Here is an 82565-nt window from a genome sequence, read left to right as displayed (position 1 = left end):
CCGGCCGAGCCGACGGTGCCGGCCCAGGAACGCCGCCGCTCGAGGTGGCTGCGCGCCACCCGCCGCTGAGATCACCCACGTCCGTGAAGGCCACCTTGAGGGACTCTGAGTCCCTCAAGGTGGCCTTCACGGACGTTCGGGAGCCTCAGCCCCGCTGGTACTCCTCCCAGGTGACCTTGGTGACCGAGGGGCCGTCGTCGGCGCCGCGGCCGGCCAGGCCGTTCTGGCCCAGGTAGTAGTCGCCCGTCTGGTGCTGCGCGCCCGACGACAGGTCCGGGTCGGAGATCGCCATCGCGTGGACGTGGTAGGCGAACCCCTGCGCCGGCGTGCGGTACCAGGCCGCGAACCCGACCTGGCGCAGCGCCTTGATCAGGTTCGTCCGGGTCGTGGCCGACATGCCGGACACCGAGATGTCCATCGCGCCGCCGCCGTCGTGCGTCCCGGCCGAAGCGTCGACGCCGCCGGGGTTGTACGAGCCCTGCGTCAGGCTCACCGTGATGCCGGCGATCTTCTCGGCGGCCAGCAGCATCGCCTTGGTGCGGGTGTTGATCGTGACGCCGCGGTAGGCCACCCGGCTGCCCGCGGAAACCGGGCTAGTCACGGTGAACCGGGCGTCGCCCAGCTTCTCCAGCGACGTCTTGCCCGGCAGGCCCGAGGCGTCGATTCCGGTGTAGCCCAAGGACTTCTGGTACTGCGAGTACGCCGTGATGGTCGTGGTGCCGAAGTAGCCGTCGACGTACTTGCTGTCCAGCAGCCCCTTCGCCTGCAGCGCCTGCTCGACCAGCAGGACGCTGTCGTGCGCGCCCGGCGTCTGGGTGCTGTCGGCACGGCGCGGGTCGATCTGGGCCGCCTTCAGCACGGCCTCCATGTTCGCCGTCGGCAGCGCCGTCGTGGCGGCGGGCGCGGCCTGCGCCGGCGCGGCCACGGCGAACGCCGCGGCGGTGAGCGCCGTCAACACGGCGGCCTTCGTGAACATCCCTGTCCTCCATCGGTCGGAATCGGTTACGCCACCACGATCACCCGGCCGGATACAAGGGACGTACAAACGGGCTCCAATCACCCATCCGGAAGCTGCGCAGACGCAGGCTGTTGGTCACGACGAAGACCGAGCTGACCGCCATCGCCGCCCCGGCGAGCATCGGGTTCAGCAGGCCCGCCGCGGCCAGCGGCAGCGCGGCCACGTTGTAGGCGAACGCCCAGAACAGGTTCCCCTTGATCGTGGCCAGCGTCCGCCGCGACAGCCGGATCGCGTCGACGGCGGCGCGCAGGTCGCCACGCACGAGCGTCAGGTCCGCCGCCTCGATCGCGACGTCGGTGCCGGTGCCCATCGCCAGGCCCAGGTCGGCCTGGGCGAGCGCGGCCGCGTCGTTGACGCCGTCGCCGGCCATGGCCACCACGTGCCCCTCGGCCTGCAGCCGCTTCACGACGGCGGCCTTCTCCTTCGGCAGCACCTCGGCGATCACCTGGTCGATGCCGACCTGCCCGGCGACCGCCCGGGCCGTGGCGGCGTTGTCGCCGGTCAGCAGGATCGGGGTCAGGCCGAGTGCGCGCAGCCGCCGGACCGCTTCGGCCGACGTCGGCTTGACGGTGTCCGCGACGACCAGCCGCCCGCGGACCTCGCCGTCCCAGGCGACGTGGATCGCGGCGGTCTTGGAGGACTCGGACGGCGCGCCGCCGACGAACTCCGCCCGTCCGACGACGACCCGGTGTCCCTCGACCACACCCTCGACGCCCAGCCCCGGTGTGTTGCGGAAGCCGGAAACCGCAGGCAGTGAACCGAAACGCTCGCGAGCGGCGTCCGCGATCGCCCGGGCCACCGGGTGTTCGGAGGCGGCCTCGACGGCCCCCGCGAGCCGCAGCACCTCGCCGTCCCCCTCGACCAGCGCCATCCGGCCGGTGGTCACCGTGCCGGTCTTGTCCAGCACGACGGTGTCGACGCGCCGGGTCGACTCCAGCACCTCCGGGCCCTTGATCAGGATGCCGAGCTGCGCACCCCGGCCGGTGCCGACCAGCAGCGCCGTCGGCGTCGCGAGGCCGAGCGCGCACGGGCAGGCGATGATCAGCACCGCGACGGCGGCGGTGAACGCGGCCGACGGCGTCCCGCCCGCGCCGAGCCAGAAGGCGAGCGTCGCCACGGCCAGCGCGATGACGATCGGCACGAACACCGCCGAGACGCGGTCCGCGAGCCGCTGGACCTGGGCTTTCCCGGTCTGCGCCTCCTCGACGAGCCGCGCGGTCTGCGCCAGCTGAGTGTCGGCGCCGACCCGCGTGGCCCGCACGACGAGCCGGCCGCCGACGTTGACCGTCGCCCCGGCCACGGCGTCCCCCGGCCCGACTTCGACCGGCACGCTCTCGCCGGTCAGCAGGCTCGCGTCGATCGCGGAACCGCCGTCCTCGACGACACCGTCGGTAGCCACCTTCTCCCCCGGCCGCACGACGAACTCGTCGCCGACGGCCAGCTCGCCGACCGGGATCCGCACCTCGCGGCCGTCACGCAGGACGGCGACGTCCTTCGCGCCGAGGTCCAGCAGTGCCCGCAACGCGGCACCGGCGCGGCGCTTGGCGCGGGCCTCGAAGTAGCGCCCGGCCAGGATGAACGTCGTGACGCCCGCGGCGACCTCGAGGTAGATCGCGCCGTCGCCGGACATCCGCTCGATGGTGAACTCGAACGGGTGCCGCATTCCGGGTGTGCCCGCGGTGCCGAACAGCAGCGCGTACAGCGACCAGCCGAACGCGGCGAGGGTGCCGAGCGAGATGAGCGTGTCCATCGTGGCGGCGCCGTGGCGCAGGTTGGCGAACGCGGCGCGGTGGAACGGCCACGCGCCCCACACCACCACCGGCGCGGCGAGGGTCAGCGAAATCCACTGCCAGTAGGTGAACTGCCACGCCGGCACCATCGCCAGCAGGATCACCGGCAGCGCGAGCACGGCCGAGGTGACGAGCCGCTGCCGCAGCGCGCTCGTGCCGTCGTCCTCTTCGGCTTCCGGTGGCTCGTCGGCCGGTAGTTTCGCGCCGTAACCCGCGGCTTCGACCTGGGCCACCAGGTCCTGCGGTTCGACGTCACCGGCGAAGTCGACCTTCGCCTTCTCGGTGGCGTAGTTGACGGTCGCCGTGACGCCGTCCAGCTTGTTGAGCTTGCGCTCGATGCGCATCGCGCAGGACGCGCAGGTCATGCCGGTGATCGCGAGTTCGACGGTCATCGCGGTTCCCCCGTACCGGTGGTGAATTCGGCGGTGCGGACGACGTCGCCGTGGCGGAAGTCCAGGAACAGCCGGTAGGTCCCGGCGGACGGCACTTCGGCCAGGAAGGTGAGCCCGGGCCCGGCCGGGTGGACGTGCAGGTAGGCGAGGTCGCCGCCGCGCAGCGCGACGAGGTGCCCGGTCGCGCCGAGGTAGGGCTGCGGAGTCACCTCGCGGCCGTCTTTGGCGACGGTTGCGGTCAGCCGGGACGACTGACCCGGGACGAGGTCGCCGTCGAGCCGGACGCGGTAGCCGTCGACGTCGGCGACGCGCGACTCCGGGTGCTCGACCGGCTGGAACGTCCCCGGCGCTTGGAGGTCCACGCCGAGCGTCAGCGGGTTCGCGCCGGCAGGCTTGAAGTCGGCGAAGGCGCGGTAGCTGCCCGCGTCGGCGACGGTGAGCGGCACGCTCCAGGTGCCGTCGGCGCCGAGGTCCGGGTGCAGGTGCCGGTACCCGGCGGTGTCCCGCCGGACGACGATGAAGTGCAGCCGCTTCTCGTGCTCGACGTCGAACGCGGTCACCGGCGCGCCACCCGGCCCGGTGATCCGGAAGGTGAAGCGGGTCGTCGCTCCCGGCGTCAGGGTCGTGCTCGCCGGGACGAGGGTGTAGCCGTCCTCGGACGACGCCAGGCCGCCCGGCGGGTGCTCCGCGGTTTCGCCGTGCATGGTGTCCTCGCCGCCGTGCGCCTCGGCCTGGCCGGGGAACGGGCCGGCGGCGGTCCCGAGCGCCCAGGCGCCGCCGGCGACCAGGACGAGGGCCGCGGCGTAGGCGGAGAGCTTCGCTGCGGTGTTCATGTCAGCCGGTACCCCGCTTCCTCGACGGCGCCGCGCACGTCCTCGACGGCGAGCGCGGCGGCGCTGCGGACGGTCACGGCCCCGGTGGCCAGGTCGACGGCGACGCCGGTGACGCCGCCGATCCCGCGGATCTCCTCTTCGACCGACCGGGCGCAGTGGCCGCAGGTCATGCCCGTGACGGTGTAGGTGCTGTCGCTCATGCCTCAGATATACCCTAGGGGGGTAGGGTAAGCAATGCCGTGACGAGGTGTAACCCCGGACACAGTCAGCTACGGCACCGCTGGTCCAGCCGTGTTTCAGGGCGTCACGGAGAGTGTTGTCGGGGTACCACTGGACTCTCCCGTGTTCTTTTCGTAACCTGTTCGAGATCTCGCGGCCCCGAGCTGCCGACAGGTGGCGACGCGAGATCGCCGTCGATACCCCCCTGCCGGGTACCGGACCCCCACTCCGCGTGGCTCACCTGTTGCGGTCGAGCACGCACTCGTGGCGGGGCAGCGCGGACGAGGCCCCCGACTCGCCGCCCCGGTCCCCCGACCGGCGGCTGATCAGCAAAGGAGACCCGCGCGACCGTGCATTCGCATCCCGTCAAGCGCGTGGTGTCCGGTGCCCTCGCGGCCGCCGCGGTGATCGCTGTGATCACCGTCGCGGACCCCGTGGCCACCGCCGCCCCCATCCCCGTCCTCCAGGCTCCGCCCACCGGGTCGGAAGCCCTGGCCAAGTACCGCGACCTCGCGGCGCAGGCCGAGAAGCTCAACGAGGACCTGCTCAAGGCCCAGGACGACCTGAAGGCCAAGCAGGGTGAGCTCGACAAGGCCACCAACGACGTCAACGCGGCGAAGGCCGCCGGTGCCGAAGCCGCCGACGCGAAGCAGAAGTACCAGTCCCAGGTGGACAAGTTCGCCGGCGCGTCGTTCACCAGCGGCGTCCAGCTGAACAAGCTGTCCGCGCTGCTGGCCGGGACGTCCACTCAGGACTTCCTGGACCGGTCGTCGGCGCTCGAGGTCATCGCGACCGAGAAGAACGGCGCGATGGACAACCTCAGCGGTGCGGCCGAAAAGGCCAAGACCGCCGAGAAGACGGCGACGGACGCCGCGAAGAAGGCGACCGACGCCCGTGACGCGGCGGCCAAGCTGACCTCGGACATCGAGGGCAAGAAGAAGAACCTGCAGACCCAGATCGACCAGATCGAGGCGCAGAGCAAGTCCCTCAGCTCGGCCGACAAGGCGGCGCAGAAGGACACCGGCGGCAAGGCCCCCGTTGTCAAGGCGGCGACCGGGGCCGCCCAGACCGCGGTCAACGCGGCGCTGAGCAAGCTCGGCAGCGCCTACGTCTGGGGCGCGACCGGGCCGGGCACGTTCGACTGCTCGGGCCTGATGCAGTGGGCCTACAAGCAGGCCGGCATCACGCTGCCGCGGAACTCGGCGGCGCAGGCGGGCTTCGGCACGCCGGTCTCGCGCGACCAGCTGCAGCCGGGCGACCTGGTCGCCTACTACTCCCCCGTGTCCCACATCGGGATGTACATCGGCGACGGCAAGATGGTCCACGCCCCCACCAGTGGCGACGTGGTCAAGATTTCCCCGCTGATGAGCGAGTACGCGGGAGCGACCCGCCCGACGGCCTGAGTGTCGGTCGCGATCCGTCCACAGTGGTGATTCCACCGCTGTGGGCGGATTTTCGCGTTTCCGGGCGGGATTTCCGGGGAACCACCTCGCAATGGCCGAGAACCCCGTACCCGACGAAGCCACCCTCGACGCCGTGGGCAAGCTGACCGAAGCACTCGAGACGATCGAGCGAGCGCGGGGCCACCTCTACGCGTTCCACCAGCAGACGGGCTGGGCGGACCTCCTCTTCGGCGACGCGGCGGACCGGCTCGAGAAGGCCGGCCACCCAGCGTGGGCGGCACGCATCCGCGAGGAGCTGGTCGGCCTCAACGTCCTGGCCGACCGCTGGACGTTCCAGGTGGTCGAGGAGTACGACGACGGCTACTACAAGACGTCCCGCGACCTGGAGCGTTCCCTGCTGGCGGAGTTCACCGGGGGACGCCGTCACCTGCAGGAACAGCAGATGAAGGACGCCCGCCGCACCCGCGGCCGCGCCGGCCACGAGGCCGGGCCGCCGAGTACCCCTCCGCCAGAGGTGTCTTCTGAAACTGTCAGTCCCGTGAGTTAAAGTCGATCGCAAGCGAACAGACGTTCGAATGGAGTGGTGATGACCGAACAGCCGGAACCCAACCCGGAGAAGGACCCGAGCGAGTGGACCACCGGCGACGAGCCGATGACCGGGCCGCAGAAGTCCTACCTGCAGACCCTCGCCCAGGAGGCGGGGGAAGAGGTGCCTGACAACTTGACGAAGGCGGAGGCATCGAAGCGGATCGACGAGCTGCAGCAGACGACTGGTCGCGGCGCCTGAGCCGGGCTTGAGGCCGGCTGAGCGGCGCGAGGCCGGCTGAGCGGGCGCAGCTGCTGCAGCGGTGCGGCGCCTGAGCAGGCTCAAGGCGAGCTAAGCGGGCGCGCTGCGGCCAGAAGCAGGCACCCGCGGTTCGAGGGAGCTCGCAGCGGACCGAGAGGCACTGCTGCCGCAGCGACACCGCGCTGAACGGGAGCAAGGCTGGCTGAGCCCGCGGTTCGAGTGGACTCGCGGCCAACTACGCGGCGCCACCGCTGCGGCGGTACGGGCGCCTGAGCGGGCCCTGCGGCCAGAGCGGGCAACCGCGGTTCGAGTGGGAACTCGGCGGACCGAGAGGGCACAACCGCTGCAGCGATGCGGCGCTTAAGCCGGGCCTGAGGCTGGCTTGGCGGGTGCCTGCGGTTCGAGCGGGCTCGAGGCGAGCTGAGCGGACACTGCGGCCAGAGCCGGGCCTACAGCAGCCGACTGAGCAGTTTGGTGGCCTGCAGCGGCTGAAGATGCTCGGCACCTGAGCGGCACAGCGGGTTGGCTGGCGGCTTGGCTCAGCTGGCGGGACTTTCTCGGCCGTGGGTGATCCTGGCCCGGGTCGGCGGGCGCTCAGCCTTTGAGTGGCCACAGCGTGTGTACCGACTCGTGTGCTCCAGCCGAGGCGAGCACGGCGGCCGCGCAAGCAACAAGGGCAACTCGGCGGGTGCGCGGCGGCCGAGCGGGTTCAGGCGGCCTCGGGCAGCGGCGCGGTGGCCGAGCGGGCTCAGGCGGCCTCGGGCAGCGATGCGGCGCCCGTCACGCGGAGCAGGAACTCGGCGTTCGAGCCTGTCTTGCGGAGCTGGTCCAGCAGCTGCTCGACCGCGTGCGGGCCCTGCAGGGCCCGGCGGACGTCGCGCATGGCGGCGAGTTCGCCCGGGGTGACCAGCAGTTCCTCGCGCCGGGTGCCGGAGGCGGCCAGGTCGACCGCCGGGAAGACGCGGCGTTCCGCGGTGCGGCGGTCCAGCTTGAGCTCGGCGTTGCCGGTGCTCTTCAGCTCCTCGAAGAACACCGTGTCGGCCAGGGAGCCGGTTTCCACCAGGGCTGTCGCGATGATCGTGAGGGAGCCGCCGCCCTCCACATTCCTTGCCGCGCCGAGGATGCGCTTCATCGGCTGCAGGGCGGCCGCGTCGACGCCGCCGGACAGGGTGCGGCCGGAGGGGCGCGCCGAAAGGTTGTACGCGCGGCCGAGCCGGGTCAGGGAGTCGAGCAGCAGCACGACGTCTTCTCCGCGCTCCACCAGGCGTTTGGCCCGCTCGACCGCGAGTTCCGCGACCGCGACGTGCTCGGCGGGCGGCCGGTCGAAAGTGGACGCGATCACCTCCCCACGCACGGTCCGGCTCAGTTCGGTGACCTCCTCCGGGCGCTCGTCGGCAAGCAGCACCATCAGCCGGCACTCGGGGTGGTTGGTGGCGATGCCGTGCGCGATTTCGCGCAGCACCGTGGTTTTCCCCGCCTTCGGCGGTGAGACGACCAGCGCGCGCTGGCCCTTGCCGATCGGGGTGACGAGGTCGATGACCCGGGTCAGCACCCGCGCCGGCGTGGTTTCGAGCAGCAGGCGCTCGTCGGGGTGCACCGGGACCAGGTCCTCGAAGTGCGGGCGCGGGGCGGCCGGGTTGGCGCCGTCGACGCTGATGATTTCTTCGGCGGTGCCGGTGATTTCGTCGCCGGTGCGCAGCTTGTGCTTGCGGACGACGGAAAGCGGCAGGGTGATGTCGCCGTCGGCGCGCCGGTAGCCGGCGCGGACGAAGGCGGATTTTCCTTGTACGTCAAGGATTCCGTGAAAAGGCATGATTTTCTCCTGAAAGGGGAACGGCCGGGACGGGCCGTGAAGTGAAAGGAAAGAGGCCGATCGGCCTGGATCCGAGGGAGCTTCCTCCGGGCGGCCAGAGGCCGACATCCGTGAGGAGCACCTTCACTGTAGCCGGAGTTTCCGCGGAACACAACGCGTGAGAACCCGTGGCGGTGGGTAGGTCTCAGGGGAACACGCTGAACGTCGCCGACGGATGGGAGCACATCGTGCAACGACATACCCCCGAACCCGAGGTCGACACCGCCGACGCCGGGACCCTCTCCCCCGGCCGCCTGCCCCTGGGGACCGTGGTCACCTCGACCTTCGAAGAGCTCGCTCCGGCACTGCCCAACGAGGTCGCCGACCTGCGCCGCAAGCTGATCCGCTGGCTGTCCGAGCTGCCACTCGACCCGGAGAGCACGCACGACATCACGCTGGCGACCTACGAGGCGCTGGCGAACGTGGCGGCCCACGCCTACCCGGACGGCCGCGGCTGGGCCCGCCTGCAGGCGACCCGGGTGGGTGACGCGGTGATGGTGACGGTCACCGACACCGGCTGCGGTATCCCGGCGACCCGCCCCCGCTCGGCGGCCGTACGCACCTCCGGCGGCCGCGGCCTGCTGCTGATCGACAAGGTGACGGACCAGTCCGAGATCGACACCGGCGAGCAGGGCACACGAATCCGCATGACCTGGCGCCCGGCGGCCCTGCGGGACGCGGGAGCGGCCTGAGCCGGCCCGGCGGCCTGCTCAGCCGGGAGTGGCCGAAGCGGGCACACCGGAGACTCAAGCCGGCGGCAGGACCGGACGGCACGTCCGCGCGAGATCGGTTCGAGACCTTGCCGATGACCTGCCGACCCGCTCGAACGAAACGGCAAGTTCGCCGACGAGCGGCTGCCGCGAACTGGGGAATAGAGCAAGACAAGAGAACGCCGCAGCGCAGAAAATACCGGGCCGATACCGTCAGTCACCTCAACATCGCTCAATGAGAGCGTCGCGGTGCGTGACCAAGCCCGGAAAGCGGTGAAGCGCGGTGAGCCGGACCTCGGCCCACCGCGCTCCAGGGAATCTCAGGCCGCGCCGGCCAGCCGGACCAGGCGGTTGCGCGGGTACGAAACCAGTTCGCGCTCCTCGTCCGTGGTGAAGATTTCGACGGAATCCTCCAGGATGTCCGCGGAATTCACCTGCAGCTGCCACGCGGGCAGCCCCGGCGCGGGCTCGTGCCAGAACCACTGGCCCTTGGTCAGCTGGTCCGCCGGGACCGTCGCGTCGTCCGTTTTCATGTCATGAGGCTAACCGTCACCACCGACAGTTTTCGCACGGGCTCAGCCATGAGTGGCACCCACCGTGATCGTCAGGACGTCCGGGTCGCCCGCGAACACCGCGCCGCTGAAGTCCGGGCCGGGGCTGACGTCGTCGTACGGGAAGGCGTAGCCCCGGTTGTCGGGGAGTTTCGAGTGCACGATGCGGGCGTAGTGGTTGGTGACGTCACCCTGGTAGAACTTCGCCGGGTCCTCCGCCGTGGGCTGGTTGGCGTTGTCCAGCAGCGTCGTGCGGTTCAGCGCCGCCGCCAGGCGCGGGACGATGCTCTTGCGCGCGTCGCTCGCGCCCTGCGGGATGGCGAACGGGCCGCTGTCGCAGCTCCAGACGTCGGCCGTGGCCGGTTTCGCGAACGACTCGGCCCCGAACACCAGCTGGCCGCCGCTGACGCGCCCGGTGAACGTGCCCAGCCCCGGGTTCTGCGAGTCCACGACGAGGTCCGTGCCCTCGTACTTCTGCCAGACCTGGTCGATGTAACCGTCCAGGTACCCGCCGAACTGGTCGGCGTGGTGGTGCGGGGACAGCGCGCGCAGGTTCCCGCCGCCGCCGGTCTGCACCAGGCCCGGCCAGTTCCCGCCCAGCGCCGTCAATTCCGAAGAAATCGCGTCGAGTGAGCCCGAAGGCAGGCCGTTGACGGTCTTCGTGCCCGAGCCGGACGTCGTGAGCGACAGTCCCATCGGGATGCCGACGAAGTCGACGTAGCTGATGTTGGCGAACAGCTGCTCGTCGTTGAACGTGAATTCGCTGAACGACCAGTTCTTCTGGAAGTTCGGGTCGTCGGGGTTCAGGAAGCTCGGGTGCACCAGGGCCGGCCCCGGGTCGAGGAAGAAGTCCAGCTTCGCGTCCGTGACGACGTACACGCGCGCGCCGCCCATCTTGGGCACGGAGACCTGGGCCCCGGAACCGACCGGGATGGCGCAGTCCTCCGGCAGCGGCGTGTGCGCGGCGCCGGGCGAGTCCGGGTAGTACGGCGAGCCGTCGGCGCGCAGCAGGACCAGCCGGCCGTCCGGGGTCGTGCCGGTCACGTAGGCGTACACGGTTCCGGAGCCGGAGTTGTTCACCAGCTTGAGACCGAAGGTCGCGGGCGTGGCCGCGGAGGCGGTGCGTGCCGCCAGGGGCAGCACGGTGGCGGTGGCGAGCGTGGCCGCCGAGAGGCTCAGGAACGAGCGGCGCGAAATCATGATTCCTCCACTTTGAGGATGACCGGAACACGCGGCGTGCTCCATAATGGACGCACCGGCCGCGCTCGCAGTTCGTTGTGGACGCCAACAAACTATGAACGCCGCCTGCGGGGCCTGACAACCCCTCCAAGGTAGGTCTAGACCACCGTCGCATCCGGCGCGCGGTGCCCCGCACGGAGTTTTTTCAAACAATCCCGGTGCGGCAGTGCCCCCGGGTACCGGGTCGCGGGTAATTCCGGGCAGGGGCCTTGACTTCCCCGGAAACCGGGGGTGAGAGTGGACGGCCTCGCAGGTGGACGCCTCCCCTTTTCCGGCCTACGCACAGAGAAAGCGGACCCCATGCAGCCCAGCAAGCGTTTCCTGCGTCTGACCGCCGTGATGGCAACGTTGTCACTGCCCTTCCTCGCGCCCGCGACGACGTCCGCCGCGGAGACCTGGACCACCGTGTTCCAGGACGACTTCGACGGCGCCGCCGGCACCGGCCTGAACGCCCAGGACTGGCTCTACGACAAGGGAACCGGCTACCCGGGCGGCGCGGGCGCCTGGGGCACCGGCGAGATCGAGACGGCGACGGACTCGACCGAGAACGTCTACCACGACGGCGCCGGCCACCTCGCCATCAAGCCGGTGCGCGACGCCGCGGGCAACTGGACGTCCGGGCGGATCGAGACGCAGCGGACCGACTTCGGCGCCCCGGCCGGCGGGCAGGCGGAGATCAGCGCGACGCTCAAGCAGCCGTCCCCCGCGAGCGGGCTCGGCTACTGGCCGGCGTTCTGGGCGATGGGCGCCGACGCGCGGCCGGTCGGCGCTACGAACTGGCCGAGCATCGGCGAGCTCGACATCATGGAGGACGTCAACGCGCTCAGCAAGCACTCCACCACGTTCCACTGTGGACAGTGGCAGGGCGAGTGCCACGACCCGGACGGCATCACGAGCGACCTGCAGGACTGCCCGGGCTGCCAGGACGGTTACCACTCCTACTCGGTCGTGGTGGACCGCCGGGACGCCGCCGCGGAGGAGCTGCGCTTCTACCTCGACGGCAACCAGACCTACTCCGTGAAGCAGAACCAGGTGTCCGACGCGACCTGGCAGGCCGCGGTCGACCACGGGTTCTTCGTCATCTTCGACGTCGCCATCGGCGGCTCGTACCCGAACAAGGTCTGCGGCTGCACGAGCCCGTCCGCCGACATCACCCCGGGCGCCGAAATGAGCATCGACTCGCTCTCGGTCAAGGTCAGCACCAGCTGACGCTAGGCTGGCGCCATGAGCGTCCGGCACACCGTCATCGACTCACCCGTGGGACCGCTGACCCTGGTCGGCGAGGGTGCCGCGCTGCTCGGCCTGTACTTCGACGGCCACCTGCGCACCCCGCGCCTCGTCGACCACGGGCCCCGGGTCGACGACGGTTTCGAAGCCGCGGAAGCGCAGCTCCGTGAGTACTTCGCGGGCACGCGGCGCGAGTTCGACCTCGAGCTCGCGCCGCGCGGCTCGGCGTTCGAGAAGCAGGTCTGGGCGCTGCTCACGAAGATCCCGTACGGCGAAACCCGCACCTACGGGCAGCTGGCCGCCGAGCTGGGCGACCCCGGCGCCGCGCAGGCGGTCGGGAACGCCAACGGCTGGAACCCGATCAGCGTGATCGTGCCGTGCCACCGGGTGGTCGGCACGAGCGGCGGCCTGACCGGGTACGCCGGCGGCCTCACCCGCAAGCGGTTCCTCCTGAGCCTGGAGGAACCGCCCGCGGACGAGGTCGGCCGGTTGTTCTAGCTCGCCGAGCAGGTCACGGTGGGCGCCGTCAGGTTCCCGCCGTGCTCGACGGTGAACCCGATGACGTTGCCGCTCCCGTTGGGCCGGGCGGTCAGCACGTACCCGGTGCTGTCCCAGGTGCCGGTGTAGTTCCAGCTGCCGATGACCTTCTGTGGCGCGTGGAAGGTGATCGTGAGCACCCAGTTATTCGAGCCGGACACCGCAACCTGGCCGTTGAAGCCGACGTTCCACTCCGCGGTCTTGGTGTAGGTCCCGGTGCACCCGCCCGACGGCGGCGGGGTCGTGGTCGTCGGCGGCGGTGTGGTCGTCGTGGGCGGCGGCGTGGTGGTGCCGCCGTTCAGGGCGTCGAGGACCGCGGTGTAGGCGGCCTTCTTGTTCCCGCTGCCGTCGAACAGCAGCGGGGTGGCGGACGCGCGCCAGGAGTCGGTGTCCCGGATGCCCCACACCGTCAGGCCGTTGCAGCGGGCCACGGCGAGACAGGCCTGGGTGACCGTGCGGTAGCTGTTCGCCTGCGCGGTACCCGACCCCTCGATGTCCAGCTCGGTGATCTGGACGTCCACGCCGAGGCTCGCGAAGTTCTGCAGCGTGGTCTGGTAGTTCGACGGCACCGGGCTGGCGCTGTTGAAGTGCGACTGGAAGCCGACGCAGTCGATCGGCACGCCGCGGCTCTTGAAGTCCTGGACCATGCGGTACACGGCCTGGGTCTTCGCCTGGGCCCAGTCGTCGGTGTTGTAGTCGTTGTAGCAGAGCTTCGCGCCCGGGTCGGCCGCCCGCGCGGCGCGGAACGCCGCCTCGATCCAGTCGTTGCCGGTGCGCTGCAGGTTGGAGTCGCGGCGGGCGCCGGAACTGCCGTCGGCGAACGCCTCGTTCACCACGTCCCACGAGTAGAGCTGGCCGCGGTAGTGGGTCGCGACCTGCGTGACGTGGTTGAGCATCGCCGTGCGCAGCGACGAGCCCTCCATGCTCTGCATCCAGCCGGGCTGCTGCGAGTACCAGGCCAGCGTGTGCCCGCGGACCTGGGCACCCTGGGACTTCGCCTGCGCCACGATCCGGTCGGCGCTGGTGTAGGAGAACTGGCCCTGGTTCGGCTCGGTCGCGTCGATCTTCATCTCGTTCTCGGGCGTGACCATGCTGAACTCACGGCTCAGGATCCCGGTGTAGACGCTGTCCGAGAGCTTGCTCGCCGAGACGGCCGTGCCGAAGTACCGGCCGGTCCGCGCCGCCGCGCTGCCGAGCGTGGTGCCCGCCGCGGGCGGCGGAGACGTCGTCGTGGTCGGCGGCGGCGTGGTGGTCGTGCTGCCGCTGTTCAGGCCGAGGAACGAGATCGCGTAGCCGACCATGCCGCTCTGCGGCAGCGTGTGGCCGGCACCCTGGACGCTGATCGCCTCGACCGGCGCCTGGACGCCGGAGCCGCCGTACCGCGCGCGGGTCCAGCCGGACTGCGGCTGGTCGGTCGTCGACGCCGTCTGGCTGACCCCGGCGAGGTTGGTCCACTGCTTGACCTCTTCGCCGAAGTTCGGGTAGCGCAGGGTGTCGTCGGCGGTGCCGTGCCACAGCTGCATCCGCGGGAACGGGCCGCTGCGGCCGCCGCTCATCTGGCGGGCCTGGTCGCCCCACTGCTGAGCGGTCTTCGTCACCTGGCCGTTGGCGCACTGGGAGTTCCAACCCGACCCGTCGGTGGTGGCGAAGCAGCCGGCGGGCACGCCCATGAAGGCCGAACCCGCGGCGAACACGTCCGGGTACTCCGCCGCGAGCACGTTCGTCATCATCGCGCCCGAGGAGAACCCGGTGACGTAGACCCGGGACGGATCGACGTTGTAGTGCTGCTTCGCGTAGTCGACCATCGAGAGGATGCCGACCGGGTCGCTGCCGCCGCCGCGGGTCAGCGCCTGCTGCGTGGAGACGTCGAAGCAGGTGCCGCTGCGGGTGGCCTCCGGGAACACGATGACGTAGCCGTACTGGTCGGCCGCGGTGACGTAGTCGCGGGCGTAGCCGTTGAAGACGGCCGAAGCCGAACCGCTGCAGTAGTGCAGCGCGACCAGCAGCGCCGGCCGGGTCGCCACCCGGTCCGGGACGTAGGTGTACATGTTGAGGTTGCTGGGGTTGTTTCCGAAACCGGTCACGCGGGTCAGCGACGCCGCGGACGCGGGCTGCGCGGCGAGCAGCACGACCGCGGCGACCACCGGCACGACGGCGGCCAGCAGCACAGTGAGCAGTCTTCTCACTCGGGGTTCCTTCCGGGGAGCAGGGCGCGCAGCAAGACGATCGTTGGCCGCCGGCGGCGAGCCGGTCAACGACTTTCGCCACGTTTCGGAACCTTTCGACCGCGCTCCGGAGCCGATCAGCCGGGGCGGCGCGGTTCTGGGAGGATCAGCCGATGACCGCGCTGCTGCTGGGCCCGCTCCTCCGGCACGTCGACGACACCTCGGCGACGATCTGGGTCGAGACGGACGGCCCGTGCGAGGTCGGCGCCGGCGACGCCTCGGCCCGCACGTTCGAGGTCTCCGGCCACCACTACGGGCTGGTCGTGCTCACCGGCCTCGAACCGGCGCGGAGCACGCCGTACGAGGTCCGGCTCGACGGTGACGTCGTCTGGCCCGAACCCGGCGGTGAGCTGCCGCCGAGCCGGATCCGCACCCTCTCCCCCGGGGACTCCCGCTTCCGGCTGGTGTTCGGCTCCTGCCGCAAGCCGCGCGAGCAGGACGCCCTCGGGCAGGACGCGCTCGCCGCCTACGCCCGCCGGATGGCCCGGCTCGACGAGGAGGAGTGGCCGGAGTCGCTGGTGCTGCTCGGTGACCAGGTGTACGCCGACGAGACCACCGGCGCGACGCAGGAGTGGCTCAAGAGCCGGCGGGACACGGCGCAGCCGCCCGGCACCGAGGTCGCCGACTTCGAGGAGTACTGCCACCTCTACTCCGAGGCCTGGTCCGACCCGGCCGTGCGCTGGCTGCTGTCCACGCTGCCGACGTCGATGATCTTCGACGACCACGACGTCCGCGACGACTGGAACACCTCGCAGGCCTGGCGGGCGGAGATGGCCCGCACGTCATGGTGGCCCGAACGCATCCGCGGCGCGCTGGTCTCGTACTGGATCTACCAGCACCTGGGCAACCTCGGGCCGGACGAGCTCGCGTCGGACAAGACGTTCCAGCAGGTCAGCACGTCCGGGACGGACAACGCGGAGCTGCTGCGCGCGTTCGCCGACCACGCCGACCGGGAGGCCGACGGCGCCAAGGGCACCCGCTGGTCCTACCGGCGCGACTTCGGCCCGGTCCGGCTGCTCGTGATCGACTCGCGGGCCGGGCGGATCCTCGAAGGCGGCGTGCGCGCGATGATCGGCGAGGACGAGTTCGCCTGGATCGAGGAGCAGGCCGCCGGCGAGTTCGACCACCTGATGGTCGGCACGTCGCTGCCGTGGCTGCTGCCGACCGCGCTGTCGTACGCCCAGTCGGTCAACGAGCGCCTCTGCGAGCGGCCGGGCCTGCTCGGCCGGGCGGCCGAGTGGTTCCGGCAGTTCGCCGACCTCGAGCACTGGCCGGCGTTCCGCACGTCGTTCGACCGGCTGGGGAAGCTCCTGGCCCGGGTCGCCGACGACGGCGCGGCTTCGGTCAACGTGCTCTCCGGCGACGTCCACCACGCCTACGTCGCGCGGGCCGAGTTCCCATCCGAGCACAAGGCGCCGGTGCACCAGCTCACCTGCTCGCCGATGCACAACACCGTGCCCTGGTACATGAACCGCGTGTTCCGGCTCGGCTGGGCCCGGTGGCTGACCCGGCTGACCGGGTGGTTCGCGCGCCGCGCCGGTGTCCCGCCCACGGACCTGACGTGGAGCTGCGTTTCGGGCCCGCACTTCGGCAACGCCGTGATGACGCTGGACGTCGACGGGCGCACGGCGTGGGCCACGCTGCAGCAGCCCGACGGCGACGGGCTCGCCGACGGGGCGACGATCCGGCTCACCTGAGGGTGGGTGCGGCGCGGCCACCCTCCCCCGCGGGATCCGGGTTAGCCTCGGATCATGGCCAAGGAGACCGCACTCGGGGAGTTCCTCCGGGCCCGCCGCGCGCAGGTGCGCCCGGCCGATCTCGGCCTGCCCGCCGGGAGCGGGCGCCGGGTCGCGGGGCTGCGCCGGGAGGAGGTCGCGCTGCTGGCGGGCGTCAGCACCGACTACTACGTGCGGCTGGAGCAGGGCCGCGAACGGCACCCGTCGGCGCAGGTGCTCGACGCGCTGGCGCGGGCGCTGGACCTGGACGGCGAGGCTGCCGACCACCTGCACCGGCTGGGCCGCCCGGCCGCGGCGCCCCGGCGCCGTCCGCGACGGCGTGAGCAGGTCGGCCCGAACCTGCTGCGGCTGATGGACGGCTGGCCGGGCACCCCCGCCGTCGTCCTCGGCCGGTGCCTGACCGTGCTGGCGCACAACGCGCTGGGCAAGGCGCTGTTCGACGGGCACACCCACAGCGGCGACCTGGTCCGGCTGGTGTTCCTCGACCCGGACGCGCGCGAGTTCTACCCGGACTGGGAGCGCGTCGCGGTCAACACCGTCGGCGGCCTGCGGGCGGCGGCCGGGATCGACCCCGACGACCCGCTGCTGATCGAGACGGTCGGCGAGCTGTCGGTCAAGAGCGAGGCGTTCCACACACTGTGGGCGCGTCACGACATCCGGCAGAAAACCCAGGAGACCAAACGGTTCCACCACCGGCTGGTCGGTGACCTGACCCTGAGCTACGAGGCGCTGACGGTGAACAGCGCGCCCGGGCAGCAGCTGGTCGTCTACCAGGCGGAGCCGGGCAGCCCGTCGGAAGCGGCGTTGACGCTGCTGGGCAGCCTGACGACCGAAAGCGCTCGGCAGAACGTCAACCGCTGAGCCAATTCCACAATGGACAGTCTAGTTCGTGCTGCCCGAAAACCCTTGGAAAGGAAAGATCCGTGAAGGTCGTCCTCATCACCGGTGCCAGCAGCGGCATCGGCCACGCCACCGCGGTGCGGCTGGCCGCCGAAGGCCACCACGTCGTGCTCGGCGCCCGGCGGAAAGACCGTCTCGAGGCGCTCGCCGGGGAGATCCGGGCGGCGGGCGGCCGGGCCGACGTGCACAGCCTGGACGTCACCGACCGCGCCGACGTCGCCGCCTTCGCCGACGCGGCGGTGCGTGAGCACGGCCGGATCGACGTGTTCGTCGCCAACGCCGGCGTGATGCCGTTGTCCCGCCTGGATTCCCTGCACGTCGAGGAGTGGGACCGGATGCTCGACGTGAACGTCCGCGGCCTGCTCCACGGGATCGCCGCGACCCTGCCGCACTTCCAGCGCCAGGGATCCGGCCACTTCGTGACGATCGCCTCCACCGGCGCGTACGAGGTGGTGCCGACGGCGGCGGTCTACTGCGCCACCAAGTACGCGGCCCGGGCGATCACCGAGGGCCTGCGCCTGGAGTCCGACCCGAGCCTGCGCGTCACGACGATCTCGCCGGGTGTCGTGGAGTCCGAGCTGGCGGACACGATCACCGAGGCGGGCGCGAAGGAGGCGATGGCCGCCTACCGCGCGCACGCGATGCCGCCGGACGCCATCGCCGGGGCGATCTCGTACGCGATCGGGCAGCCGGACGGCGTCGACGTCAACGAGCTGGTGGTCCGGCCGACCGCCCAGCGGTGACCATCGTGAAGCCGCCGTCGCGGTCACGCTCCCAGGTCGTCAGCGAGGCGTTGGGGACCGGCGTGACGGCGGCCGCGCGCATGAGGTCGGGTTCCGGCACGCCCTCCAGGAGGTACCGGAGGGCGAACACCGTCATCTCGTGCGCGCAGAACAGGACACGCGCGCCCGGCCGCTCGGCGCTCAGCTCGGCGAGCAGGGGCCGCACCCGCAGCACGACGTCGGCCCAGGACTCGCCGCCCGGCGGCCGGTAGTAGAACCGGCCGAGGCGCTGCTTGCGCCGGGCCTCCTCGGGCCAGCGCTCGCGGACACCACGGGTGGTCAGCAGGTCCAGGACGCCGAGCTCGCGGTCGCGCAGCCGCTCGTCGGGCACGATCGCCACCCCGGCGGGCGCGGCCAGCCGGGCGGTGTCCCAGGCCCGGCGGTAGGTCGAGGTGACCACGACGTCCGGCGGGTGCCCGGCGAGCAGCTCCCCCGCCGCCTCGGCCTGGTCCCGGCCCAGGGCGGTCAGCGGCACGTCGGCGTCGCGTTCGGCGAGGTCGATCACGTCGGCGCCCGCCACCTCCGCCTCCTCGCGGGCCACGTTGCCCGTGCTCTCGCCGTGCCGCAGCAACCCCACCCACTCCAGGTCGACCTTCACGCGCGGCTGGTACCCCCCGACACCCGCGGCCGAAACCCGGGATGGTTGGGCCCGCCGAAGACGTCCGGCTAGGGTCGGTCCATGTCGCGGAGCCTCGACGGCCAGGACCGGCTGCAGCTGCTGGAGTCGATCCTCGGCGCCCCTTCCGGCCACCTCGGGCTGACCACGGTGCTGACCGAGACGCTGGACCGCGTCCGCGAGGTGCTGAAGGTCGACACCTCGACCGTGCTCCGGTACCAGCCGGGCGGGCAGCAGCTCGTGGCGATCGCGGCCGTGGGCATCGAAGAAGAGGTCCACCAGGGGGTCCGCGTGCCGGTCGGCACCGGGTTCGCCGGCCGGGTGGCCCTCGACCGGGAACCCGTCGTGCTCGACCACGTCGACGAGACCACCGTCGTGAACTCCCTGCTGTGGGAACGCGGCCTGCGCTCCATGCTCGGCGTGCCGATGGTCGTCGGCGCCGACCTGGTCGGCGTGCTGCACGTCGGGTCGGTCCGGGAGCGGCGGTTCTCCGAGGCCGAGATCGGCACCCTGCAGCTGCTCGCCGACCGGCTCGCCATGGCGATCCAGGTCGAGGCGCTCGAGGAGAACCGCGCCGCGACCATGGCGCTGCAGCGCAGCCTGCTGCCGGACGTCCTGCCCGACCTGCCCGGCCTCGCCTTCGCCGCCCGGTACGTCCCCGGCGCGGAGACCGGGCTCGGCGGCGACTGGTACGACCTCTTCTCGCTGCCGGGCGACCGCGTCGGCGTCGTGATGGGCGACGTCTCCGGGCACGGCCTGGAGGCGGCCGTGATCATGGGACGGCTGCGCAGCGCCCTGCGCGCCTACGCCCTCGACTGCGACGACCCGGCCGAGACGCTCGGCAAGCTCGACCGCAAGGCCAACCACTTCGAGCACGGCGCGATGGCCACCGTCGCCTACGGGATCATCGACCCGCTGCGGGAGTCACTGCGGCTGTCGCTGGCCGGGCACCTGCCGCCGGTGCTGGCGCGCCCGGGTGAGCTGGGCGAGCTCGTGACGACGCCGGTGGACCCGCCGATCGGCCTGTCCATCGGACGGCCCGAGCGGCGCACCACCGTCGTCGAGCTGCCGGTCGACGGGGTGCTCGCCTTCTACACCGACGGGCTCGTCGAGCGCCGCGACCGGCCGGTGGACGACGGCATGACCGAACTCGCGGCCACGGTCCGGGCCGGGGAACCCGAGCGCGTGTGCGCCCGGGTGATGGCCACGATGATCGGCTCCCGGCCGGCGCAGGACGACGTCGCCCTGCTCGTCGTCCACCGCCACGCCCTCTGAAGCACGCCCTCCGAAGCGCCGGTCAGGACTCCGTCAGGGCCGCCTCCCGCGTCGGGAACAGCGAAAGGCTGTCCTCGAGCCCGGTCAGCTGGATCGGCCGCAGGGTGGCCCGGCCGGTCGCGACGATCCGCACCGCGGTGCCCGGCCCGGCGTTGCGGTGGATCATCAGCAGCGCGGTCAGCCCCGGCGACGCCAGGAACTCGACGTTGCTCAGGTCGACCACGAGCAGTCTCGGCGCCGCGGCCAGTGCTTCGTCCGCGGCTTGGACCACGGCGGGCGCGGTGGTGGTGTCGACGTCCCCGGAGACGTCGAGGACGACCGCGCCGTCCTGCTCCGTTCGGGCGATCCTGAACGCCCCGAATGGCACAGCAGCCGGAGAGCCCGCAGTGTGGGTGTTCTCGGTCATGGTGTTCTCTCCCGCCCTCGGCGGCGACGCCGGAAGCTCCGGCGGGCGCGCTTGATCACGAAGGCTGTCTGCTCAACCAGGACCAATCATGCCCGTAGCACCGCGCTCCCGCCGCGTCAGCACCCTCCGGGTTTGCGTCGCGCCCGCGAACAGGCAGGATGGTGACCATGGCCGAAACGGACGCGAGTGCCGCGGGCACCGTCGTCCTGGAGCACCGCGAAGGCGCGGCGGTGCTCCGGGTGAGCGGCGCCCTCGACCTCGCTCTCGCGCCGAAGCTGCGGCAGTTCGCCGACCGCGCTTCCCGTCAGCAACCCGCGATGCTGGTCATCGACCTGACCGACGTCACCTTCCTGGCCTCGGCCGGGATGGCCGAGCTGGTGCGGGCGCACCGCGGCGACTCCGGGGCCGCCCCGCTGCGGGTGGTGGCGAACGGCCGGATCACGTTGCGCCCGCTGGAGCTGACGCGGCTGACCGACGAGCTCGCCATCTTCCCGTCGTTGACCGACGCACTGAGTCCCTGATGCCGCCCCCGCCCCACTTCGACGCCGTACTCGACGCCGTGCGCCGGGCCTTCGTCGACGGGGCGGGCCGGCCGGTCGGCACCGAGCTGAGGCCGCTGGGCGCGGCCGAGGCCCGTGCCCTGCTCGGCGACGGCGTCACGGCGGCCGTGACCGAACCCGCGGTCCTGGCGGGCCTGCTGCCGGGCCGGGCGGTCACCGCCGCGGTCGCGGTCACCGGCGGTCACGACGGCGGCACGCTGGTCTACACCGGCGCCGAGGTCGGCGGCCTGCCCGAGGCCGTCGCCGCCGCCGTCCAGGCCGCCACCGCCGACCTCGCGGACACCGTGCTGCGGCTGCAGGGTGACGCCGCGGTGATCGACGCGCTGCACTCGGTGGGCCGGCAGCTGACCGCCCAGCTGGACCTCGGCGGGATCGTGCAGGACGCGACCGACGCCGCGACGAAGGCGACCGGCGCAGGCTTCGGCGCGTTCTTCTACAACCTCGTCAACGATGTCGGCGAGTCGTACACCCTCTACACGCTCTCGGGCGTGCCGCGGGAGGCGTTCGAGCGGTTCCCGATGCCGCGCAACACCGCGGTGTTCGGCCCGACCTTCGACGGCACCGGCACCGTCCGCAGCCCCGACATCACCGCGGACCCCCGGTTCGGGAAGAACGCGCCCTACCGCGGGATGCCCGAGGGGCACCTGCCCGTCCGCAGCTACCTGGCGGTCTCGGCGATCAGCCCGACCACCGGCGAGGTGCTGGGCGGCTTCTTCTTCGGCCACCCCGAGACCGGCCGGTTCACCGAGCGGCACGAGTACCTCGCCGAGGGCATCGCCGGCTACACCGCCATCGCGCTGGACAACGCCCGCCTCTACGAGCGGGAACGCACCCTCGTCACCGAGCTGTCCCGCAGCATGCTGCCGGTCGCGCCGGAGATCCCCGGCCTCGGCGTGCTCACCCGGTACCTGCCCGCGGCCACCGGGACGAAGATCGGCGGCGACTGGTTCGACGTGTTCCGGCTCCCGTCCGGCGCGACCGCGTTCGTGATCGGCGACGTCGTCGGGCACGGCGTCACCGCCGCGACCGTGATGGCCCAGGTCCGCACGGCGATCCGGTGTTACGCCCTGCTGGAGCTGGCGCCGTCGGAGGTGCTGCGGAACGTCTCGGAGCTGACCGGCGGGCTGTTCGGCGCGAGCTTCGTCACCTGCTTCTACGCCGTCCACCACCCGGACGGCACGCTGACCTACGCGAACGCCGGGCACCTGCCGGCGATCCTGGTCCGGCCCGGTGCCGAGGCGGAACAGCTCGGCGAGGCGCTGGCGCAACCGCTGGGCGTCGGCTCGGAGTTCCCCCAGCGCAGCACCACCTTCCCGCCGGGCGCCGACCTGGTGCTCTACACCGACGGCCTGGTCGAGAGCCGCACCCGCGACCTCACCCTGGGCATCGAATGGCTGCTGGCGGGTATCCCGGGCGTGCTGGCCGCCACCGACCTCGACGCGGCGTGGGACGCCCTCGTCGAGGAGCTCACGCACGGGCGACACGACGACGACATCGCGCTGATCCACGTGCGTCACCGCGGAGAGGACGGCACATGACAGACCCCCTCCCCCCGGGCGCCCCCACCTCCCCGACGTCGTTCCACCGGCGCACGGTCGCGCTCGCCGACCGGCTGCCGGAGCTGCGCGAGGCGCTGGCCGACTGGGTGCGCACGCTCGGCCTGGACGACGAACGCGTGGAGGACGTCGTCCTCGCCGGCTACGAAGCGATGGCCAACTCCGCCGAACACGCCTACCGCGACCGGGAAGCCGGGTACGTCGACGTGCGGGCCGAGTCACTGGCGGGACGGCTGACCGTCACGGTCACCGACTACGGGAACTGGCGGGCCCCGGTGCCGACGAACGGCCTGCGGGGCCGCGGGCTCCTGCTCATCGACAGCCTCGCCGACCAGTGCGCCCAGGTCCACCGCGAGGACGGCACGACGATCACCATGAGCTGGTCCGACGGCCTCGCACCGGCCTGACACCGCGGCCGGTGGCAACCGGCGCGCCCGGCGGGCCCCGGGTAGGCTTTCCGGGGTCCCCGATCCGGGAGAGTGATGACCGTCGCCGAGGAATCCCCCCGCCCCGCGTTTCCGGGCCTGTTCCCCGGAACCAGCCGGATGGCGGCGCGGATGCGGGAGTTCGACTGGGCTTCGTCACCGCTGGGCCGTCCGGAGGACTGGCCGCCGAACCTGACGACGGCGGTGCGGATCTGCCTGACGTCCCGCTTCCCGATGATCGTCTGGTGGGGACCCGATCTGCGGTTCCTCTACAACGACGCCTACCTGCCGCTGCTCGGCACCAAGCACCCGGCGCTCGACAAGCCGGGTGCGCAGGTCTGGTCCGAGATCTGGCACATCATCGGGCCGATGCTGGCCGGGGTGATGGAGACCGGCGAGGCGACCTGGTCGGAGGACATGCTGCTGCCGATGAACCGGCACGGCTACTGGGAAGAGACGTACTGGACGTACTCCTACAGCCCGCTGCACGACGACAGCGGGGCGGTGCAAGCGGTGTTCACCGCCTGCACCGACAGCACCGAGCGCGTGATCGGCGAACGCCGGCTCGCCGCGCTGCGCGAGCTGGGCGCGCGGGCCGGGATCGCCCGCACCGTCGCCGAAGCGTGCGAACTGGTGGCCGACGTGCTGGGCCGCGCCGGGGCCGACGTCCCGTACGCCGCGATCCACGTCCGCCGGCCGGGCACCGGCGAGCTCGCGCTCGCCGCCGTCACCCCCGGCGGTTCCGGGGACGCGGAAGGCTGGCCGCTGGCCGAGGTGCTCGCCGACGGCGTCCCGCGCACCGTGTCCGGCCTGACCGCGAAGTTCGGCGAACTGCCGTCGGGCGAGTGGTCCGAACCACCCGCCGAAGCCGTGGTCCTGCCGCTGCCGGGGGACGCGGGCGGCCCGGCCACCGGGGTGATCGTGCTCGCGGCGAGCGCCGGGCACGCCGTCGACGAGTCCTACCGGACGTTCCTCGGGCTGGTCGCCCAGCAGACCACGGCCCTGGTCAACGGCGCCGTCGCCTACCAGGTCCAGCAGGAGCGCGCCGAGGAGCTGGCCGCGCTGGACGTGGCGAAGACGACGTTCTTCTCCAACGTCAGCCACGAGTTCCGGACGCCGCTCACGCTGATCCTGGGGCCCGCGGCGGAGTTGCGGGAAAAGCTCGGCGACGCCGATCCGGCGGTGCGCGAGGAGATCGACGTCATCCACCGCAGCGCCCTGCGGCTGGGGCGGCTGGTGACCAACCTGCTCGACTTCTCCCGGATCGAGGCGGGCCGGATGCAGGCCCGGTTCGAGCCGGTCGGCCTCCCGGAGTTCACCTCGGAGCTGGCGAGTGTGTTCCGCGCCGCGGTCGAGCGGGCCGGGCTGGCGTTCGAGGTCGAGAGCGAGCCCGTGGGCGAGCCGGTGCACGTCGATCGCGGGATGTGGGAGAAGGTCGTCCTCAACCTGCTGTCCAACGCGGTCAAGTACACCTTCGACGGCACCATCCGGGTGCACACCGGCCGCGACGGCGACCACGCCGTGGTGACCGTGTCCGACACCGGGATCGGCGTCGCCGCCGACGAGATGCCCCGGCTGTTCGAGCGGTTCCACCGGATCTCCTCGGCGCGGGCGCGCTCGGACGAGGGCAGCGGGATCGGCCTGGCGCTGGTGCGCGAGCTGGTCGGCATGCACGGCGGCGACATCACCGCGGACAGCACCCCCGGCGCCGGCACGGCGTTCCGGATCCGGCTGCCGCTGGGTACCCGGCACCTGCCCGCCGACCAGGTCGCCCCCGGGCCCGTGCGCGCCGGGATCGCCGTGGAGACCGTGGAGCCGTTCGTCGCGGAAGCCCTGCGCTGGCTCCCCGGGCCGGACGACGAGCCGGTCACCGTCCCGGCCGGGACGGCGGGCGCGCGGGTGCTGGTCGCCGACGACAACGCCGACATGCGCGACTACCTCGCCCGGCTGCTGCGCGACGAGTACGCCGTGACGTCCGTGCGTGACGGCGTCGAGGCGCTGGCCGCCGCGGCCGCCGACCCGCCGGACCTGATCGTCAGCGACGTGATGATGCCCCGGATGGACGGCCTGGAGCTGCTGGCGCAACTGCGCGGCGACCCGCGCACGGCCGCCGTCCCCGTGCTCCTGCTCTCGGCGCGGGCCGGGCAGGAAGCCGCGGTCGACGGGCTGGCCGCCGGCGCCGACGACTACCTCGTGAAGCCGTTCTCCGCGCGGGAACTGCTGGCCAGGGTCCGCACCACGCTCCAGCTCGCCCGGTTGCGCACGCAGCACGCACGCTGGCGCGCGGCGATGATCGACTCGCTGCAGGAGGGGTTCTTCGTCGGTGACGCCGACGGGCGGATCGTCGAGATCAACACCGCGTTCACCGAGCTGCTGGGGTACGGCGCGGACGGCCTGCCCTACACCCAGCCGTTCCCCTGGCTGCCGGTCGCGGACGCGGATCCCGTGGGACACCAGCAGGTTCTCGACGCCCTCGCGCGGACCAAGGCCGAGCCCGGCGGCAGTTTCGTGCTGCCGATGCGGCACCGCGACGGCCACCGCGTGTGGACCGCGTCCACCTACAACGTGCTGCACGACGACGAAGGCCGCCGCCGGCTCGTCGGCACGATCCGCGACGTCACCGCGGAGCGCTACGCCGTGCAGCGGGAAAGCGCGCTCGCGGCGATGAACCAGCGCCTCGCCGGGCTGAGCGGCGTCCCGGACGTCCTCGACGCCGCGGTGGCGCTGCTGCGCGACCTGTGGCGGGCCGAGCGGGTGCTCGCCGTGACCTGGCCTCGCATCGGCGAGCCCGAGCTGGTCTCCACCGATCCCGCCGACCGGCGGTGGACCGGGCTCGCCGCGCCGGTGCGCGCGACGCTCGACCGGATCCGCTCGCTGCCCGCGTTGCACGCGGCACCGGCGGGATCGGCCGTCGGCACCACCCTCGACCACCCCGACGGGCAGCTGACGCTCTGGGTGGAGCCCGCGGCCGGGCGGCCGCTCGGCACCGAGGACCAGACGTTGCTGGCCCTGCTGGCCGGCACGCTCGCGCACGCCCTGCGCCGCGCCCACCGCGACGACCGGCAGCGCGAGGTCGCCCTCGCCCTGCAGCGCTCGATCCTCGGCCCCGCCCGGCTCCCGGACGGGTTCGCGGTGCGCTACGAACCGGCGACACCGCCCCTGGAGGTCGGCGGTGACTGGTACGACGTGATCACCCTCGACGACGACCGCATCGGCATCGTGGTCGGCGACTGCGTCGGCCGGGGCCTGTCCGCGGCGGCCGTGATGGGCCAGCTGCGCAGCGCCTGCCGGGCGTTGCTGCTCGAGGCCAGCAGCCCGTCGCACACCCTGACCGCGCTGGACCGCTTCGCCCTGCAGGTGCCGGACGCGCTGTGCACCACCGTCTTCTGCGGTGTGCTCGACCCGGCCACCGGCACCCTCACCTACAGCAGCGCCGGGCACCCGCCCGCGACCCTGATCCACCCGGACGGCACGGCCGAGTCCCTCGACGCCGGCGGCAGCGTCCCGCTCGCGGTGCGGGTCCCCGAGGCCCGGCCGGAGGCCACCGCGGTCGTCCCCGTCGGCTCGCTGCTGATGCTCTACACCGACGGGCTCGTCGAACGCCGCCGTGAGCCGCTCGACGACGGCATCGACCGCGCGACCGGGGTCGCCCACGACGCGCACGACGCCGAGCTCTCCGACCTGGCGAGCACGCTGATGAGCTCGCTGCGGCCGGCCGACGGCTACGAGGACGACGTCGCGCTGCTGCTCTACCGCCGGACGGTGCCGCCGCTGACCATGGAGTTCGCGGCGCACCCGGAGAGCCTCGCCTCGACCCGGCACTGGCTGCGGGCGTGGCTGGCCGACGCCGGCCTCGGCGAGGACCTCGAGCAGGACGTACTCGTCGCCGCCGGCGAGGCCTGCGCCAACGCCGTGGAGCACGCCTACACCGGCGGGACCGGGCCGAACGCGCAGCTGTCCGTGCGGCTCACCGGCGCGCACCTGGTCGTCACGATCGCCGACCACGGCCGCTGGAAGCAGCCGCCACCGGACAACCACGTGCTGCGCGGGCGCGGCATGCCGATGATGGAGGCGCTGGCCGACGCGGTCACCATCCGGCACGACACCGAGGGCACCACCGTCACCCTGGAATGGAGAATCGGTTCGTGACGACGGCACTCACGCTGGACCCCGGTCCGGGCGACGAAGGAGACCGGATCCTGACCGTGACCGGCGAGATCGACATGAGCAACGCCGCGGAGTTCGGCTCCGCGCTCGACCGCGAGCTGGCGGCGGGCGCCGCCGTCACGGTGGACCTCACCGCGGTGACCTACCTCGACAGCGCGGGCGTCGCCGTGCTGTTCGACCGCGCGGACGCGCACGACCTCCGGCTGGTCGCGCCGCGGCTGCTCACCCGCGTTCTGCAGGTGTCGGGCCTCACCCGGGTCGCGAAGGTCACGATCCGCTGAGCCCGCAGGGGTTGGGATCGGCCGCGCCTGGGTACGCGAGGGGCAGCGACGGTCGGAGGGTGGGTTGCACTGCCGGTGGTCGTTAGGTGGCTTCTCGGCAGCCAACCCACGGTGTTCAGCAGCGAGCCCGGGCCGGTGCCACCGCCGTACCGGGCCCAGTGTTGCGGAAGTCGCGACCGGCGCGGGTAGGGTTTCGCCGGATCCGTTGAAGCAGCAGCGGTTCGAAACCTGACCGCAGCCGCCCGGACGGAGATGAGCATGAGCGGTGCGCCGATCCCGGCCGAAGACCTCGACGAGCTGACCGCCGCCATGGCGGACCTCACCGGTGCCCTGGAGAGCGAACCCGCCGAGGAGATCCTCGAAGTCGTCTGCGCGGAGGCGGTCCGCGCCATCCCCGGCGCCGACATGGCCAGCATCACCGCGATCCGCGACGGCGAGCCCGAGACCGCGGCCGCCACCGACGACCGCGCCGTCGAGATCGACCGCGTCCAGTACGCGGCGGGTGAAGGCCCGTGCCTGCAGGCGGCGTCGACCGGCGAGATCGTCCGGGTCCCGCTCGCCACCGCCGGGCGGGTGTGGCCGGAGTTCACCGACTACGCCACGAGCATCGGGGTCGGCAGCTACCTCGCCGCGCCGCTGCGCGTCGACGAGCACCTCGGCGGCGCGCTGAACCTCTTCGGCCACGGCGGCCACGGCTTCGCCGAAACCGACTCCCAGCTGCTGAAGCTCTACACCACGATCGTGACGTTCGGGCTGCGCACGACGCGCCGTTACCACCACGCCCGGCAGCGGGCCGTCGAGCTCGAGGCGGCGATGAGATCGCGGGCGGTGATCGAGCAGGCCAAGGGCATCCTGATGGCCGTGCACCGGATCTCCGCCGACGAAGCCATGCAGCGCCTGATCACCGAGTCCCAGCGCAGCAACGTGAAGCTGCGGGACGTCGCGACCCGGTTCGTCGCGGAGCTGTCCGCCGGTGGCTCGCCGGGCTGACCCGGTCCTATGCGCTACGCCGGACCGGGAACGGCCAAGTCAGGGTCATGACCGTGCCGTCGTCGGTCGAGCGCAGGTCGAGGCCGTCCACCAGCGCCTGGATCAGGCGCAGGCCACGACCGCGGCCGCCCTTCTCTTCCAGTGCCTGCCAGCTGCCTTCGTCGGCGATCGTGATGATCAGCACCTGGTCGTCGATGCGGGCCCGGACGTCGATCTGTCCCGGCCGGCCTCCGTAGGCGTGGTCCAGCACGTTCGCCATGGCCTCCCAGGAGGCCAGCACGACGTCTTCGGCCTGCCTGCTCACCTCGTCGCCCGCCCTCCGGCGCAGCCACGACATGAGATGGCGGCGCAGACCCGGCAGCGTGCGTGGGGAGATGGTGCCGCGGTAGCGCCACCCGTCCGTTCCGTGCTCTTCCACATTCACCTCCTCGGGGGACTGGTGGATTGCTACCCACGTGCCGAGGTTCTCAATCAGCGGTTCACCGCGAGCATGGTGCGTTCGGACCTGGTGCGCGGCGGGCGGGCGTGATCGGATGACCCGATGACTCGGTCGACGTCGTCCGTGGTGCTGTGCGCGGTGCTGGCCGCCGCCACCCTCCTGCCCGCCCCGGTGGCCTCGGCCGCCGCCGATCCCGGGCCGGGCGCCGTCTCGCACTTCGGCCTGGCCCGCAAGGACTGCCTGGGCACGGCGCGGAACACGACCAGCAAGGCGTGGTTCACCGTGGCGAACGGCGTCCTCTCGGACGTCTACGCGCCGGTGATCGACAACACGAACGTCGAGACGCTGCAGTTCGCCGTCACCGACGGCCGCAGCTTCACCGACCTGCAGGCGCGCGACATGACCTACACGGTCCGGACCAGCGCGGGCGGGATGGCCTGCGAGGTGACGTCGACCCCGCGCAGCGGCAGGTACCGGCTGGTCACCGAGTACCTGGCCGACCCGGCGCGCACCGGCGTGCTGATCCGCACCCGCCTCGAGCCGCTGCGGGACTCCGGCCGGGACCTCAAGGTCTACGTGCGGTTCGACGCGAGCATCAACGGCAACGGCGGTGGCGGCGAGGCCAACGGCGGCGGCGACACGGCCACCGTGGACGCTGCGACGTCCGCCCTGGTCAGCGCGGACACGAACACCGTCTCCAGCGCGCCCGCCCGCGACTACGGCACTCCCCTGGCCGCCGCGCTGCGCGCCGACCACCGGTTCCTGAATACCTCGAGCGGGTTCGCCGGCACGGCCGGTGACGGGCTGGCCCAGCTGGACCGCGACCACCGCCTCACCGACACGACGCCGTCGGCGGTGAACGGCAACGTGGTGCAGACCGCGCAGCTGGACCTGGCCCCGCGCCGCCCGGCCGTGCTCGCGCTGGGTTTCGGCGCCGACGCACGCGCGGCCGTCGCGACGGCCGGGGCGAGCCTGCGCACGCCGTTCGACCAGAGCTACCGCGACTACGCGCGCGGCTGGCAGGACTACGACAAGGGCCTGAACCCGTTGCGCGGCAAGGATTCCGACGCGTACTACCAGTCGGCCAACGTCCTGAAGGCCAGTGAGGACAAGACGTTCCCGGGCGCGGTGGTCGCGTCGCTCGGCAGTCCGTGGGGCCAGGCGGTGTCCGCGGGTGACGCGCCGGGCGGCAAGCCGGTCTACTTCGGCTCCTACCGCGAGATCTTCGCCCGCGACCTCTACGAAAGCTTCTCCGGCCTGCTGGCCGCCGGCGACCGCGACACGGCGCGGGCGAGCGTGCGGTGGCTGTTCTCGCGCCAGCAGCAGCCGGACGGCCGGTTCCCGCGCAACTCGCTGCTCAACGGCAAGAAGGCGCCCGACTCCGGCGGTGACCAGCTCGACGAAAGCGCGTACCCGATCCTCATGGCGTTGCAGGCCGGCCTGGACCGCGACCGGACGCTGTACACGAACCACATCCGGGCGGCCGCGGACTTCGTGGTGGCGCACGGCCCGTCGTTCGGCTCCGAGCGTTGGGAGGAACAGGGCGGCTACTCCCCCTCGACGATCGCCGCGGAGATCGCCGGCCTCGTCGCCGCAGGCGTCATCGCCGACCGCAACGGCGACCCGGCGCGCGCCCGCGTCTACCGGGCCACCGCCGACCAGTTCCAGCGCAGCATCAAGGGCTGGACGGTGACATCCACCGGTCCCTACGGCGGCCGGTACTTCCTGCGGCTGACCAAGAACGGCGACCCGAACTCGGAGTACATCTACAACCTGGGCAACGGCTCGGTCGACGCCGACCAGCGCGCCGTCGTCGACGCCGGGTTCCTCGAGCTGACCCGCCTCGGCGTGCTGCCGGCGAACGACCCGGACGTCACGGCGTCGCTGGCCGTCGTCGACCGCGTGATCAAGCGGGACACCCCGGCCGGGCCGGGCTGGTACCGCTACGGCACGTCGGCGCCGGGCAGCGAAGACGGCTACGGCGACTGCTACGAGCCCGACCCGACGAACTGCGCCCCGACCGGCACCCCGTGGCCGACGACCAACACCGGGTCCGGGCACCTCTGGCCGGTGCTCGCCGGGGAGCGTGGTGAGCAGGCCGTGCAGACCGGCGACCGCGCGGGCGCCGCGGCGCTGCTGCGCGCCATGCGGGCGCAGACCGGCGGGACCGGGCTGATTCCCGAGCAGATCTGGGAGAACCCCGCGGTGCCGGCGTCGCCGTACGGCACGGATCCGCGTACCGCCTCCATCGGCTTCACACCAGGCCAGTCGGTCGGCTCGGTCGCGCCGCTGAGCTGGGCCCAGTCCCAGTCGGTCCGCCTGGCCCGGGCCGTCGCGGACGGCAAGCTGCCCGAGCAGCCCGCCGACGTCCGCAACCGCTACGTCACCCACGCCCCGCCCGCGGCGCTGGCGGTCACCCTGGACGCGCCCGCGTCGGTCTCGACCGCGACGGCCGCGGTCACGGGCACCGCACCCGCGCGCAGCCAGGTCGACCTGGCCGTCTCGGCCACCGACGCCGGGACGACCACGGTCCTTTCGGTGCGCGCTTCCGCAGCCGGCACTTTCGCCGCGACGGTCCCGACCCCGCTGGGCGCGAACGTCGTCACCGCGACGGCCACGGGTGCCGGCACGGGCTACGCGCAGCGGACGATCAGCTCGGATTTCGTCACCGGCACGGTCTTGCTGGACCAGACCGACCCGGACGGTGACGACACCGGCCCGGGCACGTACACCTACCCGACGGCGACGGACTTCCACGCGGGCGCGTTCGACCTGCAGCGGTTCCAGGTCATCGACTCGGGCACCACTCTGGTGTTCCGCGCCCAGGTCCGCGACCTGTCCCCGACGTTCGGCTCCCCCCTGGGCGCCCAGCTCCTGACGATCTACGCCCACGACCCGGCCGCGACGGTCACGTCGACCGCGCCGCCGTTCCCGACCCGGGCGTACACGATCGCCCCGTCCGACGCGTGGAGCCGCCGCCTTGAAGTCCAAGGCTTCGCCGACCCGTCGCTGGTGGACGCTTCGGGAGCCGCGCTGGCGACACCATCGGTCCAGGCTTCGCAGGCGACGCGGTACATCACGGTGAGCGTCGCGAAGTCGGCGTTCGGGACCCCGGCCGCGGGCTGGACGTTCGCGGTGGTCCTCACCGGCCAGGACGGCAACTCCCCCGACCAGGCGAGGCCCTTCACTCCGACGGCGGGCCAGTACACGTTCGGCCTGTGCGCGGCGGGCGGAACGTCCCCGGTGTGCACCGCGGACCCGGCCACGGCGCCGAAGGCGCTGGACGTCCTGACCCCGGCGGGCGTGGACCAAGCCGCCGAGCTGGACCCGACTCGCGGCCCGGTCGCGGTGCGCGGGGTGCCGGTGGGCTGAGTGCCGGTGGGCTGAGTGCTGGTGGGCTGAGTGCTGGTGGGCTGAGTGCTGGTGTTTGCCCCGCCCAATCAGGACACAGCTGCTCGGCGACGCTCGCCAGGCGGGTGAACGGGGATCGCCGCACCAGGTGGCCCCGACGGGCAGATCCGGATCTCGAGGCGGTTGAAGCCGCTCGCCGATCGGCCGTCGTCGCGGGCGGCTTCAGCCCACCCCGCACACGGGACCACGTCAGGTAAGACGTTCAAGATCACCCAGGGTTGCTTTTGTGCGGGCAACCCCACTTCCGAGCTAACCCGAACGAGTCGTGGGCATCTTTCCTAGTGAGCGCGAAGTTCGGTGAAGGACTCACCGAACCCGCCTGACACAGGAAGGGGTCCAGCTCATGACCATTCGTCCGAGCGTCCGCCGCACCGTGACCGTCCTCGCCGTGACCGGCGCCGCCGCGTCCGCCGTCGTCGCCGGGGCCGGGGCCGCCTCCGCGATGCCGACCGACTTCAACTGCGCCTCCGGCCAGGTCGACACCACCCTCGTAGCCGGCGACCCCGGTGCGGGCCAGCGCTACGCCTCGGTGGTGTTCACCGCGAAGCCAGGCGAGTCGTGCACCCTCCCGGGCGCGCTCCCGGTGACCCTGACCGGCGCCGACGGCGTCACCGTGACCGCCGACCCGGCCGCCGCGGACGCCCCGCCGGTCACCGTCGCCGACGGCGCGCCCGCCTCGATGCTCCTGCACTGGACCGGCATCGAGGCCCCGGAGAACCAGGTGTCGCCGACGAGCGTGACGGTGACGGCCCCGGCAACGACCACCCCCCGCGGCGACACCTTCGAGCCGGCGATCACCCTGCCCTGGAACCAGGGCGCAGTGGACGACTCCGCCGAGGCGCACACCCTGACCGTCGGCCCGGTGACCGCAGGCACACCCACAGCGTGACGCGCCCCCGGTCCACTATGGACACCTTCAGTCCACGGTGGACCGGCGCTCGACGCCACCAGCCGCCCCGGATGCCGGTCAGAGCGGGCGCACCCAGGCAGTAACGCGGGCGTCCTCGAGTCCTTCCCAGATCTCGCTGAACGCGACCAGCCCAGCGCGCAGGCCGGCCAGCCCAACTGAGGCAAACCTGGCCATCGACCTGGTGACCGCAGGCACACCCACGGCGTGACGCTCCCCCGGTCCACTGTGGACGACTTCAGTCCACGGTGGACCGGCCTACCACGCCCTCCAGGAGCCCCAGGACGTCGGTCAGCGTGAGCGCGCCCACGCAGTAACGCCCACCCGGCCGACGTTATCGAATCCTTCCCGGACCTCGCTGAACGCGACTAGCCCGGTACGCAGGCCGGCCAGCTCGACCGAGACGCACCCTGACCGCCGGCCCAGTGACCGCAAGCACGCCCGCCGCGTGACGCCCACCCGGTCCACTGTGGACGAATTCAGCCCACGGTGGACCACCGTTCCACGCCATCCAGGCGCTCCGGGCACCGGTGAACACGACCGGCCCGTCGCGCCGGGTCGGCCAGCTCGACCGAGGCGCACAGTCTCACCGTCACCGCACCCACGTCGCGATGCCCGCTGAGCCCACTGTGGTCGAACCTCAGTCCACGGCAGACCTGCGCTCGACGTCCTCCAGGCGTTCCCGGATCTCGGTGAGCGCGACCAGCCCGGCACGCAGGCCGGCCAGCTCGGCCGGGGTGACCAGCGTGGCCAGCTCGTCGTCCACCGACGTCACCGCCGCGCGGATCGCCGCCGCGGCCGCGCGGCCTCGTTCGGTCGCCGTGACATCCGAGTCCGGTTCCCGGGTCAGGTAACCGCGCGCGACCAGGGTGTCGACCAGCTGACCGGCGGCCTGCTTGCCGACGCCCAGCTCGCGGACCAGCTGCCGGGCCGCCCCGCCGTGGTTCACCAGGCCGCCGAGCACGTACGGGCCGTTACGCGGCATGTCGTCGAATCCACCCTCGGCCAGCCGGGCGCGGATCGCCGCGCCGTAGCTGCCGCGGGCCGCGCGCAGGAGGGCCGGGAGGACGACGTCACCGGGTTCAGGAGCCACGTCGGCATCGTCCGTCCTGGTCAGACGGCTGTCAACGCGCGCGGCCGACGAGGTCCCGAACGATCACCGGCGGCCGCCGTGGTCATCACCTGCCTCGTGGTGGTTTCCGTGGTCGTCCCCCCGTTCCGCGCCCCGGCCGCCGTGGTCGTCACCGGGCTCCACGCCCCGGCCGCCGTGCCGATCGGCCGACGGGTACGTGCCGGGCGCCGACGGGTATGTACTCGGCACGGACGTCACCGCCGACGGAACCGTGCTGTACCTGGACGTTCCCGAAGACGTCGAGATCGTCGAAGGCCGGACGGTGTCGTCCGTGCCCGGGTGCGACGACGACGCCAGTGCCGCCGTCGTCCCGCCGATCGTGAGGGCCGCTCCCGCCACCGCGAACACCAGTACCTTGCGCATCGCTGCTCCTTTTCGTTCTCCGACAACGAAACCGAGCATTCCGCAGGAAGGGATAGCGGCGCCCTTCCTGCGCCTTAAAGAACTCCTAAGGACGGCCGAGATCGATGACGATCCGCGCGCCGTGCGGCTTCGACGGCCACACGGAGAGCTTGCCGCCCGAGGCCCGGGCCGTCTGGCGGGCGATGTCCAGTCCCAGCCCGGTGGATCCGGAACCACTCGTGCCGCGGACCGGGACGTCGCTGAAGCCCGGGCCCTGGTCCTCGACCATCAGCCGCACCACGTCCCCCGCCGGATAGAGCTGGATCGCGTACATCGTTCCCTCGGGCGTGTGCGCGAAGACGTTGCCCAGCAACGCGTCCAGGCAGGCGGCCAGCTCCGTCGCGCCGACCGCGACCGGCAGTGGCCCCGGGTCGAGGAGCAGCTCCACCTCGCGGTCCTGGTCCTGGGCCAGCACCGACCAGAACTCCACCCGCTCGACGACGACCTGCGCCGCGTCGCACGAGCCGGGCGCCGCGTCGCGGTTGCGCGCCTGGTCGATCAACGCGGTGACCTGGCGTTCCAGGCTCTCGGCGTGGCCCGTGATCCGCTCCGCCTCGTCCGCGTCGCGCAACGACTCGGCGTCCAGCCTCAGCACGGTCAGCGGGGTCCGCAGCCGGTGCGAAATGTCGGCGACGGCCTCCCGCTCCTGCCGGACGAGCTCGCGGATCCGGGTGGCGAGCGAGTTCAGGGCCAGGGCGACCGACCGCACCTCGGCGGGGCCGCCGGGGCGCGCCCGCGCATCGAGGTCGCCGCCCGCGAGCCGGCGCGACACCGCGGAGAGCTCGAGGACCGGCGCCACGATCGAGCGGGCCAGCCGGTCGGCGACGAACACACCGAGCGCCAGCAGCAGGACGCCCAGCCCGGCCAGCACCAGCCACGCCGAGCCCAGGCCGCGGGTCAGCTCGGCCCGGTCGACGTAGGCCCGCACCACCGCCGTCCCCCGCGGCAGGCCCTGGACGGCGACGAGGATCTCCCGCCCGTCCGCGTCCTCGACCGTCAGGCTGCCCTGCACCGCGGCCAGCTGAACGCCGGGCGTGCGCGGGGCCGGCGCGCCCAGGACGGTGCCGTCCGGGAGGAACACGGTCACCGGGTGGCCCGCAGTGGTGTTGAGCTGGTCGACCGCAGGCCGCAGCGTCCGCGCGTCGGCCGTCGCCACCAGTGACGTGAGGGACTGCGCCTTCGCCGTGGCCGCGGTGACCGCCCGGTCGGCCGTGACCGAGCTCAGCAGGATCGCCAGCGGCACGAGGAAAGCGGCGAGCACCAGGCTCATCGCGGCGGCGACCAGCACCGCGAGCCGTTTCCTCACGACCCGGCTCCCGGCTCGGCCAGCCGGACGCCGACGCGGCGCACGGTGTGCAGGTACCGCGGCTCCTGCGCGGTCTCGCCGAGCTTGCGCCGCAGCCACGACAGGTGCACGTCCACGGTCTTGTCCGCGCCGGCGTAGGGCAGCTTCCAGACGTCGGCGAGCAGTTCGCGCTTGCTCACGACGGCCCCGGCACGCGCGGCGAGGTAGTGCAGGAGGTCGAACTCGCGCGGGGTGAGGTCGAGCGGGACGCCGTCGAGGGACGCCTGCCGCGTCCGCGCGTCGACCGAGAGCCCGCCGACGACGACCGGGGCCGTCGTCTCCTCCGGTTCGCTCCGCCGCAGCACCGCGCGGATCCGCGCGTCGAGCTGCGCACCGCCGAACGGCTTCACGACGTAGTCGTCGGCGCCGGCGTCGAGCAGCCGGACGATCTCGTCCTCGGCGCCGCGGGCGGTGACCACGATGATCGGCACCGCGCTGACCGCCCGCACCATGCGCAGCACCTCGCGGCCGTCGAGGTCGGGCAGCCCGAGGTCGAGCAGGACGACGTCGGGCCGGTCGGTGACCGCCGCCTGCAGCCCGGACATGGCGGTCGCGGCGGACGTCACGGTGTGCCCGCGCTCGCTCAGCGTGCGGATCACCGCCGTCCGGATGGTCGCGTCGTCTTCGACGATCAACACCGTGGCCATTTCCAGGACGGTATACCGGCGCGGCGCCGCCGACCGGATCTCGGCGAACGCTAGGGACTCCTTAGCCACGCCTTAACCCTCTGGGGTGGCACAGTGGACTGATGAGACGGCGGGTGGTGGCGATCGCGGTGGGGTGGGTGCTGGCCGCCTGCGCCACGGCCGCGGTCGGCACGGTCGCGCTCGATGCCGTGGGCGCCGGCATCCTCGGCCCGCAGAACCAGCCCCTGTCCCAGGACGACGTCGCCCGCGCGCTGGCGGAAGCGCCTTCTTCGGTGTCAGTCACCCCTTCGGCGGCGGCCACCACCGTGTCGTCGGGCGCGCCGGCGCCCCGCGGGCTGACCGCGCCGGGCGGCACGATCGTCGCCCAGTGCGAGGGCGGCTTGGTCACGCTGCTGTCGTGGAGCCCGGACCCGGGTTACCGCACCGACGACATCTCCCGCGGCCCGGCCGCCACCGCGTCGATCAAGTTCAAGAACGGAGGGACCGAGAACGAGGTGGTCGTGACCTGCCACGACGGCAAACCCCGCGCCGACACGGTCGCCGACGACGGCCACCACGGCGGCCGCGGCTAGCCCGGGTTGGGCCGGGCGTTGTGCCGGGTGTTGTGTCGGCTGTTCCTGCGGTGGCCCGCTACTTTCCGGCCGGTGCCGAGTATCCGGCGACCCGGCCGCCCTGAGGCCGCCGGCGCAGGTTCTCGCGCTGCAAGCGGGAAGGTCGATGGAGGATCCTGGCCGCCCGACGTCCCGAATCCTCCATCGCCGAGACACTCAGCGAGGCAAGCCGGCGTTGAGCTGCTTCAAGACGTCGTGCGGAAACGGCAAGGGCACCTCGCTCACCTCGGTCAGCCGGTCCAGTTGAGCGGCTGTCAGGTCCAAGGCGAGGGCGCCCAAGCTCTCCGTCAGCTGCTCCGGTGACCTCGCGCCGATCAACGGCGCGGGCATCGCGGGCCGGCGGGTCACCCAGTGCAGGGCCACCTGGGCCGGGGTGGCGCCCACCTCGGCGGCTGTCTCGCGGACGGCGTCCACGATCGCCCAGCGCTTCTCCGGTACGTCGACCCCGACCAGGCGGCCGGTGCCCGCGCCGTCGCGGGTGTACTTGCCCGAGAGGAAACCGCCGGCGATCGCGCCCCAGGGCTGGATCGCGGTGCCGAACTCCTGGGCCAGGGGCACGTACTCCGCCTCGATCGCGCGCTCGACCAGGGAGTACGCCAGCTGCAGGGCCGTCACCGGCGGGCCGCCCAGCATGGCCGCCTTCGTCGCGTACCAGGCCGGGACGTCGCTGAGCCCGACGGCGCGGACCTTGCCGGCGCGCACCAGCTCGTCGAACGCGGCCATCACCTCTTCGGCCGGCGTGCTGCCGTCCCAGATGTGCAGCCAGTAGAGATCCACGTGGTCGACGCCGAGCCGGCGCAGGGACGCCTCCAGGGAGGCGACCATGTTCTTGCGCCCGTTGCTGCGGTGCCGGGGATCCGACACCGGGCCGCCCTCGCGGAACTTGGGCCCGGAGTACTTGGTGGCGAGCACGATGTCGTCGCGTTCGGTGTCGCGCAGGAACTCGCCGACGAGCTCTTCGCTGCGGCCGTCGCTGTAGTTGTCCGCGGTGTCGACGAAGTTGCCGCCGCTCTCGACGTAGGTGCGGAAGATCTTGCGGGCGGTGTCGTCGTCGGCGCAGAAGGCGCCGGTGCCGAAGGTCATCGCGCCCAGGGCGAGCGGCGAGACCCGCAACCCGGAGCGGCCCAGCGGCCGGTAGTCGTCCAGTTCGGTCATGCATCCGAGCTTGCAACCCGGACCGCGCTCCGGGTCAACCCCATCGGGTGATGCACAACCGGGCAAGAACGAGGAGAAAAGCAGGCATACCCCCGACTATCAGCGGGTGAACGTCCGGTGTGCGCTAATCTGCCCGAATCCAGGTCGCCGCAGGTAGGCGGCCTGCCGGATGGCGAGGAGTCGAATTCGTGCAACCGAACCTGGGGCCAGGTGAAGACTTCCAGCTGCTGCTCGACCGGCAGGTCCGGGACATGCAGGCGAAGGCGGCCGCGCTGACCGAAGCGATTTCGACGGCCGGCGCCACGGTCCGGTCCCGCGACGGCGCGGTCACCGTGACGCTCGCCCCCAACGGCGCCCTGACGAACCTCGAGCTCGGCTTCCGGGCCTGCGAGATGGGCCCCGCCCGGCTGACCGCGGCGATCATGAGCACGGTGCGGGACGCGCAGCGCCAGACCGCCCGCAGCGTCGCCGACTCCTTCGCCACCATCAACGGCGACAGCGAATCCACCGACATGGTCCGGTCCTTCCTGCCGCCGGACCCGCCGCCGGACGGCGACTTCGCCGCGCCGGAGAACGCCGAGCCCGAACGGACCCCGCCGCCCGCCGCGACCCCGCCGCCGCCCTCATCGCCGCCACCGCGGCCGTCCGCGCCGCCGCCGTCGGCCGGGCCTGCCCCGCGTCGCCGTCCCGCGGCCGACGACACCTTCGACGACGAATCGAACCCCTGGTGAGCGGCGGCGGCTTCCGGGTCGACTCCGAGCCGCTGGCGAAGTTCGGCCAGCACCTCGACGACCTCGAGAGCAACCTCAAGAGCACCGCGGACCTCGTCGGCGGCATGACCTGCGACCCCGGCATGTTCGGCATCAACCCGGCGTGCCAGCTGATGGCCGCGGGTGCGAGCACGTGGACCGACAAGGCCCACCACCAGTTCGGGGACTACGCGAAGACCATCGGCGAGTTCGCCGACAAGGTCGCGGAGGCGGCGAAGCGCTACAAGGCGGGCGAAGACGACGCCGTCGACTCGATCGTGAGGTTCGAATAGTGGCCGACGACTACAAGAGCAAGGACGTCAGCCTCCACGGCGGCGAGCTCTTCAACAGCGACAACGCGTCGGCCGGGGCCGGGTTCTTCGAGGCCGCGGTGGGCCTGGACAAGGCCGTCAAGGACAACGACAAGGTCGCGATCGGCATCGGCTCGGCGGGCATGGCGCTGGAGACCATCGGTCTCGTGCTGGACCCGATCGGCAGCCTGCTGACGGCCGGGATCGGCTGGCTCATCGAGCACATCACGATCCTGCGGTGGCCGCTGGACATCCTGATGGGCGACCCGATCGGCATCGCGGCGGCCAGCGAGGCGCTCACCGCGGAGAAGAAGAAGCTGGAACAGTGGTCGCAGGACCACCAGACGGCGCTCGACACGCTGCTGAAGGACTGGTCCGGCAAGGCGGCCGACGCGTTCAAGAAGGACATGGACGCGGTCACCGAGCAGCTGAGCTCGCTCGGCTGGTACCTGGACCAGGCCGGCAAGAACATGAAGATCGCCGGCGGCATCGTCGGCGCGTTCCGCGGCATCTTCCGCGACCTGATCGCGATGCTCCTGGCGACGATCGTCAAGGGCGCCCTGATCGCGGCGGCGCTCGCGCCGGTGACGTTCGGCGCGTCGATCGCGATCTTCGTCGGCACGACGATCGGCACGGTGGCCACGGCCCTGGGCAAGATCGGCACGAAGCTCATCGAGCTGGCCAAGAAGCTGGGCGACCTGGTGGCGTCCCTGGCGAAGATGGGCAAGGCGGGCGACGAGCTGGCCGGGGCGAAGCCCCCGACGAGCAGCCTGACGCCGACGCCCACCCCGAAGCCGCCCGCGACCCCGTTGCCGAAGCCGGACGCGACACCGGCACCGCCGAAACCGGGCGACAGCAGCACGACACCCCCGCCGGCCACGCCCAAACCCGACCCCGCACCACCCAAGCCGGACACCACCCCGTCCTCGGCCACCCCGGACCCGACTCCGGCGACGCCGAAGCCCGACCCGGCACCGTCCACTCCGGACCCGAAGCCGGACACGACGCCGTCCTCCGCGACACCGGATCCGACGCCGACTCCGGCAACGCCGAAACCCGAGCCCGCACCGCCCAAGCCGGACACCACGCCCTCTTCGGCGACCCCGGGCCCGACGCCCACACCGCCCCCGGCGACGCCCAAACCCGAACCCGCACCGCCCAAGCCGGACACCACGCCGTCCTCGGCCACCCCGGACCCGACGCCGACGCCGACTCCGGCAACACCGAAGCCCGAGCCCGCGCCACCCAAGCCGGACACCACGCCCTCTTCGGCCACCCCGGACCCAACGCCGACGCCACCTCCGGCAACGCCGAAGCCGGACCCCGCACCGTCGTCCTCGTCGGCCACCCCTGACCCGGCACCGCCCAAGCCCGACCCGGCGCCGTCCTCCTCGTCGACGACCCCGGACCCGGCACCGCCCAAGCCGGACACCACGCCGTCCTCGTCGTCGACGACTCCCGATCCGGCGCCCCCCAAGCCGGATCCCGCGCCGCCGAAGCCCGACCCGGCACCGTCGTCGGCCACGCCCGACCCGGCGGCCACCCCGGCGCCGACCCCGCACAAGCCGTTCACCGACCAGATGACCAACGTCATCCGGGACAAACTGTCCAAGATGGACGGTGTGACGCCGGAGATCATGCAGAAGTTCGACAAGATCAGCAACTACTCCGTGCACGAGCTGGGCAAGGTCTTCGGCAAGGAAGGCGCCGAGAAGTTCGAGTCGGCGATCAAGGTCATGACCGACCCGTGGTTCGGCAAGTCCGGGCTGGCCGGTAAGACCGTCGTCGACCTGATCAAGGGCGTGCCGGCCAGCATCGGCAACGTCACCGGCGGCGGGGACGACGACTAGCCCCATCCGGCGGGGCGCCGCGAAGCGCCCCGCCGGTCACGGGCCGGAGAGGATCACCGCGCGCGACGCCAGGTGCAGCGCCAGCCGCTCGTCCGGGCGGGACAGGTCCACGCCCAGCAGCTGCTCGATCCGCGCGATCCGGGCCGCCACCGTGTTGCGGTGCACGCCGAGGACCGTCGCCGTCTCCGCGATCGACGACTCGGCGTCCAAATAGGACGCGAGCGTCCGCACCAGATCCCCCGGCGCGTCCCGCAAGGGCGCGACCAGCGCCCGGGCCGCGGGTTCGAAGGTGTCCGTGCGGGTCCACTCGAGCAGCAGCTGGGCCATGCCGAGCTGGTCGACGTGCAGGAAGTGCCCGGTCTCCGGGCGGGTCGCGGCCAGCCGGGACGCGTCACTCGCCTCGGCGACGGTCGCGGCCAGGCCGTCCGGCCGCGGGTGCGGCCGCCCCACCCCCATGTGCGACCCGAGCCGCAGCGCCCGGTGCGCGGCCTGCAACCGGCTCGCCAGCGACCGCACCCGCTCGGCGGTCGGCTCCTGGTCGAACGTGACCCAGCCGGTCCAGCCGTCGCCGTGCTCGACCACGACCGCCTCGACGTCCTCCGCCCGCAGCGCCCGCACCACCTCCTGGGTGCGGGCCACGGTGTCGACCGCCGCCGGCACGCCGATGTGCAGCCCGACGTGCCAGCCGCCGAGCCGCCAGCCCGCGTCGGCGACACGGCGGCGCAGGTCGGCACCCGGCTCGGAGTCGAGGCGCAGCAGGTCGCCGAGCAACGCCGTGCGCGAGCGCGCGTCGCGTTCCAGCTCGAGACGGTTGGCGAGCAGCCAGCGCTGCAGGACCCCGGCCGCCACGGCGAGCGCGGGCGGCACGACGTCGGCGCGGGCGGCCTCGGTTCCTCGCAGCTCGACGGTCAGCCACAGAGCGGGTCGCTGCAGCAGGACGGGGTGCGCGAGCAGCACTCCGTCGTCGAGGTCGATCCGCTGCGGCACCGGCTCGCCCAGCCGGACGCGCCCGGCTTCGGCGAGGTCACCGGCCAGGGGTGCGCCACCATCGTCGAGCACCGCGACCGGGGAGCGCAGCAGCCGCCGCAGCACCGCGACGACGTCCTCGGGCGGGCGCGGCCGGTCGCCGAGGGCGCGGTGCGTGGCCAGCAGCAGGTCCGCCCGGGCCAGTTCCGGCGCCGCGAGCAGCAACCGTGCCTCCACGACGAGGTCCAGCGGTGACGCGCCGGTGGTCAGCAGCGGCACGGCCAGCCGGTCGGCGAGCAGCCGCGACGCGGCGAGCGGCTCGGTGCCCGGCAGCAGGACACCGGTGGCTCCGGCGTCGGCGCACCGGCGCAGCAGGGCGTCGATCTGCCAGTCGATCCCGGCGACCGGCCGGACGACGACGACCAGCTCGTCCGGCACCGGGTCGTGGGAAGCGTCCAAAGTGGCCTGAACCGTCGCGAGTGGACGGTCGAGGCCGGCGGCCCCGGCGAGCAGGTGGACGTGCTCGGCCCAGGACGGCGACGCGAGCACCCGCCGCAGGCTCATCGGACACCCACCGGGTCGCAGTCGATCCCGTACGCGCGCGGCTGCAGCACCGGCAGCCGCCGCGGGTCGGACCAGAAGGGAGCCGCGGCCAGGCGCACGACGTCGACTTCCAGGCCGGCGCGGATCGCGTCGCACTGCACCGGCACCCCGGTGCGGTGGTCCAGCACCGACAGGACGTCCGGGGTGGACGCGACCGGCACGCCGTCGCGCAACGCCAGGAGGTACTCGTTCTCCATCTCCAGCCGCAGCAGCTCGCCGCTGCGGTGGTCGGCAAGGGTGACGCTGCCCCGGCCGAACCCCGGACTGCCGTGGGGACCCGGGCCGACGTGCCGCGCCACCTCGAGGACCCGGCCGCGGGCCAGCACCGAACCGTCCAACGCTTCTTCGAGGGCCGGCCGCGCCGGGCTCTCCCCCACGGCGAGCACGCGGCGGCCGAGCGCCAGCGCGGCGCTGGTGGTCCCCGGGATCGAGCACGCCGCCAGCTCACCGGCCGGGATCGGCGCGAGCGCGAGCGCCGCCCAGCCACCGGAACTGGCCACGAACGCCCGGGCGCTGCGCTCGACCATCACGTCCGAACCGGCCGCCAGCACCATGACGTGCCCGCCCTGTTCGGCCAGCGCGGCGGGAGCGACGCCGCGGCCGGCCGCGGCGACCGCCAGCTGGTCGAGCCGGGGCAGGCCACGGCCGGACAGGTCGGCGTCCACGTAGGACAGCCCGAGCTGCCCGGCCACCACCAGCGGCATGAGCCCGTTGAGGCCGCCGATCTCGATGGACATCACCGCGTCGGCGCGCTCGCCGGTCCAGCGTTCGACCGCCGCCACGGCGGAGGCGAACTCGTCACCGCTCGGCAGTTTCTCGGTGAACGCGGCCGTCGCGCCGACCACGCCGACCGGCACGACCCAGGCCGTCGGCGGCAGCTCGCCGAGGGACCGCACGACCGGCTCGGGACCGCGTTCCAGCTGCCGGCGCAGCAGGACGGCGCTGGTGGCGGTGTCGCCGCCACCGCCGGAGCCGAGCAGGGCGGCGCCGCGTTCGAGAGCGGGCACGTCACCGGCCGTGATGCGCATGGACGACCACATTAGCCGAGGTCAGCGCAGCGCGTAGCCTCCGTCGGGATAGAGCGTCGACCCGGTCGTGTAGCCGTTGCCGAACAGGTACAGCACCGCGTCGGCCACTTCGGACTCCCGGCCGACGCGGTGCAGCAGCGTGTCGCGTGAGTACTGCGCGAAGCTCGCCTCCCGCACCGCGGCCGGCCGCCCGGCCCAGAGGTTGCCGTCGATCGTGCCCGGCGCGACGACGTTCACCCGGACCGGGGCCAGCTCCACCGCGAGCCCGCGCCCGAGGCCTTCGATCGCCGCGTTGCAGGCCACGTACGCGGGCGCCGCGCCGGGTGGCCGGACGCTCGCTGCGCCGGACATCAGCACGATCGAGGCGTCGGCGGACAATCGCGGCACCGCGTGCTTGACGGCGTGGTACTGGCCCCAGAACTTCGTCTCGAACGGGCTGGCCGCGTCCTCGCCGCTCAGCTCGCGCAGCGGTCCGACCACATAGGACGCGCCGGGCGTGAACAGGTGGTCGACGCGGTCGAGCGCACCGAAGAACGCGGCCAGGGAGTCCTGGTCGGTGCTGTCGACGACCTGCCAGGTGGCGCCGAGCGGCTCGGCCGCGGCCGAGAGCTTCGCCGACGTGCGCCCGCCGAGGTGCACCTTGGCGCCGTCGAGAGCCGCTCGCCGGGCGACCTCGAGGCCGATGCCCGAGCCGCCGCCGATGACCACGACGGTCCGGTCTTCCAGGCTGCTCACGCGATCTCCTCGACGGGGGTGAAGGGGTGCGGCAGCCCGAAGGCGCCGGGGCCGAAGGTGTCCAGCGCCTCGGGCGTGCGCATCAGGGGCGGGGTCGAGATGCCGACCACGGTGACACGCTGGCCGTAACGCAGGGTCTCGGTGGTGATCGGCTCGGCCGTGTTCGCCTCGAGCACGCAGATCAGGTCCGGCACCAGGCACCGGACGGAACCGTCCACGGTGGCGAGCAGGTTCTCGTTCTGGAACAGGATCTCCAGCTTGTGCGCGCCGTCGAAGGACACCGCCGCCGCGCGCCCCCGGGCGAAGCCCTCCTCCGTGCGGCGCTCCACATCGGACACCTTGCCGCGGAACAGCACACGCAGGTGCTGGTACGGCGTTTCGACGAGCGCGGCGGCCAGCCGCGCGACCGGATCCTCGTTGCGCGAACGGGCCTCCCGGATGGTCCGGCCCACGGTCAGGGCCAGCGAAAGCGTTTGCGGTACGGCGGTCCGCTTGACGTCGGCGCCGCTCATCGCGTACTCGGCGATGTGCGCGACACCGCCGAGCCGGACGGTGACGCCGCGCGCGAGCCACTCCATCCGGCGGTTGTCGGTACCGGTGTCGATCACCGCCGTCTCACCCCGCTCGCCGCCGATCGCCATCGGCGAGCCCGGGACGCCGTATACGCCGAACGTCTCCATCTGCAGCTCGGGGAAAGCGCGGCCCATGCCGTCGGCGTCGACCACAGGCAGGCCGAGCCGCGCGCCGACGAGCAGCGGGATCATCGAGTTGATGCCGCCGCACTCGATGGGCATGGTCGCATCGGCGCGGCGGCCGAGGTGCTGCTCCAGCGTCCGCAACGCCAGCACGGGTTCCGCCCCGCTGGGCAGCTTCTCGTGCACGACGGTCGGCGCGCCCATCTGCGCGGTCGGGATGACCAGGGCGTCGTCGTCCACTTCGGACGGATCGAGGATCGTGACCGGCCCGTGCTCGCGGATCGCCTCGCGCACGAGCAGCCGTCCGACGTACGGGTCGCCGCCCCCGCCGGTGCCCAGCACCGCGGCACCGCGGGCGAGATCGGGCAGGTCGTCCTCGGTCAGGGTCCAGCTCACCCGGCCACCCCGATCGGGTCGATGTCGTACCCGAAGTACCGCGGCCCGGCCAGCGCGAGGCCCTCCGGGGTGTGCCAGCGCGGGTCGGCGGGCGCCGCGATGACCGTGACGCGCTGGCCGTACCGCAGGCCTTCGGTGGTCACGGCCTCGCCGGACTCGCGTTCCAGCGTGCAGATCAGGTCCGGCACCGACGCCTCGACGACACCGTCGCGCTCGGCGACCAGGTGCTCGTTCTGGAATCGCAGCACCAGTTCCGCGCCGGTGTCACCGTCCATCCCGGACAGCCGGGCCTCACCGCGGGCGAAGCCGGTGACGGTCCGGCGGGCGACGTCGACGACCTTGCCGCTGAACAGGCGACGGCCGCCGAGCCGCTCGACGACCTTCGCGACGGGGTCGGCGTGCGCCTCCCGCGCGGACCGCACCAGCGCACCCAGCTCGGCGCACAGGCTGAGCGTGCCCGGCACCATCGCCTCGCGCGCCTGGGCGCCGGACATGGCGTAGTTGCTGATCATCGCCGAGCAGCCCATGTCGATGGTCGCCGACCGGGCCAGCCGCTCGGCCCAATGGTTGTCCACTGTGTCCAGTACCCCGCGGTTGCCCTTCTCGTCCGCGATGGACATCGGGGTCGCGCGGATTCCGTACAATGTCGGCAAAACCATTTGCAGTTCCGGGAACGCGCGGCCCATGCCGTCGGCGTCGACCAGCGGCAGGCCCAGCTGCGCGGCCGCGACGACCGGGATCAGCGAGTTGACGCCGCCCGCCTCGGCGCACGCGATGTGCGTCAGCTCCTTGCCGAGGTACCCGGCGAGCGTGCGGGCCGCGAGGCCCACCTGCTCGGCCGAGGGCAGTTTCTCGACCATCACGGTCGGCGCGCCCATCATCGCCACGGGCAGCACGACGGCGTCGTCGTCCAGCTCCGCCAGGGGCACCAGCGGCACCGGGCCGTCCGCCCGGACGGCCGAGGCCGCCAGCAGCCGGCCGATGTACGGGTCTCCCCCGCCGCCGGTGCCGAGGATCGCCGCGCCGCGCGCGATGTCGTCCAGATCGGTGAGGGTGATCTCGCGCATCACGCCCCCAGCTGCAGGTCGCCGACGGCCTTGACGCGGATGCGCGTGGCGTTGCCGGGCAGGTACGGGATGGGCACCTCGTCGAAGTCGACGATGCCGACCGAGGCCGGCGACGCGCCCGCGGCGACCGCCCGGTCGACGGCTTCTTGCTTGGCCTCGTCCACAACGGACTCGCGACGGCCGGGTTCGATCACGTAGACGCGGTCGACCTCACCGCCGATCTGGGCGATGGCCGCGCCGATGGCGTTGGCCACGGCGTAGTTCTCCGGCCGGTGCACCTCGCCGCACCCGGCCAGCTCGTCCGGCAGCAGCACCGAACCGCCGCCGACCGCCACCACCGGCAGCGGCTCGGCGGACGTCCGCATCCGTTCGACCACATCGGACACGTCGGCGGCGATCTTGTCCAGCGCGGCCCGGACCAGCGCGCGGTCGAGGTGGGCGACCAGCGACGCGTCCCCGATCTCCGCGCGGCCGGCGGCGACCGCGATGTCGGTCGCGGTGAGCGTGTCGCCGCCGAAGACCAGGGCCTTCGACGTCAGCTCGTAACCGACCGAATCCGGGCCCACGGTGACGTTCCCGCGTACCCGGCTGCCGCCGCCGAGGCCGATCGACAGGACGTCCGGCATCCGGAAGTTGGTGCGGATCCCGGCGACGCTCACGTCGGTCGTCGCCTCGCGAGGGAAACCCTGGCGCAGCACGCCGACGTCCGAAGTCGTGCCGCCGACGTCGACCACCGCGCAGGTGTCCAAACCGGACAGCACGGCCGCGCCGCGCATCGAGTTGGTCGGCCCGGACGCGAAGGTCGCGACCGGGTAGCGGCGGGCGAAGTCGACGTCCATCAGCGTGCCGTCGTTCTGGCTCAGGTACAGCGGCGCGGTGATGCCCGCGCCGGTGACCGACGCGGCCAGGCCGTCGACGATGTGCGCGGCCAGCTCCCGCAGCGCCGCGTTGATCACCGTCGCGTTTTCCCGTTCCAGCAAGCCGATCCGGCCGATCTCGTGGGACAGCGAGATCGCGACGTCGGGCAGCTGCGCGCCGATGATCTCGGCCGCGCGGGTCTCGAACTCGGCGTTGACCGGGGAGAAGACCGAGGTGATCGCGACGCTGCGCACCCCGGCCGCCCCCATGTCGTCGGCGGCCTTGCGCAGCTCGCTCTCGTCGAGCTCCGCGATGTGGCGGCCGTCGAACTCGTGTCCACCGTGGACCAGGTAGCTGCGCCCCGACACGGCGTCGACGAGCCGCTGCGGCCAGTCGACCATCGGCGGCAGCGACGCCCCGGCGGGCAGGCTGAGCCGCACGGCCGCGGTCGGCGCCAGCCGGTGCGCCTCGACGAGGGCGTTGATGAAGTGCGTGGTGCCGATCATCACCGCCCGCACCGCCGCCGGGTCGAACGCGCGCTGCCGCTGCAGGCCGTCGATCGCGGCGACGATGCCCGAGGTGACGTCCGCGGTCGTGCTGGTCTTCACCGAGGCGAGGACCTGGTGTCCGTCGAGCAGGACGGCGTCCGTGTTGGTGCCGCCGACGTCGATGCCGATGCGCACGAAGATTCTCCTTAAGCGGTCTGGACGGCGGGAGCGGCGTCGGCGGTCCGGCTGCTGCCGAACCCCCGCACCAGGCCGAGCTTCCCGGCGACGACGTACAGGACGAAGGCCACGACGAGCGAGTTGATGCTCGGCAGGCCCCATTCGACGAACTCGCCGAAGAGCGCCGCGGCGATCCAGACGACGATCGTGGCGGGCACCCACAGCGGCGCGTCGTCGGGCAGCGTGCCGCGCGCCCGGGCGGATTCCAGGTCACCGCGCCACTTCTTGACCACGAAGTACTCGGCGACCATGATCCCGGCGATCGGCGGGAACGCGACGCCCAGCACGGTGAGGAAGTCGGTGAACTTCGCCAGGATCCCGGCCGCGGCGAGCACGCTGCCGGCCAGGCCGAGCGCGGCCGTGACGAGCCCGCGGTGGGCCTTGCGGCCGGACACGGTGCCGATGAAGTTCACGACGCCGAGCCCGGAGGAGTACAGGTTCCAGTCGTTGATCTTCATCGTGCCCGCGATGACGATCAGCAATCCGATCCAGCCGACCGACGACGTCACGATCGTGGTGATCCCGGCCGAGCCGACGGCGTGCGCGAGCAGCACACCGGACAGGCCGATGACGTACTCGCCGAGGGTGATCCCGACGAGCGTCTGCTTGACGACGTCCGAAGTGGACCGGTTGAAGCGGGTCATGTCCGGGGTGATCACGGCGCCGACGATGAAACCGCCGGCCACCAGGGTGGTGCCCTGCAGCAGGCTCAGCGCCGGCCCGGGCGGGGCCGAGGAGACGAGCGCGCCGACGTCGTGGCGGGTCAGCTCCGAAATGACCGACCAGCCGACCAGGATCAGGAACGCCGGGACGGTCAGGTACGCCGTCCAGGCCATGGAGTGGAAGCCCCGCACCACGATCGCGGTGACGAGCAGGCCGAACACGAGCGCCCAGCCCCACTCCGGCAGGCCGCCGATGAGCGCGACGAGGCCTTGGGCGGAGACCGCGGACTGGATGCCGAACCAGCCGATGAGGCTGATCCCGATGGCGAGCCCGATGAGCGCCGAGCCGCCGCGGCCGAAGCCGGTCCAGCGGGCGATCATGGACGTCGAGAGGCCCTCGCGGACGCCGATGACGCCGACGAGGATGGTGATGAGCTCGAGGATGACCGAGCCGAGGGTGAACGCCAGCACCGCCGGCCAGAAGCCCATCCCGAAGCCGACGGTGGCGCCGAGCAGGAACTGGGACAGAGCGGAAACCTGGCCGAACCGCTGGACCGCGACCGACCACCACGAGTACCGGGCGTGGTCCGGCACTCTGGTCAGGGCATAGTCGTCGACACCGACTGTTGAGGCCACGTCGACCTCCTTCTCCGGGCTGGGGAACGGTTGCCCAGACCGTAAGCAGCCCTCCCGGAGACGTCACCGTGCGATGTGCACATCCGCAGCGTCAGGACTGTGCAGGTCGCACGGTCAGCCCAGCGGGTCCAGCCCGGTCAGCGTGACACTCTCCGCCCACAACCGCGACGCGGCCGCTTCTTCGGCCAGGTTCGCCCAGCGCGGTTCGAGCCGGGGGCGGCCACGCAGGCCGAACGTCCGCGGCCCCCACAGCTGCCCGCCCGCGACGTCCGGGCCGAGCACCGCGCGGACGGCGGGACGCGCGCCGGCGTCCTTGCCCTGCAGCGCCACCCGGGCCGGGACGCCGCGCAGCCACTGGCCGGCGGTGCGGACGTGCACGGGCGGCCGGGACGGCGTCAGCGAGTCGAGCGCACCGCCCGGGTGCGCGAGCACGCTCAGCCGCTTCGACCCCGCGGCCCGCAGCCGCCGGTCGAGCTCCACCGCGAACAGCATCTGGGCCAGCTTGGACCGCTCGTACGCGCGTTTCGGCTGGTAGTCGCGCTCGCTCTGGAGGTCGGCGAAGTCGAGGCTCGACGACTTCGCCGCGAAGCTGCCGGTGGTGACGATCCGGCCCTCCGGGACGAGCTTCGGCAGCAGCCGAGCCACGAGGGCGAAGTGGCCGAGATGGTTGGTGCCGAACATCATTTCGTGGCCGTCGGCCGTCTCGCGCCGCGGCGGGTGGTCGAGCATGACCCCGGCGTTGCAGACGACGGCGTCGAGCTCGCCCGGGTCGAGATCTTCGAGCGAGGCCAGGTCGGCGAGGTCGAGCCGGACGTAGTCGACCTTCGCCCCGGAGACCTGCGAACGGATGGCTGCCCGCGCGGCTTCCGCCTTCGCCGGGTCGCGGCTGCCGATCACGACCTCCGCGCCGGCCGAGGCCAGCTGCTCGGCGGCGAAGTAGCCGATCCCGGCGTTGCCCCCGGTCACCAGCACCCGCATGAACGTCCCCTCCCCGTGCCAAGCTGTCTCGCGTGGACAACGCTACCGGGGAACGCGCCGGCTACCGGCGATCGGCGGGATCGCCGCGCGGGGAGGCCCGGCGCCGGGCACTGCTGGACAAGGTGACCGACGACGTCGCGGAGAACGGCCTCGTCGACTTCTCGCTCCGGCGGGCCGCGCGCGCGGCCGGGACGACGCACAAGGTGCTGCTCTACCACTTCGACGGCGCCGAGGACCTGCTCCGCCAGGCGGTCGTCACCCTGCGCGAACGCCGGATCGGCAACGCGCTGGCGGCGGGCACCGCCGAGGCGGCCACGCTCACCGCCCGCGTCCGGGCGGCGTGGCACAGCCTGCGCGACGAGGAGTCGCAGCTGCGGCGGGTGCTCGACCAGGCGATGGGCCTGGCGATGTACGACCCGGGCCGGTACGCCGCCCTCGGCCGGGGCGCGTCGCAGCAGTACCTGCCGACGCTCGTGTCATTCTGCCCGCCGCACTGGCCTGACCAGCGCAAACACGAGGTCGCGGAGATGATCCTGGCGACCCTGCGCGGGTTCCTGGTGGACCTGCTGACCAGCGAAGACGGCTCCGGCGCGGAAGCCGGGTTCGCGGCGCTGCTGCGCGCGGTCGAACGGGAGGAAGCGGCCGGCTGAGGATTCCTCGACAGTTTGCGAACCGCGTGGTTCACTTCTGTCCAGAGGGACGTCACTGGGAGGCCGGCATGCAGGTCGCACTGTCCGCGGGGACCGTCGAGTACACCGACACCGGCGGGCCGGGCCCGGTCGTCGTGCTGGTCCACGGCCTGCTGATGGCCGGTTCGCTGTGGGACGGCCCGGTCGCGCACCTGGCGCCCGACCACCGCTGCGTCGTCCCGACGCTGCCACTGGGCGCGCACCGGCACCCGATGCGCGAGGACGCCGACCTGTCGCTGCCCGGGATCGCCCGGCTGCTGGGCGAGTTCCTCTCACGGCTGGACCTGCGCGACGTGACGCTGGTCGGCGTCGACACCGGCGGTGCGCTGGTCCAGCTGCTGATGGCGGACGGCGCGTCCCGGGTCAGCCGCGTGGTGCTCGGCTCGTGCGAGGCCTTCGACAACTTCCCGCCCGGGCTCACCGGCAAGACGCTGGTGGCGACGGGCAAGCTGTCCCCCGGCCTGTTCGGGGCGTTCATGCAGCAGATGCGTCTGCGCGCGGTCCGCCGGCTGCCGATCGCGTTCGGCTGGTTGACCAAGCGCGGCGACGCGACGACAGCCGGCTGGGTGCGCCCGCTGCTGGCCGACGCGGCGATCCGCCGCGACACCGTGCGGATGCTGCGCGCGGCCGGCGCGGACCCGGGCTTCCTGCTCGAGCCGACCGAGCGCCTGCCGGCGTTCGACCGCCCGGTGCTGGTCGCCTGGGCGAGCGAGGACCGCGTGATGCCCCTGGACCACGGGAAGCGCCTGGCGGCGTTGCTGCCCAAGGGAGAGCTCGCCGAGGTGGCGGACAGCTACACGCTGCTGCCGCTGGACCGGCCGGCGGAGTTCGCGCGGCTGATCCGCGAGTTCACCGCGCGCTGAGGCCGAACAGGCGTTCCGCGTTGCCCGACGCGAACTTCTCACGGTCCACATCGGACTCGAAGTGCCCGAGGAAGGTGCCGATCTCGTCCCGGCCCGGCCGCAGGTAGGGGTAGTCGGTCGAGAAGAGCAGCCGGTCGACGGGAACCACCGACAGGGCGTGCCGAAGCAGCGCCGGGTTGAACATGCCCGAGCAGGTGATGTGGAAGTTCGAGCGCAGGTAGTCGGCGATCGGCCGCGGCAGGCCGGCGGCGCGGCCCGCGCTCTCGGCCCGGTCCAGCCAGAACAGCAGCATCTCACCCCAGTGGCCGAGCACGACCTGCAGCTCGGGGTGCCGGTCGAAGGTGCCGCGCAGGATCAGCCGCAGGGCCGCGGTCGCGGTGTCCAGGTGCCAGCCCCAGCCGTAGGTCGCGAGGGCGAGCTCGGTCGCGGGGTCGAAGCCGCGGTACGACGCGTCCCGGACGGCGGCCGACGGCAGCTGGGGGTGGATGAACACCGGCTGCCCGAGCCGCGCCGCGGCGGCGAAGAACCCGTCGTAGGCCGGGTCGTCGAGGAAGACCTCACCCGAGCGGCCGTAGACCATGGTGCCCACGTGTCCCAGCCCCGCGGCCCGTTCCAGCTCCCCCGCGACGTCCGGCGGGGACGACAGGGGCAGCGTCGACAGCGCCCGCAACCGCGACGGATGAGCCTCGACGGCCGCCGCGGCGACGTCGTTCGCGGCGCGGCTCAGGCGCAGGGCGTCCCCGGGCGGCAGCGGCTGGGTCCCGGGTGGCGCCAGCGCGACGATCGAGACGTCGATGCCCTGCTCGTCCAGCGTCGCGATCCGGCCCGCGCCCAGGTCCCGCAGTCGTTCCTGGTTGCCGTCGCGCTCGTTGAAGGCGAGGCTTTCGTCGCGGCCCGCGAGGGCGGCCGTCAGCTCCGGCGTGAACCAGTGTTCTTCGATGGCGATGAGCGTCACGGATCGATCATCCCGCGACGGGTCACAACGCGCTGAGGCCCCGCAGGATCCGGTGCATCAGGTCGAGGCTCGGCCGGTTGCCCGAGGTCATCCGGGCGGTGTGCACCGCGACCAGGCCGCGGTCGGCGAGGTCGGACAGCAGGACCCGCGCCACCCCCAGCGGGATCCGGCGCAGGGCCGCGACCTCGGCGACCGACTGGGAGGTGCGCAGCAGGGCGCAGATCTCCGATTCCTCCCGCGAACTCCCCCGCACCACCGCCCGGCCCCGCGGAGTGGTCGAGACCAATGTCTCGACCGGGAGATCTCGCGTAGGCCGCGTACGGCCATGGGTGCGGAAGTACGGACGGACCATGCCCGCCCCGCCTTCTTCGAGCACGGACCCCCAGTGCACAGCCAGCTCCTCACGGCGATTAATCCTTGTCGGCGATTATTTGACTCTTTGATCGACTCGGCCGCAATCGACCGAACAGAGCAACGCCGGAGAAAGTGCAGGTCAACGCGTCGTCGGCGGAGCGGTACTGCCGCGAAGGACTAGTCTTGTCCGGAGAATCGCCGGGGATGTCAGGATTTTTCCCTCGGACAATCGCGCGAGCAGCCGCCGTCCGGCGTGCTCGCCGAGCTCGGCCACCGGCTGCGCGACGGTGCTCAGCTCGAGCAGGCCGGCCAGGTCGTGGTCGTCGAACCCGAGCACCGAGACGTCGTGCGGCACCCGCAGCCCGGCCCGGCGGAGCGCCCGCAGCGCCCCGAACGCCATCTCGTCGGACGCCGCGAACACCGCACTCGGCCGCCGGGGCAGGCCGAGCAGGGTGCCCATCGCCTGTTCCCCGCCGGTGACGGTGAACCCGCCGCCGGTCTCGAAGGCGGCTTCCGGCTCGCGGCCGTCCTCCCGGCACACCGCGTGGTAGACCTCGCGGTAGGCCGCCAGCCGGCGCAGCGGCGTCGTGAACCCGAGCGGCACCGGCGCGGTTTCGCCGATGAACCCGATTTCGCGGTGCCCGAGCTGGACCAGGTGGCGCATCGCGGTCACCGCCGCGCCGTGGTCGTCGATCCCGACGGAGTCCGCGCCCGGCTCCTCGGTGCCGACCGTGACGAGCGGTGTGCCGAGGCCCAGCAGCAGCGCGCGTTCGGCCTCGGAAAGCGGCAGGGAGAGCACGAGCACCGCGTCGACGCGGCGGCGCAGCGGGAGGTCGGCGAAGAACCGGGCGCGGCCCGCGTCGTCACCGAGGTTGTAGAGCAGCAGGCTGATCCCGGCCTCGCGCAGCACGCGCTCGACCCCCGAGATGATCCGCGAGAAGTACCAGCGATCGACGTACGGCACGATCACGCCGACCGTGCCGGTCCGGCCCGTGGCCAGGCTCGACGCGGCGGGTGAGACCGCGTACCCGAGCTCCGCGGCGGCCGCCAGCACCCGCGCCCGCGTGCCTTCGGCGACTCCCCGCACGCCCCGCAGAGCCCGCGAAACGGTCGCCGCGGAGACCCCGGCGAGCCGGGCGACGTCGTCGAGCTTGTCCGGCATTCCCCCACTCCCGGCGTTGCAAGCGCTTGCATTAACTCACGGTTGGCGGATTGACACCCACCTTGATCGAGGATAATCATCGCTGCAAGCGCTTGCAATCAGCGTGGCCTGTCCGGCAAGGAGGCCGACATGCGCCAGATCCTCCCCGTCGTGGGCGCCGCACTCCTGGCGGGCACCGCGCTGGTCGCGTGCTCCGGGAGCTCGGGCACGACGATCAACCTCTACATCTCACCGGAGGACCACCTCCAGACCGTGGTCGACAAGTGCACGCAGGAAGCCGGCGGCCGGTACAAGATCGTCTACAACAAACTGCCCCGCGGGGCGGACGGCCAGCGCGAGCAGATGGTGCGCCGGCTCGCCGCGGGAGACACGTCGCTGGACGTGCTCGGCCTCGACGTCACCTGGGTGCCCGAGTTCGCCGAGGCGGGCTGGGCGCAGGAGTGGACCGGCGCCGACGCCGCGGCCGCCACCCGCGACGTCCTGCCCGGCCCGCTGGCCACGGCCAAGTGGAACGGAAAGCTCTACGGCGCGACGAAGAACACGAACGTCCAGCTGCTCTGGTACGACGACCGGATCACGCCGACGCCGCCCAAGACGTTCGACCAGCTGATGGACCAGGCGCAGCAGCTGAAGGCGGCCGGGAAGCCGTACCAGGTCGTGTTCACCGGCGCGCAGTACGAGGGGCTGGTCGTCTTCTACAACACGCTGGTGGCGTCGGCGGGCGGGCACATCCTGTCCGACGACGGCAAGTCCGTGGTGATGGACGACGGCGCGGTGAAGGCCCTCGAGCTGCTCAAGCGGCTCACCACCGCGGGGATCACCGACCCGTCGCTGACGAACCAGAAAGAGGACGAGATCCGGCAGGCGTTCCAGCGCGGGCAGGCGGCGACCGAGCTGAACTGGCCGTTCGTGTACGCCTCCTACGCCAAGGAGAAGCCGCAGGAGCTGAGCCACTTCAAGTGGACGCGGTACCCGTCGGTGGTGCCCGGCCAGGCGAGCCGGGTGACGATCGGCGGGTTCAACCTGGCCGTCAGCACGTACTCGCAGCACAAGCCGGAGGCGTTCGAAGCGGCGCTGTGCCTGCGCAACGCGTCGAGCCAGAAGTACCAGGCCCTGGTCGACGGTATCCCGCCGAGTCTCGCGTCGATCTACCGCGACACGGCCCCGCTCGACCCGGCGAAACCGGGTGACCCGAAGGAAAACCCGACGATGGCCGACCAGTACCCGATGAAGGGCGACATCCAGGCGGCGCTGACGGACGCGGCGGTCCGCCCCCTGACCCCGGCGTACCAGAACCTCTCGACGGTGATCTCGAAGGTGCTCTCACCCCCGGCGGAGATCGACGTCCAGGCCACGGCGCAGGAGCTGCGCGAGCGCCTGGCGGACGCGCTGGCGTCGCGGGGCATCATCCCGTAACGGTGTCACCAGGACACCAAGCAGAACGGGTGCCCGGCGGGGTCGGCGAAGACGCGGAACCGCTCGCCGCCCTTGAGCGGACTCGCCCCGAGCGCCAGCACCTGCTCCTGGGCGACGTCGAGGTCCTCGACCCGCACGTCGAAGTGCATCTGCTGCGGCGGGTCACCCTCGGGCCACCCGGGCGCGCGCAGGCCGGGCACCCGCGCGAAGGCCACCCCGGGGCGGTCCGGCGCGTCCCCGATGACGACGAAGTCCTCGCCGTCCTGCACCCGGACCATGCCGAGCAGCTCCTGGTAGAACGCCGCGAGGGCGCCCGGGTCGGGACAGTCGAGGACGAGGCCGTGCCAGGTTCCGATCATGCGGCCCATGATGCCCGGGAGGTCCGACAAAACGGGCGAGGCTAGTGTATACAGTATCCTGTAGGCTACGCTGTCGGCATGTATTCAGTCACCGACCCCGCGACGGGTGAGCTGGTCGAGGAAATCCCGAACGCGACCGACGACGAGGTGCGCGCCGCGATCGGGCGGGTGCACGGCGGATACCAGGCCTGGCGGCGCCGGCCGGTCGCCGAGCGGGCCGCGATCGTCCTGCGGGCCGCGGAGCTGTTCGCCGAACGCGCCGACGAGCTGGCCGCGATCATGACCCTCGAAATGGGGAAGCGGATCAACGAAGGCCGCGGCGAGGTGGGCGTCGTCGTCGACATCTTCCGGTACTACGGCGAACGCGGCCCGGAGCTGCTCGCGGACGAGCCGCTGCCGATCCGCGGCGGTGAGGCCGTGCTCACCAAGGAGCCGATCGGCGCGCTGCTCGGCGTCATGCCGTGGAACTTCCCGTGTTACCAGGTCGCGCGGTTCGTCGCGCCGAACCTGGTGCTGGGCAACACGATCCTGCTCAAGCACGCGTCGATCTGCCCGCGCTCGGCCGAGGCGATCGAGCGGGTGCTGCGGGACGCCGGCGTGCCCGAAGACGCCTACGTGAACGTCTTCGCCTCCAGCAGGCAGGTGCCGTGGATGCTCGCCGACCCGCGCATCCAGGGCGTCTCGCTGACCGGCAGCGAGCAGGCCGGGATCTCCGTCGCGGCCGAGGCCGGGCGGAACCTCAAGAAGTGCGTCCTGGAGCTGGGCGGGTCCGACCCGCTGATCGTGCTGGACACCGACGACCTGGACGAGACGGTGAAGGTCACCGCGACCGCCCGGATGCGCAACTGCGGCCAGTCCTGCAACGCGCCCAAGCGGATGATCGTGCTGGGCGAGCTCTACGACGAGTTCGTCGACCGGCTGGCCAAGCGCGTCACGGAGTACTTCGTACCGGGCGACCCGGCGGACCCGGCGACGACCCTGCCCCCGCTGGCCTCGATCGCGGCGGCCGACGAGGTCGCCGCCCAGGTCGAGACGGCGATCCGCGAAGGCGCGACGCTGCGCGCGGGCGGCCACCGCGTCCCCGGCCCGGGCGCCTTCCTGGAGGCCACGGTCCTCACCGACGTGACACCGGAAATGGCGGCCTACCACGAGGAGATCTTCGGCCCGGTGGTCCTGGTGTTCCGCGCGGAGACGGAAGAGGAGGCGATCGCCCTGGCCAACGACACGCCGTTCGGCCTGGGCGCGAGCGTCTTCGGCACCGACCGCGCCCGCACGACCAGGGTGGCGAGGTCGATCGAGGCGGGCATGGTCTACCTGAACAAGTCAGGCGGCTCGGAGGCGGATCTCCCGTTCGGCGGGATCAAGCGCTCGGGCATCGGCCGGGAGCTGGGTGCGCTGGGCATCGAGGAGTTCATGAACAAGAAACCGATACGCCTCTGACCTGCTGTTTTGTTGCGTTTGGCTCCGCCAGGCCGTCGTCAGGCCGTCTCGGAATCCTGGGCCGTCTGCGGTCGGCGGGGCTTGAACACGCGGTTGGTCGCCGCGCGAGCCCGCTTACGGCTCGACCTGAATATCCACGACTCCATCATGCTTCGGATCAAGCATGCTTTATCCGAAGCAGATTCGCCCTATTACTCCTAGTCCTGCAACGGCAGTTTGTGGCGTCGGTAGTGACTGGTGCCCGGTTTGGCGTAGGCGGCGCTGGCTCCAGGCCGACTCTAAGCGGAGCTGTTGCTGATTGGCACATCGATGGCGTCCCGTGCAACCACGATCCCGTCCTTGATGACGTAACACTCGACGACGTGCTCGCCGCGGAAGCGAGTTTCCTCGTGCCGAGCGTTGCCGAAACTGTTGGGTGAGATGATTTCTCCGCGAATGTTGTTCCGACGCTCGGCCTCGTCTCCGCGGTTCAACACCTTCCACTTCACGACATACGGGTACGCGATGTTGCACTCGGTGATGGTGAAGTCGAGTCCCTTGTTCGGGAGCAGCAAGGTCTTATTCTTGAGCATCTCCCGAAGTGACGCCGTTCGCCATCCGTTCTGCGTGACCTTGCAGTCGATCTCGAGCGACTCGCTGATGTCGACGGGGTATTGGTTCTCAATGAACTCCTCGGTGTCTTTGAACGAGCGGGCGGACTTGCTGACCTGCAGCGGAACTGCCGACCCAAACACCTCGCGCCATTTCTTGTTCGCGGAGGCTTTGCCAGCTTTGTCGATGGCATCGAGGCAGCGGTTGTACGCCTTCTTCGCTTTCGGCTGGAACCGCTTCTTCACGTTCACCCGCTGGTTGCTGCCCAGCGCGAGGTAATAGTCCTTGTCCGGCTCGTTCATGAGGAACTCGAAGAAGTCCCTGACCATGAGGTCGAACCAGAGGCTTCCCTTGTCGTCATACTCGGACGTGGTCGAGAAGAACCGGTGGACGAGCGTGTCGATGAGCAGGCCACCCATGGCCACGCCGTTCGTGTCCTTCCACGCCCGGGCCATCCGCGCGAGGTGGCGCATGTTCGTCGATGTACGGTCGTTGCAGCCCTTCGTCGCAGTGATCTCCGCGCGCGGCTTGGTGACCTTCCAGCTCTTGGCCTTCGTGTCGGGGTAGTCGAAACTGCCATCGCTGTTCTCGAAGGCCGGCTGCACCTCGAACTTGAACTTGTTGCTCGTGAACTGCACACGCACGACGCACTGGTCGACGCGTATGCCGGTGTTCGGGTACCGCGCGGTCAGATCCTTCCGAACACGGTCGAGCATTCTCCGTGGACCCGTCTCGCTGCTGTAGTTCGAGCGGAGACCAGCCGGGAGGACGTAGATCATGTCCAGGTCCGATACGCCGCGGATCGCAGTGTGCCGGCCGTAGGAGCCGACCATGAGCCGATTCGCCGTAGACCCCTCGACCGACCGGAAGTCCTTATTCAACGCCTTCGTGATCTCGTCGCGCCGTGCGGCGATGGTGGTGCTGGTTTCGCCGACTTTCAGATTCTCGAGCAGAGCGTCAAAGATCTCGTCTACCTTCATCGTCCCGACTCGTCTTCATTGAGACGGAGCGTCTCTGGGAGGAACAGGTCGATCTCGTGCGAGGTGAAGGTCAGCTCCTCGTTGATCTTGAGCCCGTCCTGCGCCCGACCGTAGGCTTTGGACGTGGTCCTGGGCGCGTCGGCGTAAGCCGCACGCGTGGCCTCTTGAAGCTCGTCGCGGCGCGCACGAGCATCCGCAGGCACCGTCGCGCCAGACATCAGGTCGGTGATCAGCGACATGTACGACTCGCGTACGTCCCACAGCCGCGAGGCGACTCTGCGGTGGGCCTCAGACTCCTCGCTGAACTTGAAGCTCTTGGAGGCGAGGCTCAGCGCGCTCACGACGAGGGCGATGAACGAGGTCGCGAGGCTGGTCACGACCTGATTGCCCAGCGTGCCGAGCACGGACGCGAGAAACGTGCCGGTGCTAACTGCCGTGAAGGCAACCAGCACGCCTTGCTGCCACCGGTATCGCCTAAAGCAGATGTCCGCCTGCTTCTCGTGGGTCTTGTGGCTGTAGACCACCCGGCCGAACGCCTCGCGGACCTGCGCGAGCAGGTATTCCTCTTGTCTCGCCTTAGCTGCTGACTCTGTCGCCACTTCTTCTCCACTGCGTACTCGACCAAGAGGTGCACCCAGGCAGGTTCCTCCCAGGCTGTTGATGCCGTGGAAGAGCGACGGTCACTGAGCGTTCGCTGTACTTGGGTTCAAGTATGGCTGGGACCACCGACACTCTAGATGCTGCAACGGCACTTCGGCGTGTCGTTGAGAGTCTGATGTCCTTCTAGCGGCGGCAATCACCGTGTGGTGGTGCCGAATTAGGCTCTATGGGATCAAGGCGCGCCGCCAGCGGCGGCGCGCACGTCACCGCCCGTACGGCGGGCCCGCCTCACAGGCGACATGGACGGCCTGCCGCTCCGCTTCGGCCGCCGGTCGCCGAGCGGGTCCGCCGATGGTGCAAGACCGCGTAGCGCGCCGCCTCGGTAACCTAGGCTGATTACCTCCGGATCGATCTCGCACCTCCATCGAGGCAGGGGCGCGCTGATCGATTGACGAGCGCTGGTCAGTCCAGAATCTCGATGGCTACTTGGCTATTGCCGGGGTAGCCCCCGAAGTCAACAACCCCGTACCAGTGGCCGGCAGTCGGAGTGGCGAGTACGACCGACGACTTGTTTGCGTGCCCGCCGTAGGACTTGTACGAACGCCCAGCCTTATAGGCGGCGAAGTCGCTCGCCGTGAGGAGATGTACGTTCATCGCGTCGCCGGAGATGGTGAACTTGATCCGGTCGCCCGCGGTGCGGACGCCGAGGTCCTTGTATAGGAATTTCATGGTGCGCCACCGTGCTGATCAAGATCGAACTCATGTTCGATGCTAATACCAGTCCAGCACGGAAGCTGGCTGAAGCAAGCGAGGCACGCCGAGGTGGCCAAATCTGACCTGATCGGGTGACATTGGGCAGGTAGGGGTTCTGGCGTGGTCGTGCTGGAGCGCCGATTCAGGGCGGGCAAGCTCCGTCGTCAGCGATCGTTTAACACCGGAGGACCGCCATCAAGGGCGCCTGCGGCGTCGCTACGCGATGGACGCAAGCGTCTACCCTTGACACCGGCCTCTGAGGGTGAGCCGGCGGCGCTCTCGGTCGATGCCGGTGACGACGACCGTGACCTCGGCACCGGCCTCGGGCTGGGGTTCTGCCGGTGTCCGCGGCGGGACCAGCCCCTCGATTCCGTCGGCGACCTCGACGAAGGTGCCGATCGGGGACAGCGCGGTGACGACTCCGCGCAGTTCGCTGCCCACCGTGGTGACCTCGGCGAACGCCGGGAACGGATCCGCCTGTATCGCCCGCAAGGACATCCTGGCCTCGAGGTTCCAGGTGTCGAACTGGAGGAACTCACCCGAGACGCGCTGTCCGGCTTGCACGATCTCGGTGGCGGCCTCGAACCGCCGCCAGGACAGCTCGGGATAGGTGACGAACCCGACCCCGGGGAAGACCGGGTGGCGGGGGCCCTCGTCCAGCGCCACGAACACGCCGAACCGTTCGATCGCCGCGACGGTGCCGGAAAGCACCTCGCCGCTGCGCAGCGCCGCCAGGAACGCCCAGAGCTCGGGGTGCTCGGACTGCCCGCCCATCACGCCCCCAGTCTGTCACGGGAGCACTGGGCCGGGCGGACCAGCGAACGCAACCCGCGCGGCGGTGTCGATCACCGCTTGATCGACTATCGTTCCCTCATGACGCTGGAGATCACCGGCGGCCGGGGCGGATGGCCCGGATCTTTCGCCGTGGGAACGGAAAACGCTCGCTGGACCCGGCTGTGCACGGGCGGCTCGGTCACGTTCGGCCACCTCGTCGGCGACGACTACCGCACGCCCCGGGTGTGGAGCGGGCACGGGCTCGGGCTGCCGGAAGCCGACCTCGCCGGGTTCGCCGTCCAGCTGGCCAAGGTGATGAAGCACCACGCGTACTGGATCGCGCGCGCCGAAAACCCGGATCGCCGGGCCGGTGACGCGACGCGCTGGTCCCCCGGCCGCTACGACGACGAAGACGCCTTCGTCTACTTCGCCGGGCCGTGCACGCACGGCGACCGGCTGCCGGGTTACCACCCCGCCGCCGCGTTCACGATCGCGCTCCCCCACGTCCGCGGGCTGCGGATCCGGGTGGCGGCCTACCTCGCGGCGTTGTGAGACGCGCGTTCCGGGCGGGAGTGATCGCCGCCGTGGTGAGCGGGATTCCCTCCACCGCCCACGCCTTGCTGACGCACGGTGACGTCCTCGCCGCGACACGCGCGGCCGGCACCCTGCTGCCCGGGCGGCGCGACCGGCCCGGCGTCGCCGCCGGGCTGGTCGCGCACGTCGGTGTCTCGGCCCTCTGGACCGTCGCGCTGACCTTCGCCGCCCGCCGCTGCGAACTCGGCGTCACCCGCGGTGCCGTGGCCGGGCTGGCCATCGCGGCGCTCGATCTCGGGATCGTCGCGAGGGCCTACCCGGCGGTGCGCACACTTCCCCGCGTTCCGCAGGTGTTCGACCACGTGGTCTTCGGCGCCGTCCTCTGTGGACTGCTCCACAGTGGACGATAGGTCAGGCCACGACCTGGACCACGTCACCCGGGTGCAGCGAGTTGTAGAACGTCACCGCGTCCGCGTGCGAAAGGTGCACGCAGCCGTGGGACTTCACCTTCAGGCTGCCCTGGTGGAACGCGACCCCGGTGTTCGTGAAGAACACCGAATACGGCATCGGCCCGTTGAACTGCTTGCTGTAGTGGTCGATGTCCTTGTACTGCACGTGGAACGTCCCGAGCGGGGTCGGGTACTTCGCGAGCCCGACCGTGATCGGGACCCCGCCGTGCGTGACGTTCCCGGCGCCGTCCGTCAACCACGCCGTGTTCGTACTGCGCTGGACGCAGGCTTTCGCTTCGGCACTGCACGGCGTTGAAGCCGCTTCCGCCGTCCCGGCGAGCACCACCGTGCCCGCCATGGCGGCGATCCCGCCCAGTACCGCGATCATCCTCCGGTTCATCGTGTGCCTCCCGCTGTCGTTCGGCTACAGGAGGTAAGGTGCCCCGTTTCCCGATCTTCGAATCACCCCGAAGATCATTGGAACGGATCAGTTCTGCGGCTGGGACAGCCCGAGGAACTCGTTCTGCTCGCGGTCGTAGCGCTGGGTCAGGCCGTTGCCGTAGCGGTCCCACCAGTTCGCCGTGTGGCCACCCTGGTGGGTGGTCGTGCCGCCGTAGACCTGACGGTCGTACTCGATGCGGGCGTCGTGGAACTCCTGCTGGAACTGCTCGGGCGTCAGGCCCTGCGCGTGCTGGACGGCCGCGTCGCTGAGCGTGCCCGAGCTGCGCACGATGTCGTCGCCCGCCATGTGGTTGACGATCGCGCGGACGCCGCCGGCCCCGCGCATGTGCGCGCCGGACATGATCGCGGCCTGCGTGCCGGGGTCGGTGAAGTTGAGCGCGCCGGCCGTGCGGGCGTTCGCGGTCATCAGGTCGCTGACGACGGCGCGCTCCTCGGCGCTGCCCTGCCCGTACTGCTCACGCGCGGCGATGATCTGGTCGTAGCCGTTGTGCATGTTCTGCCGGAACCCGTAGGCCTCGGGCACCCCGCCCTGCTCGCCCGTGGCGCCTTCGGACGCCATGATCGAGTCGACGACCCGCGGGTCGAGCTGCGGCGGGGCCGCCGCGGCCGCCGCCCCGCCACCGCCGGTGGCGACCTGCGCGGTCTGCGTGCCGCCGCCGTAGCCCCGCGCGACGTCGGCGTCCGCGGCGTTGTAGCCGTTCGCGGCCGTCTGGACGTTCTGGTTGACGTTCCCGATCAGGCTGAGGAACTTCTGCAGCGCGCTGCCGAGCTGCGAGTGCAGCGCCGAGTTCGCGGCGGCGACCCCGCTGCCGATCCCGGCGAACGACATGGCGTCCAGCACCAGGCCTTCGAGGTCGCGCGTGGTCGACAGGAACGACGACCCGACGTCTTCGACCGCCTTGACGACCGTCCCCATCTCCGTCGTTTCGGCGTGGTACGCCCCGGCACTCATGGTCTGCTCCCTCCGGCAAGCGGGCTTCCGCGTCGAGAATTCACCACCCCGCCGCGACGGCACACGGCCGAATTACCCACTGCCGGACCGGCACCTGTCGTTCATCTTCAGTTCACCTCCAGGTCGTCTTGCCGGGTACTTCACCAGTCACGCGACGCAGGGAGGCCCTTCATGAGCACACCCACGCTGGACACCATCGCTTCCGAGCAGCTGGACCTGCAGCTCTCGGTGGTGGAGGACCGATTGGCCCACGACTACACCGCCGTGAGCAGCAGTTCCGTCCACAACCTCGTCGAACGCGAGCGGTCCCGCTTCGCCGACGCGCGCATCCACGTCTTCGTCCCGATCCTGGTCGAGCGAGCGGTCCGCGCCACGCTGGCCGCGCCCGCCAAGCACCGGCGCGACTGACCGCTCCGGCGCTAAGGTCGGTGGCAGACCGGCTGCGCGAGGAGCGACGATGAACGACAAGCCCGGGGACGACCCGAACGTGGTGGACGGCGAGATCGTCGACGACACGCCCACCGCCGCCCTCGCACTGCCGTCACCGGCCCTGCCGGACCCGGACTACAGCGAGGGCGGCGTCCCCAGCTTCGACTTCGTCCGGGACAAGATCGAAGGCCGGTACACGACGTCGCTCGGCGCGCAGGACGTGGCCGGGCTGGGCACGGAGAACACGACCGAGGCCCTCGACAAGAAGATCGCCGACCGCGACCAGGCGGCGAAGGACAGGCTGGCCGAGATCCGCCGCTCGATGCGCGGCGAGTAGCTCAGCTTTCGCGCGCGGCGTCCGCGCCGCATTCCGGGGCGTCACCGCCCCGCAGGAAGTGCGCGGCGGCGAACCCGGTGTGCCCGTTCGCGGTGCCGTGCAGCCACCGGTCGTCGCCGGACACGGCCGTTCCGTGGAGCCAGCAGTCCGCCTGGAACGTCACCCCCTCGCCGAGCCAGCCGACGCGCCGGCACGTCGAGGCCGCGCAGGAGCGGACGTTGAGCCCGCTGCCGGCGGTACCGACGACCCGGTAGGCGCTCGGCGTGGTGCGCGTGAGCCGGTCGCCGGTCGGCACGGGAGCCGGAGAGGTCTGGCCGGGCGTCCCGGCCGGCCCCTCGGTGAGCCCGTTGCCCAGCAGGAGCGCGAGCAGGCCGGCGACCACCGCGGTGACGGCCAGCACCCGGGCCAGAGCCCCGGGTCTCAAAACGACAAGCATGGTGGGTCCTTTCCGCTCGGTGCCGTCCGCCGGGCGAGGCCCTCACCCCTGTCGTCGTCCCTTGGTGCGTCCTTCCGTCCGGGGATCCGGGCCTGCCGCCGGCTTGTGTTGCAAGTGTCACTCCGGGATAGATGGTTTTGCAATTCCCAAAGCGAGATCCCATAGTGGGCTACCCGAACGGCGCAACCCAGGTCTCGATTGAGTCGTCGACCCCGCGACGCCCTAGCGAACCTCGCCAGAGGGGGTGTAGGTCCCACCTCAAGGCATCGAAGGGAGTAGCGTGGCCCCTCGATGGGAAACCCACTCACCGGATCCCATCACGGACAGCCCGTTGCGCACTGCCAGAACGAAGGTCCCATGGCCCCCACCCAAGGTCCCATCGTGCCGCGACGCCGGATCGCGGACACGCTCAGGCGGCTGCGCGACGAGTCCGGCCGGACCCTCGAAGAGGTGGCCGAGACGCTGCTGATCTCGACGTCGAAGCTGTCCCGGCTGGAGAACGCGCAGGGCAGCCCGCAGCCCCGGGACGTCCGCGACCTGATCCAGTTCTACGGGATCGAGAACACCCAGCTCGCCGACCGGCTGGGGCGCTGGGTCCGGTCGTCGCAGCGCAAGGCCTGGTGGACCGACTACTCCCAGACCACGGCCACGCCGGGACTCGACGCCCACCTCGCGTACGAGTCCGAGGCCACGGTGGCGCGGATCTACACGATCCCGCTGCTGCCGGTGCTCCTGCAGACCCCGGAGTACGCCCGCGCGCAGTACTCCTCCCACGAGCCCTGGTGGTCGGCCGAAGAGGTCGAGCAGCTCGTCGAGCTGCGGGAGCGGCGCAAGGACGCGCTCTCCGAACGCGAGGGCATCGCGCCGCTGAAACTGGTCGCCGTGACCCACGAGAGCGCGCTCCGGCAACTCGTCGGGTCGCCGGAGATCATGCGGGCCCAGCTGGACCACCTGGTCGAACGGTCGACCGAGCCGAACATCGAGCTGCGCGTGTTCCCCTTCAGCCACCCCCCGCTGTTCTCGATGGGCTGCATGTACGCCTACTTCGAGTTCGAGGACGAGCTCGACCGCGACATCGTGCACATCGAGACGCACGCGGGGTTCCGGCACATCGAAACGGCCGTGACGGTCGGGTACTACCGCGGCTACCACGACGCACTGGTGGCCGCCTCGCTCGAACCCGGCGAGAGCCGCACCCTCATCCGCGCCGTCCAGGCCCAGCAGTTCGGCTGAGTTCTCCCCCTTTCCGGCCGCAGGTCCCCCATTTCCCCTTTCACGTTGGGAAGAACGCATGGCTCTCGACCTTCCCGGTCCCGTCGGCGAGGAGCTCCACCTCCGCCGGAAGCAGCTGGACACCGACGGCTACCTCGTCGTCTCCGACGACGAGCTCGGGCTCCCCGGCACCCGGCTCCGGAACCACCTGCTCCGCACGTACTTCACGCCCGACGTGCTCCGCTGCTACCCCGGCGACATCCCCGCCGACCGCGAGCGGGCCCGTGACGTCGTCGAGTACCACTGGCACGGCGAGGGTCCCGACCTGTCCGAGCACACCGAGATCGCGATCGAGGGCCGAGGCGGCCGGCCCGAGCGGCGGGAGTACGCGCGGACCCCGGTGGTGCACGACGCGCTGTTCGCGGCGTGGATCCGCGCCGCGCTGAACCTCGTGCCGGACGGCAGGCGGCGGGTCCGCGGCACCTTCGGCGTCAACATCTTCCGGACCTTCACGAACGTCGTGACCCGGCCGCACGCTGACGGCGAGGAGTACGTGTTCGTCTACGTCGTCGACCGGCAGGGCGACGGGGCGGAGACCACGCTGTTCCGCCCCGAGGACCCGCGCACTCCGGTCCACCGCCGGCAGCTCGCGCCCGGCCAGCTCATCGTGTTCGAAGACGCCCGGTTCCTGCACACGGCCAGCCCGCTCGTCGACCCGCCCGGCGGGCGCGCCCGCCGGGACGCGCTGGTGTGCACTGTGGACTATCCCGAGACCTACCGGGTCGCCTGACGCTCAGCCGAAGATCGCCGCGGGATCGCCGGTGTACCAAGCGTTTTCGATGACGACGCGGCGCAGCACCCAGCGGCCGCCGTCGCGCACGAGATCCACGTCGTAGCGGTTCTTCAGCAGCGCGTGGGTGTCGTGGGCGGGGCTCAGCAGGTGCTGCGCCTCCACCATCGCGGTCAGGTGCGCGGTGTCGCCGTCGACGGTGACGCGCGGGTTGGTCACCTGGTGGGTCGTGTCGACGCGGCCCTCGAAGAGCGTGAGGATCGTGTCGACGATGGCGTCCCGGCCGGTCAGCACCGGGGGCGCCGCGCCCCAGCGCGCGGCCGCCGGCCGGAAGTCGACCTCGGCGTCGGCGGCGAACGCCGACGCGAACAGCGCCCGGTCCTTCAGGTCCTGGCCGAGGCCGAAGCGGTACAGGGCGTCGACGATCTCGACGCGGTCGTGGAGTTCGGAAGTGGTGGTCACGCACCCCAGGCTGGTTCCGCCCACGACGGTGATCAACGCGCTTCTGTGCCACGATCGTGAAGTGGGGATGAACGATGTGCCGGAGCGACGTGAGGTGGAATCGTTCCTGACGCTCGCCGACGAGCTGCACTTCGGCCGGACGGCCGAGCGGCTGCACGTGTCGACCGCGCAGGTCAGCCAGACGATCCGGAAGCTCGAACGGCGGGTCGGCGTGCCGTTGTTCGCCCGGACCAGCCGCCGGGTCGAGCTGACACCGGTCGGCCGTCAGCTGCTGGCCGACCTGGCGCCCGCGTGGTCGGCGGTCGGGACGGCGCTCGGCCGGGCGGTCGAGGCGGGCCGCGGGGTGACGGGCACGCTGCGGGTCGCGTTCGGCGACGCGGCGGGCGGCCAGCTGCTGGCCGGGGTGGCCGAGCTGTTCCGGACCCGGCAGCCGGGCTGCCGGGTCGAGTTCCGCGAGGTCCGGCCGGCCGAGGTGCTGCCGTGGCTGCGGGGCGGCGAGGTCGACGTCGTGCTGGCCGGCCTCCCGCTCGACGCGCCGGGCCTGGTCACCGGTCCGGTCCTGGTGCGGGAGCGGCGTTTCCTCGCGATGGCCGCGGACCACCCGTTCGCGCGGCGTGCGTCGGTGCCGGTCGCGGACCTGGCCCGGGTGACGGTGCTGCGCTGCACGCTGCCGGACCCGTGGCTCGACGAGCACGCGCCGGCGGCGGTGACCCGGCCGGCGTCCGGGCTTCAGGAGCTGCTGACGTCGGCGGGCGCGGGTGAGGGGGTGCTGCCGGTCGGCGCCCACATCCGGCGCTACTACCCGCGGCCCGACCTGGCGTACGTCCCGCTCGACGGCGCGCCGCGGCTGGAGTGGGCCCTGGTCCGGCGCGCCGACGCCGTGACGGCCCGGCTCCGCGCGTTCACCGAAGCGGCGGCCGACCTGGTGCGCGAACCCGCCTGACACAGCCCAAGTCCGTAAACAGGGGTCAGCGGGCTTGGGCTTGCAGCCAGCGCATCTCCACCGGCTGGCTGGCCGCGATCGCGGCCAGGCGGTCCGGGTACACCGGGACCCGCCGGTCGAGACCGCTCAGGCGCACCACCCGGCTGACCGCCGTGCCCGGGGGGACGATCAGGCAGCCGTCGATGCCGCGGTCCCGGCAGAGGTCGAACGCCTCCAGCAGGCCCGCCGCGCCGCGGGCCGACAGGAAGCCCAGCTCGCCGAGGTCCACCGCCAGCAGGTGCGGGCCCGGCAGTTCGCAGATCGCGGCTTCGAGCACCGTCGTCCAGCGGACCACCGTCGCGATGTCGAGCTCCCCGCCCACTTCGACGACCAGGACGCCGCTGGTGCGCTCCGGAGCGATGTCGTGCATCGCGCCTCCTCCCCAAGGCCGGGGCCCGGCCCCGGGGTCATGGTCTCGCACCGCTGCCGCGTTATCGCTGCGTGGGAATCGGAACCCGCCGAAGTCAACCCGGATGGCCGTATCCGGTGCGGCCATCCGGGTCAGTGTCCATTGTGGATCACTCGGCCAAGCGCTCCAGCCACTCCTGCATCAGGGTCAGTTCGGCGGCCGACAGCCCGGCCGGTGCTTCCTTGCGCAGCTGGGCGCCGAGGGTCGTCGCCGTGGCGGCCACTCCCCCGGCGGGCTCCGCCGGTTCGCCGGCCAGGATGCCCGCGAACACGCTCTCCCGGACGCGCACCGAGAAGCCGGTGTCCGGGTAGAGGGCCGGGCGGGTGATCATCGACAGCGCGACCCCGGCGTTGGCCGCCATGACCATCTGCGCGGCGACCGGCGGCGCGACCGCGAGCCGTCCCGCGGCCGCGCAGCGCCCGAGCACCTCGAGCAGCAGGCTGTGCGCCTCGGCCGCGGCGTTCGGCGGCGTCGAGAGGCCGGAGTACATCAGCCGGTAGTAGTTCGGGTTCTCCAGCGCGAACGCGACGTGGTTGTCCCAGCCGTCCCGCAGGTCGCGCACCGGGTCGTCGGACGCCTCCGCGGCCCGCTTCCCGGCGAGGTACTTCTCGAAGCCGTGGTCGACGACCGCGGACATCAGGCCCTCTTTGTCGCCGAACTGCCGGTAGAGCGCGGGCGCGCCGACCCCGGCCGCCTCGCAGACCGCCCGCGTCGAGAAGTCGGCCTCGGCCGACCGCGACAGCAGGTCGGCGGCCGCTTCCAGAATCCGCGTTCGCAAGTCCACGGCAACGACGTTACCAGCGGTTATCGTCGTTATCAAGCAGACGGTAGCGCCGATCCGGTCAACGTGTTAGCGTCGATTACGTCAGCAAGTAAGCGCCGATACCGAAGGACGTCACCATGCCGTTCGCCAACTTCAAGGTCCCCGCCGGCACACTCACCGCCGAACAAAAAACGCTGATCGTCACCCGCACCACCGAGCTCTACGCCGAGATCTACGGCGACCGCGCCCGCGCGAACACGATGGTGCTGGTCGAGGAGGTCGCCGACGGCGGCTGGGGCATCGGCGGCGGCGTGCTCACCCTCGCCGAGCTCCAGGCCGGCTGACGTCAGGCTTCCGTAATCCCCGCGTGGAATCATCGGCTGACGACAGAAGTTGTACCGGTGGTAGCACCGCACGAGGAGAAGGAGTGACGCCGTGAGCACGTCAACCGAAAGGGCCGTCCTGGCCGGCGGCTGCTTCTGGGGAATGCAGGAGCTGTTCCGCCGTCTGCCCGGGGTGATCTCGACCCGGGTCGGTTACAGCGGCGGTGACGTCCCCAACGCCACCTACCGCAACCACGGCACGCACGCCGAGGCGATCGAGGTGATCTACGACCCCGCGAAGACCACGTTCCGCGACCTGCTCGAGTTCTTCTTCCAGGTGCACGACCCGACGACGAAGAACCGCCAGGGCAACGACATCGGCCTGAGCTACCGCTCGGCGATCTACTTCGAGAACGACGAGCAGAAGCGGGTCGCCGAGGACACGATCGCCGACGTCGAGGCGTCCGGGCTGTGGCCGGGCAAGGTCGTCACCGAGGTCGCCCCGGTGGGTGATTTCTGGGAGGCCGAGCCGGAGCACCAGGACTACCTCCAGCGCATCCCGAACGGGTACACGTGCCACTTCGTGCGCCCGGGCTGGAAGCTCCCGAAGCGCGAGACGACCGCCTGATACAACCGCACCACCTCAAGGCCCCTTCGCCATTCCCGGCGAAGGGGCCTTCGTCGTTTCCACGGCGGGAAAGATCACCCGAACGGCGGTGAGCCGACGTCAGTCCTCAATGGACGATCAAGTGACAGAATCCCAAAGGCGGCTATTGTCCTTTTTGGGAAGTATCGCCATATGTCAATAAGACCGTACGTTAGTCGCTTGTTCACGAGCCCTCGGCACCGGATTCTGATTTCCGTTCCACAGCACCACCTCTCGTCCCCTTGATCCGGCCCGGCCTCGAACCCGGGCCTGATTCACCCTGCCCTGAGGAGATCCCTCGATGGAACTGAGACGTCCTGTCGTCTTGGCAGCAACCGGCGTCCTCGTCGGCGCGCTCTGCATCACCGGCACCGCACAGGCGCAACCCACCCCGACCGCTGTCCCGAGTGCCCAGGCCCAGGCCGTCTCCGCGGCCGCCGGTCTCGTAGCGAGCAGGCCGGCCGCGCTGCACGCCAGCTCGGACGACGTTTTCCAGGCCCAGAAAGCGATTTCCTCGACGAACGGCCTGCAGTACATCCCCTACGAGCGCAGCTACAAGGGCCTGCCCGTGGTGGGTGGCGACTTCGTCGTCGCGACCAACTCGACGGGCCAGGTGCTCGGCACCTCCGTCGCGCAGGACCAGACCATCAACCTCGGCTCGACCACCGCGAAGGTGACCGGGGCCGCGGCCGAGGCCACCGCCCGGCAGCAGCTGCCCTCCGTGGACAGTGTGAGCCCCGCCCAGCAGGTCGTCTACGCGCTCGGTTCGCCGGCGCTGGCCTGGAAGAGCACCGTCGTCGGCCGCGACGCCGAAGGCCCGAGCCGGCTCGACGTCATCGTCGACGCCGCCTCCGGCAAGGTGCTCAAGACGCAGGAACACGTCATGAACGGTGACGGCACCAGCGCCTACAATAAGCCGAACCCGGTGCACCTCGACACCACGCACTCGGGCAGCACCTACACCCTGAAGGACCCGGCCATCACCAACACGTCCTGCCAGGACGCGGCCAGCAACACCACCTTCAGCGGTCCGGACGACGCCTGGGGCAACGGCAACGCCACCAGCCGCGAAACCGGCTGCGTCGACTCGCTCTTCGCCGCCCAGACCGAGAACAAGATGCTCTCGCAGTGGCTGGGCCGCAACGGCTTCGACGGCAGCGGCGGCGGCTGGCCGATCCGCGTGGGCCTGAACGACGAGAACGCCTACTACGACGGCACCCAGGTCCAGATCGGCCACAACACGCAGAACCAGTGGATCGGCTCGATCGACGTCGTCGCGCACGAGCACGGCCACGGCATCGACGACCACACCCCCGGCGGCATCTCCGGCGCGGGCACGCAGGAGTTCGTCGCGGACGTCTTCGGCGCTTCGACCGAGTGGTTCGCGAACGAGCCCTCGGGCGGCGACGTGCCGGACTTCCTCGTCGGCGAGTCGGTCAACCTGGTCGGCTCCGGCCCGATCCGCAACATGTACAACCCGTCGGCGCTGGGCGACAAGAACTGCTACGACAGCTCCGTCCCCAACGGTGAGGTCCACGCCTCGGCCGGCCCCGGCAACCACTGGTTCTACCTGCTGGCCGAAGGCACCAACCCGACCAACGGGCAGCCGACCAGCACCACGTGCAACAGCTCCAGCGTCACCGGCATCGGTGTCCAGAACGCGGTGAAGATCTTCTACAACGCGATGCTGCTCAAGACCTCCGGCAGCTCGTACCTGAAGTACCGCACCTGGACGCTGACCGCGGCGAAGAACCTCTTCCCGGGCAGCTGCACCGAGTTCAACACCGTCAAGGCCGCGTGGGACGCCATCTCGGTGCCGGCGCAGTCGGGTGACCCGACGTGCTCGGCGACCGGCACCGTCACCGTGTCCAACCCGGGCAACCAGTCGACCGTCACCGGCACCGCGGTGAACCTGCCGCTGTCGGCCTCGGGCGGCACCTCGCCGTACTCCTGGACCGCCACCGGCCTCCCGGCAGGCCTGTCGATCAACGCCTCCACCGGCACGATCTCGGGCACCGCGACCACCGCGGGCACCTCGAACGTCACGGTGACGGCGAAGGACGCGGCCAACAAGACCGGCACGGCGTCGTTCTCCTGGACCGTCGGCACCACCACCGGCTGCTCCGGCCAGAAGATCGTCAACGGCGGTTACGAGTCGGGCTCCGCGAACTGGACCGGCACCACCGGTGCCATCGGCCAGTGGGCGTCTTCGGGTCAGGCCGCGCACGGCGGCACCTACTCCGCCTACCTCGACGGCTACGGCACCACGCACACGGAGTCCGTCGCGCAGTCGGTGAGCGTCCCGGCGGGCTGCCACGCCAGCCTGACGTTCTACGTGCACATCGACACCGCGGAAACGACCACCACCACGGCCTACGACAAGCTGACCGTCACCAACGGCAGCGCGACGCTGGGCAGCTACTCCAACCTGAACAAGGCGACCGGGTACGCGCTCAAGACGATCGACGTCTCGTCGGCCGCCGGCGGCACCCTCGCGCTGAAGTTCACCGGCACCGAGGACAGCTCGCTGCAGACCTCGTTCGTCATCGACGACGTGGCCGTGACCCTGAGCTGAAACCGCTGAATCCGCTGAATCCGCACTGAGAAGGCGGGGAATCCGGGAAATCCCGGGTTCCCCGCCTTTTCGTTTTCCCGCCGCGGGCGGGCACAATCGGGCGCATGGACACCGAAGAGCTGCGAGCGACCCAGGCCCCGCTGAAGGACAAGTACCGCGACGCACCGGAAAGCGCGCTCGTCACCCTGCACGCCGACGCCGAGCTCGACGGCCTCGGCATCTCGTGCAAGGTCGAGACGGGCCGCGCGGTCGTCGAAGCCGGATTGCACCCGGCCACCGGTGGTGACGGCACCCTCGCCTGCTCGGGCGACATGCTCCTGGAGGCGCTCGTGGCGTGCGCCGGGGTGACGTTGCGGGCGGTCGCGACGTCGCTGGGGCTGGAGGTGCGCGGCGGGCGCGTCCGTGCCGAAGGTGACCTCGACTTCCGCGGCACGCTCGCCGTCGCGAAGGACGCGCCGGTCGGCTTCCGCGCGATCCGGCTGTCGTTCGACCTCGACACCGACGCTTCCGAAGAGCAGCTGGCGACCCTCAAGAAGCTCACCGAGCGGTACTGCGTGGTGTTCCAGTCACTGCGGACGCCGCCGGAGTTCGCCGTGACGCTCTCGGCGAACTGACCCCTCTCAGGGAGAAACCCGGAGGACAAAGCGGACAGGGTGGCTTAGCTTGGCGGTGTCACCGGAAGGGGAGCCGCCATGTCACCACCGGATCCGGACGTCGCCGTCCAGGTACGCGGGTTAGTGAAGACCTATGGTTCGACCCGCGCGCTCGACGGCGTCGACCTCGAGATCCCGGCCGGGCGGGTGCTCGGCCTGCTCGGCCCGAACGGCGCCGGGAAGACCACGACCGTCCGGATCCTGACCACGCTGCTGCGCCCCGACTCGGGTGAGGCGTGGGTGGCGGGCCACGACGTCCTGGCCGAGCCGGACGCGGTGCGGCAGCGGATCGGGCTGTCCGGCCAGTACACGGCCGTCGACGAGAACCTCACCGGTTTCGAGAACCTCTACATGGTCGGGCGGCTCTACGGCCGGAAGAAGGGCCCGGCGCGAGCGCGGGCGCGGGAGCTGCTGGCGCGGTTCCAGCTCGAAGAGGCCGCCGACCGGCCGGCGAAGGGGTACTCGGGCGGCATGCGGCGACGGCTCGACCTGGCCGGTGCGCTGGTGGCCGAGCCGGCCGTCGTCGTCCTCGACGAGCCGACCACCGGCCTCGACCCGGGCGGGCGCCTCGACACCTGGGCGGTGATCAAGGAACTGGTCGCCGACGGCACCACCGTCCTGCTCACCACCCAGTACCTGGAGGAGGCCGACCAGCTGGCCGACTCGATCGTGGTGATCGACCACGGCAAGGTGATCGCGCGCGGTTCCGCCGACGAGCTCAAGGCCCAGATCGGCGGCGAGCGCCTGGAGCTGGTCGTCGCGTCGGCCGCGGACCTGCCCGCCACCCTCGAGGTGCTGCGCGCGGTCGGCTCCGGCGAGCCCACCGGGAACGACCACACGCGCCGGGCGGAGATCCTCGTCGACACCGGGCCGAAGGCGCTCATCGAGGCGCTGCGGCAGCTCGACGCGCACGGCATCACGGTGCAGGACGTCGCGCTGCACCGGCCGACACTCGACGACGTCTTCCTGTCCCTCACCGGGCACGGCGCCCAGGAGGCCACCGAATGAGCGCGATCGCCAAGGGCATCTCCGACGGCGGGATCATCACCTGGCGCAACCTGATGAACGTCCGGCGCAACCCGGACTGGCTGATGGCCGCGACGCTGCAGCCGATCATGTTCGTGCTGCTGTTCGCCTACGTCTTCGGCGACGCGATCGGCGGGGACGCGGGCGGCGCGGCCTACCGCGAGTTCCTCATCGCCGGGATCTTCGCCCAGACGGTGGCGTTCAACTCGGCGTTCACCGTGATCGGCTTCGCCAACGACCTGCAGAAGGGCATCATCGACCGGTTCCGCTCGCTGCCGATGTCCCGCATCGCGGTGGTGCTCGGCCGCACGACGTCGGACCTGGTGGTCAGCGTGGTGGCGCTGGTCGTGATGTCGCTGTGCGGGCTGATCGTCGGCTGGCGGATCCGCGGCAGCTTCCTCGACGCGGTGCTCGGCTACCTGGTGATGCTGATGTTCGCCTGGGCGCTGTCCTGGGTCGGCGCGCTGATCGGCCTCACGGCCCGCAGCGTCGAGGTGGCGCAGAGCGCCGGGCTGATCTGGATGTTCCCGCTGAGCTTCGTGTCGTCGGCGTTCGTCCCGACCGACAAGATGCCGCCGTTCCTCCGCGCGATCGCCGACTGGAACCCGTTCACGGCGGTGATCAACGCGACGCGCGATCTGTTCGGCAACCGCTTCGGCGCCGCGCCGACGGGCTGGCCCGCGGAACACGCGGCGCTGTACTCGATCCTGTGCTGCGTCGCGATCATCGCGGTGTTCGCGCCCCTGGCCACCGCCCGCTACCGCAAGGTGGCGAGCAAGTAGTCCTCAAAGGACGCTGGAAGCCCGAAAGCCTCGAACAGCCGGGGATCCTGGAACACGACGTTGTGCGCGATGCCGGCCGGCGTCACCGTCAGCACCTGCAGGGTGTGCAGGCGGTGGCCACCGTCGTCCGGGCAGTAGGCGGCGAGCGCGGGCTGCCCGTTCGCGGTGAGCGGGACCGCCCGCCAGGCGCCGGGGCGCATCGTGAAGACCCGGGCCATGAAGCGGCCGTAGTCCGCGCGCCCGGCGTACCAGAGCGGCACCGGCGGCATCTCGAGCACGGCGTCGCCGGTCAGCAGGGTGACGAGCGCGGGGACGTCGGCGGCCTCGAACGCGCGGACGTACCTCTCGACCGTCTCCCGGACGGCCCGGTCGCCGGGCTCGCGCAGCTCGTGCTCCCGGGGCGTGGCCGTGGCGAGCGCGGCGCGAGCCCGCTGCAGTGAGCTGTTGACGGACGCCGCCGACGTGTCCAGCTGCGTGGCGACCTCGGCCGCGCTGAACTGCAGGACGTCGCGCAGCAGCAGGACCGCCCGCTGGCGTGGCGGGAGCACCTGCACGGCGGCGACGAACGCGAGCCGCACCCCGGCGCGGGCCTGCGGGTCGCCGGTGTAGCGCTCGGGCAGCGGCTGCAGCCAGGGCACCTCGAAGTCCGGGACGAGCGGGACGTCCGGGTCGGTGCTCGCCGCGCCGAGCCCGGACGGCAGCGGCCGCCGCGCCCGGCCTTCGAGCGCGGTCAGGCAGACGTTGGTCGCGATGCGGTAGAGCCAGGTGCGCACGGACGCGCGCCGTTCGTCGTAGCGCTCACGCGCCTTCCACGCGCGCAGGAGCGTGTCCTGGGCCAGGTCCTCGGCGTCGTGCAGCGAACCGAGCATCCGGTAGCAGTGCACCACCAGCTCACGCCGGAACGGCTCGAAACCCGCGTCGGAGTCCACGCCCGAGATTGTGCCCCGGATCGCGATGAGTTTCGCGGAGGTCCCCGGTATGTACCCGTGACCGCACCCCATCGCGAAGGGAACACCATGAACGACGTCATCGTCATCCAGTTCACCACCCTCGACGGGGTCGTCGAGGACCCGGACGGCTCGGGCGGCACCACCGGCGGCGGCTGGGCGTTCCGGCACGGCCCGGAAGCCGTGGCCGGGGACAAGTTCAAGCTCGGCGCGCTGCTCGACACCGGCGTCCTGCTGCTGGGCCGGGGCACGTGGGAGCTGTTCTCGAAGCTGTGGCCTGCCCGGACGGACGACTTCTCGACGCGCATGAACCAGGCCGCCAAGCGGGTCGCTTCACGCACGCTCACCGACGTCGGCGCCTGGGAGAACTCGGCCCTGCTCACCGGGGACCTGCTCGGCGAGGTCCGGCGGCTGCGCGCAGAGCGCGACGTCGTCGTCATCGGCAGCACGAGCATCGTGCACACCCTGGCCGAGCACGGCCTGGTCGACGAATACCGCCTGCTCGTCTTCCCGGTCGTGCTCGGCTCCGGCCGCACGTGGTTCACCGGACCCGGTGATCTTCAGCCCGTCTCGGTGGAACCGAACGGCGCCGCCGCCCTGCTGCGCTACCGGACCTCTTGATCCTCTTCGGACAGTTCGACGATCGGGATCGACCGCTTCGCCTTCTCGCGGTGGTCGGCCAGGAACGGGTAGTGCTTCTCCAGCTCCGTCCAGGTGCGCACGTAGTCCGCGCCCAGCAGCGGCAGCGCCTCGGCCTCGAACGCGCGGCCGTCGACCTCCACCTTCACCCGGGAGTCGGCCGTCAGGTTCTGGTACCAGTCGGGGTCCTTCGGGGCTCCCACGTTCGAGGCGACCACCAGCATCCGCTCGCCGTCCCGGTGGAACATCATCGGGACGGTGCGCGGCTTGCCCGAGTTGCGGCCCGTCGTCGTCAGGAGCACGAGTCGTTCGCGGTGCATGCCGTCCACCTCCTCGCCCGCGCGGAACTGCTCGATCACGCGGCGGTTCGTCTTGCGCTGCCCCATGCTCAGCGGTCGTAGTAGCGGGTCGGCGGCTCCTGCTGCTGTTGCTGATCCCACTGCCGGGTCGGCGGCGGCTGCTGCGCCACCGGCGGCTGGTTCTGGGCCGGCCGGGCCGTCGAGCGGCGCCGGTGCAGGGTGCGCGCGCTCGCCGCCATGCTGCTCACGATCGCCGCGATCACCAGGCCGATCACCAGGTTGATCGCCGCCGTGGCGATCTTCGCGCTCGGTGCGACGCTCAGCGTCAGCGGCAGCACCACCGCGATCAGCGTCACCAGCACCATGATCCAGCCGAAGAACTGGGACGGCGCCGGCGTCGCCACGCTCAGCAGGTGCATCAGGCCGGTCGCCAGCAACGCCACCGCCGCGGCGACCAGTGCGTACGTCGTGGTGCTGGCGTTGCCCCAGACGCCTTCCCCTTTTGGGGCCAGCACTTCGACCTCGAAGATGCCGCGGGCGATCAGCAGCCCGACCACCGCGACCAGGGCCGCGACCACCGCTGTCGCCACGCCACCGGCCCACAGGCGGCGGGCGTCGATCCCCGGGCGGACGTCCTGGGGTGTGTTCCCGTAGTAGTCGGACATCACGGCCTTCCTCACGTCGGCTGGGCCTCTCGCGGTCGATTGTCCCCTCTTTCGGCCCGGCACGCGCGATTTGCGCTGGAGTGCACTCCAGGTCCTAGCGTCGGGAGCATGACCACCGCACAGCACAAGATCGGATCGGGCTTCGGCGCCGCCACCACCGCGGCGGAAGCCGTCGCGGGCATCGACCTCACCGGGAAGCTCGCCGTCGTCACCGGCGGTTACTCCGGCATCGGCCTGGAGGCGACCCGCGCGCTCACCGGCGCCGGCGCCCACGTCGTCGTCCCGGCCCGCCGCCGGGAGACCGCCGAGCAGGCCCTCGAAGGCCTGGCGAACGTCGAGGTCGACGAGCTGGACCTGGGTGACCTCGAGAGCGTCCGTGCGTTCGCCGACCGTTTCCTCGCCACCGGCCGCCGGATCGACCTGCTCGTCACCAACGCCGGGATCATGGCCTGCCCCGAGACCCGCGTCGGGCCGGGCTGGGAGGCCCAGTTCGCCACCAACCACCTCGGCCACTTCGCCCTGGTCAACCGGCTGTGGCCGGCCGTCGCCGACGGTGCGCGCGTGGTCGCGCTGTCCTCACGCGGCCACCACAACTCGCCGATCCGCTGGGACGACGTCATGTTCACCGAGGGCTACGAGAAGTGGGCCGCCTACGGCCAGGCCAAGACGGCCAACGTGCTCTTCGCCGTCCAGCTCGACAAGCTGGCGGCGGACAAGGGCGTCCACGCCTTCGCGCTGCACCCGGGCGGCATCATGACGCCACTGCAGCGGCACCTGTCGCGCGCGGAGATGGTCGAGCGGGGCTGGATGGACGAGAACGGCACGATGCTCGTCGAGTTCAAGACGCCGGAGCAGGGCGCGGCGACGACCGTCTGGGCCGCGACGTCACCCCAGCTGGCCGGGCTCGGCGGGCTGTACCTCGAGGACTGCGACGTCGCCGAGCTGTCCCCCGAGGACGCCGAGGGACTCGCCCCCTCGGGCGTCCGCCGCTACGCCGTCGACCCGGAGCAGGCCGAGCGGCTGTGGACCCTGTCGGCGCAGCTGACCGGAGTGGACGCTTTCGCGCGCTGACGCCGCGGTGTCCCGCCCGTGATCTCGCGCAGGTTTCCGGTTCACGGGATCGGGGTAGACAGCGGTCGTGGCCGACGAAGCGGGGTGCCCGGCGATGAGCGACGCGGACGAGGCCACGTGTGCTCACTACGCGCTGGGCGAATTCGCCGTGGTGCCCCAGGCACCGCTCGGGGACGAGCGGCCGCCGGCCACGCTCGCCGGGCGCTACGAGGTCGGCCGCCTGATCGGCAGCGGCGGCACGGCCCGCGTCTACCGCGCCTACGACCTGCGGCTCGACCGCCAGGTCGCCGTCAAGATCTACGACCGCGGCGCGGTGGCGCTCGACCAGCGCCGCCGGCTGCGCGAGATGAGCATCCAGGGCAGCATCGCCCACCCCGGCGTCGTCGCGCTGCACGACAGCGGCATCGAGCACGGCCGGACGTTCCTGGTGATGCAGCTCGTCGAGGGTGAGAACCTGGCGGAACGGCTGCTGGGCGGCCCGATGACCGCCGCCGAGGTGACGGTGCTGGCCACCGGGCTCACCGAAGCACTGGCCCACGTGCACGGCCTGCGGGTGGTCCACCGCGACCTCAAGCCGGCCAACATCTTCCTGGACGCGGACGGCCCGCTGATCGGCGACTTCGGCATCGCCCACGCGCTGGACACCACGCACATCACCGGCACCGGCGTCATCCCGGGCACCGCCGCCTACCTCGCGCCGGAGCAGGTCGGCGGCGAACCGGCCGGGCCCGCCGCGGACGTCTACGCGCTCGGCCTGATCCTGCTCGAATGCCTGACCGGCGAGCGGGAGTACCAGGGCACGATGATCGAGTCGGCCATGGCCCGGCTCGCCCGGCCGCCCCGGATCCCGGACGGCCTGCCCCCGGCGCTCGCCCACACCCTCCGCCGGATGACGCAGCGCGAGCCCGCGGACCGGCCGTCCGCCGCCGAGGTGCTGCGGCTGCTGCGCACCCCGCCCGCGACGCTCCCCTCGGCCGCGCCGGACGCCCGCCCGCCGAGGTGGCGCCGGGGCCGGGCACCAGCAGCGCCCGCCGCTGCGGCCGCACCGGACGCCCGCCCGCCGCGGCGGCGCCGGGCCATGGTGACCGCCACGCTGGCCACCGCGGCCGCCGCCACGGTCGCCGCCGTCCTGCTGGCCGCGCCGGAGGCCGGGACGGGCACCACCACGCCCGCCCAGCAGCCGGTGCCGGGGTCCACCGCGGCCGCGGCGCCCCCGCCGTCCTCGTCGTCGCCGCAGGAGGTGGCCGCGCCCGCCGCGACCGAGTCCGCCGACCTCGAGCCGGCCGCCGTGACGCACCACAACACGGCCCAGAACGCGCCCCAGCCGCCCAAGACGGTGAAACAGCACGGCAAGTCCGGGAAGAGCGGCCCGCCGCCGGGCAACGGGAAGGGCAAGGGGCCGGGCAGCGACTCCTGACGGGGCCTCCGGCCGGCGAAGCAGGGCCCAACGGCCCTACCGCCGGGAATGGCGGTGGAATAGTCCTTACACCGTCGGAATTCTCTTTTCCGAATTCGGACTCGAAGCAATAACGACCGGTAACCGAAGCGCCCCGCGGCCCGACAGAACCAGCGTGTGCCGCAGCGCGTGCCGAACACCCGCGTTTCGTGCCGGAACGACCGGTTCCACTACTTTTCCGGAGGTTGGGATGAGTGTCCACGCTGCCCTGGCGCGACCCGTTCTCGGATCGTCGCGCGGACGGCACGCCAAGCCCGCACCCTCGTGGCCGCGGGTCGTCGCCCGGACACTTTTCCTGGCCCTGGCCTTGATCTCGGCCGGTGTGGTCGTCGGCCTCGGCTGGCCGCCGGTGCTGCTCGTGGTGCCCGCCGCGGTGCTGGTGCTGCTCGTGGCGAGCGTCGCGAAACTGCGCACCGCGAGCGCGAAGATCGACACGATCTTCGCCGAAGAACTGTCCGCTCCCCGCGTGGCGGAAATTGATGTTGAAAGCGCCGTCGCGGCCGAGATCTCTTGACCGGAGATCATTTCCGCGAAACTGTTCCGGCTAACCGGCGTCCCGCCAGGGCTCGAAGGTGCGCAGCAGCATCTCGACCTGCGCCGGATCGGTGACCTCGGCTTCGACGCCGTCCGGCATCGCGATGATGAGGTGCGTGCCGCGCGCCGAGCAGCCGGTCACCGTCGCCGCCAGCACCGCCGCGGCACCGCCGTCGACCGCCGTGGCCATCGTCAGGTCCACGACCACGCGGCGGGCGTCGGCGGCGTAGGCCGCCTCCATCGCGCGGTGGTGGGCGGCGGCCACATCACCGTCGAACACCCCCTCGACGGCGAGGATGACCTCGTCTTCCAGTAACACGCTGTGCAGGGTCATCTCGCCTCCTGGCGACCGGTATTGCCCGACCACGTCCGGGTTTCGTTCTTCGAAGGTTACGTCAGGCGGCCCCGCGGGTGCAGGCTGAGAAGCAGCTAGAGCACACCGGAAGCAGTACGCCGACGAGGACGGGACCATGAACGCACAGCTGCCGACCTTCTCCCTGCTGATCGACGGCAAGGCCGTCGGCGCCCGCTCCGGGCGCACCTTCGAGTCGCCGAACCCGTACACCGGGCAGCCGTGGGCCGTCGTGCCGGACGGCGGCCCCGAGGACGTCGACGACGCCGTCGCGGCGGCCCGTGCGGCGCTGGAGGGCGAGTGGGGCGCGCTGACGGGGTTCGCGCGGGCGGCCCTCATGCACCGGCTCGGCGACCTCATCGGCGAGCACGCCGAGCGGCTCGCCCGGCTCGAGGTGAACGACTCCGGCAAGCTCTACCGCGAGATGCTCGGCCAGCTCACCGCTTTGGGCGGCTGGTACCACTACTACGCGGGCCTCGCCGACAAGATCGAAGGCCGCCAGATCCCGGCGCCGAACCCGGACTACCTCGTCTACACCCGCCGCGAGCCGGCCGGCGTCGTCGCGGCCATCACGCCGTGGAACTCGCCGCTGCTGCTGCTCACCTGGAAGCTCGCGCCCGCGCTGGCGGCCGGCTGCACGGTGGTGGTGAAGCCGTCCG

General features: G+C 71.7%; 86 protein-coding genes (1 of these 86 cut by a window edge). 44 read left to right on the top strand and 42 right to left on the bottom strand.

Annotation, left to right across the window (positions count from 1 at the left end; all coding sequences use genetic code 11):
- Positions 1 to 145: 145 nt before the first annotated feature.
- Genes ACIOD2_RS49445 through ACIOD2_RS49430 form a run of 4 tightly spaced genes read right to left on the bottom strand, consistent with a single transcriptional unit; the run spans position 146 to position 4233 of the window.
- Positions 146 to 976 (bottom strand): peptidoglycan-binding protein, encoded by an 831-nt coding sequence (locus ACIOD2_RS49445; protein ID WP_400553061.1) that lies wholly within the window; start codon positions 974 to 976, stop codon positions 146 to 148.
- A gap of 40 nt (positions 977 to 1016) precedes the next feature.
- Positions 1017 to 3200 (bottom strand): heavy metal translocating P-type ATPase, encoded by a 2184-nt coding sequence (locus ACIOD2_RS49440; RefSeq protein ID WP_400553059.1) that lies wholly within the window; start codon positions 3198 to 3200, stop codon positions 1017 to 1019.
- Positions 3197 to 4033, bottom strand: coding sequence for a hypothetical protein (locus ACIOD2_RS49435; protein WP_400553058.1), 837 nt, complete (start codon positions 4031 to 4033; stop codon positions 3197 to 3199). Before ACIOD2_RS49435 ends, ACIOD2_RS49440 begins: the two co-directional genes overlap by 4 nt.
- Positions 4030 to 4233, bottom strand: a complete 204-nt coding sequence (locus tag ACIOD2_RS49430; RefSeq protein ID WP_400553057.1) for a heavy-metal-associated domain-containing protein — start codon at positions 4231 to 4233, stop codon at positions 4030 to 4032. The genes ACIOD2_RS49435 and ACIOD2_RS49430 overlap by 4 nt, the downstream gene beginning before the upstream one ends.
- Positions 4234 to 4602: 369 nt before the next feature.
- Here ACIOD2_RS49430 and ACIOD2_RS49425 point away from each other — a divergent pair, with 369 nt between their 5' ends.
- The 3 genes from ACIOD2_RS49425 (at position 4603) to ACIOD2_RS49415 (ending at position 6442) form a co-directional block, all read left to right on the top strand.
- A complete protein-coding gene (locus ACIOD2_RS49425; protein WP_400553056.1) occupies positions 4603 to 5655 on the top strand; it encodes an NlpC/P60 family protein in 1053 nt (350 codons plus the stop codon).
- A gap of 91 nt (positions 5656 to 5746) precedes the next feature.
- Positions 5747 to 6202, top strand: coding sequence for a hypothetical protein (locus ACIOD2_RS49420; protein WP_400553055.1), 456 nt, complete (start codon positions 5747 to 5749; stop codon positions 6200 to 6202).
- 39 nt (positions 6203 to 6241) lie between these two features.
- Entirely contained in the window at positions 6242 to 6442 is a 201-nt protein-coding gene (locus ACIOD2_RS49415; RefSeq protein ID WP_400553054.1) for a DUF3072 domain-containing protein, read from the top strand.
- Between the two features lie 748 nt (positions 6443 to 7190).
- Here the strand turns inward: ACIOD2_RS49415 and rho are convergent.
- On the bottom strand, positions 7191 to 8255 hold the full coding sequence (gene rho, locus ACIOD2_RS49410; protein WP_400553053.1) for a transcription termination factor Rho: 1065 nt from the start codon (positions 8253 to 8255) through the stop codon (positions 7191 to 7193).
- A gap of 227 nt (positions 8256 to 8482) precedes the next feature.
- Here rho and ACIOD2_RS49405 point away from each other — a divergent pair, with 227 nt between their 5' ends.
- A complete protein-coding gene (locus tag ACIOD2_RS49405) occupies positions 8483 to 8986 on the top strand; it encodes an ATP-binding protein (protein WP_400553052.1) in 504 nt (167 codons plus the stop codon).
- Between the two features lie 338 nt (positions 8987 to 9324).
- Here ACIOD2_RS49405 and ACIOD2_RS49400 read toward each other — a convergent pair whose 3' ends face one another.
- A complete protein-coding gene (locus tag ACIOD2_RS49400; RefSeq protein WP_400553051.1) occupies positions 9325 to 9537 on the bottom strand; it encodes a hypothetical protein in 213 nt (70 codons plus the stop codon).
- Positions 9538 to 9579: 42 nt separating this feature from the next.
- Positions 9580 to 10755 carry a glycoside hydrolase family 64 protein gene (locus ACIOD2_RS49395; RefSeq protein ID WP_400553049.1) on the bottom strand — a complete coding sequence of 392 codons (1176 nt, stop codon included), beginning with the start codon at positions 10753 to 10755 and terminating at the stop codon, positions 9580 to 9582.
- Between the two features lie 339 nt (positions 10756 to 11094).
- Here ACIOD2_RS49395 and ACIOD2_RS49390 point away from each other — a divergent pair, with 339 nt between their 5' ends.
- Positions 11095 to 12003 (top strand): glycoside hydrolase family 16 protein, encoded by a 909-nt coding sequence (locus ACIOD2_RS49390; RefSeq protein ID WP_400553048.1) that lies wholly within the window; start codon positions 11095 to 11097, stop codon positions 12001 to 12003.
- 15 nt (positions 12004 to 12018) lie between these two features.
- On the top strand, positions 12019 to 12519 hold the full coding sequence (locus ACIOD2_RS49385) for a methylated-DNA--[protein]-cysteine S-methyltransferase (protein WP_400553047.1): 501 nt from the start codon (positions 12019 to 12021) through the stop codon (positions 12517 to 12519).
- On the opposite strand, the gene ACIOD2_RS49380 is transcribed toward ACIOD2_RS49385, so the two are convergent.
- A complete protein-coding gene (locus tag ACIOD2_RS49380; protein WP_400553046.1) occupies positions 12516 to 14744 on the bottom strand; it encodes a PHB depolymerase family esterase in 2229 nt (742 codons plus the stop codon). The genes ACIOD2_RS49385 and ACIOD2_RS49380 overlap by 4 nt on opposite strands.
- 152 nt (positions 14745 to 14896) lie before the next feature.
- Between ACIOD2_RS49380 and ACIOD2_RS49375 the strand changes: the two genes are divergently transcribed.
- The 3 genes from ACIOD2_RS49375 to ACIOD2_RS49365 all read left to right on the top strand — a co-directional run bounded on the left by ACIOD2_RS49375 (position 14897) and on the right by ACIOD2_RS49365 (position 18162).
- On the top strand, positions 14897 to 16480 hold the full coding sequence (locus ACIOD2_RS49375; protein WP_400553045.1) for an alkaline phosphatase D family protein: 1584 nt from the start codon (positions 14897 to 14899) through the stop codon (positions 16478 to 16480).
- 54 nt (positions 16481 to 16534) lie between these two features.
- Positions 16535 to 17380 carry a helix-turn-helix transcriptional regulator gene (locus ACIOD2_RS49370; RefSeq protein WP_400553044.1) on the top strand — a complete coding sequence of 282 codons (846 nt, stop codon included), beginning with the start codon at positions 16535 to 16537 and terminating at the stop codon, positions 17378 to 17380.
- 62 nt (positions 17381 to 17442) lie between these two features.
- Complete coding sequence (locus tag ACIOD2_RS49365) at positions 17443 to 18162, top strand: SDR family oxidoreductase (RefSeq protein ID WP_400553043.1); 720 nt, start codon at positions 17443 to 17445, stop codon at positions 18160 to 18162.
- Here ACIOD2_RS49365 and ACIOD2_RS49360 read toward each other — a convergent pair.
- Positions 18125 to 18799 (bottom strand): histidine phosphatase family protein, encoded by a 675-nt coding sequence (locus tag ACIOD2_RS49360; RefSeq protein WP_400553042.1) that lies wholly within the window; start codon positions 18797 to 18799, stop codon positions 18125 to 18127. The genes ACIOD2_RS49365 and ACIOD2_RS49360 overlap by 38 nt on opposite strands.
- An 81-nt stretch (positions 18800 to 18880) precedes the next feature.
- Here ACIOD2_RS49360 and ACIOD2_RS49355 point away from each other — a divergent pair, with 81 nt between their 5' ends.
- Positions 18881 to 20092 carry a PP2C family protein-serine/threonine phosphatase gene (locus ACIOD2_RS49355; RefSeq protein WP_400553041.1) on the top strand — a complete coding sequence of 404 codons (1212 nt, stop codon included), beginning with the start codon at positions 18881 to 18883 and terminating at the stop codon, positions 20090 to 20092.
- A 22-nt stretch (positions 20093 to 20114) separates the two neighbouring features.
- Here the strand turns inward: ACIOD2_RS49355 and ACIOD2_RS49350 are convergent, their stop codons facing one another.
- Complete coding sequence (locus tag ACIOD2_RS49350; protein WP_400553040.1) at positions 20115 to 20498, bottom strand: STAS domain-containing protein; 384 nt, start codon at positions 20496 to 20498, stop codon at positions 20115 to 20117.
- 167 nt (positions 20499 to 20665) lie between these two features.
- Here ACIOD2_RS49350 and ACIOD2_RS49345 point away from each other — a divergent pair, with 167 nt between their 5' ends.
- The 6 genes from ACIOD2_RS49345 (at position 20666) to ACIOD2_RS49320 (ending at position 28477) form a co-directional block, all read left to right on the top strand.
- Entirely contained in the window at positions 20666 to 21019 is a 354-nt protein-coding gene (locus ACIOD2_RS49345) for an STAS domain-containing protein (protein ID WP_400553039.1), read from the top strand.
- Positions 21019 to 22596, top strand: a complete 1578-nt coding sequence (locus ACIOD2_RS49340) for a PP2C family protein-serine/threonine phosphatase (RefSeq protein ID WP_400553038.1) — start codon at positions 21019 to 21021, stop codon at positions 22594 to 22596. The genes ACIOD2_RS49345 and ACIOD2_RS49340 overlap by 1 nt, the downstream gene beginning before the upstream one ends.
- Positions 22593 to 23021, top strand: a complete 429-nt coding sequence (locus ACIOD2_RS49335) for an ATP-binding protein (protein WP_400553037.1) — start codon at positions 22593 to 22595, stop codon at positions 23019 to 23021. The genes ACIOD2_RS49340 and ACIOD2_RS49335 overlap by 4 nt, the downstream gene beginning before the upstream one ends.
- Positions 23022 to 23096: 75 nt before the next feature.
- Positions 23097 to 27188 carry a SpoIIE family protein phosphatase gene (locus tag ACIOD2_RS49330; RefSeq protein WP_400553036.1) on the top strand — a complete coding sequence of 1364 codons (4092 nt, stop codon included), beginning with the start codon at positions 23097 to 23099 and terminating at the stop codon, positions 27186 to 27188.
- Entirely contained in the window at positions 27185 to 27487 is a 303-nt protein-coding gene (locus ACIOD2_RS49325) for an STAS domain-containing protein (RefSeq protein ID WP_400553035.1), read from the top strand. The genes ACIOD2_RS49330 and ACIOD2_RS49325 overlap by 4 nt, the downstream gene beginning before the upstream one ends.
- Positions 27488 to 27745: 258 nt before the next feature.
- On the top strand, positions 27746 to 28477 hold the full coding sequence (locus ACIOD2_RS49320) for an ANTAR domain-containing protein (RefSeq protein ID WP_400553034.1): 732 nt from the start codon (positions 27746 to 27748) through the stop codon (positions 28475 to 28477).
- A 7-nt stretch (positions 28478 to 28484) separates the two neighbouring features.
- On the opposite strand, the gene ACIOD2_RS49315 is transcribed toward ACIOD2_RS49320, so the two are convergent.
- Entirely contained in the window at positions 28485 to 28895 is a 411-nt protein-coding gene (locus ACIOD2_RS49315) for an ATP-binding protein (protein ID WP_323326044.1), read from the bottom strand.
- Positions 28896 to 29018: 123 nt separating this feature from the next.
- Between ACIOD2_RS49315 and ACIOD2_RS49310 the strand changes: the two genes are divergently transcribed.
- Complete coding sequence (locus ACIOD2_RS49310) at positions 29019 to 32288, top strand: glucodextranase DOMON-like domain-containing protein (RefSeq protein WP_400553033.1); 3270 nt, start codon at positions 29019 to 29021, stop codon at positions 32286 to 32288.
- Between the two features lie 382 nt (positions 32289 to 32670).
- A complete protein-coding gene (locus ACIOD2_RS49305; RefSeq protein ID WP_400553032.1) occupies positions 32671 to 33216 on the top strand; it encodes a DUF4232 domain-containing protein in 546 nt (181 codons plus the stop codon).
- Between the two features lie 658 nt (positions 33217 to 33874).
- On the opposite strand, the gene ACIOD2_RS49300 is transcribed toward ACIOD2_RS49305, so the two are convergent.
- From ACIOD2_RS49300 to ACIOD2_RS49285, 4 genes are all read right to left on the bottom strand, one after another.
- Entirely contained in the window at positions 33875 to 34327 is a 453-nt protein-coding gene (locus tag ACIOD2_RS49300; protein ID WP_400553031.1) for a MarR family transcriptional regulator, read from the bottom strand.
- A 63-nt stretch (positions 34328 to 34390) separates the two neighbouring features.
- Positions 34391 to 34729, bottom strand: a complete 339-nt coding sequence (locus ACIOD2_RS49295) for a hypothetical protein (protein ID WP_400553030.1) — start codon at positions 34727 to 34729, stop codon at positions 34391 to 34393.
- 85 nt (positions 34730 to 34814) lie between these two features.
- Complete coding sequence (locus ACIOD2_RS49290) at positions 34815 to 36074, bottom strand: sensor histidine kinase (RefSeq protein WP_400553029.1); 1260 nt, start codon at positions 36072 to 36074, stop codon at positions 34815 to 34817.
- Complete coding sequence (locus ACIOD2_RS49285; RefSeq protein ID WP_400553028.1) at positions 36071 to 36760, bottom strand: response regulator transcription factor; 690 nt, start codon at positions 36758 to 36760, stop codon at positions 36071 to 36073. Before ACIOD2_RS49285 ends, ACIOD2_RS49290 begins: the two co-directional genes overlap by 4 nt.
- 101 nt (positions 36761 to 36861) lie before the next feature.
- Between ACIOD2_RS49285 and ACIOD2_RS49280 the strand changes: the two genes are divergently transcribed.
- Entirely contained in the window at positions 36862 to 37332 is a 471-nt protein-coding gene (locus ACIOD2_RS49280; protein ID WP_400553027.1) for a hypothetical protein, read from the top strand.
- A 195-nt stretch (positions 37333 to 37527) separates the two neighbouring features.
- On the opposite strand, the gene ACIOD2_RS49275 is transcribed toward ACIOD2_RS49280, so the two are convergent.
- Entirely contained in the window at positions 37528 to 38526 is a 999-nt protein-coding gene (locus ACIOD2_RS49275) for an aldo/keto reductase (protein ID WP_400553026.1), read from the bottom strand.
- Positions 38527 to 38714: 188 nt separating this feature from the next.
- On the opposite strand from ACIOD2_RS49275, the gene ACIOD2_RS49270 reads away from it, so the two are divergent.
- From ACIOD2_RS49270 to ACIOD2_RS49260, 3 genes are read left to right on the top strand one after another with little or no spacing between them, the layout of a single operon-like run.
- On the top strand, positions 38715 to 39257 hold the full coding sequence (locus ACIOD2_RS49270; RefSeq protein ID WP_400553025.1) for a YbaB/EbfC family nucleoid-associated protein: 543 nt from the start codon (positions 38715 to 38717) through the stop codon (positions 39255 to 39257).
- On the top strand, positions 39254 to 39568 hold the full coding sequence (locus ACIOD2_RS49265) for a hypothetical protein (protein ID WP_323326032.1): 315 nt from the start codon (positions 39254 to 39256) through the stop codon (positions 39566 to 39568). The genes ACIOD2_RS49270 and ACIOD2_RS49265 overlap by 4 nt, the downstream gene beginning before the upstream one ends.
- The gene (locus tag ACIOD2_RS49260; RefSeq protein ID WP_400553024.1) at positions 39568 to 41436 is read left to right on the top strand and encodes a WXG100 family type VII secretion target; all 1869 of its coding nucleotides are present in this window, start codon (positions 39568 to 39570) and stop codon (positions 41434 to 41436) included. Before ACIOD2_RS49265 ends, ACIOD2_RS49260 begins: the two co-directional genes overlap by 1 nt.
- Before the next feature lie 36 nt (positions 41437 to 41472).
- Here ACIOD2_RS49260 and ACIOD2_RS49255 read toward each other — a convergent pair whose 3' ends face one another.
- The 8 genes from ACIOD2_RS49255 to ACIOD2_RS49220 all read right to left on the bottom strand — a co-directional run bounded on the left by ACIOD2_RS49255 (position 41473) and on the right by ACIOD2_RS49220 (position 50785).
- On the bottom strand, positions 41473 to 42966 hold the full coding sequence (locus ACIOD2_RS49255; protein ID WP_400553023.1) for a PucR family transcriptional regulator: 1494 nt from the start codon (positions 42964 to 42966) through the stop codon (positions 41473 to 41475).
- Positions 42963 to 44033, bottom strand: a complete 1071-nt coding sequence (locus tag ACIOD2_RS49250; RefSeq protein WP_400553022.1) for a DUF917 domain-containing protein — start codon at positions 44031 to 44033, stop codon at positions 42963 to 42965. Before ACIOD2_RS49250 ends, ACIOD2_RS49255 begins: the two co-directional genes overlap by 4 nt.
- Before the next feature lie 21 nt (positions 44034 to 44054).
- Positions 44055 to 44768, bottom strand: coding sequence for an SDR family oxidoreductase (locus tag ACIOD2_RS49245; protein WP_400553021.1), 714 nt, complete (start codon positions 44766 to 44768; stop codon positions 44055 to 44057).
- Positions 44765 to 45859 carry a DUF917 domain-containing protein gene (locus ACIOD2_RS49240; RefSeq protein WP_400553020.1) on the bottom strand — a complete coding sequence of 365 codons (1095 nt, stop codon included), beginning with the start codon at positions 45857 to 45859 and terminating at the stop codon, positions 44765 to 44767. The genes ACIOD2_RS49245 and ACIOD2_RS49240 overlap by 4 nt, the downstream gene beginning before the upstream one ends.
- Positions 45856 to 46926, bottom strand: a complete 1071-nt coding sequence (locus tag ACIOD2_RS49235; protein ID WP_400553019.1) for a DUF917 domain-containing protein — start codon at positions 46924 to 46926, stop codon at positions 45856 to 45858. The genes ACIOD2_RS49240 and ACIOD2_RS49235 overlap by 4 nt, the downstream gene beginning before the upstream one ends.
- On the bottom strand, positions 46926 to 48467 hold the full coding sequence (locus ACIOD2_RS49230) for a hydantoinase/oxoprolinase N-terminal domain-containing protein (RefSeq protein WP_400553018.1): 1542 nt from the start codon (positions 48465 to 48467) through the stop codon (positions 46926 to 46928). The genes ACIOD2_RS49235 and ACIOD2_RS49230 overlap by 1 nt, the downstream gene beginning before the upstream one ends.
- An 11-nt stretch (positions 48468 to 48478) precedes the next feature.
- Positions 48479 to 49807, bottom strand: a complete 1329-nt coding sequence (locus ACIOD2_RS49225; RefSeq protein WP_400553017.1) for a purine-cytosine permease family protein — start codon at positions 49805 to 49807, stop codon at positions 48479 to 48481.
- 114 nt (positions 49808 to 49921) lie between these two features.
- Positions 49922 to 50785 carry an SDR family NAD(P)-dependent oxidoreductase gene (locus ACIOD2_RS49220; protein ID WP_400553016.1) on the bottom strand — a complete coding sequence of 288 codons (864 nt, stop codon included), beginning with the start codon at positions 50783 to 50785 and terminating at the stop codon, positions 49922 to 49924.
- Between the two features lie 32 nt (positions 50786 to 50817).
- Between ACIOD2_RS49220 and ACIOD2_RS49215 the strand changes: the two genes are divergently transcribed.
- Both ACIOD2_RS49215 and ACIOD2_RS49210 read left to right on the top strand, forming a co-directional pair.
- Positions 50818 to 51435 (top strand): TetR/AcrR family transcriptional regulator, encoded by a 618-nt coding sequence (locus tag ACIOD2_RS49215; protein ID WP_400553015.1) that lies wholly within the window; start codon positions 50818 to 50820, stop codon positions 51433 to 51435.
- A 68-nt stretch (positions 51436 to 51503) separates the two neighbouring features.
- Positions 51504 to 52337 carry an alpha/beta fold hydrolase gene (locus ACIOD2_RS49210; RefSeq protein WP_400553014.1) on the top strand — a complete coding sequence of 278 codons (834 nt, stop codon included), beginning with the start codon at positions 51504 to 51506 and terminating at the stop codon, positions 52335 to 52337.
- Here the strand turns inward: ACIOD2_RS49210 and ACIOD2_RS49205 are convergent.
- From ACIOD2_RS49205 to ACIOD2_RS49195, 3 genes are all read right to left on the bottom strand, one after another.
- Positions 52324 to 53292, bottom strand: coding sequence for an amidohydrolase family protein (locus ACIOD2_RS49205; RefSeq protein ID WP_400553012.1), 969 nt, complete (start codon positions 53290 to 53292; stop codon positions 52324 to 52326). The two genes, ACIOD2_RS49210 and ACIOD2_RS49205, sit on opposite strands and share 14 nt — an antisense overlap.
- A 22-nt stretch (positions 53293 to 53314) precedes the next feature.
- Complete coding sequence (locus ACIOD2_RS49200) at positions 53315 to 53683, bottom strand: DUF742 domain-containing protein (RefSeq protein WP_323326007.1); 369 nt, start codon at positions 53681 to 53683, stop codon at positions 53315 to 53317.
- A 102-nt stretch (positions 53684 to 53785) separates the two neighbouring features.
- Positions 53786 to 54808 (bottom strand): LacI family DNA-binding transcriptional regulator, encoded by a 1023-nt coding sequence (locus ACIOD2_RS49195; protein ID WP_400553010.1) that lies wholly within the window; start codon positions 54806 to 54808, stop codon positions 53786 to 53788.
- A 129-nt stretch (positions 54809 to 54937) separates the two neighbouring features.
- Between ACIOD2_RS49195 and ACIOD2_RS49190 the strand changes: the two genes are divergently transcribed.
- Entirely contained in the window at positions 54938 to 56224 is a 1287-nt protein-coding gene (locus tag ACIOD2_RS49190) for an ABC transporter substrate-binding protein (RefSeq protein WP_400553009.1), read from the top strand.
- 5 nt (positions 56225 to 56229) lie between these two features.
- On the opposite strand, the gene ACIOD2_RS49185 is transcribed toward ACIOD2_RS49190, so the two are convergent.
- A complete protein-coding gene (locus ACIOD2_RS49185; RefSeq protein WP_400553008.1) occupies positions 56230 to 56583 on the bottom strand; it encodes a VOC family protein in 354 nt (117 codons plus the stop codon).
- Between the two features lie 78 nt (positions 56584 to 56661).
- Between ACIOD2_RS49185 and ACIOD2_RS49180 the strand changes: the two genes are divergently transcribed.
- Positions 56662 to 58023 carry an NAD-dependent succinate-semialdehyde dehydrogenase gene (locus ACIOD2_RS49180; protein WP_400553007.1) on the top strand — a complete coding sequence of 454 codons (1362 nt, stop codon included), beginning with the start codon at positions 56662 to 56664 and terminating at the stop codon, positions 58021 to 58023.
- A 278-nt stretch (positions 58024 to 58301) separates the two neighbouring features.
- On the opposite strand, the gene ACIOD2_RS49175 is transcribed toward ACIOD2_RS49180, so the two are convergent.
- From ACIOD2_RS49175 to ACIOD2_RS49160, 4 genes are all read right to left on the bottom strand, one after another.
- A complete protein-coding gene (locus tag ACIOD2_RS49175; protein WP_400553006.1) occupies positions 58302 to 59594 on the bottom strand; it encodes a nucleotidyltransferase in 1293 nt (430 codons plus the stop codon).
- Positions 59591 to 60193, bottom strand: a complete 603-nt coding sequence (locus tag ACIOD2_RS49170) for an SLATT domain-containing protein (RefSeq protein ID WP_400553005.1) — start codon at positions 60191 to 60193, stop codon at positions 59591 to 59593. The genes ACIOD2_RS49175 and ACIOD2_RS49170 overlap by 4 nt, the downstream gene beginning before the upstream one ends.
- A 463-nt stretch (positions 60194 to 60656) precedes the next feature.
- Entirely contained in the window at positions 60657 to 60923 is a 267-nt protein-coding gene (locus ACIOD2_RS49165) for a DUF1883 domain-containing protein (RefSeq protein ID WP_400553004.1), read from the bottom strand.
- Positions 60924 to 61184: 261 nt separating this feature from the next.
- Complete coding sequence (locus tag ACIOD2_RS49160) at positions 61185 to 61721, bottom strand: S1 RNA-binding domain-containing protein (RefSeq protein ID WP_400553067.1); 537 nt, start codon at positions 61719 to 61721, stop codon at positions 61185 to 61187.
- 99 nt (positions 61722 to 61820) lie between these two features.
- Between ACIOD2_RS49160 and ACIOD2_RS49155 the strand changes: the two genes are divergently transcribed.
- Together ACIOD2_RS49155 and ACIOD2_RS49150 are read left to right on the top strand one after the other, a co-directional pair.
- The gene (locus tag ACIOD2_RS49155; protein WP_400553003.1) at positions 61821 to 62273 is read left to right on the top strand and encodes a hypothetical protein; all 453 of its coding nucleotides are present in this window, start codon (positions 61821 to 61823) and stop codon (positions 62271 to 62273) included.
- A gap of 35 nt (positions 62274 to 62308) precedes the next feature.
- A complete protein-coding gene (locus ACIOD2_RS49150; RefSeq protein ID WP_400553002.1) occupies positions 62309 to 62665 on the top strand; it encodes a hypothetical protein in 357 nt (118 codons plus the stop codon).
- 1 nt (position 62666) lies between these two features.
- Here ACIOD2_RS49150 and ACIOD2_RS49145 read toward each other — a convergent pair whose 3' ends face one another.
- Together ACIOD2_RS49145 and ACIOD2_RS49140 are read right to left on the bottom strand one after the other, a co-directional pair.
- Positions 62667 to 63104, bottom strand: coding sequence for a L,D-transpeptidase (locus tag ACIOD2_RS49145; protein WP_400553001.1), 438 nt, complete (start codon positions 63102 to 63104; stop codon positions 62667 to 62669).
- A gap of 87 nt (positions 63105 to 63191) precedes the next feature.
- A complete protein-coding gene (locus ACIOD2_RS49140; protein ID WP_400552999.1) occupies positions 63192 to 64118 on the bottom strand; it encodes a hypothetical protein in 927 nt (308 codons plus the stop codon).
- Positions 64119 to 64289: 171 nt separating this feature from the next.
- On the opposite strand from ACIOD2_RS49140, the gene ACIOD2_RS49135 reads away from it, so the two are divergent.
- Entirely contained in the window at positions 64290 to 64526 is a 237-nt protein-coding gene (locus ACIOD2_RS49135) for a three-helix bundle dimerization domain-containing protein (RefSeq protein ID WP_392766259.1), read from the top strand.
- Between the two features lie 49 nt (positions 64527 to 64575).
- Positions 64576 to 64884, top strand: a complete 309-nt coding sequence (locus tag ACIOD2_RS49130) for a hypothetical protein (RefSeq protein ID WP_400552998.1) — start codon at positions 64576 to 64578, stop codon at positions 64882 to 64884.
- A 1-nt stretch (position 64885) separates the two neighbouring features.
- Here the strand turns inward: ACIOD2_RS49130 and ACIOD2_RS49125 are convergent, their stop codons facing one another.
- Complete coding sequence (locus ACIOD2_RS49125; protein WP_400552997.1) at positions 64886 to 65320, bottom strand: hypothetical protein; 435 nt, start codon at positions 65318 to 65320, stop codon at positions 64886 to 64888.
- Positions 65321 to 65701: 381 nt separating this feature from the next.
- Between ACIOD2_RS49125 and ACIOD2_RS49120 the strand changes: the two genes are divergently transcribed.
- Complete coding sequence (locus ACIOD2_RS49120) at positions 65702 to 66553, top strand: helix-turn-helix domain-containing protein (RefSeq protein ID WP_400552996.1); 852 nt, start codon at positions 65702 to 65704, stop codon at positions 66551 to 66553.
- 58 nt (positions 66554 to 66611) lie between these two features.
- Positions 66612 to 67322, top strand: a complete 711-nt coding sequence (locus ACIOD2_RS49115) for a 2OG-Fe dioxygenase family protein (protein ID WP_400552995.1) — start codon at positions 66612 to 66614, stop codon at positions 67320 to 67322.
- A 3-nt stretch (positions 67323 to 67325) separates the two neighbouring features.
- Here ACIOD2_RS49115 and ACIOD2_RS49110 read toward each other — a convergent pair whose 3' ends face one another.
- Positions 67326 to 67784, bottom strand: coding sequence for a nuclear transport factor 2 family protein (locus ACIOD2_RS49110; protein WP_400552994.1), 459 nt, complete (start codon positions 67782 to 67784; stop codon positions 67326 to 67328).
- A gap of 67 nt (positions 67785 to 67851) precedes the next feature.
- On the opposite strand from ACIOD2_RS49110, the gene ACIOD2_RS49105 reads away from it, so the two are divergent.
- Positions 67852 to 68727 (top strand): LysR family transcriptional regulator, encoded by an 876-nt coding sequence (locus ACIOD2_RS49105; protein ID WP_400552993.1) that lies wholly within the window; start codon positions 67852 to 67854, stop codon positions 68725 to 68727.
- 25 nt (positions 68728 to 68752) lie between these two features.
- On the opposite strand, the gene ACIOD2_RS49100 is transcribed toward ACIOD2_RS49105, so the two are convergent.
- Both ACIOD2_RS49100 and ACIOD2_RS49095 read right to left on the bottom strand, forming a co-directional pair.
- The gene (locus ACIOD2_RS49100; RefSeq protein WP_400552992.1) at positions 68753 to 69136 is read right to left on the bottom strand and encodes an STAS domain-containing protein; all 384 of its coding nucleotides are present in this window, start codon (positions 69134 to 69136) and stop codon (positions 68753 to 68755) included.
- Between the two features lie 148 nt (positions 69137 to 69284).
- Positions 69285 to 69959 carry a TetR/AcrR family transcriptional regulator gene (locus ACIOD2_RS49095; protein WP_400552991.1) on the bottom strand — a complete coding sequence of 225 codons (675 nt, stop codon included), beginning with the start codon at positions 69957 to 69959 and terminating at the stop codon, positions 69285 to 69287.
- A gap of 116 nt (positions 69960 to 70075) precedes the next feature.
- On the opposite strand from ACIOD2_RS49095, the gene ACIOD2_RS49090 reads away from it, so the two are divergent.
- The 6 genes from ACIOD2_RS49090 to ACIOD2_RS49065 all read left to right on the top strand — a co-directional run bounded on the left by ACIOD2_RS49090 (position 70076) and on the right by ACIOD2_RS49065 (position 75943).
- Positions 70076 to 70282 (top strand): tautomerase family protein, encoded by a 207-nt coding sequence (locus ACIOD2_RS49090; RefSeq protein ID WP_400552990.1) that lies wholly within the window; start codon positions 70076 to 70078, stop codon positions 70280 to 70282.
- Between the two features lie 91 nt (positions 70283 to 70373).
- Positions 70374 to 70889 carry a peptide-methionine (S)-S-oxide reductase MsrA gene (gene msrA / locus ACIOD2_RS49085; protein WP_400552989.1) on the top strand — a complete coding sequence of 172 codons (516 nt, stop codon included), beginning with the start codon at positions 70374 to 70376 and terminating at the stop codon, positions 70887 to 70889.
- 319 nt (positions 70890 to 71208) lie between these two features.
- Positions 71209 to 73482, top strand: a complete 2274-nt coding sequence (locus tag ACIOD2_RS49080; protein WP_400552988.1) for a M4 family metallopeptidase — start codon at positions 71209 to 71211, stop codon at positions 73480 to 73482.
- Between the two features lie 104 nt (positions 73483 to 73586).
- A complete protein-coding gene (locus tag ACIOD2_RS49075) occupies positions 73587 to 74096 on the top strand; it encodes an OsmC family protein (RefSeq protein ID WP_400552987.1) in 510 nt (169 codons plus the stop codon).
- Positions 74097 to 74174: 78 nt separating this feature from the next.
- Complete coding sequence (locus ACIOD2_RS49070) at positions 74175 to 75143, top strand: ATP-binding cassette domain-containing protein (protein WP_400552985.1); 969 nt, start codon at positions 74175 to 74177, stop codon at positions 75141 to 75143.
- The gene (locus tag ACIOD2_RS49065; protein WP_400552983.1) at positions 75140 to 75943 is read left to right on the top strand and encodes an ABC transporter permease; all 804 of its coding nucleotides are present in this window, start codon (positions 75140 to 75142) and stop codon (positions 75941 to 75943) included. Before ACIOD2_RS49070 ends, ACIOD2_RS49065 begins: the two co-directional genes overlap by 4 nt.
- Here the strand turns inward: ACIOD2_RS49065 and ACIOD2_RS49060 are convergent.
- Positions 75919 to 76881, bottom strand: coding sequence for a sigma-70 family RNA polymerase sigma factor (locus tag ACIOD2_RS49060; RefSeq protein ID WP_400553066.1), 963 nt, complete (start codon positions 76879 to 76881; stop codon positions 75919 to 75921). The two genes, ACIOD2_RS49065 and ACIOD2_RS49060, sit on opposite strands and share 25 nt — an antisense overlap.
- A gap of 78 nt (positions 76882 to 76959) precedes the next feature.
- Here ACIOD2_RS49060 and ACIOD2_RS49055 point away from each other — a divergent pair, with 78 nt between their 5' ends.
- A complete protein-coding gene (locus ACIOD2_RS49055) occupies positions 76960 to 77511 on the top strand; it encodes a dihydrofolate reductase family protein (protein ID WP_400552982.1) in 552 nt (183 codons plus the stop codon).
- Here the strand turns inward: ACIOD2_RS49055 and ACIOD2_RS49050 are convergent.
- Complete coding sequence (locus ACIOD2_RS49050; RefSeq protein ID WP_400552980.1) at positions 77496 to 77915, bottom strand: nitroreductase/quinone reductase family protein; 420 nt, start codon at positions 77913 to 77915, stop codon at positions 77496 to 77498. The genes ACIOD2_RS49055 and ACIOD2_RS49050 overlap by 16 nt on opposite strands.
- A gap of 2 nt (positions 77916 to 77917) precedes the next feature.
- Positions 77918 to 78493 (bottom strand): DUF6069 family protein, encoded by a 576-nt coding sequence (locus tag ACIOD2_RS49045; protein ID WP_400552978.1) that lies wholly within the window; start codon positions 78491 to 78493, stop codon positions 77918 to 77920.
- Positions 78494 to 78601: 108 nt separating this feature from the next.
- Between ACIOD2_RS49045 and ACIOD2_RS49040 the strand changes: the two genes are divergently transcribed.
- The 3 genes from ACIOD2_RS49040 to ACIOD2_RS49030 all read left to right on the top strand — a co-directional run bounded on the left by ACIOD2_RS49040 (position 78602) and on the right by ACIOD2_RS49030 (position 81534).
- Positions 78602 to 79564, top strand: coding sequence for an SDR family NAD(P)-dependent oxidoreductase (locus ACIOD2_RS49040; RefSeq protein WP_400552976.1), 963 nt, complete (start codon positions 78602 to 78604; stop codon positions 79562 to 79564).
- 67 nt (positions 79565 to 79631) lie between these two features.
- The gene (locus ACIOD2_RS49035) at positions 79632 to 80981 is read left to right on the top strand and encodes a serine/threonine-protein kinase (protein ID WP_400552974.1); all 1350 of its coding nucleotides are present in this window, start codon (positions 79632 to 79634) and stop codon (positions 80979 to 80981) included.
- Positions 80982 to 81210: 229 nt separating this feature from the next.
- On the top strand, positions 81211 to 81534 hold the full coding sequence (locus ACIOD2_RS49030; protein WP_400552972.1) for a hypothetical protein: 324 nt from the start codon (positions 81211 to 81213) through the stop codon (positions 81532 to 81534).
- Positions 81535 to 81564: 30 nt separating this feature from the next.
- Here the strand turns inward: ACIOD2_RS49030 and ACIOD2_RS49025 are convergent, their stop codons facing one another.
- Positions 81565 to 81888 carry an STAS domain-containing protein gene (locus tag ACIOD2_RS49025; RefSeq protein ID WP_400552970.1) on the bottom strand — a complete coding sequence of 108 codons (324 nt, stop codon included), beginning with the start codon at positions 81886 to 81888 and terminating at the stop codon, positions 81565 to 81567.
- Between the two features lie 136 nt (positions 81889 to 82024).
- Here ACIOD2_RS49025 and ACIOD2_RS49020 point away from each other — a divergent pair, with 136 nt between their 5' ends.
- Positions 82025 to 82565, top strand: partial view of an aldehyde dehydrogenase gene (locus ACIOD2_RS49020; RefSeq protein WP_400552968.1) — the start only. 938 nt of this gene lie beyond the right edge of the window; 541 of the gene's 1479 nt are visible here — the first part of the coding sequence; it begins with the start codon at positions 82025 to 82027; its stop codon lies beyond the right edge, outside the window.

The sequence above is a fragment of the Amycolatopsis sp. NPDC088138 genome (genome assembly GCF_044741685.1).
In the GTDB taxonomy this organism is placed as follows: domain Bacteria; phylum Actinomycetota; class Actinomycetes; order Mycobacteriales; family Pseudonocardiaceae; genus Amycolatopsis.
Note: the sequence above shows the minus strand (reverse complement) of the source record. Positions and strands in the feature narration are given on the sequence as shown.

Coding starts and splice junctions, on each gene's coding strand:
- ACIOD2_RS49320 (WP_400553034.1), top strand. CDS start 27,746: ATGAGCGGTGCGCCGATCCCGGCCGAAGACCTCGACGAGCTGACCGCC.
- ACIOD2_RS49090 (WP_400552990.1), top strand. CDS start 70,076: ATGCCGTTCGCCAACTTCAAGGTCCCCGCCGGCACACTCACCGCCGAA.
- ACIOD2_RS49445 (WP_400553061.1), bottom strand. CDS start 976: ATGTTCACGAAGGCCGCCGTGTTGACGGCGCTCACCGCCGCGGCGTTC.
- ACIOD2_RS49135 (WP_392766259.1), top strand. CDS start 64,290: ATGAGCACACCCACGCTGGACACCATCGCTTCCGAGCAGCTGGACCTG.
- ACIOD2_RS49355 (WP_400553041.1), top strand. CDS start 18,881: ATGTCGCGGAGCCTCGACGGCCAGGACCGGCTGCAGCTGCTGGAGTCG.
- ACIOD2_RS49340 (WP_400553038.1), top strand. CDS start 21,019: ATGCCGCCCCCGCCCCACTTCGACGCCGTACTCGACGCCGTGCGCCGG.
- ACIOD2_RS49430 (WP_400553057.1), bottom strand. CDS start 4,233: ATGAGCGACAGCACCTACACCGTCACGGGCATGACCTGCGGCCACTGC.
- ACIOD2_RS49190 (WP_400553009.1), top strand. CDS start 54,938: ATGCGCCAGATCCTCCCCGTCGTGGGCGCCGCACTCCTGGCGGGCACC.
- ACIOD2_RS49025 (WP_400552970.1), bottom strand. CDS start 81,888: ATGACCCTGCACAGCGTGTTACTGGAAGACGAGGTCATCCTCGCCGTC.
- ACIOD2_RS49395 (WP_400553049.1), bottom strand. CDS start 10,755: ATGATTTCGCGCCGCTCGTTCCTGAGCCTCTCGGCGGCCACGCTCGCC.
- ACIOD2_RS49415 (WP_400553054.1), top strand. CDS start 6,242: ATGACCGAACAGCCGGAACCCAACCCGGAGAAGGACCCGAGCGAGTGG.
- ACIOD2_RS49440 (WP_400553059.1), bottom strand. CDS start 3,200: ATGACCGTCGAACTCGCGATCACCGGCATGACCTGCGCGTCCTGCGCG.
- ACIOD2_RS49065 (WP_400552983.1), top strand. CDS start 75,140: ATGAGCGCGATCGCCAAGGGCATCTCCGACGGCGGGATCATCACCTGG.
- ACIOD2_RS49055 (WP_400552982.1), top strand. CDS start 76,960: ATGAACGACGTCATCGTCATCCAGTTCACCACCCTCGACGGGGTCGTC.
- ACIOD2_RS49145 (WP_400553001.1), bottom strand. CDS start 63,104: ATGAACCGGAGGATGATCGCGGTACTGGGCGGGATCGCCGCCATGGCG.
- ACIOD2_RS49180 (WP_400553007.1), top strand. CDS start 56,662: ATGTATTCAGTCACCGACCCCGCGACGGGTGAGCTGGTCGAGGAAATC.
- ACIOD2_RS49370 (WP_400553044.1), top strand. CDS start 16,535: ATGGCCAAGGAGACCGCACTCGGGGAGTTCCTCCGGGCCCGCCGCGCG.
- ACIOD2_RS49100 (WP_400552992.1), bottom strand. CDS start 69,136: ATGCACGACATCGCTCCGGAGCGCACCAGCGGCGTCCTGGTCGTCGAA.
- ACIOD2_RS49125 (WP_400552997.1), bottom strand. CDS start 65,320: ATGCTTGTCGTTTTGAGACCCGGGGCTCTGGCCCGGGTGCTGGCCGTC.
- ACIOD2_RS49155 (WP_400553003.1), top strand. CDS start 61,821: ATGACGCTGGAGATCACCGGCGGCCGGGGCGGATGGCCCGGATCTTTC.
- ACIOD2_RS49275 (WP_400553026.1), bottom strand. CDS start 38,526: ATGACCGAACTGGACGACTACCGGCCGCTGGGCCGCTCCGGGTTGCGG.
- ACIOD2_RS49045 (WP_400552978.1), bottom strand. CDS start 78,493: ATGTCCGACTACTACGGGAACACACCCCAGGACGTCCGCCCGGGGATC.
- ACIOD2_RS49105 (WP_400552993.1), top strand. CDS start 67,852: ATGAACGATGTGCCGGAGCGACGTGAGGTGGAATCGTTCCTGACGCTC.
- ACIOD2_RS49160 (WP_400553067.1), bottom strand. CDS start 61,721: ATGGGCGGGCAGTCCGAGCACCCCGAGCTCTGGGCGTTCCTGGCGGCG.
- ACIOD2_RS49295 (WP_400553030.1), bottom strand. CDS start 34,729: ATGCGCAAGGTACTGGTGTTCGCGGTGGCGGGAGCGGCCCTCACGATC.
- ACIOD2_RS49220 (WP_400553016.1), bottom strand. CDS start 50,785: ATGCGGGTGCTGGTGACCGGGGGCAACGCCGGGATCGGCTACTTCGCC.
- ACIOD2_RS49140 (WP_400552999.1), bottom strand. CDS start 64,118: ATGAGTGCCGGGGCGTACCACGCCGAAACGACGGAGATGGGGACGGTC.
- ACIOD2_RS49075 (WP_400552987.1), top strand. CDS start 73,587: ATGGACACCGAAGAGCTGCGAGCGACCCAGGCCCCGCTGAAGGACAAG.
- ACIOD2_RS49280 (WP_400553027.1), top strand. CDS start 36,862: ATGAGACGGCGGGTGGTGGCGATCGCGGTGGGGTGGGTGCTGGCCGCC.
- ACIOD2_RS49250 (WP_400553022.1), bottom strand. CDS start 44,033: ATGCGCATCACGGCCGGTGACGTGCCCGCTCTCGAACGCGGCGCCGCC.
- ACIOD2_RS49335 (WP_400553037.1), top strand. CDS start 22,593: ATGACAGACCCCCTCCCCCCGGGCGCCCCCACCTCCCCGACGTCGTTC.
- ACIOD2_RS49305 (WP_400553032.1), top strand. CDS start 32,671: ATGACCATTCGTCCGAGCGTCCGCCGCACCGTGACCGTCCTCGCCGTG.
- ACIOD2_RS49175 (WP_400553006.1), bottom strand. CDS start 59,594: ATGAAGGTAGACGAGATCTTTGACGCTCTGCTCGAGAATCTGAAAGTC.
- ACIOD2_RS49040 (WP_400552976.1), top strand. CDS start 78,602: ATGACCACCGCACAGCACAAGATCGGATCGGGCTTCGGCGCCGCCACC.
- ACIOD2_RS49310 (WP_400553033.1), top strand. CDS start 29,019: ATGACTCGGTCGACGTCGTCCGTGGTGCTGTGCGCGGTGCTGGCCGCC.
- ACIOD2_RS49195 (WP_400553010.1), bottom strand. CDS start 54,808: ATGCCGGACAAGCTCGACGACGTCGCCCGGCTCGCCGGGGTCTCCGCG.
- ACIOD2_RS49330 (WP_400553036.1), top strand. CDS start 23,097: ATGACCGTCGCCGAGGAATCCCCCCGCCCCGCGTTTCCGGGCCTGTTC.
- ACIOD2_RS49185 (WP_400553008.1), bottom strand. CDS start 56,583: ATGATCGGAACCTGGCACGGCCTCGTCCTCGACTGTCCCGACCCGGGC.
- rho (WP_400553053.1), bottom strand. CDS start 8,255: ATGCCTTTTCACGGAATCCTTGACGTACAAGGAAAATCCGCCTTCGTC.
- ACIOD2_RS49030 (WP_400552972.1), top strand. CDS start 81,211: ATGAGTGTCCACGCTGCCCTGGCGCGACCCGTTCTCGGATCGTCGCGC.
- ACIOD2_RS49390 (WP_400553048.1), top strand. CDS start 11,095: ATGCAGCCCAGCAAGCGTTTCCTGCGTCTGACCGCCGTGATGGCAACG.
- ACIOD2_RS49050 (WP_400552980.1), bottom strand. CDS start 77,915: ATGGGGCAGCGCAAGACGAACCGCCGCGTGATCGAGCAGTTCCGCGCG.
- ACIOD2_RS49235 (WP_400553019.1), bottom strand. CDS start 46,926: ATGCGCGAGATCACCCTCACCGATCTGGACGACATCGCGCGCGGCGCG.
- ACIOD2_RS49400 (WP_400553051.1), bottom strand. CDS start 9,537: ATGAAAACGGACGACGCGACGGTCCCGGCGGACCAGCTGACCAAGGGC.
- ACIOD2_RS49130 (WP_400552998.1), top strand. CDS start 64,576: ATGAACGACAAGCCCGGGGACGACCCGAACGTGGTGGACGGCGAGATC.
- ACIOD2_RS49350 (WP_400553040.1), bottom strand. CDS start 20,498: ATGACCGAGAACACCCACACTGCGGGCTCTCCGGCTGCTGTGCCATTC.
- ACIOD2_RS49345 (WP_400553039.1), top strand. CDS start 20,666: ATGGCCGAAACGGACGCGAGTGCCGCGGGCACCGTCGTCCTGGAGCAC.
- ACIOD2_RS49285 (WP_400553028.1), bottom strand. CDS start 36,760: ATGGCCACGGTGTTGATCGTCGAAGACGACGCGACCATCCGGACGGCG.
- ACIOD2_RS49070 (WP_400552985.1), top strand. CDS start 74,175: ATGTCACCACCGGATCCGGACGTCGCCGTCCAGGTACGCGGGTTAGTG.
- ACIOD2_RS49375 (WP_400553045.1), top strand. CDS start 14,897: ATGACCGCGCTGCTGCTGGGCCCGCTCCTCCGGCACGTCGACGACACC.
- ACIOD2_RS49385 (WP_400553047.1), top strand. CDS start 12,019: ATGAGCGTCCGGCACACCGTCATCGACTCACCCGTGGGACCGCTGACC.
- ACIOD2_RS49165 (WP_400553004.1), bottom strand. CDS start 60,923: ATGAAATTCCTATACAAGGACCTCGGCGTCCGCACCGCGGGCGACCGG.
- ACIOD2_RS49255 (WP_400553023.1), bottom strand. CDS start 42,966: ATGAGCCTGCGGCGGGTGCTCGCGTCGCCGTCCTGGGCCGAGCACGTC.
- ACIOD2_RS49210 (WP_400553014.1), top strand. CDS start 51,504: ATGCAGGTCGCACTGTCCGCGGGGACCGTCGAGTACACCGACACCGGC.
- ACIOD2_RS49115 (WP_400552995.1), top strand. CDS start 66,612: ATGGCTCTCGACCTTCCCGGTCCCGTCGGCGAGGAGCTCCACCTCCGC.
- ACIOD2_RS49435 (WP_400553058.1), bottom strand. CDS start 4,033: ATGAACACCGCAGCGAAGCTCTCCGCCTACGCCGCGGCCCTCGTCCTG.
- ACIOD2_RS49080 (WP_400552988.1), top strand. CDS start 71,209: ATGGAACTGAGACGTCCTGTCGTCTTGGCAGCAACCGGCGTCCTCGTC.
- ACIOD2_RS49420 (WP_400553055.1), top strand. CDS start 5,747: ATGGCCGAGAACCCCGTACCCGACGAAGCCACCCTCGACGCCGTGGGC.